This window comes from Janthinobacterium svalbardense (genome assembly GCF_002327145.1).
GTDB lineage: Bacteria > Pseudomonadota > Gammaproteobacteria > Burkholderiales > Burkholderiaceae_D > Janthinobacterium > Janthinobacterium tructae.
The window spans coordinates 2,742,587-2,857,929 of sequence record NZ_CP023422.1; the positions used below are offsets into that span (position 1 = coordinate 2,742,587).

Annotated in this window: 96 protein-coding genes, 2 tRNA genes and 1 pseudogene (2 of these 99 running past the window's edge); 69 read left to right on the plus strand and 30 right to left on the minus strand. The window is 62.9% G+C overall.

The window, feature by feature from the left end; genetic code table 11:
* Nucleotides 1-901: the 3' portion of an ergothioneine biosynthesis protein EgtB gene (egtB, locus tag CNX70_RS12370; protein WP_096234923.1), read on the plus strand. 347 nt of this gene lie to the left of the window's left edge; only the last 901 of its 1,248 coding nucleotides appear in the window; its start codon lies beyond the left edge, outside the window; its stop codon occupies nt 899-901.
* A gap of 5 nt (nt 902-906) precedes the next feature.
* Here egtB and CNX70_RS12375 read toward each other — a convergent pair whose 3' ends face one another.
* Both CNX70_RS12375 and leuA read right to left on the minus strand, forming a co-directional pair.
* Nucleotides 907-2,511 carry a methyl-accepting chemotaxis protein gene (locus CNX70_RS12375; protein WP_167389648.1) on the minus strand — a complete coding sequence of 535 codons (1,605 nt, stop codon included), beginning with the start codon at nt 2,509-2,511 and terminating at the stop codon, nt 907-909.
* A gap of 169 nt (nt 2,512-2,680) precedes the next feature.
* The gene (gene leuA / locus CNX70_RS12380; protein WP_096234925.1) at nt 2,681-4,387 is read right to left on the minus strand and encodes a 2-isopropylmalate synthase; all 1,707 of its coding nucleotides are present in this window, start codon (nt 4,385-4,387) and stop codon (nt 2,681-2,683) included.
* Between the two features lie 502 nt (nt 4,388-4,889).
* Here leuA and tssF point away from each other — a divergent pair.
* From tssF to CNX70_RS12415, 7 genes are all read left to right on the plus strand, one after another.
* Nucleotides 4,890-6,731 carry a type VI secretion system baseplate subunit TssF gene (tssF, locus tag CNX70_RS12385; RefSeq protein ID WP_096234926.1) on the plus strand — a complete coding sequence of 614 codons (1,842 nt, stop codon included), beginning with the start codon at nt 4,890-4,892 and terminating at the stop codon, nt 6,729-6,731.
* Nucleotides 6,695-7,726 (plus strand): type VI secretion system baseplate subunit TssG, encoded by a 1,032-nt coding sequence (tssG, locus tag CNX70_RS12390; protein ID WP_096234927.1) that lies wholly within the window; start codon nt 6,695-6,697, stop codon nt 7,724-7,726. Before tssF ends, tssG begins: the two co-directional genes overlap by 37 nt.
* A 79-nt stretch (nt 7,727-7,805) precedes the next feature.
* A complete protein-coding gene (locus CNX70_RS12395; RefSeq protein WP_096234928.1) occupies nt 7,806-10,559 on the plus strand; it encodes a type VI secretion system Vgr family protein in 2,754 nt (917 codons plus the stop codon).
* 40 nt (nt 10,560-10,599) lie between these two features.
* Nucleotides 10,600-12,822: a T6SS effector phospholipase Tle3 domain-containing protein gene (locus CNX70_RS12400; protein ID WP_157750992.1), complete on the plus strand. Its 2,223-nt coding sequence runs from the start codon at nt 10,600-10,602 to the stop codon at nt 12,820-12,822.
* A 548-nt stretch (nt 12,823-13,370) separates the two neighbouring features.
* The gene (locus CNX70_RS28870; RefSeq protein ID WP_244199126.1) at nt 13,371-14,204 is read left to right on the plus strand and encodes a hypothetical protein; all 834 of its coding nucleotides are present in this window, start codon (nt 13,371-13,373) and stop codon (nt 14,202-14,204) included.
* Between the two features lie 399 nt (nt 14,205-14,603).
* Nucleotides 14,604-15,605: a hypothetical protein gene (locus tag CNX70_RS12410; RefSeq protein ID WP_096234931.1), complete on the plus strand. Its 1,002-nt coding sequence runs from the start codon at nt 14,604-14,606 to the stop codon at nt 15,603-15,605.
* A gap of 408 nt (nt 15,606-16,013) precedes the next feature.
* Nucleotides 16,014-17,006 (plus strand): hypothetical protein, encoded by a 993-nt coding sequence (locus CNX70_RS12415; RefSeq protein WP_244199127.1) that lies wholly within the window; start codon nt 16,014-16,016, stop codon nt 17,004-17,006.
* Between the two features lie 14 nt (nt 17,007-17,020).
* Here CNX70_RS12415 and CNX70_RS12420 read toward each other — a convergent pair whose 3' ends face one another.
* Together CNX70_RS12420 and CNX70_RS12425 are read right to left on the minus strand one after the other, a co-directional pair.
* Complete coding sequence (locus tag CNX70_RS12420; protein ID WP_244199128.1) at nt 17,021-17,290, minus strand: barstar family protein; 270 nt, start codon at nt 17,288-17,290, stop codon at nt 17,021-17,023.
* Nucleotides 17,291-17,304: 14 nt separating this feature from the next.
* A complete protein-coding gene (locus CNX70_RS12425; RefSeq protein ID WP_096234933.1) occupies nt 17,305-17,964 on the minus strand; it encodes a hypothetical protein in 660 nt (219 codons plus the stop codon).
* A gap of 176 nt (nt 17,965-18,140) precedes the next feature.
* Between CNX70_RS12425 and CNX70_RS12430 the strand changes: the two genes are divergently transcribed.
* From CNX70_RS12430 to CNX70_RS12455, 6 genes are all read left to right on the plus strand, one after another.
* Complete coding sequence (locus tag CNX70_RS12430; protein WP_096234934.1) at nt 18,141-19,052, plus strand: patatin-like phospholipase family protein; 912 nt, start codon at nt 18,141-18,143, stop codon at nt 19,050-19,052.
* A 59-nt stretch (nt 19,053-19,111) separates the two neighbouring features.
* Nucleotides 19,112-19,516, plus strand: a complete 405-nt coding sequence (locus CNX70_RS12435; protein ID WP_096234935.1) for a GlcG/HbpS family heme-binding protein — start codon at nt 19,112-19,114, stop codon at nt 19,514-19,516.
* A gap of 459 nt (nt 19,517-19,975) precedes the next feature.
* Complete coding sequence (gene carA, locus CNX70_RS12440; protein WP_096234936.1) at nt 19,976-21,154, plus strand: glutamine-hydrolyzing carbamoyl-phosphate synthase small subunit; 1,179 nt, start codon at nt 19,976-19,978, stop codon at nt 21,152-21,154.
* Entirely contained in the window at nt 21,147-24,377 is a 3,231-nt protein-coding gene (gene carB, locus CNX70_RS12445; protein ID WP_096234937.1) for a carbamoyl-phosphate synthase large subunit, read from the plus strand. The genes carA and carB overlap by 8 nt, the downstream gene beginning before the upstream one ends.
* 163 nt (nt 24,378-24,540) lie before the next feature.
* The gene (gene greA, locus CNX70_RS12450; protein ID WP_071077944.1) at nt 24,541-25,017 is read left to right on the plus strand and encodes a transcription elongation factor GreA; all 477 of its coding nucleotides are present in this window, start codon (nt 24,541-24,543) and stop codon (nt 25,015-25,017) included.
* A complete protein-coding gene (locus tag CNX70_RS12455) occupies nt 25,017-25,460 on the plus strand; it encodes a DUF4149 domain-containing protein (RefSeq protein ID WP_208624531.1) in 444 nt (147 codons plus the stop codon). The genes greA and CNX70_RS12455 overlap by 1 nt, the downstream gene beginning before the upstream one ends.
* A gap of 194 nt (nt 25,461-25,654) precedes the next feature.
* Here CNX70_RS12455 and CNX70_RS12460 read toward each other — a convergent pair whose 3' ends face one another.
* Nucleotides 25,655-26,125 (minus strand): YhbY family RNA-binding protein, encoded by a 471-nt coding sequence (locus CNX70_RS12460; protein ID WP_010397237.1) that lies wholly within the window; start codon nt 26,123-26,125, stop codon nt 25,655-25,657.
* A 42-nt stretch (nt 26,126-26,167) separates the two neighbouring features.
* On the opposite strand from CNX70_RS12460, the gene CNX70_RS12465 reads away from it, so the two are divergent.
* The 6 genes from CNX70_RS12465 to CNX70_RS12490 all read left to right on the plus strand — a co-directional run bounded on the left by CNX70_RS12465 (nt 26,168) and on the right by CNX70_RS12490 (nt 31,593).
* Nucleotides 26,168-26,851: an RlmE family RNA methyltransferase gene (locus tag CNX70_RS12465; protein WP_096234939.1), complete on the plus strand. Its 684-nt coding sequence runs from the start codon at nt 26,168-26,170 to the stop codon at nt 26,849-26,851.
* A 203-nt stretch (nt 26,852-27,054) separates the two neighbouring features.
* The gene (ftsH, locus tag CNX70_RS12470; RefSeq protein ID WP_167389649.1) at nt 27,055-28,938 is read left to right on the plus strand and encodes an ATP-dependent zinc metalloprotease FtsH; all 1,884 of its coding nucleotides are present in this window, start codon (nt 27,055-27,057) and stop codon (nt 28,936-28,938) included.
* Between the two features lie 116 nt (nt 28,939-29,054).
* A complete protein-coding gene (gene folP / locus CNX70_RS12475) occupies nt 29,055-29,888 on the plus strand; it encodes a dihydropteroate synthase (protein WP_096234941.1) in 834 nt (277 codons plus the stop codon).
* Nucleotides 29,889-29,928: 40 nt separating this feature from the next.
* Nucleotides 29,929-31,266, plus strand: coding sequence for a phosphoglucosamine mutase (glmM, locus tag CNX70_RS12480; protein WP_096234942.1), 1,338 nt, complete (start codon nt 29,929-29,931; stop codon nt 31,264-31,266).
* An 81-nt stretch (nt 31,267-31,347) separates the two neighbouring features.
* Nucleotides 31,348-31,424, plus strand: a tRNA-Pro gene (locus CNX70_RS12485).
* 94 nt (nt 31,425-31,518) lie between these two features.
* Nucleotides 31,519-31,593, plus strand: a tRNA-Arg gene (locus CNX70_RS12490).
* A 70-nt stretch (nt 31,594-31,663) separates the two neighbouring features.
* Here the strand turns inward: CNX70_RS12490 and CNX70_RS12495 are convergent.
* The 3 genes from CNX70_RS12495 to CNX70_RS12505 all read right to left on the minus strand — a co-directional run bounded on the left by CNX70_RS12495 (nt 31,664) and on the right by CNX70_RS12505 (nt 33,457).
* Complete coding sequence (locus CNX70_RS12495) at nt 31,664-31,843, minus strand: hypothetical protein (protein ID WP_071077939.1); 180 nt, start codon at nt 31,841-31,843, stop codon at nt 31,664-31,666.
* Nucleotides 31,844-32,002: 159 nt separating this feature from the next.
* Complete coding sequence (locus tag CNX70_RS28875; protein WP_096234943.1) at nt 32,003-32,581, minus strand: PEP-CTERM sorting domain-containing protein; 579 nt, start codon at nt 32,579-32,581, stop codon at nt 32,003-32,005.
* A 303-nt stretch (nt 32,582-32,884) separates the two neighbouring features.
* Nucleotides 32,885-33,457: a GbsR/MarR family transcriptional regulator gene (locus tag CNX70_RS12505; RefSeq protein WP_244199129.1), complete on the minus strand. Its 573-nt coding sequence runs from the start codon at nt 33,455-33,457 to the stop codon at nt 32,885-32,887.
* 117 nt (nt 33,458-33,574) lie between these two features.
* Between CNX70_RS12505 and cydD the strand changes: the two genes are divergently transcribed.
* The 6 genes and pseudogenes from cydD to CNX70_RS12535 all read left to right on the plus strand — a co-directional run.
* Nucleotides 33,575-35,275, plus strand: a complete 1,701-nt coding sequence (cydD, locus tag CNX70_RS12510; RefSeq protein WP_096234944.1) for a thiol reductant ABC exporter subunit CydD — start codon at nt 33,575-33,577, stop codon at nt 35,273-35,275.
* The gene (locus CNX70_RS12515; protein WP_096234945.1) at nt 35,272-36,954 is read left to right on the plus strand and encodes an amino acid ABC transporter ATP-binding/permease protein; all 1,683 of its coding nucleotides are present in this window, start codon (nt 35,272-35,274) and stop codon (nt 36,952-36,954) included. The genes cydD and CNX70_RS12515 overlap by 4 nt, the downstream gene beginning before the upstream one ends.
* Nucleotides 36,955-37,059: 105 nt before the next feature.
* The gene (locus CNX70_RS12520) at nt 37,060-38,637 is read left to right on the plus strand and encodes a cytochrome ubiquinol oxidase subunit I (protein WP_096234946.1); all 1,578 of its coding nucleotides are present in this window, start codon (nt 37,060-37,062) and stop codon (nt 38,635-38,637) included.
* Between the two features lie 13 nt (nt 38,638-38,650).
* Complete coding sequence (cydB, locus tag CNX70_RS12525; RefSeq protein ID WP_096234947.1) at nt 38,651-39,805, plus strand: cytochrome d ubiquinol oxidase subunit II; 1,155 nt, start codon at nt 38,651-38,653, stop codon at nt 39,803-39,805.
* A gap of 22 nt (nt 39,806-39,827) precedes the next feature.
* The gene (gene cydX / locus CNX70_RS12530; protein WP_070258990.1) at nt 39,828-39,953 is read left to right on the plus strand and encodes a cytochrome bd-I oxidase subunit CydX; all 126 of its coding nucleotides are present in this window, start codon (nt 39,828-39,830) and stop codon (nt 39,951-39,953) included.
* Between the two features lie 594 nt (nt 39,954-40,547).
* A pseudogene (locus tag CNX70_RS12535) lies at nt 40,548-41,477 on the plus strand (methyl-accepting chemotaxis protein); the annotation flags it as partial.
* Here CNX70_RS12535 and CNX70_RS12540 read toward each other — a convergent pair.
* Nucleotides 41,455-41,637 carry a hypothetical protein gene (locus CNX70_RS12540; protein ID WP_096234949.1) on the minus strand — a complete coding sequence of 61 codons (183 nt, stop codon included), beginning with the start codon at nt 41,635-41,637 and terminating at the stop codon, nt 41,455-41,457. The pseudogene CNX70_RS12535 and the gene CNX70_RS12540 overlap by 23 nt on opposite strands.
* Before the next feature lie 164 nt (nt 41,638-41,801).
* On the opposite strand from CNX70_RS12540, the gene CNX70_RS12545 reads away from it, so the two are divergent.
* Complete coding sequence (locus CNX70_RS12545; RefSeq protein WP_096234950.1) at nt 41,802-42,530, plus strand: hypothetical protein; 729 nt, start codon at nt 41,802-41,804, stop codon at nt 42,528-42,530.
* 15 nt (nt 42,531-42,545) lie between these two features.
* On the opposite strand, the gene CNX70_RS12550 is transcribed toward CNX70_RS12545, so the two are convergent.
* On the minus strand, nt 42,546-42,920 hold the full coding sequence (locus tag CNX70_RS12550; protein WP_096234951.1) for a DUF1294 domain-containing protein: 375 nt from the start codon (nt 42,918-42,920) through the stop codon (nt 42,546-42,548).
* Nucleotides 42,921-42,978: 58 nt separating this feature from the next.
* Nucleotides 42,979-43,545 carry a methylated-DNA--[protein]-cysteine S-methyltransferase gene (locus CNX70_RS12555; RefSeq protein ID WP_096234952.1) on the minus strand — a complete coding sequence of 189 codons (567 nt, stop codon included), beginning with the start codon at nt 43,543-43,545 and terminating at the stop codon, nt 42,979-42,981.
* Nucleotides 43,546-43,639: 94 nt separating this feature from the next.
* Here CNX70_RS12555 and CNX70_RS12560 point away from each other — a divergent pair, with 94 nt between their 5' ends.
* Entirely contained in the window at nt 43,640-44,389 is a 750-nt protein-coding gene (locus CNX70_RS12560; protein ID WP_157750993.1) for a nucleotidyltransferase domain-containing protein, read from the plus strand.
* Here CNX70_RS12560 and CNX70_RS12565 read toward each other — a convergent pair.
* Entirely contained in the window at nt 44,386-46,620 is a 2,235-nt protein-coding gene (locus CNX70_RS12565; protein WP_157750994.1) for a TonB-dependent siderophore receptor, read from the minus strand. The genes CNX70_RS12560 and CNX70_RS12565 overlap by 4 nt on opposite strands.
* A 325-nt stretch (nt 46,621-46,945) precedes the next feature.
* Between CNX70_RS12565 and CNX70_RS12570 the strand changes: the two genes are divergently transcribed.
* The gene (locus tag CNX70_RS12570) at nt 46,946-47,785 is read left to right on the plus strand and encodes a hypothetical protein (protein ID WP_157750995.1); all 840 of its coding nucleotides are present in this window, start codon (nt 46,946-46,948) and stop codon (nt 47,783-47,785) included.
* Between the two features lie 140 nt (nt 47,786-47,925).
* Here CNX70_RS12570 and CNX70_RS12575 read toward each other — a convergent pair whose 3' ends face one another.
* The 4 genes from CNX70_RS12575 to CNX70_RS12580 all read right to left on the minus strand — a co-directional run bounded on the left by CNX70_RS12575 (nt 47,926) and on the right by CNX70_RS12580 (nt 51,555).
* Nucleotides 47,926-48,186, minus strand: a complete 261-nt coding sequence (locus CNX70_RS12575) for a bacteriohemerythrin (RefSeq protein WP_157750996.1) — start codon at nt 48,184-48,186, stop codon at nt 47,926-47,928.
* A 213-nt stretch (nt 48,187-48,399) separates the two neighbouring features.
* Nucleotides 48,400-48,555, minus strand: a complete 156-nt coding sequence (locus tag CNX70_RS28175; RefSeq protein ID WP_157750997.1) for a hypothetical protein — start codon at nt 48,553-48,555, stop codon at nt 48,400-48,402.
* Nucleotides 48,556-48,705: 150 nt separating this feature from the next.
* Entirely contained in the window at nt 48,706-48,891 is a 186-nt protein-coding gene (locus CNX70_RS28180; RefSeq protein WP_099402374.1) for a hypothetical protein, read from the minus strand.
* 138 nt (nt 48,892-49,029) lie between these two features.
* Nucleotides 49,030-51,555 carry a PepSY domain-containing protein gene (locus CNX70_RS12580; protein ID WP_096238423.1) on the minus strand — a complete coding sequence of 842 codons (2,526 nt, stop codon included), beginning with the start codon at nt 51,553-51,555 and terminating at the stop codon, nt 49,030-49,032.
* A gap of 196 nt (nt 51,556-51,751) precedes the next feature.
* On the opposite strand from CNX70_RS12580, the gene CNX70_RS12585 reads away from it, so the two are divergent.
* From CNX70_RS12585 to CNX70_RS12595, 3 genes are all read left to right on the plus strand, one after another.
* Nucleotides 51,752-52,852, plus strand: coding sequence for a branched-chain amino acid aminotransferase (locus CNX70_RS12585; protein WP_096234957.1), 1,101 nt, complete (start codon nt 51,752-51,754; stop codon nt 52,850-52,852).
* A 69-nt stretch (nt 52,853-52,921) separates the two neighbouring features.
* Entirely contained in the window at nt 52,922-53,638 is a 717-nt protein-coding gene (locus CNX70_RS12590) for a ribonuclease T2 family protein (RefSeq protein WP_096234958.1), read from the plus strand.
* Between the two features lie 77 nt (nt 53,639-53,715).
* Nucleotides 53,716-55,131 carry an MFS transporter gene (locus CNX70_RS12595; protein ID WP_096234959.1) on the plus strand — a complete coding sequence of 472 codons (1,416 nt, stop codon included), beginning with the start codon at nt 53,716-53,718 and terminating at the stop codon, nt 55,129-55,131.
* A 13-nt stretch (nt 55,132-55,144) separates the two neighbouring features.
* Here the strand turns inward: CNX70_RS12595 and CNX70_RS12600 are convergent, their stop codons facing one another.
* Complete coding sequence (locus CNX70_RS12600) at nt 55,145-56,779, minus strand: acyl-CoA synthetase (RefSeq protein ID WP_096234960.1); 1,635 nt, start codon at nt 56,777-56,779, stop codon at nt 55,145-55,147.
* A 113-nt stretch (nt 56,780-56,892) separates the two neighbouring features.
* Between CNX70_RS12600 and CNX70_RS12605 the strand changes: the two genes are divergently transcribed.
* The 12 genes from CNX70_RS12605 (at nt 56,893) to bla (ending at nt 68,120) form a co-directional block, all read left to right on the plus strand.
* Entirely contained in the window at nt 56,893-57,594 is a 702-nt protein-coding gene (locus CNX70_RS12605; protein WP_096234961.1) for a Crp/Fnr family transcriptional regulator, read from the plus strand.
* A 62-nt stretch (nt 57,595-57,656) separates the two neighbouring features.
* Entirely contained in the window at nt 57,657-58,280 is a 624-nt protein-coding gene (locus tag CNX70_RS12610) for a helix-turn-helix domain-containing protein (protein ID WP_096234962.1), read from the plus strand.
* Between the two features lie 20 nt (nt 58,281-58,300).
* Nucleotides 58,301-58,687: a DUF2946 domain-containing protein gene (locus tag CNX70_RS12615; protein WP_244199130.1), complete on the plus strand. Its 387-nt coding sequence runs from the start codon at nt 58,301-58,303 to the stop codon at nt 58,685-58,687.
* A 64-nt stretch (nt 58,688-58,751) separates the two neighbouring features.
* Nucleotides 58,752-59,348, plus strand: coding sequence for an SCO family protein (locus tag CNX70_RS12620; protein WP_167389650.1), 597 nt, complete (start codon nt 58,752-58,754; stop codon nt 59,346-59,348).
* Nucleotides 59,349-59,367: 19 nt separating this feature from the next.
* Complete coding sequence (locus tag CNX70_RS12625) at nt 59,368-59,838, plus strand: copper chaperone PCu(A)C (RefSeq protein WP_208624532.1); 471 nt, start codon at nt 59,368-59,370, stop codon at nt 59,836-59,838.
* A gap of 187 nt (nt 59,839-60,025) precedes the next feature.
* Nucleotides 60,026-60,646: a CerR family C-terminal domain-containing protein gene (locus tag CNX70_RS12630; RefSeq protein ID WP_279629355.1), complete on the plus strand. Its 621-nt coding sequence runs from the start codon at nt 60,026-60,028 to the stop codon at nt 60,644-60,646.
* Complete coding sequence (locus CNX70_RS12635; RefSeq protein WP_096234966.1) at nt 60,643-61,851, plus strand: multidrug effflux MFS transporter; 1,209 nt, start codon at nt 60,643-60,645, stop codon at nt 61,849-61,851. The genes CNX70_RS12630 and CNX70_RS12635 overlap by 4 nt, the downstream gene beginning before the upstream one ends.
* Nucleotides 61,852-61,973: 122 nt before the next feature.
* The gene (locus CNX70_RS12640) at nt 61,974-63,320 is read left to right on the plus strand and encodes a DUF3422 family protein (RefSeq protein WP_096234967.1); all 1,347 of its coding nucleotides are present in this window, start codon (nt 61,974-61,976) and stop codon (nt 63,318-63,320) included.
* Nucleotides 63,321-63,423: 103 nt separating this feature from the next.
* Nucleotides 63,424-64,914: a hypothetical protein gene (locus tag CNX70_RS12645; protein ID WP_208624533.1), complete on the plus strand. Its 1,491-nt coding sequence runs from the start codon at nt 63,424-63,426 to the stop codon at nt 64,912-64,914.
* 61 nt (nt 64,915-64,975) lie between these two features.
* Complete coding sequence (locus CNX70_RS12650) at nt 64,976-65,368, plus strand: BlaI/MecI/CopY family transcriptional regulator (protein WP_071077911.1); 393 nt, start codon at nt 64,976-64,978, stop codon at nt 65,366-65,368.
* The gene (locus CNX70_RS12655; RefSeq protein ID WP_096234969.1) at nt 65,365-67,128 is read left to right on the plus strand and encodes a M56 family metallopeptidase; all 1,764 of its coding nucleotides are present in this window, start codon (nt 65,365-65,367) and stop codon (nt 67,126-67,128) included. The genes CNX70_RS12650 and CNX70_RS12655 overlap by 4 nt, the downstream gene beginning before the upstream one ends.
* A 77-nt stretch (nt 67,129-67,205) precedes the next feature.
* Nucleotides 67,206-68,120 carry a subclass B3 metallo-beta-lactamase gene (gene bla / locus CNX70_RS12660; RefSeq protein ID WP_244199131.1) on the plus strand — a complete coding sequence of 305 codons (915 nt, stop codon included), beginning with the start codon at nt 67,206-67,208 and terminating at the stop codon, nt 68,118-68,120.
* Nucleotides 68,121-68,125: 5 nt separating this feature from the next.
* Here bla and CNX70_RS12665 read toward each other — a convergent pair whose 3' ends face one another.
* The gene (locus CNX70_RS12665) at nt 68,126-68,449 is read right to left on the minus strand and encodes a tetratricopeptide repeat protein (RefSeq protein ID WP_096234970.1); all 324 of its coding nucleotides are present in this window, start codon (nt 68,447-68,449) and stop codon (nt 68,126-68,128) included.
* Nucleotides 68,450-68,519: 70 nt separating this feature from the next.
* The gene (locus CNX70_RS12670; protein WP_096234971.1) at nt 68,520-69,506 is read right to left on the minus strand and encodes a zinc-dependent alcohol dehydrogenase family protein; all 987 of its coding nucleotides are present in this window, start codon (nt 69,504-69,506) and stop codon (nt 68,520-68,522) included.
* A gap of 121 nt (nt 69,507-69,627) precedes the next feature.
* Here CNX70_RS12670 and CNX70_RS12675 point away from each other — a divergent pair, with 121 nt between their 5' ends.
* From CNX70_RS12675 to CNX70_RS12685, 3 genes are all read left to right on the plus strand, one after another.
* Complete coding sequence (locus CNX70_RS12675) at nt 69,628-70,539, plus strand: LysR family transcriptional regulator (protein WP_096234972.1); 912 nt, start codon at nt 69,628-69,630, stop codon at nt 70,537-70,539.
* Between the two features lie 54 nt (nt 70,540-70,593).
* Nucleotides 70,594-72,696, plus strand: coding sequence for a TonB-dependent siderophore receptor (locus CNX70_RS12680; RefSeq protein ID WP_244199132.1), 2,103 nt, complete (start codon nt 70,594-70,596; stop codon nt 72,694-72,696).
* A 107-nt stretch (nt 72,697-72,803) separates the two neighbouring features.
* Nucleotides 72,804-73,967, plus strand: a complete 1,164-nt coding sequence (locus tag CNX70_RS12685) for an acetyltransferase domain-containing protein (RefSeq protein WP_096234973.1) — start codon at nt 72,804-72,806, stop codon at nt 73,965-73,967.
* 6 nt (nt 73,968-73,973) lie between these two features.
* Here CNX70_RS12685 and CNX70_RS12690 read toward each other — a convergent pair whose 3' ends face one another.
* The 3 genes from CNX70_RS12690 to CNX70_RS12700 all read right to left on the minus strand — a co-directional run bounded on the left by CNX70_RS12690 (nt 73,974) and on the right by CNX70_RS12700 (nt 77,449).
* Nucleotides 73,974-75,851 carry a transthyretin-like family protein gene (locus CNX70_RS12690; RefSeq protein ID WP_096234974.1) on the minus strand — a complete coding sequence of 626 codons (1,878 nt, stop codon included), beginning with the start codon at nt 75,849-75,851 and terminating at the stop codon, nt 73,974-73,976.
* A gap of 106 nt (nt 75,852-75,957) precedes the next feature.
* A complete protein-coding gene (locus tag CNX70_RS12695) occupies nt 75,958-76,488 on the minus strand; it encodes an isochorismatase family protein (protein WP_096234975.1) in 531 nt (176 codons plus the stop codon).
* 43 nt (nt 76,489-76,531) lie between these two features.
* Nucleotides 76,532-77,449, minus strand: a complete 918-nt coding sequence (locus tag CNX70_RS12700; protein ID WP_096234976.1) for a LysR family transcriptional regulator — start codon at nt 77,447-77,449, stop codon at nt 76,532-76,534.
* A gap of 121 nt (nt 77,450-77,570) precedes the next feature.
* On the opposite strand from CNX70_RS12700, the gene CNX70_RS12705 reads away from it, so the two are divergent.
* From CNX70_RS12705 to CNX70_RS12740, 8 genes are all read left to right on the plus strand, one after another.
* Nucleotides 77,571-78,788, plus strand: a complete 1,218-nt coding sequence (locus CNX70_RS12705; protein WP_096234977.1) for an ABC transporter substrate-binding protein — start codon at nt 77,571-77,573, stop codon at nt 78,786-78,788.
* A gap of 146 nt (nt 78,789-78,934) precedes the next feature.
* Nucleotides 78,935-80,449: a CoA-acylating methylmalonate-semialdehyde dehydrogenase gene (locus CNX70_RS12710; protein WP_096238427.1), complete on the plus strand. Its 1,515-nt coding sequence runs from the start codon at nt 78,935-78,937 to the stop codon at nt 80,447-80,449.
* Between the two features lie 10 nt (nt 80,450-80,459).
* The gene (gene mmsB, locus CNX70_RS12715) at nt 80,460-81,353 is read left to right on the plus strand and encodes a 3-hydroxyisobutyrate dehydrogenase (RefSeq protein ID WP_096234978.1); all 894 of its coding nucleotides are present in this window, start codon (nt 80,460-80,462) and stop codon (nt 81,351-81,353) included.
* Between the two features lie 213 nt (nt 81,354-81,566).
* A complete protein-coding gene (locus CNX70_RS12720) occupies nt 81,567-85,307 on the plus strand; it encodes a DUF4132 domain-containing protein (protein ID WP_157750998.1) in 3,741 nt (1,246 codons plus the stop codon).
* A 14-nt stretch (nt 85,308-85,321) separates the two neighbouring features.
* The gene (locus CNX70_RS12725; RefSeq protein ID WP_096238428.1) at nt 85,322-86,428 is read left to right on the plus strand and encodes an AAA family ATPase; all 1,107 of its coding nucleotides are present in this window, start codon (nt 85,322-85,324) and stop codon (nt 86,426-86,428) included.
* The gene (locus tag CNX70_RS12730; protein WP_244199133.1) at nt 86,419-88,902 is read left to right on the plus strand and encodes a DUF5682 family protein; all 2,484 of its coding nucleotides are present in this window, start codon (nt 86,419-86,421) and stop codon (nt 88,900-88,902) included. The genes CNX70_RS12725 and CNX70_RS12730 overlap by 10 nt, the downstream gene beginning before the upstream one ends.
* Nucleotides 88,895-90,028: a VWA domain-containing protein gene (locus CNX70_RS12735; RefSeq protein ID WP_167389651.1), complete on the plus strand. Its 1,134-nt coding sequence runs from the start codon at nt 88,895-88,897 to the stop codon at nt 90,026-90,028. Before CNX70_RS12730 ends, CNX70_RS12735 begins: the two co-directional genes overlap by 8 nt.
* Entirely contained in the window at nt 90,025-92,040 is a 2,016-nt protein-coding gene (locus tag CNX70_RS12740; RefSeq protein ID WP_096234980.1) for a YehQ C-terminal OB-fold domain-containing protein, read from the plus strand. The genes CNX70_RS12735 and CNX70_RS12740 overlap by 4 nt, the downstream gene beginning before the upstream one ends.
* Before the next feature lie 13 nt (nt 92,041-92,053).
* On the opposite strand, the gene CNX70_RS12745 is transcribed toward CNX70_RS12740, so the two are convergent.
* On the minus strand, nt 92,054-92,443 hold the full coding sequence (locus tag CNX70_RS12745; RefSeq protein WP_157750999.1) for a DUF1090 family protein: 390 nt from the start codon (nt 92,441-92,443) through the stop codon (nt 92,054-92,056).
* A gap of 152 nt (nt 92,444-92,595) precedes the next feature.
* Between CNX70_RS12745 and CNX70_RS12750 the strand changes: the two genes are divergently transcribed.
* The 5 genes from CNX70_RS12750 to CNX70_RS12770 all read left to right on the plus strand — a co-directional run bounded on the left by CNX70_RS12750 (nt 92,596) and on the right by CNX70_RS12770 (nt 98,506).
* The gene (locus CNX70_RS12750; protein ID WP_096234982.1) at nt 92,596-93,417 is read left to right on the plus strand and encodes a tetratricopeptide repeat protein; all 822 of its coding nucleotides are present in this window, start codon (nt 92,596-92,598) and stop codon (nt 93,415-93,417) included.
* A complete protein-coding gene (locus CNX70_RS12755; protein ID WP_167389652.1) occupies nt 93,414-94,412 on the plus strand; it encodes a tetratricopeptide repeat protein in 999 nt (332 codons plus the stop codon). The genes CNX70_RS12750 and CNX70_RS12755 overlap by 4 nt, the downstream gene beginning before the upstream one ends.
* Before the next feature lie 68 nt (nt 94,413-94,480).
* Complete coding sequence (locus tag CNX70_RS12760; RefSeq protein WP_096234984.1) at nt 94,481-95,704, plus strand: AGE family epimerase/isomerase; 1,224 nt, start codon at nt 94,481-94,483, stop codon at nt 95,702-95,704.
* Nucleotides 95,701-96,633 carry a carbohydrate kinase family protein gene (locus CNX70_RS12765; RefSeq protein WP_096234985.1) on the plus strand — a complete coding sequence of 311 codons (933 nt, stop codon included), beginning with the start codon at nt 95,701-95,703 and terminating at the stop codon, nt 96,631-96,633. The genes CNX70_RS12760 and CNX70_RS12765 overlap by 4 nt, the downstream gene beginning before the upstream one ends.
* 232 nt (nt 96,634-96,865) lie before the next feature.
* Nucleotides 96,866-98,506: a diguanylate cyclase domain-containing protein gene (locus CNX70_RS12770; RefSeq protein WP_167389653.1), complete on the plus strand. Its 1,641-nt coding sequence runs from the start codon at nt 96,866-96,868 to the stop codon at nt 98,504-98,506.
* A 34-nt stretch (nt 98,507-98,540) separates the two neighbouring features.
* Here the strand turns inward: CNX70_RS12770 and CNX70_RS12775 are convergent, their stop codons facing one another.
* Nucleotides 98,541-99,626 (minus strand): LacI family DNA-binding transcriptional regulator, encoded by a 1,086-nt coding sequence (locus CNX70_RS12775; RefSeq protein ID WP_096234987.1) that lies wholly within the window; start codon nt 99,624-99,626, stop codon nt 98,541-98,543.
* Complete coding sequence (locus CNX70_RS12780; RefSeq protein WP_096234988.1) at nt 99,610-101,523, minus strand: glucokinase; 1,914 nt, start codon at nt 101,521-101,523, stop codon at nt 99,610-99,612. The genes CNX70_RS12775 and CNX70_RS12780 overlap by 17 nt, the downstream gene beginning before the upstream one ends.
* A gap of 345 nt (nt 101,524-101,868) precedes the next feature.
* On the opposite strand from CNX70_RS12780, the gene CNX70_RS12785 reads away from it, so the two are divergent.
* The 5 genes from CNX70_RS12785 to CNX70_RS12805 all read left to right on the plus strand — a co-directional run bounded on the left by CNX70_RS12785 (nt 101,869) and on the right by CNX70_RS12805 (nt 107,643).
* Nucleotides 101,869-103,155: a maltoporin gene (locus tag CNX70_RS12785; protein ID WP_096234989.1), complete on the plus strand. Its 1,287-nt coding sequence runs from the start codon at nt 101,869-101,871 to the stop codon at nt 103,153-103,155.
* A gap of 245 nt (nt 103,156-103,400) precedes the next feature.
* Complete coding sequence (locus tag CNX70_RS12790) at nt 103,401-104,654, plus strand: ABC transporter substrate-binding protein (protein ID WP_035817882.1); 1,254 nt, start codon at nt 103,401-103,403, stop codon at nt 104,652-104,654.
* A gap of 113 nt (nt 104,655-104,767) precedes the next feature.
* The gene (locus tag CNX70_RS12795; protein WP_096234990.1) at nt 104,768-105,652 is read left to right on the plus strand and encodes a carbohydrate ABC transporter permease; all 885 of its coding nucleotides are present in this window, start codon (nt 104,768-104,770) and stop codon (nt 105,650-105,652) included.
* On the plus strand, nt 105,649-106,524 hold the full coding sequence (locus CNX70_RS12800; protein WP_071077886.1) for a carbohydrate ABC transporter permease: 876 nt from the start codon (nt 105,649-105,651) through the stop codon (nt 106,522-106,524). The genes CNX70_RS12795 and CNX70_RS12800 overlap by 4 nt, the downstream gene beginning before the upstream one ends.
* 9 nt (nt 106,525-106,533) lie before the next feature.
* Entirely contained in the window at nt 106,534-107,643 is a 1,110-nt protein-coding gene (locus tag CNX70_RS12805) for an ABC transporter ATP-binding protein (RefSeq protein ID WP_096234991.1), read from the plus strand.
* A 69-nt stretch (nt 107,644-107,712) separates the two neighbouring features.
* Here the strand turns inward: CNX70_RS12805 and CNX70_RS12810 are convergent, their stop codons facing one another.
* Together CNX70_RS12810 and CNX70_RS12815 are read right to left on the minus strand one after the other, a co-directional pair.
* On the minus strand, nt 107,713-108,741 hold the full coding sequence (locus CNX70_RS12810) for a ParB/Srx family N-terminal domain-containing protein (protein ID WP_208624534.1): 1,029 nt from the start codon (nt 108,739-108,741) through the stop codon (nt 107,713-107,715).
* A gap of 20 nt (nt 108,742-108,761) precedes the next feature.
* Nucleotides 108,762-109,979: a hypothetical protein gene (locus CNX70_RS12815; protein WP_096234992.1), complete on the minus strand. Its 1,218-nt coding sequence runs from the start codon at nt 109,977-109,979 to the stop codon at nt 108,762-108,764.
* A 230-nt stretch (nt 109,980-110,209) separates the two neighbouring features.
* On the opposite strand from CNX70_RS12815, the gene CNX70_RS12820 reads away from it, so the two are divergent.
* Both CNX70_RS12820 and CNX70_RS12825 read left to right on the plus strand, forming a co-directional pair.
* Nucleotides 110,210-110,575 (plus strand): type II toxin-antitoxin system RelE/ParE family toxin, encoded by a 366-nt coding sequence (locus tag CNX70_RS12820; RefSeq protein ID WP_425269239.1) that lies wholly within the window; start codon nt 110,210-110,212, stop codon nt 110,573-110,575.
* Between the two features lie 7 nt (nt 110,576-110,582).
* Nucleotides 110,583-110,870: a helix-turn-helix domain-containing transcriptional regulator gene (locus CNX70_RS12825; RefSeq protein WP_244199134.1), complete on the plus strand. Its 288-nt coding sequence runs from the start codon at nt 110,583-110,585 to the stop codon at nt 110,868-110,870.
* A gap of 15 nt (nt 110,871-110,885) precedes the next feature.
* Here the strand turns inward: CNX70_RS12825 and CNX70_RS12830 are convergent, their stop codons facing one another.
* From CNX70_RS12830 to CNX70_RS12840, 3 genes are read right to left on the minus strand one after another with little or no spacing between them, the layout of a single operon-like run.
* Entirely contained in the window at nt 110,886-111,908 is a 1,023-nt protein-coding gene (locus CNX70_RS12830) for a Gfo/Idh/MocA family oxidoreductase (RefSeq protein ID WP_096234994.1), read from the minus strand.
* A gap of 28 nt (nt 111,909-111,936) precedes the next feature.
* Nucleotides 111,937-112,923, minus strand: a complete 987-nt coding sequence (iolG, locus tag CNX70_RS12835) for an inositol 2-dehydrogenase (protein WP_096234995.1) — start codon at nt 112,921-112,923, stop codon at nt 111,937-111,939.
* Complete coding sequence (locus CNX70_RS12840) at nt 112,916-113,782, minus strand: MurR/RpiR family transcriptional regulator (RefSeq protein ID WP_096234996.1); 867 nt, start codon at nt 113,780-113,782, stop codon at nt 112,916-112,918. The genes iolG and CNX70_RS12840 overlap by 8 nt, the downstream gene beginning before the upstream one ends.
* Nucleotides 113,783-114,041: 259 nt before the next feature.
* Here CNX70_RS12840 and CNX70_RS12845 point away from each other — a divergent pair, with 259 nt between their 5' ends.
* Complete coding sequence (locus CNX70_RS12845; RefSeq protein WP_096238433.1) at nt 114,042-115,046, plus strand: sugar ABC transporter substrate-binding protein; 1,005 nt, start codon at nt 114,042-114,044, stop codon at nt 115,044-115,046.
* A 295-nt stretch (nt 115,047-115,341) separates the two neighbouring features.
* Nucleotides 115,342-115,343: a 2-nt sliver of an ABC transporter permease gene (locus tag CNX70_RS12850; protein WP_096234997.1), read on the plus strand. Its footprint extends 1,120 nt past the window's final position; just 2 of its 1,122 coding nucleotides fall inside the window; its start codon straddles the right edge of the window (only 2 of its three bases are visible, at nt 115,342-115,343); its stop codon lies beyond the right edge, outside the window.

The following is a 115,343-nucleotide window of genomic DNA, read 5'->3' on the forward strand; positions in this document are numbered from 1 at the left end:
GGCGCGCGACGAGCGCGAACGCCTGACCATGCTCTTGGCGCTGGGCCTTGAACACGAGCAGCAGCACCAGGAGCTGCTGTTGACGGACGTCAAGCACCTGCTGGCGCAGAGCGCCCTGTTTCCCGCTTACCTGGATCCCGCTTACCGGGACAGCGCGGTTGCGCCAGTGCAAGAACACGCGCAGCCCACGGCCTGGCTCGCGTTTGACGGCGGCCTGGCGCAGATCGGCCATGCGGGCGACGGTTTTTGCTTCGATAATGAATTGCCGCGCCATCCGCAATACGTGGCGCCGTTCGAGCTGGCCGCTGCGCTGGTGACGAATGGCGAATTTCTCGCCTTCATCGAGGCGGGGGGCTACCGCTCGGCGCACCTGTGGCTGGCCGAAGGCTGGGACTGGGTGCGCAGCGGCCAGCTGGCGTGTCCGCTGTACTGGCAGTGCGATGACGCCGGGCACTGGCAGGAATTCACCTTGTTCGGGCTGCGCCCGCTCGACCTGCAGGCGCCAGCCACGCATTTGTCCCTGTTCGAGGCAGATGCCTATGCGCACTGGGCTGGCGCGCGCCTGCCGACGGAAGCGGAATGGGAAGTGGCGGCGCAAGGCGTCGCCGTGCAAGTGGGGCAGCTGCATCCGGCCGCCGGTGCGCCGGGTACGGGCTTGCGGCAAATGTTTGGCCGCTGCTGGCAGTGGACCAGCAGCAGCTACGCGCCATATCCCGGCTACCGCACGGCGCCCGGGGCGCTGGGCGAGTACAACGGCAAGTTCATGCTGAACCAGTATGTGCTGCGCGGCTCGTCATGCGCCACGCCGGCTGGCCATGCGCGCGCCAGCTACCGCAATTTCTTTCCGGCCGGTGCGCGCTGGCAATTTTCCGGCATCCGCCTGGCGCGCCAGGTGGAATAGCTGAACTAGTTCAAGCGCGGTGTGGAGGTTGGCGCAGGGCGAGGCGGCGCCTTGGCGACGGCGTTCTGTTCCAGCTTGAACTGGCTGACGAGGGTTTCCAGTTCGCCTGCCTGTTCATGCATGGCGGCCGCGGCCGCGGCCGCTTCTTCGACCAGGGCCGCGTTTTGCTGCGTCGTCTGGTCCATCTGCATGATGGCGGCATTGATCTGCTCGATGCCTTCGCTTTGCTCGTGGTTGGCGACGCTGATTTCACCGACGATGGCGCTGACCCGGCCCACGCTGGCCACCACTTCATCCATCGTGGCGCCTGCCTGGCTGACCAGCTGCGCGCCCTGTCCCACGCGGTTGACGGAGTCGGCAATGAGTTCCTTGATTTCCTTGGCGGCGGCCGCCGAGCGCTGCGCCAGGTTGCGCACTTCGGACGCCACCACGGCAAAGCCGCGTCCCTGTTCGCCGGCACGCGCCGCTTCGACCGCCGCGTTCAGGGCCAGGATATTCGTCTGGAAGGCGATGCCGTCGATGACGGCGATGATGTCGACGATCTTGCGCGAGGACGCATTGATGGCATCCATGGTGCCGATCACTTCCGCCATGGCCGTGCCGCCGCGCTGGGCGATGGTGGATGCCGAGCGGGCCAAGCTGTCCGCTTGGCGCGCATTGTCGCTGTTGCTGCGCACGGTGCTCGTCAGTTCGATCATCGACGAGGCCGTTTCTTCCAGCGCGCTGGCCTGGGCTTCCGTGCGGGCCGACAGGTCGGCATTGCCGCTGGCAATCTGGCTCGACGCCACGGCGATGGTGCCCGTGCCGCCACGCACTTGCCCCACGATGCTGGCCAGGCTGGTATTCATGTCGCGCAGCGCCTGCAGCAACTGGCCCGTTTCATCCTTGCCGTCGGCCACGATTTTACTGCTCAGGTCGCCTGCGGCCACGGCTTGCGCCACGCGCAGGGCATACGCGATGGGCGTGGTGATCGAGCGCGTGACCCACCAGGCAAAGAGCACGCCCAGCAGCAGGGCGGCCGTGCCCAGGCTGGCCATCAGCATATTGGCTGCTGTAATATTGTGCTGGATTTGCTGTCCGCCATGCACGACTACTGCGCGCTGCAGATCGTTCAGCTGGTTCACCGTTTTTTGCAGGCGGTTCAGGGCGGGCAGGGTATCGTCGCGCACATGCACGGCCGCTTCCGCGCGTTGTCCTGCCATCAGCAGCTTGTCGGCCTGGCTGAACGAAACGACATAGGCTTTGCGCTGCTGCTTCAGGGTAGCCAGCAGTTCCTTGCCTTCAGGCAGCACGATCAGGCGGTCGAGGATGGCCAGCGCATCGCTGATGGTGGCCTTGTTGGCGTCGATTTCGCCGTGAATGGCGTTGGCGCGCGCGGGATCTTCATGGATGAACAGTTCCAGAACGAGCGCCGCGTTCGAGCGCGTGGTGCTGCGGATGGTGGCGATGGCGTCGGCCTTGGCCCAGTCTTTCTCGATGATGGACTCGCTGAGCCCACCGATTTTGTCCAGGCGCAACAATCCCGTGCCTACCAGCACTGCCATCAGCAGCAGCACCACGCCAAAACCGGCGCCCAGGCGCACGCCTATCTTCATATCCGTCAATTTCATACTGATTCCCTCGGTAGCTAATGATCTGTCTCCGGTGGTCTTGTTATGAAACGATTATACGGTCGGCGATACCTGATTTGCACTACTAATTGCCTAACAGAAATGAAAAAGCGGCACGGCGATCAAGCCGTACCGCTTTTTTCTCCTATGAGGGAGGCCCGAATCGCGCTCAGACGGCGCTGGCCGCCACGTCGGCCGCTGTTGTTTTCTCGGCTTCCGTCTGTCCGATGCGGCGGTTCACTGCCGACAGCACGGCCTTGAACGAGGCGGTGACGATGTTGCTGTCGATGGCGGCACCGAACAGTGTCGGGCCATTATCGAGGCGCAATTCGACGTAGCATGCCGCTTGCGCGTTGGCGCCCGAGCCGATCGAATGCTCATGGTAATCCATCAGCTTGATGTCGAGACCGAGCGCATTGACGAAGGCGTCGATGGGGCCGTTGCCGCCGCCTTGCAGGGCCAATGGCGTCTGGCGGTGCGACAGGCTGATGTCGATCTGCACGGATTCATCGCTGCTGGTGTCTTCCACCATGCGGTGCGCGGCGTAGGCGTACGGCGCCGTCTGCTGCAGGTATTCCTTCTGGAAGATGTCATGGATATCCTGCGCGGCGATTTCGCGGCCTGTGGCGTCGGCCACGGCTTGCACGGCGCGCGAGAATTCAATCTGCAGGCGGCGCGGCAAGACCAGGCCGTATTCCTGTTCCAGCAAGTACGCCATGCCGCCCTTGCCGGACTGGCTGTTGACTCGGATCACAGCATCGTAGCTGCGGCCCAGGTCGGCCGGGTCGATCGGCAAGTACGGCACTTCCCAGATGCTGTCCGGTTGTTGCTTGGCAAAACCTTTCTTGATCGCATCCTGGTGCGAGCCGGAGAAGGCCGTGAAGACCAGGTCGCCCGCATATGGGTGGCGCGGGTGGACGGGCAACTGGTTGCACTCTTCCACGCACTTGCGCACGGTATCGATGTCGGAGAAATCCAGCCCCGGGTGCACGCCCTGTGTGTACAAATTCATCGCCAAAGTGACGAGGTCGACGTTGCCCGTGCGCTCGCCATTGCCAAACAAACAGCCTTCCACGCGGTCGGCGCCCGCCATCACGGCCAGCTCGGCCGAGGCGACGGCCGTGCCGCGGTCGTTATGCGGGTGCACGCTGATGATGATGGAATCGCGGCGCGCCAGCTTGCGCGACATCCATTCGATCTGGTCCGCGTACACGTTGGGCGTGCTGCATTCCACGGTCGATGGCAGGTTGATGATCATCTTGTTGGCCGGCGTCGGCTTCCAGATGGCGCTGACGGCGTCGCAGATATGCTTCGAGAAATCGAGTTCCGTGGTGGAAAACGATTCCGGCGTGTATTCAAAGCCCCATTCCGTTTGCGGATGCTGCGCCACCAGCTGTTTTACGAGGGTGGTGCCGGTGGTGGCGATCTGCGTGATTTCTTCGCGCGACATGCCGAACACGACCTTGCGGAACACAGGTGCCACAGAGTTGTACAGGTGCACGATGGCGCGCTTGGCGCCGACCACCGATTCCACCGTGCGGCGTATCAATTCTTCACGCGACTGCGTCAGCACGATGATGGTGACGTCGTCCGGGATGCGCTTTTCATCCACGAGTTTACGCACGAAGTCGAAATCCGTCTGCGATGCCGATGGGAAACCCACTTCGATTTCCTTCAGGCCGATGGCGATCAGCATCTCGAAGAAGCGCAGCTTCTTTTCCGCGCTCATCGGCTCGATCAAGGACTGGTTGCCGTCGCGCAAGTCGGTGCTCATCCAGATCGGCGGTTTGCTGATGATCTGGTTCGGCCATTGACGGTCGGTCAATTTGACGGGAGGAAAAGCGCGGTATTTGGAAGCTGGGTTTTGCAACATCATGATCGGGTACTCCTGAAGATAGGGGGAAATCAATGGTTGTGGCGCAAGCTTGCCGGGCGGCCACGCAACACTAGGCCAGGCAAGCGGTCGGTAGTTTTAGCAGGCAAAGCAGGGCAACGGCGCCAGCGGTGGCGGTCGCGTCAGAAGTTACGGGTGGTGCGGGGGATGGTGCAAACATCATCAAACCTTCCAGGGTTTTTGAAACACGCCGGCGTGTGGCCAGGCGAAGCAATGCGGCAAACTTATGCGCGTGCTAGCAGTAGTCGCGATAGCGACAGCAGGGAAGGGGAGGAATGTTTGAAGGAGGACATGTACTTAATGTAAGGGAAGTGGGGCGGGGCTGTCAAGTATATTTCGGCAGGGAACGCTGCTGCTGCGCGCTGCGGCTACCATTTTGCAGCTCGACTTATTGTTCCTGCGCAACTTACTTTTCTATCATTATTGAATAATACAGTTTCCGTCTGGCGACCTGTGTCGCCCGCCCTGCTTTGGAGCTGCCAGCATGGAATCGTTGCTGAAGTACTATGAGCTGGAACTGGGTATGTTGCGTACGCATCAGCAGGAATTCGCTGCGCGCTATCCCGGCGTCGCCGGTGCACTGGGTCTGACTGGCAACAGTTGCCAGGACCCGCATATCGAGCGTCTGATCGAGGCATATGCCTTGTGCAATGCCCGCACGGCCAAGAAGATCGATGACGCACGCCATGTTTTCACCGAGTCCATGCTGGAAGTGAATTTTCCACACTACCTGAGGCCGTTTCCCGCGTGCTCGATTGCCCACGTGGACGCCAGCGGCGTGCCGGGCCAGGCGCGCGACGGCATCGATATCTTGCCGCGTGGAACATTGATGCAAGCACCGCCATACCAGGGCGTCGTCTGCAAGTTTCGCACCGCCTATGACGTGGTGCTGGCGCCGCTCAGCCTTGTCGGCGCGCGCTTCGTTCCCGTGATGGATGTTGCTGCGGCGGTCAATTTACCGTCCGACATATCGACTGCGATCGCCATCGATATCGTCTCCACGTCGGCCACCGCTACGCTGGAGCAATTGAGGCTGCCTGCCGTGCGCGTCTTCATCGATGGCACGCCATCGCTGACGGCCACCTTGCGCGATGCCCTGTTTTTGCATGCCGCATACGCCTGGATCGAGGCCGGCGGCGTGCAGTTGCCGCTGGCGCAAGTGCCGCTGCGTGCCGTCGGTTTTTTGCCGGAGGAGGCGCTGTTGCCGCGCAAGCCGGGTTCCCATCGTGCCTACTGCTTGCTGACAGAATACTTTGCCTGCCCTGACAAATTCCAGTTCTTTGATATCGACCTTGGCCTGATTACATCATGCTTGCCGCCTGGATGCCAGCGCTGGACCTTGCATCTGGGTCTGCGCGACATGACTGCCAGCAGCGCTGGCGCACGCCTGCTGCGCTCTGTATCGGCAAGCAATTTGCTGCTTGCCTGCACGCCGGTGATGAATTTGTTCCAGCAAGCGGCAGCGCCGATCCGGTTGACGCAAATGCACAGCGAGTATCCGCTGCTGGCCGAGCATAAATATGCGCATGCGTATGACATTCATAGTGTCGATGCCGTGCGCCTGCTGCGGCAGGGCGCCCATGCCGGCACGCTGACGCACTGCCAGCCGTTTTATGCCATGCACCATGGGCAGGCTGGCGGAGCGAAGAGCCGCTACTGGGTGGCGCGGCGCGATGAGGTGCGGGCGCTCAGCCATCCCGGTTACGAAAGCAGCCTGGCGTTTGTCGACGGCGACGAGGACGATACCTATGCCGGGATAACGACGGTATCGGTGGACCTGACGTGCAGCAATCGCAACTTGCCGAGTGCATTGCCAGTCGGTGCGCCGGATGGCGATCTGCGGCACGAGGGGCCGGCTGGCGCGCTGCCGGTGCGCCTGTTGCGCCAGCCCAGTCCGGCGTATCGCTTTAAAGCCGACTTGTCTGCGCAAGCCCGTTTGCTGGCATTGTTATCGCTGAATCATCAGTCTTTGCTGGAGGATGGTCTGGCGTTGTTTCAGGAAATGCTGGCGCTGCATGATTTGCCTGCTTCACTCATGTCACAACGGCAAATTCAAGGCATCCAGGCCTTGACGCAGCGCGCCAGCAGCACCTGGATGCCCGACGCCAGTGGCGGCGTGCTGGTATTTGGCATCGACGTCTTGCTGACGGTGGATGAAGAGGCTTACGTCGGCAGCGGCCTGCATGTCTTTGCGCAAGTGATCGAGTATGTGCTGGGTATGTATGTTCATGTCAACAGCTATTGCCGTTTGTTCGTCATTTCGCATCAGAGTGGGAAGGAGTTGCTGCGATGCCCGCCCCGCAATGGCCAGCAAGCACTGGCGTAATCGCGCTGCTGTCCCAGGCGCCATACCGTTTCGGTTTCTTTCAGACCGTGCGCCTGCTCGAACGCTGGCTATGCCGGCAGGGCGCGTGCGCCGATTCCGCACTGCACGATGGCTTGCGTTTCCATCAGAGCGTTGCCCTGGTCTTTCCTGCCTGCGAGATAGAGACGGTGTGGCATGACGGCGAGCATCGCCGCCTGCACCTGCGGCCCAGTTTCATGGGCTTGCTGGGTGTGAATGGCACCTTGCCCCTGCACTATACGGAGCGGCTGGTGCGCCACGAGCGGGCCACGGGCAATGCCGGCGCGCGTGCTTTTCTCGATGCCCTGTCGCAACGCGCGCCCGTGTTGTTTTATCAGGCCTGGGCCGGCAGCCGGATCGAGTGCCAGGTCGACGCAAGCGGCCGCGCCGGGTTCCTGTCGTTGCAGCTGGCGCTGGCTGGCGCCTGGCCGTCGCGCCTGGCAAACACCGGTGCGCTGCCGCCGGAAGCGCTTGCTTATTACGCGGCGGCACTGCGGCAGCGGCCCGTCAGCGCCGAGTTGATGGCCGATGTGCTGGCGGATTATTTCGGCGTGCCCTTGCGTATCGAGTCCTTCGTCAGCACTTGGCACGTGCGTCCGAGCGATGAGCATTCCCTGCTCAATCGCAGCAATGTGAGCCTGGGGCAGGGCGCCATGCTGGGCGCGCGCTGCCGGCGCCGGGACTTGCGCGTGCGCCTGTACCTGGGACCTTTGACTCGGGCACAGTTCGACGATTTTCTCCCCGGACATTCCGCTGCGCTGGCCTTGAAAAACATGTTGAGCCTGTTTGGCTTGCCATGCATGCAATACGAAATCCGTCTGATCTTGCGCGCTGCCGATGTGCATGGCAGCAGCCTGACGGCCTGGATGGAGCCGGGCACAGCTGGCCTGGGGCAGGGCGCGCGCTTGCTGAGCGGAGAGGCCAGCCGCGACTGTGACGCCATGTGCTATGACATCCGAATTCCCGGTGCCGCTTGATGCGCCGCAATTGGCAGCCGGCAAATGTATGAATACTGATGAGCTGGGAGCGAGGCGTATCGGCACAGGGGGAGGATGAATGGAGAGCGCGGACGAATTCATGCAGTTCATGCTGGTGGGGAAGGAGCTGAACGCCCGTCACCGGCCATTGCGCCTGCGGCTGGCGTATGCGGACGGCATCAACGACGATGTGCTGTTGCCGCAGCAGGTAGATGGCCGCGAAGCCATTTGCGCCGACCTGGAGTACCGCATACGTTGCGTCTCGCTCGATGCGCACTTGCCGCTCAAGCAGTTCATCGGTGTCCCGGCCGAGTTGCAGATCGTTACCGACGCAGGGCAGTTGCGCAGCGTGTGCGGCATCGTCGTGCAGGCATCTGCCGGATTGAGCGATGGCGGCCTCGCCACTTACCAGCTGGTGCTGCACGATGCGCTGACATTGATGGAAAAACGCCGCAATACGCGTGTGTTCCGCAGCAAGACGGAGCTGGAGATCGTCGAACTGCTGATTGCTGAATGGCGGCTGGGCAATACCATCATCGGCGCCACGTTTGTTTGCGAAATCGATCAGGCCTTGGCCGGTCGTCACTTTCCGGCGCGCGAACTGACCATGCAGCACAATGAATCCGATGCTGCATTCATCCGGCGCCTGCTGCGGCGGCGTGGCATTTCCTGGGTCATCCAGCCTGTCGCCGCACGGCATGGGGCGTCCGACGCCATGCCGTCGCATGTCTTGTTGCTGTTCGACGACGCCAGCCGCCTGCCGGAGAACGTGGCGCCTGTCATCCGCTACCACCGGGCGGACGCCACCGAAGAGAGCGATACCATCACGGCCTGGGGCGCCGTGCGCACCCTGCAGGCAGGCAGCATCGGGCGGCATAGCTGGGATTATGCGGCGCCGCGCAACCGTCAGTTCATGCAGACGGATGCGGACGGCATGGCCGATCAGGGTGCCTGCGGCAATTGCCTTGCGGCCAAGCTCGACGACTATTTTGTGGCGACGCCGCACATGGGCAATGACGCAGAAGATTTTCGCCAGCTGGGCTTGCTGGCGATGGCGCGCCATGACGTGGAAACCAAGTGTTTTCATGGCGAGGGCGTCGTGCGTTCGCTGTGTGCCGGCCAGCAGTTCAGCCTGGAAGGTCATCCGGAAATCGACCGGCATCGGCCAGATGCCCGGCGTTTCCTTGTCACGGCATTGGAAGTGCATGCCAGTAACAACCTGCCGCGCGCCCTGGATGCGCGCATCGCGCGTCTGTTCGCCGCCAGTGATTGGCTGGCGCAAGGCGCAACTTGGGTGGCAGGCGAGACGGGGCCGGAAACGCCGCGTTATCGCATGCGCTTCAGCTGCGTGCGTTCCAGCGTGGCCCTGGTGCCCGCATTCGATCCGCAGCGCGATGTGCCGCAGCCGCAGCTGCAAAGCGCCATCGTCGTCGGACCCATTGGTGAAGAAGTGCATTGCGACGAGCAAGGACGCATCAAGGTGCGTTTCCCCGCCACCCGCGCTGCCGACCATGCACATGCGCAAGGTTCCGGCGCCTCGGATACGGAGCGCGACACGGCCTGGCTGCGCGTCGTCAGCAACTGGGCGGGCGATGGACAGGGCAGCGCGCACCAGTGCGGCACCTTGGCATTGCCGCGCGTCGGCTCGGAAGTGCTGATCGGATTTTTGGCAGGGGACCCGGACCGGCCGATTGTACTGGGACAATTGTTCAATGCCGTGGCGCCGCCGCCTGCACTCAGCAAGCGCGGCGCGCTGCCGGGCAACCGCTACCTGGCGGGCCTGCGCAGCCGCGAAGTGCGCGGCCAGGGCGGCAATCAGCTGCGTTTTGACGACACGCCCCGGCAGATCAGTGCCCAGCTGGCCAGCGATCACGCCACCACTGAACTCAACCTTGGGTTTCTGGTCGAGCCGCGCGCGGGCGGCGCTGGTCAGCAGCGCGGCGACGGATTCGAGTTGCGCAGCGATCACGGCGGCGCGATCCGCAGCGGCAAGGCGCTGCTGCTGTCGGCCTGGCGGCGGCTTGACGCGACAGGCGGGCAGTTATCCGCCGAGGAACATCTGGCGTTGATGCAAGAGTGCCTGGACCTGTTCAAATCGCTGGGCGAGTACGCTGGCGCGCACCAGGCGCTGCCGGTCGACGTGGCGCCCGCCGCTGCCTTGAAAGAGGCGGTGGCTGGTGCCGTGGCGCCCACGGCCAGCCTGACGGCACCCGCAGGGCTGGCGTTGAGCAGCCCGAAGACCATTGTCAGCTACGCCGGCGTGAATGTCGACACGGTGGCGCAGCAGCACGTGCACGTGATCGCGGGCCAGCGCTGCAGCATGCAGGCCGGCGAGGGCGTTTCCGTGTTTGCCCACAAGGGCGGCATCACCCAGATCGCGCACCATGGCAAATTTCTCATGCAGAGCCAGTTTGATGAGATGCAGCTGAACGCCGCCAAGGCCCTGAAATTGACGGCCAATACCCGCATGATCGGCATGGCGCAGGATGAAATCACGTTCATGACGGCCGGTGGCGCCTATCTGAAACTGGCGGGCGGCAGCGTGGAACTGGGTGGCCCGGGTGCGCTGACCATCAAGACCGACGGCCATCACTGGAATGGCCCGGCCAGCAGCAAGGCTGAATTGCCAAGCTTTGACGAGGGCGACCTGGGCCGCATGCCGCAGGTGCTTTCCGGCCTCGACGACAGTCCCGTCAGTGGCGTCAAGATCGTCGTCGAGCGCGAGGATGGCTCGCAGCAAGTGGTCGATGCCGACAGCGAAGGCAAGGGCGCGGCCATCGTGGGCGACAGCCTGGAAAAGCTCAAGGTGCGTATTTTCAGGCCGCGCGATTGAACATGGATGTTGCGTTGCCCATCATTCACGGGAGTCAAGCATGAGTGTACACAAGCCCAAGGCGGGTTCCTTGCCCTTCGATGAAAGCAAATACCTGCAGATAGGCGAAAAAGACGGCTTGCTGCGCTTCGACCATGACACGCTGCTGATTACCACGCGCCTGCCCTTGCCGGGGATCATGATCTTCGTGCACGGCGTCAATTCCGATGGCGAATGGTATGACGAGGCGGAAGCCGGTTTGTGCGCGGGATTGAATGCGCGCTTGCACCGGCGCGTACACGATGCCGGGCGCGGCGCCGCCGAAGGCATCGCCATGACGCCAGCCCGTTATATGGGCCAGCTGACGCGCGACGGCTTTATCAATCCCCTGATGAAACCGAGAACCTTCATGGAAGGCGATGGCTATTCGCCCGTGATCCGCTTTCGCTGGGGTTATGCGGCCAATGACGAGGAGTTGCAGACGTATGGCGATGGCATATTTTTGAACGAGCAGAATTATTGGGGCGGCGGACCGTTCGCCAATGGCTGCAGTTCGCTGCCGGACCTGTGGGGCGAAGGCTTGTCGGACCAGCTGTTTTTGTGGATGCAGATCCAGCACATGAATCCGACCAATGACAGACAGGTGTACGCCTGCCCGCCAAGGCCGTATTTCGTGCTGGCCGCCTACCGCCTGGCACGGCTGATCGAGGCTATCCGGCAAAAACAGGCCGATGTGCCGATCACCATCGTGTGCCATAGCCAGGGCAATATGGTCAGCATGGCAGCGGCCTTCCTGGGTGAGCGCCTGCCCAAGGTGGCGGACTCCCAAGGCAGGCTGTGGCCTTGCATTGCCGACAATTATGTCCTGTGTAATCCGCCGTACAGCGTGGTGGAAGACAACATGGCGGAGAACTGGACGTCGTCGAATCTGAAGGCGGCCGACGGCAGCACGGGTCGCCAGACGGCTGCGGCGCGCATCGACACGCTGGCGGCCTTCTTCGCCCTCATCGGCGAACGGCGCGCCGCACAATGGAAGGCCGAGAAAATCGACCAGGCCATGAGCAGTGCGCATCACCCGTTCAAGGCGCAGCACGATATTGACAGTTATGGCGTGCGGGGTGCCACCGTGGGACGCGTGACCTTGTATTGCAATCCGCACGACCAGGTGATTTCTTCCTTGACGGTGCAAGGCATGGGCTGGCGCGGTTTGGCCGGCCCTGTGCTGGACAAGGATGGCCTGCCAAAAAAAGACCGCCAGGGCAAGCCCGACCCCGGCGAAATCGCCAGGGCGGGCGGTGAAGGCGTATTTACCCAGCGCGTGTTTGCCGAAGGTTTTCCCGTCGGCGTAAAAGGCGCGTACGACTACTGGGGCGATCATCGTCCTGCCATCGACTTTGGCAGCGACCATTTCTGGAATCCGCCTTCCATGATTTCCACGTATAGCGTGGCCAAGGGCCTGGAAGCGCAAGAGAACTGGCTGTTCCAGATACTCACCGTGGCGTTTGCGCCCATCGCCATCGTGGCCACCGCATTGATGCGCAAGCGTATCAATGCCTCGCCCGACAAGTACTGGAAAATCCCGCTGGAAGCGCCCGACCTGCCAGAGACCTTCTTCCCGCAGGCGAAGTTATTTGGCGCTATCTGCCCCAGCTTTGACATGGGACTGCATCCGCACGGCTGGGATCGCAACAAGGATGCCGCCCATCCGGCGGGCGACCCGTTCCATGGCGAGCGCGAGCTGGAGATACCGCGTGGCGGCCTGCATGGCGAAAAACAGCGCACCGATGCGGCGTGCGGCAACGAGGAGAGCGAAGCGGCCCTGCAATACGAATACCACGCCTCCCTGCGCATGATGGCCAAGCGCGAAGGCAAGGTCGAGAAAGGCAAACACGTCACGGAAGAAGACCATCCCGAGACGGCGAGCGCGCAATACACGGCATGGCGCCAGCGGAAAATCCAGAAGGGCCTGGCCGGCAACGTCGGCACCTATGCCACCGACCACTCCACCATCCTGACCAACAGCGAACATTCCAGAAAGGCGCTCGCGTATGACGTGGCCGTGGGCTGCTGCCATTTGTCGGAAACGGATTTGCGGGAGTTGAGGACGATGGCGGATTGGCGGTTTCTTATTGATTTTGAGGATAGTGAACAAATGAAAATTTTCAAGGAATATTTTAAAGAAGGGCGTATGAATGAAAAAACTGTTGCGCATTGGGCAAGAACATCAATAGATGGAACTATGCCGGGGAAAATAAATAATTCGCGTGAAAACAGTGCGCTCTGAATTTTATTGTGGAATTTTCTTGATTAAGGTAGGTAATTATGGCTAAAAATTTTATATTTAATGCATTGGCTGCGATGATGGCGACGATAGGTTTATCCTCGTGTGCCGTTAAAACGGAAATGAATGTTGAGAAAATAGAAAAAGACACTGCGAAGCCGTTTATCGCACAAGTAGTAGGTGTGCAATGGCTAAATCCCCTGCAGCGACAGGACTATCCTACCGAGTGGCAACTACTTTGGACTCTTGGAAAGGTTAGGCCGAATGAAAAGGATGATATGGTTGAGTTGCATCCGGCTATTTTTTCCAGTGTGAGATCTGTTTCTGGAATAGCGTCTTCCCTTAATGGGAAGGGGAGTTTTAAAAATTTCCACATTAAGTATGCCAATGAATTGATATCTCCATTTCATGGTATGTACTTTTCAAATCCTACCTATTTCTACAATGCGCATGATGTAAAAAACAAAAAAGGCTGGAATGAATTGGCGGGTATCCATGTTGAGTACGCCTTGCCTACAGAACGGTTTGATCCCCTTCTCGCCGGGGAAGACTTGCGCAAGCAAATTACAAGTACTTTTTCAATCGGCAACCCGAACTTCCCCAACTCCTGGACCAAGTCCACCCCGCCTGACGTGCGCGTGACGGCCGGTGGCGCGAATGCGGGCTTTGTGTCTCTGGCGGCCGCCCTCGATTATCTGCAGGCGCATCCGAAGGAAACGGTGTGGGTGATGAGCTGGGATGCGCCCAGTTTTCCGAAAGATGAGCAAATTAATGAAAACATGGTCTTGCTGGTACTGGCCGGCCCCCATTACAAGACCGAGCGCGACGCGCTGGCGTGGATAGGCTATCCGTCCACGCAGCAGGTCAGCGCTTTTGCAGCGCAGAAGGGGCTGCTGCCGCCCACGGTGCAGGCGTGGCAGGCGACGCTGGCGCAGGCGGCCGCGAATGGGCGCAAGACCGATGCCGAGATCGGCTATGTGATCCATGACGCGCACAATGCGCATCCGGTCTCGTCGGATCGCATCGGCTACCTGGCGCAAACCTTGACGACTGAATTGCCGGCTTTCGATTTTCTCCAGCAAACCTTCAACACCCCGGCGCTGCTGGGCGAAATGGGCGCCGCCACGGCCTTGACCAACGTGGCGCTGGGCATCGCGCAGGCGAATCACTTTGGCCAGAACGTGCTGGTGGCGGGCACCAGCGACGCCGGCCAGACGACCGGCGTGCTGATCTTGCCGCCGGCCAAGGTGCGCCCCATCGACCCCGTGAAACCGTGGTTCCGCGCGCGCGGCGGCGGCAATGCCTATCTGATGTGGTGGGGCATCCGCCATGCCTGGGCCACGCTGGACGCGGGGCAATTCAATGAGCAGGGGTATTCCAAGTAGACGATGGGGAAGGCGCGCCAGATGGCGCTCTTGATGAACTGACCAGGGTGAAAAATGAACCTTTACTTTTCCTTTCGCAACTTGTCGGCACTGCTGGCGGGCCTGGTTTTGTCGGCATGCGTGACGCATCCGGTGAGCAAAGATGGCTGTGAGAATGAAAAAATGACTGCCCAGCCCTTCATGGCGCAAGTGGTGGGCGTGCAATGGCTAAATCCACTTCAGCGTCAGGATTATCCAACCGAATGGCAACTGCTATGGACTCTTGGGGAAGTAAGCCCGAATAAGAAAGACGACATGGTAGAACAATACCCTGCTATTTTCTCTGAGGTCAGATCTGTGTCTGGCATAGCTTCATCAAATGATGGTAAAGGTACTTTTTTTAATTTCCATGGAAAATATTTGTTTGAAATGATAGGTAATTTCCACGGTGTATATTTTTCCAACCCCACCTATTTTTATAACGCCCACGACTTCAAACACAAAAAAGGCTGGAATGAATTGGCGGGTATCCATGTCGAATACGCGGTGCCCGCAGTGCGCTTTGACCCTATTCAGGCAGGCGAGGCACTGCGCGAAGAAATCATCGATACTTTTTCCATCGGGAATCCCAGTTTCCCCAACTCCTGGACCAAGTCCACGCCACCCGAGGTGCGCGTCACAGCCGGCGGCGCGAATGCCGGTTTCATTTCCCTGGCGGCCGCCCTCGATTATCTGCAGGCGCATCTGAAGGAAACGGTGTGGGTGATGAGCTGGGATGCGCCCAGTTTTCCGAAAGATGAGCAGATCAATGAAAACATGGTCTTGCTGGTACTGGCCGGTCCCCATTACAAGACGGAGCGCGATGCGCTGGCGTGGATAGGCTATCCGGCCACGCAGCAGGTCAGCGCCTTTACAGCGCAGAAGGGGCTGCCGCCGCCCACGGTGCAGGCCTGGCAGGCGACGCTGGCGCAGGCGGCCGCGAATGGGCGCAAGACCGATGCCGAGATCGGCTATGTGATCCATGACGCGCACAATGCGCATCCGGTCTCGTCGGATCGCATCGGCTACCTGGCGCAAACCTTGACGACTGAATTGCCGGCCTTCGATTTTCTCAAGCAAACCTTCAACACCCCGGCGCTGCTGGGCGAGATGGGCGCCGCCACGGCCTTGACGAATGTGGCGCTGGGTATCGCACAGGCGAATCACTTTGGCCAGAACGTGCTGGTGGCGGGAACCAGTGACGCCGGCCAGACGACCGGCGTACTGATCTTGCCGCCGGCCAAGGTACGGCCCATCGACCCCGTGAAACCGTGGTTCCGCGCGCGCGGCGGCGGCAATGCGTATCTGATGTGGTGGGGCATCCGGCATGCCTGGGCCACCCTGGATGCGGGGCAATTCAACGAACAGGGATATTCGAAGTAGACGATGGGGATGGCGCGCCAGATGGCGCTCTTGACGAGCTGAACAGGGTGAAAAATGAACCTTTTCTTTTCCTTTCGCAACTTGGCGGCACTGCTGGCAAGCTTGGTTTTGTCGGCATGCGTGACGCATCCGGTGAGCAAAGATGGCCGTGAGAATGAAAAAATGATTGTCCGGCCCTTCATGGCGCAAGTGGTGGGCGTGCAATGGCTAAATCCGCTTCAGCGTCAGGATTATCCAACCGAATGGCAACTGCTATGGACCCTTGGGAAAGTAAGGCTAAATAAGAAAGACGACATGGTAGAACAATACCCAGCTATTTTCTCTGAGGTCAGATCTGTGGCGGGCATAGCATCATCAAACGATGGTAAAGGTACTTTTGTTAATTTTCACGGAAAATATGTCCGGCAGATGATTACCAAGTTTCATGGCATGTATTTTTCCAATCCCACCTATTTTTATAACGCCCACGACTTCAAACACAAAAAAGGCTGGAATGAACTGGCGGGTATCCATGTCGAATACGCGGTGCCCGCAGTGCGCTTTGACCCTCTCTTGGCTGGCGCTGCCCTGCGCGAAGAAATCATCGATACTTTTTCCATCGGCAACCCGCACTTCCCCAAATCCTGGACCAAATCCACCCCGCCCGACGTGCGCGTGACGGCCGGCGGCGCGAATGCCGGTTTCATTTCTCTGGCGGCCGCCCTCGATTATCTGCAGGCGCATCCGAAGGAAACGGTGTGGGTGATGAGCTGGGATGCGCCCAGTTTTCCGAAAGATGAGCAGATCAATGAAAACATGGTCTTGCTGGTACTGGCCGGTCCCCATTACAAGACGGAGCGCGATGCGCTGGCTTGGATAGCTTATCCGGCCACGCAGCAGGTCAGCGCCTTTGCGGCACAGAAGGGTCTGCCGCCGCCGACGGTGCAGGCGTGGCAGGCGACGCTGGCGCAGGCGGCAGGCAACGGGCGCAAGAACGAGGTAGATATCGGCTATGTGATCCACGATGCGAACAACACCCGGCCGGCGTCGCCTGACCGTATCGCCTACCTGGCGCAGACCTTGACGACCGAGGTGCCGGCCTTCGATTTCCTCCAGCAGACCTTCAATACGCCAGCCTTGCTGGGTGAAATGGGCGCCGCCACGGCCTTGACGAACGTGGCGCTGGGCATCGCGCAGGCGAATCACTTTGGCCAGAATGTGCTGGTGGCGGGCACCAGCGACGCCGGCCAGACGACCGGCGTGCTGATCTTGCCGCCGGCCAAGGTGCGCCCCATCGACCCCGTGAAACCGTGGTTCCGGGCGCGCGGCGGCGGCAATGCCTATCTGATGTGGTGGGGCATACGGCATGCCTGGGCCACGCTGGATGCGGGGCAGTTCAATGAGCAGGGGTATTCGAAATAGACAATGTCGCAGGCTCAGGCATAGCGCACCTGCGCTGCCAGGGCTGGCATGTCCTGTGCCATGCGCGCGAGGATGCGCTGCAGTACGGCCGCATCGCCGGGCAGGCGTGCGGCGAAGGCTGGCCAGCCGTACAGTTCCAGCTGTAGCGGCATGTCCACCAAGCCCATGATGGCATCCCATAACGCATCCCAATTCATGCCGTAGAGGGAAGGAAAACCCAGTGCGGCCGCCAGGCTGGCATGCAACTGGCGCGTGGTGTTGATATCGCTCAAGTCGATTGTCACAAGGGCTGGCCGATTCACAGTATGCCCTTGAGCAAGTTCTGCAGGTTTTGCCGCATGCCGCCCACCATCGTCTCGTGCCGCTCCAGGATGGCGGAAGCATTCTGGAACGGTGTCGGGGCGAGATACAGGCGCGGCAGGTCGGTCACGGCCACGCCGCGTGGGCCGCCGCGCAGGATCTCGTCCACATGCTTGTTGATCGAGTGGGTGGCAGCCTGGATGCGCGGCGTGGCCGACGCGGCCAGGCAGGCTGCCAGCGCGGCATCGAGTTCGGCGCGTACGGGCGCTTGCGGTAGCACCGGGGCGGCAATCTGTTCCAGCGGCGACATGTTGACGGCGGGCTTGCGGTACGCGAGCAATGTATCGAGCGCCATCAGCCGGTGCGCGCCGCCGCGCTGCAGCCAGTCAACGATTTGTGGCCAGGGCGTGCCCAGCAGGGCTGCCGCCACGCCCCATTGTCCTGCCACGGGCGAGCCGACATTCGCCTCTAGCCAGTCGAGGGCGGCCGGATTGCCCGTGTAGGCCAGCAGGATGGCGTTCGACGAGCGCAGCGCGGGCGCTTGCGTGGCAAGGATGGCGGTCAGCCAGGCGAGGGCGCCGTCGCCGGGCTGGCTGACCAGTTGCTGTGAAAAAGGGGCGCTCAGGGCGCGGCTGTCGGCAAATTGATGTTCTGACATAGCGGGAGCAAGTAACAAACCAGGCCCCAGTCTAGCAGCCGTGTGGTGGCAGAGTCGGCCCGCACGAACATTGTCACCATAAACATTTAAGACTGACTTCAGTGCCATCGGCCCCGCTTGCGCTACAATCGGCTCTCCTTTATTGCCACTGCCGCGCGCGGTTTCCCCTCTCCACCATGTTCCCTAAACGCCTGACCCTGCTTGCCCTGGCCGCCTTTGCGCTGGCCGGCTGCGATACCACCGTCCCGAAACCCATACAAGTATTGACGCCGCCCGAGCCCATCGTCGTGCCGCCGCGCAAGATCAAGATCGGCCTGGCCCTGGGCGGTGGCGCGGCGCGCGGCTTCGCGCACATTGGCGTGATCAAGGCGCTTGAATCGCAGGGCATCCACGCCGACATCGTCACCGGCACCAGCGCCGGCAGCGTGGTGGGCGCCCTGTATGCGGCGGGCAACTCCGGCTTTGCCCTGCAAAAGATGGCCTTCGACATGGACGAGGCGGCCATTTCCGACTGGGCCTTGCCCCTGTTCGGCAAGTCGTCCGGCGTGCTCAAGGGCGAGGCGCTGCAAAGCTATGTCAACAAGGCTGTCGGCGGCGTGCCGCTGGAAAAGCTGAAGATTCCGTTTGGCGTGGTGGCGACCGATTTGAAAAATGGCCAGCCGATCCTGTTCCAGCGTGGCAACACCGGCATGGCTGTGCGCGCCTCGTCGGCTGTGCCCGGCGTGTTCCAGCCCGTGACGATCGCCGGCCACACCTATGTCGATGGCGGCCTCGTCGCTCCCGTGCCCGTGCGCTTTGCGCGCGACATGGGCGCCGATTTCATCATCGCCGTGAATATCTCGTCGCAAACGGATACCCAGAAGGCCATCAGCTCGATGGAAGTGCTGATGCAAACGTTTGCCATCATGGGTCAGCGCATCAACCAGTTCGAGCTGAAGGATGCGGACGTGGTGATCCAGCCCAGCCTGGGCACCATGAAAGGCAACGATTTCAACAGCCGCAACCAGGCCATCCTGGCGGGCGAGCAGGCGACGTTTGCCGTGATGGCGCAGCTCAAGCAAAAGCTGAAAGCCAAACGCGAGCAGTAGGGGATAGCGCCGCGGCGCATTTCGTATACAATTTTGCTTCAACATAACAAGGATGCACCATGCAATCGAAACCGATTTTGACCCTGGACGACGTAAAGAAAATCGCTGCCGCCGCCGAAGCGGAAGCGGTCAAGAATAACTGGGCGGTCGCGATCGCCATCGTCGACGACGGCGGCCACCTGCTGTGGCTGCAGCGCATGGATGGCGTGGCGCCGATCTCGTCGCACATCGCTCCATCGAAAGCCAAGACGGCCGCACTGGGCCGCCGCGAATCGCGCATCTATGAAGAGATGATCAATGGCGGCCGCGTATCGTTCCTGAGCGCGCCGGAAATCGACGGCTTGCTCGAAGGCGGCGTGCCCATCGTGTTTGATGGTCACTACGTGGGCGCCGTCGGCGTCTCGGGCGTGAAGTCGGCCGAAGATGCGCAAATCGCGAAAGCGGGTATCGCCGCTTTGGTGTGATGGACACCTGGCCAAACCTACTGCGCGGCGCGCTTTGCGGCCGGCGATGCTCACCGTACTTTAGTACGGTTGCGCTTCTCGGCCACAAATCACTGCCGCTCGCTACGGTTTTGCCAGGTGCCGTGACGTCAACTGTGATTTATGTGATTTAAGTAATAACCGCAATTGTGTATTCAGAAGAATGAACTAGCCGCCCCGCGCAAGCCGGGCGGCTTTTTCATGGGGTGCAGGATTTATGCTGCTGCGCAAAAAAATGCCGGACCTTCTGCATTTTCTTCCTTGTGGAAAAGCTTCCTTTTGGTTATAATTCAAAGGTTTAGCCAATCACACATATACCGTAGCGACTACCCATCCCCTCATTCAAAATGACCGTTGAAACACCCTGAGTGCATCTGGCTCGGGTATCTAGGCGGTCGGTCTGACGTGGCGCAGCTACGGTAACTTTATCAGGAGTTGCCCTTGCCGCCATTTTTTTCTGGCCCTGCCGTTCCAGCCATATTAGCGCTTGCTGATGGAACGATCTTTAAAGGTTTTTCGATCGGTGCCGCCGGTCATACCACGGGCGAGGTTGTTTTCAACACCTCGATGACCGGGTATCAGGAAATCCTTACCGACCCAAGCTATTGCCGCCAGATGGTCACCCTGACCTATCCGCATATCGGTAATACGGGCGTCAATCCGGAAGACGTCGAGTCTTCCAAGGTTCACGCCGCTGGCCTCATCATCCGCGATCTGCCATTGCTGGCATCCAATTTCCGTTCCACGCTCTCCCTGTCCGACTACCTGAAAGCTGAAAATATCGTCGCCATCGCCGGCATCGATACACGCAAGCTCACGCGCATCCTGCGTGAAAAAGGTGCGCAGGGCGGTGCCATTCTGGTCGGTACGCAAGGCAATGAGCCATCCGCCGCGCAAGCGCTGGAACTGGCCCGCTCCTTCCCCGGCCTGGCCGGCATGGACCTGGCCAAGGTGGTATCGAGCAAGGCCGCCTACGAGTACCGCGAAACGGAATGGACCTTGGGCGAAGGCTACGGACAACTGGCTGACGCGGACGCGAAATACCACGTGGTCGCCTTCGACTACGGCGTCAAGCGCAACATCCTGCGCATGCTGACGGCGCGCGGCTGCAAGGTCACCGTGCTGCCGGCGCAAGCCACCGCAGCCGACGCCCTGGCGTTGAATCCGGACGGCATCTTCCTGTCGAACGGTCCCGGCGACCCGGAACCGTGCGACTACGCGATTGCCGCGACCCGCGAGCTGATCGAGAAGGGCATCCCGACCTTCGGCATCTGCCTCGGTCACCAGATCATGGCGATCGCTTCCGGCGCGAAGACCCTGAAGATGAAGTTCGGCCACCACGGCGCGAACCACCCGGTGCAAGACCTGGAAACGAAACAGGTCTTGATTACCTCGCAAAACCACGGTTTCGCAGTCGACGCGGCAACTCTGCCCGCGAATTGCCGCGTGACCCATGAATCGCTGTTCGACGGCTCTCTGCAGGGCTTTGCCCGCACGGACAAGCCGGCCTTCTGCTTCCAGGGCCACCCTGAAGCGTCGCCGGGCCCGATGGATGTTGCTTACCTGTTTGACCGCTTCATCAACTTGATGGCTGCGGAGGAGAAAAAGAAAAATGCCTAAACGTTTAGATATCAAAAGTATTCTGATTATTGGCGCTGGCCCGATCGTGATCGGCCAGGCCTGCGAATTCGATTATTCCGGCGCGCAAGCGTGCAAGGCCCTGCGCGAAGAGGGCTACAAAGTCATCCTGGTCAACAGCAATCCTGCGACCATCATGACGGACCCGGAAATGGCCGACGTCACCTACATCGAACCGATCACCTGGTCGGTCGTTGAACGCATCATCGCCAAGGAGCGTCCTGACGCCATCTTGCCGACGATGGGCGGCCAGACCGCGCTGAACTGCGCGCTGGACCTGTTCAACAACGGCGTGCTGGCAAAATACAACGTCGAGCTGATCGGCGCATCGCCGGAAGCCATCGACAAGGCGGAAGACCGTTCCAAGTTCAAGGACGCGATGACCAAGATCGGCCTCGGTTCGGCCCGTTCCGGCGTGGCGCACTCGATGGACGAAGCCTGGACCGTGCAGCGCACCTTGGGTTTCCCGACCATCATCCGCCCATCGTTCACCATGGGCGGTTCCGGCGGCGGTATCGCTTACAACGAAGAAGAATTCGAAACCATCTGCAAGCGCGGCCTGGAAGCGTCGCCGACGAAAGAGTTGCTGATCGAAGAATCGTTGCTGGGCTGGAAAGAGTACGAGATGGAAGTGGTGCGCGACAAGGCGGACAACTGCATCATCATCTGCTCGATCGAAAACCTCGACCCGATGGGCGTGCATACGGGTGACTCGATCACGGTCGCGCCGGCGCAAACCTTGACGGACAAGGAATACCAGATCATGCGCAATGCCAGTCTGGCAGTGCTGCGCGAGATCGGCGTCGACACCGGTGGCTCGAACGTGCAATTTTCGATCAACCCGGTCGATGGCCGCATGATCGTCATCGAGATGAACCCGCGCGTATCGCGTTCTTCGGCCCTGGCATCGAAAGCGACGGGTTTCCCGATTGCAAAGATCGCCGCCAAGCTGGCCGTCGGTTACACCCTGGACGAGCTGCGCAATGAAATCACGGGCGGCGCCACGCCGGCCTCGTTCGAACCGTCGATCGATTACGTCGTCACGAAGATCCCCCGTTTCACGTTCGAGAAGTTCCCGACCGCCGACCACCACCTGACGACGCAGATGAAGTCCGTCGGCGAAGTGATGGCGATTGGCCGTACCTTCCAGGAATCGTTCCAGAAAGCCTTGCGCGGCCTGGAAGTGGGCGTGGACGGCATGAACGAGAAAACCAAGGACCGCGAAAAGATCGAAGAAGAACTGGGCGAGCCTGGTCCTGAGCGCATCTGGTACGTGGGCGATGCGTTTGCCCAAGGTTTTACTTTGGAAGAAGTGCACAATCTCACCAAGATCGATCCATGGTTCTTGATCCAGATCAAGGAAATCGTCGACCTGGAACTGTGGCTGGACACGCAGAAGCTGGATAACCTGGACAAGAACACTCTGTACAAGTTGAAACAGAAGGGCTTCTCGGACCGCCGCCTGGGCTTTTTGCTGCAGACGACCGACACGGCCGTGCGCCTGCAGCGCCATGCGCTGAACATCCGTCCCGTCTACAAGCGCGTCGACACGTGCGCGGCGGAATTTTCGACCGACACGGCGTACATGTATTCCACGTACGACGAAGAGTGCGAATCGAATCCGACCGACAAGAAAAAGATCATGGTCTTGGGCGGTGGCCCGAACCGTATCGGCCAGGGTATCGAATTTGACTATTGCTGCGTCCACGCGGCCCTCGCCATGCGCGAAGACGGCTACGAGACCATCATGGTCAACTGCAACCCGGAAACAGTATCGACCGACTACGATACTTCGGACCGTCTGTACTTCGAGTCGCTGACCCTGGAAGACGTGCTGGAAATCGTCGCCATCGAAAAACCGGTGGGCGTGATCGTGCAGTACGGCGGCCAGACACCATTAAAACTGGCGCTGGACCTGGAAGCGAATGGCGTACCGATCATCGGCACCTCGCCCGACATGATCGATGCGGCCGAAGACCGCGAGCGTTTCCAGCAACTGCTGCACAAGCTGGAACTGCGCCAGCCGCCTAACCGCACTGCGCGCACGGAAGCCGACGCTTTGGCGCTGGCGCAGGAAATCGGTTACCCGCTGGTGGTGCGTCCATCGTACGTGCTGGGCGGCCGCGCCATGGAAATCGTGCATGAGCAACGCGACCTGGAGCGCTACATGCGCGAAGCCGTCAAGGTCTCGCACGATTCGCCGGTACTGCTGGACCGCTTCCTGAACGACGCCATCGAGTGCGACGTCGATTGCATCTCCGACGGCGAAACGACGTTCATCGGCGGCGTGATGGAACACATCGAACAGGCTGGCGTGCACTCGGGCGACTCGGCTTGCTCCTTGCCACCATACTCGCTGTCGCAAGAAACCATCGATGAACTGAAACGCCAGACGGCGCTGATGGCCAAGGGTTTGAACGTGGTCGGCCTGATGAACGTGCAGTTCGCCATCCAGAAACAGGAAATCGACGGCGAAATGAAAGACGTTGTCTTCGTGCTGGAAGTCAATCCGCGCGCTTCGCGCACCGTGCCTTTCGTGTCGAAAGCCACCGGTTTGCAACTGGCGAAGATCGCCGCGCGCTGCATGGTCGGCCAGTCGCTGGCCTCGCAAGGCATCACGCAGGAAGTCGTGCCGCCGTACTTCAGCGTCAAGGAAGCCGTGTTCCCGTTCGTCAAGTTCCCGGGCGTGGACACTATCCTGGGCCCTGAAATGAAATCGACGGGCGAAGTCATGGGCGTGGGTCTGACGTTCGGCGAAGCGTTTGTGAAATCGCAACTGGGCGCCGGCGTGAACCTGCCAAAATCGGGCAAGGTATTCATCAGCGTGAAAGCGTCGGACAAACCGCGCGCCGTGCAAGTGGCGCGCGACCTGGTCGAGTCCGGTTTTACCGTGGTCGCCACCAAGGGCACCGCCGCCGTGATCGCTGCTGCCGGCATCGCCGTCACGCCAGTGAACAAGGTGATCGAAGGCCGTCCGCACATCGTCGACATGATCAAGAACCATGAAATCGTGCTGGTGATCAACACCGTGGAAGAAAAACGCAGCGCCATCGTCGATTCGCGGGCCATCCGCACTTCGGCCCTGGCGTCGCGCGTGACGACCTACACCACCATCGCGGGCGCGGAAGCGGCCGTCGAAGGCATCCGTCACCTCGATGAGTTGCGTGTGTACGATTTGCAAGGTCTGCACAAGACCTTGAACTAAGTGCGTTTGCAGTGACCGCCGTTAGGCGGTACACTGCATGCTTATCAACCACAGAGTTCCGTGCAGAGCAGCGCGCGGCCTCTGTGGTTTTCACTTGGTAAGTCCGTTAACCGTGGTAAAACACGGACAACGGCACCGATAACCAGCAGATAGTAGAGATAACATGACCTCAGTCCCATTGACCAAATACGGCGCAGAACTTCTGAAGGAAGAACTGCATCATTTGAAGACCAAGGAACGCCGCATCGTCATCGATGCGATCGCCGAAGCGCGCTCGCACGGAGATTTGTCGGAAAACGCCGAGTACGATGCCGCCAAGGAACGCCAGGCCTTCGTCGAAGGCCGCATCGCCGAGCTCGAAGGCAAGCTGGGCGCAGCGCAAATCATCGACCCGACCGCGCTCGACGCGGAAGGCCGCGTGGTGTTTGCCTCGACCGTGAACCTGGAAGACCTGGAATCGGGCCAGAAAGTCACCTATCAGATCGTCGGCCTCGATGAAGCCGACCTGAAAAAGAACAAAGTCTCCGTGACGTCCCCGATCGCCCGCGCGCTGATCGGCAAGTATGCCGGCGACGTGGTGGAAGTGCAGGCGCCGTCCGGCCCGCGCGAATACGAAATCCTGGAAGTACAGTACATCTGATGCTCGCCCGCATGCGCTTCCTCGTTGCCACCCTGTGGGCCGGCAGCCTGTGGACCATCGGCTTCATCGTGGCGCCCACCTTGTTTGCTACCTTGAGCGATCGTGTGCTGGCGGGCAATATCGCCGGCAGCATGTTCCGCGCCGAGGCGTGGCTGTCGATCGCCTGTGCTTTGGTGTTGCTGGCCTTGCTGCAATGGGGCGCGGGCGCGCTGGAGCTGAAACGCCGCCGCCTGCTGGGGGCGCTGGTGCTGGCTATGCTGGTGTGCGCGCTGCTCAGTCATTTCGGCATTTCGCCGCTGATGGCCGAACTCAAGGCGCAGGCCCCGTCGGGCATCATGGACGAGGCCATGCGCAGCCGCTTCGGCATGCTGCATGGCGTGTCGACCCTGATCTTTGCCGTGCAGAGCTTGCTGGCGGGCGTATTGATCTGGAAACAGCAGTAATCGCTGCCGTGCTTGTCGGATTACGCGCTGCGCGCTAATCCGACCTACATGGCAACACGTAGGTCGGATTAGCGAGGCCGTAGGCCACGCGTAATCCGACGCCGCAGCGGCAATAAAAAAGCGGAGCAGGGGATATCCCGTGCTCCGCTTCTTGCTTCAAGCCCGGCAGCCTTGCGGTTGCCGGGTGAACAGGCTTACTTGCTGCCCAGTGCGCTTTTCTTGGCGCTTTTCTGACGTGGCTTGGCACGCTTGATGGAACCGCCTTCGGTAACGCGCTCATTGCCCTTGATCATGACTTTCGTCACGCTGGGGCGCTTGGTGCCGCTGGCGCTGGCCTTGACGATGGTCACTTCGCGCATGCCTTTGCCGGCGCTGACCTTCTCCTTAACCACTTCTTTTTTCGGACGGTAGATTACCAGCAGTTTGCCAATATGTTGTACCGGGGCGGCGCCGAGATTGCCGCAAATCGTATCGTACATTCCGACGCGGGCTTCGCGGTCGTCGCCGAACACGCGGACTTTAATCAGACCGTGCGAATCCAGGCCAAGGTCGATCTCTTTGAGTACAGCAGGTGTCAAGCCCGCTTCGCCAATGATGACGATAGGCTTCAGCGCGTGTGCTTCGGCGCGCAGTGCGCTGCGCTCTACGGGTGTAAGTTTTAGCATAATAATATTTAGTAATTCCCTTAAAAGCAGTATTCTACGCGAATGGCAAAGAAGAAATTAAACAAAAACTGGTTGCACGACCACATAAATGATCCTTATGTGAAGTTGGCGCAAAAAGAGGGCTACCGCGCCCGGGCAGCATACAAGCTCAAAGAAATCGATGAAGACGAAAAACTGATCAAGCATGGACAGGTAATTGTCGACCTTGGTTGCACTCCTGGCAGCTGGGCCCAGTATCTGCGGCGCAAGCTGGCCGGCAAGGACGGCGGCGGGGTCAATGGTACCCTGATTGGCCTGGACATGCTGGAAATGGAGCCGATCGCCGATTTCCACTTCATTCAGGGCGACTTCCGCGAAGCGCGCGTGCTGCGCCAGCTGGAAGTGGTGTTGCAAGGACGCAAGGTTGACGTGGTCCTGTCGGACATGGCGCCGAATCTGTCGGGCATCGCCACGGCGGATGCTGCGCGCATGGAACATCTGATCGACCTGGCCATCGAATTTTCGCAATTGCATTTGAAACCATCGGGCGTCTTGCTGGTGAAATGCTTCAAAGACATGGGTTTCAGCCAGATCGTGGAGAAATTCCGCGCTGAATTCAAGGTCGTGGTGCAGAAAAAGCCCAAGGCCAGCCGCGATAAATCGTCAGAAATCTTCCTGATGGGGCGTGGCCTCAAGAATCCGCTGAAAAATGCCGTGCAAGAAGATGATTCCGCCCTTGATATTTAAGCGGTAATCCGCACATGGGAACGAGAAGTGCAGTAGCGTCTGATGGCATAAAAGCCTAAATTGTTTATACTGCATTTTTTTTGCGTGAGCGCGGTTTTTTCGCGCGCACGGATCGGCGGGCTTTGGCACGGCCCGCTTATTGCGAGTAAAATCGTGTTTCTAGCTATTGGTAAAGAGATGCGCACTGCATCCAAGGAGTCTTCGTGAATAACATGTTTTCCAAATCTGCCATCTGGGTAGTCGTATTGCTGCTGTTGTTCATGCTGTTCAAGCAATTCGACAGTCATGGCGCCACAGGCGGCAGCAAGGCCATCGCTTATTCCGATTTGCTGGATGAAGTCAAAGCCAAGCGTGTCAAGGATGTCGTGATCGAAGGTTCGTCGATCACCGCCAAGCTGATGGACGACACCAAGGTGCGTACCACCGCCACCAGCCTCGACAAGGGCCTGATCGGCGATCTGCGCGACAATGGCGTGCACTTCGATGTGCGCCCGCCTGAGGAAGCGTCGTTCCTGCAAACTATTTTTGTATCCTGGTTCCCCATGCTGCTGTTGATCGGCGTCTGGGTATTCTTCATGCGTCAGATGCAAGGCGGCGGCAAGGGCGGGGCATTCTCGTTCGGCAAGTCGAAGGCGCGCATGATGGATGAAGCCAGCAATACCGTCACCTTCGCCGATGTCGCCGGTTGCGACGAAGCGAAAGAAGAAGTCAACGAAGTGGTTGACTTCCTTAAAGACCCGAGCAAATTCCAGAAACTGGGCGGCCGCATTCCCCGCGGCGTGCTGATGGTCGGTCCTCCGGGCACGGGTAAAACCCTGCTGGCGCGCGCCATCGCCGGCGAAGCCAAGGTGCCGTTCTTCTCGATTTCCGGTTCCGACTTCGTGGAAATGTTCGTTGGCGTCGGTGCAAGCCGCGTGCGCGACATGTTCGAGAACGCGAAAAAGCATTCACCGTGCATCATCTTCATTGATGAGATCGACGCTGTCGGTCGTCATCGCGGCGCCGGCATGGGCGGCGGCAATGACGAGCGCGAACAGACCTTGAACCAGTTGCTGGTCGAGATGGACGGTTTTGAAGCGAACTCCGGCGTCATCGTCGTGGCCGCCACCAACCGTGCCGACGTACTCGATAAAGCGCTGTTGCGTCCGGGCCGTTTCGACCGCCAGGTTTCCGTCGGCTTGCCCGATATCCGCGGCCGCGAGCAGATCTTGAACGTGCACATGCGTAAAGTACCTATCAGTACCGACGTGAAAGCCGATATCCTGGCCCGCGGCACCCCCGGTTTCTCGGGCGCGGACCTGGCCAACCTGGTCAACGAGGCAGCCCTGTTTGCCGCCCGCCGCAGCAAGCGCCTGGTGGAAATGGCTGACTTCGAAGACGCGAAAGACAAGATCTACATGGGTCCTGAGCGTAAGTCGATGATCATCCGCGAGGAAGAGCGTCGCAATACGGCTTACCATGAGTCCGGTCACGCAGTGGTGGCCAAGCTGCTGCCAAAAGCCGATCCTGTGCACAAAGTGACGATCATGCCGCGCGGCTGGGCCCTGGGCCTGACCTGGCAGTTGCCGGAACACGATAACTTGTCCGCCTACAAGGACAAGATGCTGGAAGAAATTTCCATCCTGTTCGGTGGCCGCATCGCCGAAGAGATTTTCGTGGGACAAATGTCCACCGGCGCGTCGAATGACTTCTCGCGTGCCACCAAGCTGGCCCGCTCCATGGTGACCCGCTTCGGCATGTCCGACAGCATGGGCGTGATGGTCTACGAAGACAGCGAAAACGAAGGTTTCTTCGGTGGCGCCACCAAGACGATCTCGGAAGCGACCCAGCAAAAGGTTGATGCTGAAATCCGCAACATTCTCGACAAGCAATATGCTTTGGCGCGCACTTTGCTGGAAAGCAACCGCGACAAGGTCGAAATGATGACCAAAGCCTTGCTGGAATGGGAAACCATTGATGCAGAGCAAATCAATGACATCATGGCCGGCCTGGAGCCGCATCCACCGAAAGTCATCCCGCCACGCCGCAATGCGGGCGGCGACAGCGGCGCGGGCGGCATCTCGCCAAACGTGACGGCGCCAGCCTGATAGCGACCACTGCTTGCCAGTTGGCGTGCAGTGGTATCGTAAGAGTGAGGGTAAGGAGCGATCCTTGCCCTTTTTCGTTGCCGCAGCAGTTTTTTCCTGACGACTAAAAGATTCACATGCGACACTATTTGCAATTCGGCCGTTTCGGCTTCAACTTGTCCGGCACGCAAGCGCTGGTAATGGGCATCCTGAACATCACGCCTGATTCCTTTTCCGATGCGGGCCAGTATCAACACCTTGAATTTGCCCTCTCGCGCGCGGAGCAGATGATAGTCGACGGCGTCGACATCATCGATATCGGCGGCGAATCGAGCCGTCCCGGTGCGCCGCCGCTGCCGCTGCAGGACGAGCTTGCGCGCGTCATGCCGGTGCTATACGCCTTGCGCGACTGCGGCAAGCCCCTGTCCGTCGATACCTATAAACCCGAAGTGATGCGCGAAGCCATCCTGGCGGGCGCCGACATGATCAACGACATCAACGCTTTCCGCGCGCCGGGCGCCATCGAGGCCGTGCAGGACAGCGATTGCGCGCTGTGCATCATGCACATGCAAAACGTGCCAGAAACCATGCAAGCCCAGCCCCAGTATGAGGATGTGGTGCGCGAAGTCACCGACTTCCTGCGCCAGCGCATCGACACCCTGACGGCGGCCGGCATTGCCCGCGAGCGCCTGTGCGTCGATCCCGGCTTTGGTTTCGGCAAGACGGTGGAGCAGAACTATGCCTTGCTGCGCGCCACGCGCCAGTTGCGCAGCGAGCTGGGCCTGCCCGTGCTGGCGGGCCTGTCGCGCAAGTCGATGATCGGCGCCGTCACGGGACGTCCCGTCGAGCAGCGCCTGGCTGGCAGTGTTGCCGGTGCGCTTGCTGCGGTAGCGCAAGGTGCAGAAATTATCCGTGTGCATGATGTAGCTGAAACCGTCGATGCGCTGAAGGTCTGGCGCATGGCACACTGACCCAGTAAGATCTATCATAAACAACAAGAAGAGAAATACGATGACGCGTAAATATTTTGGTACCGATGGCATCCGCGGCCTGGTGGGCACGGCTCCGATCACCCCCGATTTTGTCATGCGCCTCGGCTATGCGGCCGGCAAGGTGCTGGCCAAGTCGCAAGGCGGCAAGGCACGCCCGACGGTGCTGATCGGCAAGGACACGCGCATTTCCGGCTACATGCTGGAAGCGGCGCTGGAAGCGGGCCTGTCGGCCGCCGGCGTGGATGTGATGCTGGCCGGCCCCATGCCGACGCCGGCGATCGCCTACCTGACGCGGGCGCTGCGCCTGTCGGCCGGTGTCGTCATTTCCGCCTCACACAATCCGTATCACGATAATGGCATCAAGTTCTTTTCCGGCCAGGGCACCAAGCTGCCCGACAGCGTGGAACTGGAAATCGAAGCGGCGCTCGACGAGCCCATGGCCTGCGTGCCGTCGGACAAGCTGGGCCGCGCCAAGCGCCTGGACGATGCCCAGGGCCGCTACATCGAATTTTGCAAGAGCACCTTCCCGAATGAGCTGGACTTGCGCGGCCTGAAGATCGTCGTCGACTGCGCGCATGGCGCCGCCTACCATATCGCGCCGCACGTGTTCCATGAGCTGGGGGCGGAAGTCATCGCCATCGGCAACAAGCCTGATGGCTTCAACATCAATGCGGGCTTCGGCGCCACGGCAACCAAGGCCATGGCCGAAGCCGTCGTCGAGCACGGTGCCGACCTCGGCATCGCTCTCGATGGCGACGCCGACCGCCTGATCATGTGCGACGCCACGGGCCGACTGTATAACGGCGACGAGCTGTTGTACGTCATGGTCAAGGACCGGTTGGCAACGGGCCCCGTGGCGGGCGCCGTCGGCACCCTGATGACCAACATGGCGCTGGAAGTGCTGTTCAAGCAGCAGGGCATCGGCTTTGCGCGCGCCAAGGTGGGCGACCGCTACGTGCTGGAAGTCATGAAGGAAAAGGGCTGGATACTGGGCGGCGAGGGTTCCGGCCATCTGCTGTGCCTGGACCGCCACACGACGGGCGACGGCATCGTTTCCGCGCTGCAAGTCTTGTCCGCGCTCAAGCGCAGCGGCCAGAGCCTGCAGCAATGCCTGGCCGAACTGGTGCTGTTCCCGCAAACCCTGATCAACCTGCGCGTAGCGCCCGGTTTCGACTGGCAAAAAAATGCCGCCATGGTGGCCGAGAAAGAATTGGTCGAGGCTGAACTGGGCGACACGGGCCGCGTGCTGATCCGCGCATCGGGCACCGAACCGCTGATCCGCGTGATGGTGGAAGCGAAGGATAAAGGTCAGGCCGAATCGATGGCGCGCCGCATCGCGGATAAAGTCGGTGTGTAAAGGCAAGCGCCGATAGTTTTTTCCATCTAATTCGTCTATGGCAATTGACGAAATTGGGTGGGGGCGTTATTATCTTGTCTTCGGAGTGTGGCGCAGCCCGGTAGCGCACCTGGTTTGGGACCAGGGGGTCCAAGGTTCGAATCCTTGTACTCCGACCAAAGTCATAAGCGGGCTGTCAGAAATGACAGCCCGTTTTCTATTCCGCGCTGGCATTTCATTGCTGGCGCGCATGGATTAAAATACTGCACCTTTCCGCCCATCGTTCAACGGATAGGACAACGGTCTTCTAAACCGTGAATGGGGGTTCGATTCCCTCTGGGCGGACCAGTTTCATACTGGCCACGGCTTGCGCCATGCGGCCGCAATCTTCTCTCTTCCTGTCTGTCAGCACGCGGCCCTAAGGCTGCGCAAACAGCACCACGATCAGCAAATACAGCAGCGGCACCGCGCACAGCAGCGCCGAACATACCGAAACGATTTTTCTGTTGGCCAGTCGGGCCAGACGCAGCCGTTCCCGCACGGGCAAGTGCTGGCGGATCACGCTGCGCGCGCGTGGCTGAAACGGTTGTTCGTGCATGAATTCTCCCTCGTCGATCAGCAGTTGATGCTGTCGAGCATAGCGAGGGGGATCTAAAAATGGTGTAAACAGTGGGCCTGGCGCCGCAAGCGCGGCGTAAAGATGCGGCTGGCATTGAGAGCGGCAGCGGGCGCTGGTACGCCGCTGCCGTGATGCGGCTTATGATGAGGCTTGCTCTCCCTGGCGGCGGCGTGCCAGGAAGCCCAGCATGCCCAGACCTGCGAGCAGCATGGCATAGGTTTCAGGTTCCGGCACGGCGGAAATGAAGGCCCTGTAGTTGCTCAGATCCTTGGGCAGGCCTGCCACCGTGAAAGTGGTGCCGGCGGCCACGGGTGCGGCCCAGTGGAATACCAGTTCGCCCTGGCCGAAGTGGATGGCCAGATAGTCATAGGCGGCCGCGCTCGTATAGGAATTGACGCCAGCGCTCCAGCCTGCCGTGGTGCCGGCGGTGCAGCCCGAGGTGGCGTTGTCGCAATACGAGACGGCGGCGCCCAGGCTGCTGCCGAACACGCCATTGATGTAACCCTGGATGGCCGCAGGACTCTGCGGCACCAGATTATCGTCATAATATTTCACCTGCAGTGCCGGCGATGGTGAATACGTGACGGTGCTGCTGGCGATGAGGAAACCGCTGGCAGGCCCTACATCCACCCAGGTGGCCGCTTGCGCCGCACTTGCCAGTACAGTCATTGCGGCCAGCATGGATGCCTTGATGGCAATATTTTTTACGCTTTTCATGAAAACCCCCTTGTGCTTGAGACAGTCGCTTCATCGTGTCGGGGCGCGTCCCTGCCTGCCGGGGAGGTCATCCCATTGCCCGTTTTTAGCTGCTTTTAACTATTTCCTGCGCGTAGCGAATACGCAAATGAAAGCTTACTCTTGATATAAATTAATACAATTTTAATAATTCTATTGGTTCGCTTGACAACATCGTATATGGCTATGTTTGACTGTGCCAGCGATAGCCAGCATGACGTTGGGAAATGGCGTGACAAGGCGCGCCAGTCTGTGCTGGCGGCGTCACGGCTTTGGGGAGGGGGGTCAATCGTTGTTGTTGCTGACGCCAAACAGGCGGTCCTTGGCGTTGAGCAATTTTTGCACCTTGGCGCCCATTTTCATCAGTTGCGCCATCGATTCGGGCGACAGGCGCTGCAAGTCGTCGAACCAGGTGTTGGCCAGGTCGACCAATTCATACATTTCGCGCATGCGCTCCTGCGCATACTGGTCCACGGGTTCCGTGGCCGGCGCCAGCAGCGATTCTCGCAGCACCGTCAGGGTGGGCGCCACTTCGCGGCGGCGGCGTTCGGCGGCTACCACGCGGAAGATTTGCCACACATCGCCCAGAGACGAAAAATACTCGCGCCGGTCGCCGGGGATGCGCGACTGGCGGATCAAGCCCCAGCCCTGCAATTCCTTCAAGCCGATGCTCACGTTCGAGCGTGAAAAACTCAGGTGTTCCGCGATTTCGTCCGCGTGCAAAGGATGCTCCGCGACAAACAACAAGGCGTACACTTGTCCCACCGTACGGTTAAAGCCCCAGCGGCTGCCCATCTCGCCGAAATGGCTGACAAAGGTCAGGATCAGCGGCGTCATGTGGATATGTTGAGTTTTCATAATTATCTGAATTTTTTCACGCCACACCCGCAGGGTCAATTGATATATGTCATGTTTCGCAGTATTATACAGAAAATCGAATTTACAGAAAATTCTGAAAACTCAAAAAGTATAGAGATGCCGACCACGCCACTGTCTTTGCCCCGCTTTATCCTTCCCCGCGCCGCCAGCCTGGCGCAAGGTGGCGCCGCCTTGTTGTGGCTGCCACAAGCGGCCTTGCTGGCCTGGGCCGTGCAAGCCATGCTGGACGGTGCACCGTGGCGCGCGGCCCTGCTGCCGGCCGCCGGCGTGCTGCTGCTGGGTGTGCTGCGCGCCGGCGGCGAAGCGTGGGGCGCGCGGCGCATGTACGCGGCGGCGCGCGCCCATCTGAGCACCTTGCGCGCCCAGGTGGCGCAAGCGCTGGCGCAGCGTTCGCCGCTGGACCGCCAGCGCGCGCAGTCGGGCCAGGCGGCCAGCGTCATCGCCGAGCAGGCCGAAGCCATCGTGCCATATCTGGTGCGCTACAAGCCGGCGCGCTGGAAAGTGCTCACCGTGCCGCTTGTGATCCTCGCCGTGGTGACGCCGTTGTCGTGGATCGCGGCCTTGATCCTGCTCATCGCCGCGCCCCTGATTCCCGTCTTCATGGCCCTGGTGGGCATGGGCGCGCAAGCGGCCAGCCGCGCGCAGATGGTGGAAATGGGCAGCATGAATGCCTTCCTGTTGGACCGCCTGCGCGGCCTGGCCACCTTGCGCGCGCTCGACGCCGTCGACGCCACGGCCGAACGGCTGGACGCCTCGTCGCAATCCGTGCGCCGGCGCACGATGGTGGTGCTGCGCATCGCCTTTTTGTCGTCCGCCGTGCTGGAACTGTTTTCCGCGCTGGGTGTCGCCATGGTGGCGGCGTTTATCGGTTTCTCCTTGCTGGGTAGCATCAATTTCGGCACTTGGGGCCGCGAACTGAGCCTGGGGCAGGGCTTGTTCATCCTGCTGCTGGCGCCCGCATTCTTCGAGCCACTGCGCGAACTGGCCGCCGTCTGGCACGACAAGGCGGCCGGCGAAGCGGGCCTGGCCGGCCTACACGACCTGGCGGGCGAGGGCGTGCCCTTGCCAGGCTTTGGTGTGGCAGTGGCTGCCGTGTCCGCTGCCGCCATGGCGGTGGCACCGCCACCGGCCGTCGACATCCATCAACTGCGCTTTGCCCATCCCGGCGAAGCGCCCGTATTCGAGCGCTTCGACTTGACGGTGTGCGCCGGTGAACACGTGGCCCTGCTGGGCGCCAGCGGCGCCGGCAAGAGCACCTTGCTGTCCCTGCTGGCCGGCTTGCTGCCCGTCAGCGATGGCGAGATCCGCATCGGCGGCGTGCGCCTGAGCGACAGCACCGTGAATACCTTGCGCCAGCGCATGGCCTGGATGGGCCAGCGTCCGCACGTGTTTGCCGCCTCCGTCAGCCAGAATGTCACCCTGGGCCGCCTCGGTGCGAACGCTGCGCAGGTGACGCAGGCGCTGCACCTGGCCGACCTGGCTGGCGTGGCGCAGGCGCAGCCGGCCATCATGCTCAGCGATGGCGGCCAGGGCTTGTCCGGCGGCGAAGCCGTGCGCCTGGCCCTGGCCCGCGTGGCCCTGCATCCGCATGCGGACTTGCTGCTGGTCGATGAACCGACGGCCCACCTGGACAGCGAAACGGCGGCGCGCGTGACGGACGCCTTGCTGGCACTGGCCAAGGGCAAGACCATGCTCGTCGCCACGCACGACCCCGTGCTGGCCGGCCGGCTGCAGCGCACGGTACAGGTCGATGTCCGGGCGCAGGCACAGGAGCACGAACAGGAACAGCCGGCATGAAAACTTCCCGCATATCGAACCCCGTCCTGCGGCAATTGCTGCTGGCCCAGCCCGGCAAGCTGATCGGGGGCGCCTTGCTGGCGGCCCTGACGGCGGTGGCCGGCATGGCTTTGCTGGGTTTGTCTGGCTGGTTTATTACCGCCACCTCGATTGCCGGCCTGCATGCCTCCACGGCCGTGCTGTTCGACGTGTTCGGCCCGTCGGCCGGCATCCGCCTGCTGGCCATCGGCCGCACGGGTTCGCGCTATGCGGAACGCCTCGTCACGCACGACGCCACGTTCGCCGCGCTGGCCAGCATCCGCGTGCAACTGTTCCGCGGCTGGACGCGCCCGGAAGCAGCCAGCCGCCTGCTGCGCCAGCCCGCCAAGCTGCTGTTTCGCCTGACGGCCGATATCGACGCGCTCGAAGCGCTGTATTTGCGCCTGCTGGTGCCGGCCTTTACGGCCCTGTGCGTGGCCTTGCTGGCCGGCGTGGCATTGGGCGCGATGCAGTGGCAGCTGGGCCTGGGCCTGGCCGCGTGGCTGCTGGCCGCCGGCGGCGGCATCAGCTGGGTCGTGGCGCAGCGTGCCCGCCGTCCCGCCATCGTGCGCTCGCGCGCCATCGAAAAATTGCGCTCTGGCACCATCGACCTGGTGGCCGGTCAGACGGACCTGGTGATGGCGGGCCGCATCGACGCCCAGTGCGCTGCGCTGGGGCAGATCGACCGCTCGCTGGCGCAAGCCGATTTCGCCTTGCTGCGCCTGGAGACGGCGGCCGGCGCCGCGTATGGCGTGGCTGGCAGCGCGACCCTGGCAGGGGTGCTGCTGGCCGTGGCCGCGCTGGTGCAGCAGCAAACGCTGAACGTGCCGCTGGCGGCGCTGGCACTGCTGATCGCCCTGACGGCCGTGGAACCGTTTGCGGGGCTGCGCCGTGGCGCGCTGGAAGCGGGGCGCATGCTGCTGGCCATGCGCCGCCTGGCGCCGCGCCTTGACGGCAATGAGGTGGCGCTGCCGCCCTTTGACGCCGCACCGGGCTTGCGCCTGGAACACGTCAGCGCCGCGCATGCGGGCAGCAATAATGCCATTTTGCATGATATTTCCCTGCACATCGCCGATGGCGAGCGCGTGGCCTTGATCGGCCCCAGCGGTGCGGGCAAGTCCACCTTGCTGGCCATCGCCGCGCGCGAGCTGGCGCCGCTGTCGGGAACGGTGGCCGCACCGCGCGCCTGTTTGTTCACCCAGAAGACGGAACTGTTCCAGGACAGCCTGCGCGACAACCTGCGCCTGGCCGACCCGTCCGCCAGCGATGCGCAGCTGTGGGCGGCGCTGCAATCGGCCGGCCTGGATCAGGAAGTGCGGGCCTTGGCGGACGGCCTGGACACGCAGCTGGGCGAGGGCGGCCTGGGCTTGTCGGGCGGGCAGGCGCGGCGCTTGGCGCTGGCGCGGCTGTTCCTGCACGAATCGACCTTGTGGCTGCTGGACGAAGCGACGGAAGCGCTGCATGCGCCGGTGGCCATCGATGTCTTGCAGCGCCTGCACGCCCGCAGCGACGGACGCAGCTTGCTGATTGCAACCCACTTGCGGCGCGAAGCGGCGCTGGCGGACCGGCTGGTCAGCCTGCGCGATGGCTGCATCGTCGGTGACGCGCGCCGTGGCACAGCTGCCTTCGAGGCGGCGCTGGCGGGCTTGCGCGGAGATTGATGGGCGGGCGGCACAGCCCGATAGCTTACAGCAGCAGAAGCTATCGAACAGCCGCATGTAGATACCAGGTTTACACTTACAGTAGGGAAACACCAAGGAAATCATATGGACTTCGATATTGTCGCTTTATCCAGACTGCAGTTCGCGCTGACAGCTCTGTACCACTTTATATTCGTTCCGCTGACGCTCGGCCTGTCAGTGATCCTCGCCATCATGGAGACGGTTTACGTGATGACGAACCGCCCCATCTGGCGCGACATGACCAAGTTCTGGGGTGTCTTGTTCGGCATCAACTTCGCCATGGGCGTGGCGACGGGCATCGTCATGGAATTCCAGTTCGGCATGAACTGGAGCTATTACAGCCATTATGTGGGCGACATTTTCGGCGCGCCGCTGGCCATCGAAGGCTTGATGGCCTTCTTCCTGGAAGCGACCTTCGTCGGCCTGTTCTTCTTCGGCTGGGACAAGCTGTCGAAACGGGGCCACCTGGTCACCACCTGGCTGGTGGCCATCGGCTCGAACTTCTCGGCCCTGTGGATTCTGATCGCCAACGGCTGGATGCAAAATCCCGTCGGCGCGGCCTTCAATCCGCAGACCATGCGCATGGAAATCACGGATTTCGGCGCCGTGCTGACGAATCCCGTGGCACAGGCGAAATTCGTGCACACCGTGTCGGCTGGCTATACGGCCGCGTCGATTTTCGTGCTGGGTATTTCCGCCTGGTATCTGCTGAAGGGCCGCCACGTGCAGCTGGCCAAGCGCTCGATGACGGTGGCCGCCTCGTTCGGCCTGGCCGCTACCTTGTCGGTGGTGGTGCTCGGCGATGAAAGCGGCTACCTGTCGTCGGAACATCAAAAGATGAAACTGGCTGCGATTGAGGCCATGTGGACCACGGAGCCGGCGCCTGCCGCCTTCACGGCCTTCGGCTTTCCTGACGCGAAAGCGCGCGAGACGCATTACGCCGTGCACATCCCGATGGTGATGGGCCTGATCGGCACGCGTTCGCTGACGACGGAAATTCCCGGCATCGAGCAACTGGTCGACCGCGGCGAGCTGCTGATCCAGGATGGCATCAAGGCGTATGACGCGCTGCAAACCATTCGCAGCGTGGCGCCGGGCGCGCCCGTGCCGCAGGACGCGAAGGACATGTTCGAGTCGAAAGGCCAGTCCCTGGGCTATGCCTTGCTGCTGAAACGCTATGTCGACGATCCGCGCCAGGCCACGCCCGAGCAAATCCGCAAGGCCGCGCTCGACACCGTGCCGCCCGTGGGGCCCTTGTTCTGGTCCTTCCGCGTGATGGTGGGCCTGGGCATGTTCTTTATCTTGCTCACCGGCACGTTCTTCATCCTGTCGACGCGCCGTACCCTGGACAAGCACCGCTGGCTGCTGAAGCTGGCCGTGTTCGCCATCCCGCTGCCGTGGGTGGCGATTGAAGCGGGCTGGATCGTGGCCGAAGTGGGCCGCCAGCCGTGGGTCATCGAAGGCGTGCTGCCAACGGCCGTGGCGGTCTCGAACCTGGGCGCGACGACCTTGCTCATCACGATTGCCGGCTTTGCCGCCATCTACACCGTGCTGTTGATTATTGAAATGAAGCTCATGCTCAAGGCCATCCGCAAGGGGCCGGAAGAGACGGCGCCGGCCCCCGTGCCAGCGGCCGCAGCCATTCATACTCAACGCGCCTAAGGAGGGCCAGACCATGATTTTGCATGAAATGATTTCTTACGAAACACTGCGCCTGATCTGGTGGCTGCTGATCGGCATCTTGCTGGTGGGCTTCGCCATCACGGACGGCTTCGACCTGGGCACGGGCATCCTGCTGCCGTTCGCCGGCAAGACGGACCTGGAACGCCGAGTCATCATCAACAGTATCGGTCCCGTGTGGGAAGGCAACCAGGTGTGGCTGATCCTCGGCGGCGGCGCCATCTTTGCCGCCTGGCCGCAGCTGTACGCCGTCTCGTTCTCGGGCTTTTACCTGGCCATGTTCGTTATCCTGGTGGCGCTGATCGTGCGTCCCGTGGCGTTCAAGTTCCGCAGCAAGCGCGAAGACCCGCGCTGGCGCGCGCGCTGGGATGCGGCCCTGTTCGTGGGCGGCTTCGTGCCGGCCCTGATCTGTGGCGTGGCCATTGGCAACGTGCTGCAGGGCGTGCCGTTCCGTTTCTCGCCGGACATGCACATCTTCTATGACGGCAGCTTCTTTGCGCTGCTCAATCCGTTCGCCTTGCTGTGCGGCCTGGTCTCGGTGGCCATGCTGGTGATGCACGGCGCCACCTGGCTGCAGCTGAAAACGGACGGCGCCGTGGCTGACCGTTCGCGCCGCTACGGCAGCGTGGCGGCGATGGCGACAGTCGTGCTGTATGCGCTGGCCGGCGTGGCCCTGTGGCTGTGGGTCGATGGCTACCGCATCAGCAGCGCGGTGGTGGTCGACGGTCCGTCGAATCCCATGCTGAAAACGGCGGAAGTGCACGTGGGCGCCTGGTTCCTCAACTTTGCCGCCCATCCGTGGACCTGGATCGCTCCGGCCTTCGGCTTGCTGGGCCCCCTGCTGGCGTTCGCCTTCCTGCGCGCGCGCCGCGAAGTGCCTGCCTTGCTGGCCAGCGCGGCTGCCATCGCCGGCATCATTCTCAGCGTGGGCGCGGCCATGTTCCCGTTCATCCTGCCATCGTCGATCGACCCGCGCGCCAGCCTGACGGTGTGGGATTCCTCGTCCAGTCACATGACCCTGTTCATCATGCTGGTCGTCACGGCCGTCTTCATTCCCCTCATCGTGGCGTACACGACCTGGGTATATAAAGTACTGTGGGGCAAGGTTGATGCAAAAGCCATCCAGGATGACAGCGGTCACGCTTACTAAGAATTAAGAAAAGGAAATAATTATGTGGTATTTCGCCTGGATACTGGGTCTTCCGCTGGCGGCGACGTTCGCCGTGCTCAATGCTATGTGGTATGAGATTGCCGATGGCGATACGACGCCCGAGCAATACCGTGACACGCCGAAGTAGGCGCGTGTCGGCTTGACTGGCCCCGCCCGGCGCGATGGTTTTACCATCGCTGCCCGGCGGTAATGCCGTTCAGTTAAGCTGTCCGACGCATTTAAAGGCAAAGGTGTAAGGCGTAAAAACGTAAAAATGGCGGGCCGGAGACGCGAGCCCGAGAAAATGCCGATGGCGGCGTTGCAGCTCCTAGCCGTACATGCGTACTGTCTTCGTCGCAGCGCCTTGCCCTCGACATTTTTCAGGCTCGCTTGGCCCGGTACACCTGTGCGGGCGACTGGGGCCTCAATCCGTTTTGCAGGTCTACTGGTCGCGTAGGGGCGCTATCTGAACGGCATTACGGCGCAAGCCTTCTATACGGTTGCACTGCAACAGTTCATTCCGGCAATTGAGGCCCAGGATAAGCTTGGCGCTACTGTCGCGATGAAAAAAATGACGATCAGTTACACCCAGCATCTGCAGGCAATTCAGCAACTGGTAGAGATAACCACTCAACGCGCGTCGGCGATCGAAGCGGAGTCGGGCGCGCGCATCACGGTAGCGAGCAGCATGCTGTTGCTGACACTGCTGCTTTCGCTGGGCACGGGGATTGCGGTGGCTGTGCTCATTTCCAAAAGTATTACCAGACCGCTGCAGGACGCCGTGAAGGTGGCCCGCATTGTCGCTTCCGGTGATCTGCGTAGCCATATCGCGACCGATTATCACGACGAGTCGGGTGAATTGATGCGTGCTCTGAAAAGCATGAATGAGAGCCTGCGTCACACGGTGGGCCGCGTGCGCAGCGGTACTGAAACCATTTCGACTGCCTCGCGGGAAATCGCTGCTGGAAATATGGACCTCTCGGCGAGAACGGAGGCACAGGCCGGTGCACTGGAACAAACGTCGTCGGCGATGCAGCAGTTAACCAGCACTGTGCAGCAGACTGCCGAAAACGCCCAGCAAGCCAATCAACTGGTCTTGTCGGCTTCAGCGGTCGCGCTGCAGGGTGGGCAAGTGGTCGAGCGTGTCGTCGCGACCATGGTGTCCATCAAGGACAGCTCGAAGCGTATCGTCGAGATCATTTCAGTGATCGATGGCATAGCGTTTCAGACCAATATTCTGGCCCTGAACGCGGCTGTCGAAGCGGCGCGCGCCGGTGAACTGGGGCGCGGTTTTGCTGTCGTCGCATCGGAAGTGCGCGCCTTGGCGCAACGCTCCGCCAGTGCCGCCAAAGAGATCAAGCCGCTGATTGCCGAGTCGGTCGAAAAAGTCGAGCTTGGTAGCAATCTGGCCGATGAGGCGGGCGGCACGATGCAGAAAATCGTCTCCTCTGTGCAGCAGGTGGCGGGCATCATGGGGGAAATCGCCATCGCCAGCCACGAACAAAGCGACGGCATCAAACAGGTGAATCAGGCCATCAGTCAGATGGATGCAGTGACCCAGCAGAATGCCGCCCTGGTCGAACAGGCCACAGCGGCAGCTGCCAGCATGCAGGAGCAGGCGAACAGTATGATGCAGGACGTGCGCGTGTTTAAATTGCTGGCGTCTTGCTGACCGGCTTGGGGATGGCAATGGCAATCGGATCGCTGGCCGGAAAGCTTTCCTTCAGCGCTTCATCCAGCGCTTCTTCGGCATGGCTTTCGCTGGCCGGCGTGGGCGAATCGCGTTCCGGTGGCGGGGCGGGCGTGGTGGCGGCGTTGGTGCTCGAATGCATGGTCATCTCCTTGCGGTGGTGTGTCACGCGGCCGGGGGGCCGTGGCGCGTGCTGATGTTTCCAGCCTAGCACATCGCGTAAAAATAGCGCGCCCGCTGCGCCTGCCCAAGGCGATGAGGGCGGCGTCTGCTACACTGCGCTCCACTTTTATTGACGGAACTGCCATGACTTCCCTTCCTTTGCCATACCGCGCCACCGCCACCCAAGCCTGTGCCTGGCTGGCGCAACAGACGGGCACGCCGTGGACCCTGGCGCGCCTGCTGGAGCAGGGCGGCTTGCCGTATGTCTGGCTCGATTACAGCGACGCCTGGGCCGAGCTGTTCCATGACGGCGTGACGCGCTATGCGGCGCCCGTCGTGTTTATCGAGGACAAGCAGCACCTGGCTTCGGGTGCGGACGATGTGTGGCTGCGTTTTACGCGCGACTCGGGCAACATCGCCATCGAACTGAAGGCGCCGGGCTTGCGCGTGCCGGTAGACGGCTTGCACTTCCAGGAGCGCGATCTGTTGCGTTTGCTCAAGGAGTTGCAGCATCCGCAGCCGGCAGAGCCGGAAGCGGGAGCTGACAATGCAGCGCCGTTTGTCTTGCCCAGCGCCCTCAAGGGCCTGGGGCGCGAGCAGATTTTGATTGCCTTTGCCGGCGTGGGCAAGGTCGACCTGGACAAAGGCATGGCCAGTGGCGTGGGCATCTTTGGCGACGATGGCGCGCGCGTGCGCAAGAATTCGCGCGGTGGCAAGAACAGCCACCTGTGGCATCCCGTCACTCTGGCGTTCGGCTTGCACGATGTGCACCGCGTGCCGATGGCGCACCTGAAGAAGGCGTTCGCTACGCAGCCCTTGCTGCGCGAATGGAAGGCGGACTGGCTGGAGTCGCTGCGCCTGCTGGGCGAGTAAAGGGCAGGGACAGTCCTACAGCTCGATGGGCGCCACCTCGGTGCCGATATCGGGCGCCGCGTAATGCATGCTGAAATACACGAAAGCGCCGATATTGAGGGCGACGGTGATCCAGAACAGCACGCGGAACGAACGCTTGCTGGACTTGTGGCGCAGCCATTGCTGGGCCAGCACGGCGCCCGGCCAGCCGCACAGCAGTCCCAGCAGCAGCAAGGTGCGCTCCGAGGTGCGCCAGCGGCCCTGTTTGGCGGCCGACTTGTCGATCGCATAGGCGACGAAACAGCTCAGGCTCAGCACGCCATATACGAGGGCGACCAGGGCGGGGATGTGGAAAAAGAACGTGGCCAGTAAATACAGAACGACAAAGAACAGGATGACAAGGTAGGGCATAGGATGTGGTGGCTTGAGCGGGGGCGTGAGTATCCCACACGGGGAACGATGCTGCTGGCTAAAATAAACAGTCTTGCGCCATATCAACATGCACGGCGCGGCGGCGGGCGTGGCCCGTCTTCAGCGCTTCGCGGTCGCTGGACAGGGCGATGCCTTCCAGGGCCAATAACGTTTCCTTGGCATGCAGGCCGCCCGCAAAGCCCGTCAACTCGCCCGTGGCGCCGATGACGCGGTGGCAGGGGGCGATGATGGAAATGGGATTCTTGCCGTTGGCGGTGCCCACGGCGCGCACGGCGGCGGGACGGCCGATCTGGCGCGCGATCTCGCCATAGCTGCGCGTCTGGCCGTACGGTATCGTCAGCAGTGCGCGCCACACTTCGTGCTGGAAGGCGGTGCCGGCAAAATCGAGCGGCACGTCGAATTGCTGGCGCGTGCCGGCAAAATACTCGCCCAGCTGGCGCGCTGTTTCCAGCAGCACGGCGCAACCTTCATCGACGCGCATGTCGCCCAGGCGCACGCGGTTCGGCTTGTCGTTTTCCCACAAAATCGCGGCCAGCGCAGCGCCGCGCGCTACCAGGGTCAGCTCGCCCACGGGCGAGGGCACCACGATGCAGTCGTATTCCATGTTTCTTCCTTGATCGGAGAGCGCCAGTGTAGCAGGCTGGCGGCCGCATGCATATTGCAGGTAGGATAGCGTTTTTCGGCATGGAGCACTGGCTTTGACGACGATCCCCACTTATGACGCCATCCGCGCGATTGCCGTGCGGCTGGTGCAGGAACACTATCCCGTGGCCGTAGCGGCCATCATCGGCGGCTCGTATGCCACGGGCCGGCAGACGCCCAGTTCCGATATCGATTTGCTGCTGCTGTTCGAGCACGTCGATTGCGCCTGGCGCTCGACCATCGTAGCCGAAGGGCGCACGGTGGAACTGTTCGCGCACGACCTGGCCACGTTCACGTATTTTTGCAAGGAAATGGATGCACCGGGCGGCACCGTGCCGCTGGCGCACATGGTGCTGGAAGGGGAAAACATCCTCGCCGCCGGCGACGCGTACGCCCGGCTGCACGCGCTGGCGCACGCCATCGATGCAGCCGGGCCGCCCGTGCTCGACGCGGAGAACTTGCAACGACGCCGCTACGCCATCACCACCGCGCTGGAAGACCTGGTCGACAGCACGCACCCGGGCGAGGCGCTGGCCGTCGCTTGCCAGCTGTACGAAGCGCTGGCGGGCCTGCACTTGCGCGCGGCGGGGCAGTGGAGCGGCGGCGGCAAGCACCTGTTTCGCTGCCTGCTGGCATTTGACGCGGCCATCGCCGGGCAGCTGGACGGGGCCTTGCGCCTGGTCGCGGCCGACTTGCCGGCCGGCCAGCGTGCGTTCGAACGCGTCGCCGCCGCCGTGCTGGCGCCCGTGGGCGGGCCCTTGCTGGAAGGATTTAGCCTGCCGGCGCCCGCACACTGGCGCGCTTAAAACGCCGTGCGCACGGCCAGGCTGATGTTGCGCGGTTCACCCCAGAACACGCCATCGAAAAAGCCCACGTTGCGGTAGTACTTTTTATCGAGCAAGTTATTCACGTTCAACTGCACGCTGGCATGCTTGCTGAGCGCATAGCTGGCCATGGCGTTGACCAGCGCATAGCCCGCTTGTGGGATGTTCGTCATCTCGCCCGATGGCGGACGGCCGTACCACGATGCGCTGTAGGTGGCGCTTTGCGCCGTCATGCTGGCGCCCGCCCTCAAGCCGGCCAGGCGGCCGTCGAAGCGGTAGCTGGTGGCCAGGCGCAGCAAATGGCGCGGCTGCGTGGTGGCGGCGCGGCGGCCATCGGCTTCGGCCGCGTGCAGGTAGGTATAGCCGCCGCTCGCTTCCCAGGCGGGCGTGATCTGGCCGGAGACGTCAAATTCCACACCCTTGGCAGTCACGCCGGCGCCATTGGCCACCATGGCCTGGCCGCCGTCGGGCAGCAAAAAGCCGGGCGGCACCGTGCGGTCGAGTTCCGCCAGGTTCTTTTTCTTCGTGTGGAACAGGGCGGCCGACGCGTTCAGCTTGCCTTCATAAAATTCGCCCTTGATGCCCAGTTCCGCGTTGTCGCCCGTTTCCGGCGGCAAAAACTTGTCGTTGCGGTCCTTGCTCGATTGCGGGTTGAACAGCTGCGTGAAGCTGGCGTACGCCGAATATTGCTTGTTGATGTCGAACACGGCGCCCACATAGGGCGTGACTTCATTGCGCGTTTCCACGAAGTCGGCGCTGCCCGTGTACGCGCCTTGCGTGTTGTAGCTGCGCGTATCTGTGCGGTAAGTGCTGCTGCGCGCGCCGATGATCAGGTGCAGCGGGTCGGCCAGGCTCAAACGCGTGGCCACATAGCCGCCTGCCAGGCGCGTCACGGTTTCCGTGTGCGAGCCGTCCGGGTGGAACACGGGACGGGGAATGTTGCCCGTCCAGCTGCGGTAATCGGGGATAAAGGCCGGGTAATTGATTTCCGCCTCGCCACCCAGTGAGCGCGAGCGTTGGTTGCCGCCGTTCCAGCCGACGATGGCCGTGTGCTTGCGCCCCAGCAAGGTGAACGGTCCGCTGGCGTACACGTCGAAATTGTCGCCCGTATTCTTGCCTGCGCCCCAGGCGCCCGTCCACAGGCGCATGCCTACACCCGTGGCAGGGTCGGGATGGCCGGCGCCCGCGTAGGCGACGGTGGTGCGGTTCGTGCTTTCCGTGCGCGCATAGCCCAGGTGCATATTCCAGTTGCCGGGCAGGCGCTGGTCCAGCGACGTGAATACCGTGTGCTGCTTGTTGGCCCAGGTGCTCCATGGCGTCGTGAAACTGGTGTTGCGCGGCAAGTTGGCCAGACTGCCATCCGCGTTCCAGTAGGGCACGGCGCCCCAGGTGGCGCCCGTGGGCTTGTTGTCCTGGAAGTCGACGCCGGCCGTCAGCAGGGTGCCGGGAAGCACGTCCGCCTCAAGGATGACCATGCCGACCGTCTTGCGCTCGTGATACATGTCCAGATAGGAATCACGTTTTTGCCAGGCCAGGGCCGTGCGTGCGCGCACGCTGCCTTCCGCGTTCAGCGGTGTAGAGAGGTCGGCCTCGAAGCGCTGGTCATCCCAGCGGCCCATGATGAGGCCAGCGCTGGCCTGGAAGGTTTTCGTGGGACGCTTGCGTATCATGTTGATGGTGGCCGAGGGGTCGCCCGTGCCGCCCATCAGGCCGGTGGCGCCGCGCACGATCTCGATGCGGTCGTACAGAATCGTGTCTTGCAGCGGCGCATTGCCGCCACGCGCCATACCGTCGATCTGGATATTGTCGATGCCAAAGCCGCGTGCATAGAACGTCGTGCGCTCCGTGTCGTTCTGGCCCACCTGGATGCCCGTCGTCTGCGCCAGCGCCTGGTCCAGGCGCACGGCGCCCAAGTCGTCGAGCAGCTGGCGCGTGATGACGCTGACCGATTGCGGCGTCTCGCGCAAGGACAGATCCATGCGCGTGGCACTGCGCGTTTCGCCTGCCGTGTACGATTGCGTGCCTTCCGTCGTCGCTGTCGACTGGCCTGTCACGGTGACGGCCGGCATGGTGACGTCGGCCGCAGCGGCATCGGCGGCCTGGGTCGGCAGGGCCACGCCAGCGGCAAGGCTGAGCAGGCTGATGTGTAATAAATGGGGCAGGGGGCGCAAGGCGGGCTGGCGCGAAGAAGAGAAGGCGGTGGTCGATTGCATCATTTTCCTGGAGTATTTTTAGTCGTGTGTGTTCCTATCTCGTCTGGCGAGGTGCGCAGTAGCTGGGGGGATGGCATGAGGCTGGCCCGTGGTCTGGCTTGGATAGCAGTTCCACCGCAAGGCCCGGCGCGGTCGGGCAGTGGAAAAGAAGGGTGCGCGCTTCCCCTCACTTTCGTGAATAAGAATCATTATCAATATAGGCTGTATTTGCCAAATAATCAAGCCTGCGCACCAACAGAGTGCGGCAGGCCAAGCGCGGCGCACAGGCTGGCCTTCTGCGATAATGCGGGGGCTGACAAAATATTTTCCTCATTGAAAGAAATGCATGCGTACATGGATCGCTTGTGCCGGATGGTTGTGTGTCGTGTTGCTGGGCCAGGCCCAGGAACACGCACCGCCGCCGGCTGTTCCCGCGCCGCTGCACAGCGCCAGCGTGCCGCCCGCCATGGATGCCGCATCCGCCACAGCTGCTGCGTCGGCGGCGCCCGCGCCCGCAGAGGACGCCTTGCCATCGCAAACGGTGACGATCACGGCCAATAGCGACGCCAAGGCGCCGCGTATCCGTTTCACGGCTTACCGCGAGAGTTATCTGACGGCCAGGAAAGTGTGGCAAGTGTCGAGCGGCAGCGTGGTCATGGCCCTGCGCCTGATTCCCGCCAAGCTCAGTGCCACCATCGACGATGTGCGCGTGGCCCTGCAAGGCAATGGCGCTGCCGTGCCGATCAAGATGTCCGCCGGCGGCGTGTTTGTCGTGCCGCTCAACGACGACATCGCCGCGCAGGATGGCACTTTCCTGGTGAACAAGGGCAGGGGCGAGCTGACGGCCAATATCGTGCTCCAGCCGTCCGTGGCGCGCGATGCGTGGAATGTCACGCGCGTGGGGCAAGTCTTGCACGATGCGCGGCGTGCCGTGCGGGCCATCACGCCGTGGTACAAGCGGCCGTTTGCCAGCGATGTGCAATCGCTGGCCTTTTGCGCGACCGAGCGGGGCAGCGCCTTGCAGCTGATGGATGGCGAGCAAATGATCGCCACCTTGCCCATGAATGAAGCGGCCGTCAACGACATCAATCAGCCCGTGTTTTGCAAGATTTTCGACGGCGAAGACAAATACCCGGGACACTACCGCGTCGTCCTGCCCGAGCAAGCCACGGTGCTGCTGCTGTAGATCTAGTTGGGCTGGCGCTGCACCAGCTCCAGGGCCGCCGCCAGAGCCAGATCCATGGTGGCCTGGTGGAAGATCAGCCATTGCGGCAGGAGCGACAGCGCATGGCGACCCTGTTCCAGGTCGCCTTCATCGACGGCGGCCTACGCATGGTGCAAGCCGCTGAGCACGCGTGCATGCTGTTCCCGGTGATTCGCCAGTGAGGGGAAGGCGATTTGTTCCATCAAATCCTCTTCCTCGCGGAAATCGCGCTCGACGGCCGCAATCAGCTCGCGAAACGCCACGCTGAAATGCTGGTCGCTCAACTGCCCCAGCCGCGCCAGCTCCTGAAACAGCGCCTCATGCGCCTCGTCGATGGCGGGAACGCCCAGCGCCATCTCACCCTTCCAAGCCGATATACCCATGCCGATGCTCCCGGTTAAGTCCGTCGCGATGCGAAGCGGACTGTTCCAGTGTGGCCGCAGCGAAGGGGGAAATCCATGATCTGGATCAAAAGTATGGTGAAGAGGGGCACTGATACATTTGGACGGGAAAGGGGGAATAAATCCCACCCGCAACAAAGCGGATTTTAACGATGTGACGTGTTGCCGAGCGACGTTTTCTCAGCCGCGCGTATTTTAGTGCTTGGGCCAGTGGGCCCACAGGGCATGCGCATCAACATTCGGTACCTGCATCTGCTGCACGGCCGACGTCTGCATCGCGTCGCGCAGTACGAGGGGCACCAGCAGCAAGGCCGACAGGGCAAGGCAGGCCAGCACTTTGAGCGTCAACATGGTCGTCTCCCGGTGTCCCGGTGGCGGCGCGGGGATGCGGCGCCTGCCGGTCACTTCCTATGTACTACCATGCTTGCAGTTTAGTTCATCTGATTGAAACTTCAACTAATTGCTGTGATGCACCGCACCAGTTCGCCTGTTGCCAGGGACTTATTTGGCCTTGCGGCTGCGCCGTGGCTTGCCAGTTGGCGGCAGAAAGGAATCGAACCACACTTGCGTCAACTGCCGCGTATTTTTCGCCGCTTCGCGCTTGACGGCGGCCGTGGCGTGACCGCGCGCCGTGTTGGCGATACGGTTGGCCGCGCTCAGGTACATGCTCATCCAGGGGTTTTTCATGGGGTGCCTCGCAGATAGTGAGTGGCGCGGCGCGGGTTTGTCCCCATGCCGCGATGTCCCCCACTCTAGTCCTATGGCTGGCGCTGACTGTGCGCCCGCCCACATAGCCGGGCGGTGCTGGCAATGTGTTGAGGCAGATCAATACACGTCGCGGCGGTAGCGTCCCGCTGCCAGCAGGGCGTCGAGGCCTTCCTGGCCCAGCACTTCTTGCAGCACAGCATCGATTCCTGCCGCCATGCCTTGCAGGCTGCCGCACACGTAGACGATGGCGCCTTGCGCCAGCCAGTCGCGCAGTTCGTCGGCATGGTCACGCAGGCGGTCCTGCACGTATTGTCGCGTTTCACCATCGCGCGAAAAGACACGGTCCACGCGCGCCAGGTGGCAAGCGTCCAGCCAGCTTTGCAACTCTTCGCCGCAGACACTGTCAAAAGCTTGCTGCCGCTCGCCGAACAGCAGCCAGTTGCGTGCCAGTCCCGCCCGTTGGCGTGCGCGCAGGTGCGCACGCAGGCCCGCCAGGCCGGAGCCGTTGCCGATATAAATGCAGGGCACGTCGACCAGGGCAGGGGCGAAGGCGGGATTTGCTTGCAGGCGCAGGCGGATGGTGGCGCCCGGCGAGGCGAAGCGCGTGAGCCAGCCGGAACAGATGCCGTACCCCTCGTTTGCGCTGCCCGCATGGCGTTCCTGGCGCACCAGCAATTGCAGTTCGCCATCCGATGGCAGCGAAGCGAGCGAGTAGCTGCGCGGCGCATGCTGGGCACCCTGCGCATCACCCTCGCTGCCGTCCGCGTTGCATCCGATGATTTCCGCCAGCGCGCCCGCTTCCCAGGTGGCGCCGGCCGGACCCGTCAAGGTGATTTCATGCAGTTCGCCGCCCAGGCTGCCAGGGTTGAGCAGCACGCGGCGCAGCAAACGCCAGGCTTCGTACGATGCCTGTTCCTGTACGCCGATGGCGTCGATGGCGCTGCCGCTGCAACGGGCCAGCGCTTGCGACCAGTCGGCCAGGGCGGCGGGGTCGTGCTTGTCGACTTCGATCAGGGGGAACAAAGGCGTGGCGCCCAGCGCGCGCAATTGCCGCTCCAGCGCATGGCCGAAGCCGCAGAAGTCGCTGTAGTGGCGGTCGCCCAGGGCCAGCATGCCCACTGCCAGGCCGGCCAGCGGCGTGCCCGCTGTTTGCTGCAGCAGGCGCGCAAAGCGGCGCGTGCCGTCCGGTGCTTCGCCTTCGCCAAAGGTGCTGGCGACGACCAGGGCCCGCTCGTACTGGCGCAATTGCGCGGGATCAAAGCGCTCCAGCGACTGCACATCGACGGCCACCCCCGCCTGCTGCAGGGCGCGCGCGCTTTCCAGCGCCAGGCGCTCGGCCTGGCCCGACTGGCTGGCGTAGGCCACCAGGGTGGGCAAGCCAATATCTTGCTTGCCCGGAATGCCAGCCAGCAGAGCCCGCTGCGCCTGCACAGCGCGCTTAGCCTTGCGGCGGCCCAGGTACAACATCCAGCCCGTGATGGCGAACAGGGGCAGACCCAGGCTGGCCAGGGTGACGATGATGCGGCCCGGCAAGCCGAAATACGTGCCCATGTGCAGTGGATAAATGATGTTGACGAGGCGTGCGCCCAGCGCCTGCTGGCTGTACGGCGCGTTTTCCGTGAGCCTGCCGTCGGCCGGGGCAATGCTCATGCGGCTGCGCGCCCGCTCGTGCGGCGCGTCGCTGGCCAGCCACGTGAATTGCACGGCTTCGCCGGCGCGCACGGGCAGGCGCACGCTGGCCAGGGTCCAGCCGGGGGCGTGTTGCTGGAAGCTGCTCCAGGCCAGGCCGATGTCGACGGCCGGCGCCTCCTTCTCCTTGCCCGTCCCCTTTTTCATGGGCGCCTGTGCCATCCTTGGGGGCTTGCCGGCCCAGGCATCGATATTGTCGCGCACCACGTCATAGCTCCAGTAAATGCCCGTCAGGGTCAGCGCCACGTAGACGACCAGGCACCATGTGCCGGCCACGGCGTGTAAATTCCACAAAAACGAGCGGCCTTTTAATGCAGGATCGAAGGTCAGCCAGGTGCGCCAGTCCAGCGGACGGCGGGGCCAGCGCAGGTACAGGCCGGAGAGTGCCAGGCCCAGCAGGCACAGGGCCAGCGCGCCCGCTACTTGCCGGCCCGGATCGCGCGGCAGCAGCAGCCAGCGGTGCAGGGACTCCGTCCATTCGAAAAATTCCGCGCCCGTTAGCGCCGGCTGGGTCGCACCCGTGTACGGATGCATATAAACGGACTCGCCGCGCCGCTGGCCGTTCTTGGGTGCAAAGAACAGGCGTGGCGCCGCGCCCGCCTGCGCATACATGGTGACGGAGGCCACGCGCTGGCCGTGTTCGGCGGCGGCAATGTTGCTCAGCTGGGCCGGCGTCAGGGGCGCGCGTGTTTCCACGGGCACATGGCGCACGCCGGGGTTCATGACATCGAGCAATTCATCCTTGAAGGCCAGGGTGGCGCCGCTCAGGCCGATGATCACCAGCACCGTGCCGGCCGTGATGCCGATGAACCAGTGCAATTGAAACCAGACCTGCTTCCAGCTCCAGTGCCAGCGCCGTTGTTGTGGGGCGGCAAGCTGGCGCTGCTGGCGAGTCTGCAGCGCATCGTCGGCGCTGGCGCGCGGCAGGGGGTGTGGCAGGGAGGAGGTCGTCATGAAGCGGCTTTCGATAGCGCCGCCATGCAGGGCGTCAGGCATGGCGGGGAAGAGAAGGCTGACATTTTAACGAAAACGAGAATCATTCGCAAATGATGTCGCCCTGTTTTCGCGGGGCGGGGGCTATCCTCGTTTGCCTGATTGGGTGCCATAGGCGCTACAATAGGGATACTCTTCACTAGTTCCCATTGCCGCCATGACCACTTCCACACCGAATCTCGTCGTCACCCCGTCCGCCCACCCCTTGTCCGACGCCGAGCGCGCCGCGCGCATGGTCAATCCCGCCTTCGGCCGCATCTTCACGGACCACATGGTGGTGATTCCTTACCGTGACGGCAAGTGGCAGCAGGGCGAACTGAAGGCCTATGGCCCTTTGACGCTGGACCCGTCCGCTTCTTCCCTGCACTATGGCCAGGCCATCTTCGAAGGCTATAAAGCGTTTGCCCAGCCTGATGGCAGCATCAAGACTTTCCGTCCAGAACAAAATGCCGAGCGCTTCAACCGCAGCGCCGCGCGCCTGGCCATGCCGGCCATTCCTGTCGAGCTGTTCCTGCAAGCGGGCGATGCGCTGATTGCGCAAGACCGCAACTGGGTGCCGAAGAACACGGGCGAGAGCCTGTACATGCGTCCGCTGATGATCGCCACCGATCCTTACCTGGGCGTGCGTCCATCGGAAGAATACCTGTTCGTGCTGTTTGCCTCGCCGGCCGGCGCCTATTTCCCGCAAGGCGTGAAACCCGTCACCGTATGGATCAGCGAAGACTTCGTGCGCGCCGCGCCCGGTGGCACGGGTGAAGCCAAGTGCGCGGGCAACTACGCGGCCAGCCTGATGGCCCAGTCGCAGGCACAGGAAAAGGGCTGCGACCAGGTCGTGTGGCTCGATGCCGTGCACCGCGAGTACATCGAGGAAATGGGCGGAATGAATCTCTTCTTCGTCTACAAGGATGGCGAGAAAATCACGGTCGTGACGCCGGAACTGACGGGCACTTTATTGCCAGGCATCACCCGCCGCAGCCTGCTGGAAATGGCGAAAGACCTCGGCTATGCGACGCAAGAGCGTAAATTGTCGGTCCAGCAATGGCGCGACGACATCGCCTCGGGCCGCATGACGGAAGTGTTCGCCTGCGGCACGGCCGCCGTCATCACGCCGGTCGGCGTGGCCAAGGCCAACAGCTTTGAAATGACCATCAACAACAACGAAAACGGCGCCGTCACCCTGGCCCTGCGCGAAGCGCTGCTGGGCTTGCAGCATGGCACGGCACCGGATACCCACGGCTGGATGCACAAGGTTTGCTGATCAACTTGCTTGATTGATACCGCGCCGGCACGCAGTTGCCGGCGTTTTATATTCTGAAAAGGAAACTTGATGCAATTTCGAACTGTTGTGCCCGCGCTGGCCGCCGTTTTCCTCAGCTTGTCCGCTGGCGCCGTCCACGCGGCCGACGCCACGTGCGCCATTCCGCGCAACGTCAGTTATGTCGATTACGACGTCAAGCCGTCGGACGAGAAAAACACCTGCTACAAGCAAAGCACCAACGTGCCCACCGATTACTTCATGCTGGCGCTGTCGTGGTCGCCAGGATTTTGCGACAGCCAGCGCCGCCGCGGCGCAGTGTCGAAGAAGGCCGCCTTCCAGTGTGCCGAGAGCAATCAGTTCGGCTGGATCGTGCATGGCCTGTGGGCGCAGTCGAGCAACCCCGCCACGTGCGAAGACATTTCCGTGACGCCGCCGCGCAAGACGGACATGCATCCGCGCTATTGCAAGGGCAACTTGCCCAAGCTGGCGCCGTCGGAGATCCTGCCTTATATGTGCATGCAGCCCGGTGAAGCCTTGCTGCAGGGAGAATGGGAAAAGCATGGCGCCTGCGATTTCGATACGGCCAAGCAGTATTTCGAGAAGGAGCGCGAGCTGTTCCAGGCCTTGAAATTACCGGACTCCAGCATGCCGAAAAACGAACTGTTCCAGTGGATGAAGCAGCACAACCCGCAGTTGAAGGGCCGCTGGCTCGGCTATGAAAAGCACTCGGGCGAGCTGCGCATCTGCTACTCGAAGGATTTCAAGGTCATTGACTGCCAGAAGTAAGCTTGCCTGCTCTGCAGGTTTTTTGCATACATGCTAGTGTATTGCCCGGATCAGCAAGATGAACAGGTAGTGTATTTATGCAGCAGTCTATGCAGCGGCAAACGCAACCAGTCATGGTGGGCGAGGACGGCTTGCCGCCCGGCGCCCGTTTATGGGCCATGCTGGCGCTGGCCATCGGCGTGGGCATGGCCTCGCTCGATACGGCGATCGCCAACACGGCCTTGCCGGCCATCGCCAGCGAGCTGTACACGACGCCGGCCGCTTCCGTCTGGATCGTCAACGTGTACCAGCTGGCCATGGTGGCGACCCTGCTGCCGTTTTCCGCCCTCGGTGAAATCGCCGGCTACCGGCGCGTATTTATCTCCGGCATGCTGTTATTTACCCTGGCGTCGCTCGCCTGTGCACTGGCCTGGTCCCTGCCGTCGCTGGTGGTAGCAAGGCTGTTCCAAGGCGTCGGCGCCAGCGCCATGATGAGCGTCAATACGGCGCTGCTGCGCGCCCTGTATCCGAAACATTTGCTGGGACGCGCCTTCGGCAACAATGCGCTGGTGGTGGCCGTCGCGTTCGCCATCGGCCCCACGGCCGCCTCGCTGATCCTGGCGACGGCCTCGTGGCCGTGGCTGTTCGCCATCAATGTGCCGCTGGGCGTGGCGGGCTTTTTCCTCGCCAGCCGCATGCTGCCGGCCACCAGACTCTCGGGCCACACCCTGGATGCGCGCACGGCGCTGTACAACGTGGGCGCCTTCGGCTTGCTCATTTTGCTGTTCGGCGACGCTGCCCATCACGCGTCCAGCGCCGTCCTGCTGGCGGAACTGGTGGCCGTGGCCGTGTTCTTTGTCTTGCTGCTGCGCCGCCAGGCGGGACATGCGGCGCCGATGCTGCCGATCGACCTGTTCCGCCGTCCATTATTCCTGCTGTCGTCGCTGACGGCCATCTGCACGTTTGCCGCGCAGGGACTGGCGTTCGTCTCGCTGCCATTCTATTTTGAAGTGACCCTGGGCCGTTCGCCCGTCGAAACGGGATTTTTGATGACGCCGTGGGCCGCGCTGGTGGCCGTGATGGCGCCCGTGGCCGGGCGTTTGAGCGATCGTTATTCGCCGGGCGTGCTGGGTGGCATCGGCCTGGCGGCGCTGGCCGGCGGCTTGCTGACCTTGATCTGGATACCGGCCCACCCCAGCGCCTTCGACATCGGCTGGCGCATGGCCTTGTGCGGCATCGGTTTCGGCTTTTTCCAGGCGCCCAATCTGAAAGCCATCATGGGCAGCGCGCCGCCTGAGCGGGCCGGCGGCGCCAGCGGTGTGGTGGCCACCTCGCGCCTGATCGGCCAGGCGACGGGCGCCGCGCTGGTCGCCTACTGCTTCACGGTTTCCGTCAGCCGGGGCACGACGTATGCGCTGTGCCTGGCGGCAGGATTTGCCGCCGTGGCCAGCATCGCCAGCTTTGCGCGCCTGGTGGTGGCGCAGCCGGCGTGGCAGGCCGGCAAGCGCGACTGATCAATCCCGACGCTCAGACGTCGATGGCCTTGTCCGACTGCATGCGCTTGCGCAATTCGAACTTCTGAATCTTGCCCGTCGACGTGCGGGGCAGGGGGCCAAAATAAATGGCTTTCGGCACCTTGAAGCCGGCCAGGTTGTTCTTGCAGAAGGCGATCAATTCCGCTTCCGTCACGCTGGCCCCTTCGCGCAGTTCGACGAAGGCGCATGGCGTCTCGCCCCATTTCTCGTCCGGCTGGGCGATGACGGCGGCGGCCAGCACTTGCGGGTGGTGGTACAGCGCATCTTCCACTTCCACGCTGGAAATATTCTCGCCACCGGAAATGATGATGTCCTTGCTGCGGTCCTTCAGCTTGATATAGCCGTCCGGATACATGACACCGAGGTCGCCCGTGTGGAACCAGCCACCGGCGAAGGCTTCCTGCGTCGCCCTTTCATTCTTCAGGTAACCCTTCATGCAGATGTTGCCGCGAAACATGATCTCGCCGATCTGTTCGCCATCGGCCGCCACGTGCTGCATGGTTTCCGGGTCGATCACGGCGACAGCGCTTTGCAAGTGGTAGCGCACGCCCTGGCGCGATTTGAGTACGGCGCGTTCTTCCTGGCTCAAGGCCGCCCACTCATCCTGCTCGGCGCAGATGGCGGCCGGGCCGTACACTTCCGTCAAGCCATACGAGTGGATCAAGTCAAAGCCCATGGCTTCGATCTTCGCTACCATGGCCGCTGGAGGCGGCGCGCCGGCTACCATGCCGCGCACGGTCCAGTCGATTCCCTCGCGCCAGTTGGCAGGTGCGTTGGCCAGGGCCGCATGCACGATGGGTGCCGCGCAATAGTGGGTGATGCGCAATTCGCGCATCAGGTCGAACACCAGTTTCGGATCGAACTTGCGCAGGCACACGTTGACGCCGGCGCGCGCGGCGATGGTCCACGGGAAGCACCAGCCATTGCAGTGGAACATCGGCAATGTCCATAAATACACGGCATGCTTGGGCATGTCCCACTCTAATATGTTCGACAGGGCATTCAGGGCCGCGCCCCGGTGGTGGTAGACCACGCCTTTCGGGTCGCCCGTGGTGCCGGACGTGTAATTGAGGGCGATGGCATCCCACTCGTCGGCAGGCGGCTGCCAGTCATAGTCGGGGTCGCCGCTGGCCAGCAAGCTTTCGTAGTCGAGGTCGGAAAAAGCCTCCACTTCCGGTCCCAGCACGTCGTTGACCTGGATCACGCGCAGACCGGGAATCTGCGCCGCCATCTGGCGCGCCAACTCGGCAAATTCCGTGTCGGCCAGCAATACTTTTGCGTGGCCATGGCGCAGCATGAAGGTCAGCGCCGCCAGGTCGAGGCGGATATTCAGGGCGTTGAGGACGGCGCCGGCCATGGGTACGCCAAAACTCGCTTCCACCATGGCGGGTGTGTTCGGCAGCATCACGGCTACCGTGTCGCCCGTGCCCACGCCCAGCTTGATGAGGCCGGAGGCCAGGCGGCGCGTGCGCGCATAGGTTTCGCGCCAGGTCTGCCGCACGGCGCCATGTGCAATTGCCAGGCGATTGCCATATACTGCCGCTGCCCTGGAGATATAGTCGAGTGGGGTGAGGGCGGCGTAGTTGGCGCTGTTTTTGTGGAGGCCGGTATTAAAATCAGGTGTCATGCTTGTCTCCTGGTAAATAAAATTCTGTAGCTCCCTGTTTCGGGATTGATACCGGTTAGCATAGCACCGGTGCTGGAAAATCACTGTCATCTTAGTGACAACTGAAGGATGGAATGAATAGCAATGATAGTGTAGAGCGTGCCGCGCCCGAACTCGATAGCCATGACTGGTTCACGGCCCTCGATGCGCGGCATCAAACCTTGTTGCGCGCCGGCAGCGTGCTCCGGCATTACGAGGCGGGCGCCTTCATCACGCGGCGCGGCGAACCGTCGGCGCACTGGATCGGCGTGCACACGGGCTTGATCAAGCTGGCCGTCTACAACGCCGATGGGCGCGGCGCCACGTTTTCCGGCGTGCCGGCCGGTGGCTGGTGCGGCGAGGGCAGCGTGCTCAAGCGCGAATTGCGCCGCTACGACGTGGTGGCCGTGCGCGCCGCGGACATCATCCTGGTGCCGGTGGACCTGTTTCATCTGCTGCTGGCCGAGAGCCTTTCCTTTAACGCCTTCGTCATCCGCCAGCTGAACGAACGCATGGGGCAATTCATCGCCACCATCCAGAACCAGCGCCTGCTGGCTGTCGACGCGCAAGTGGCGCAAGCGATCGCGCAGCTGTTCCATCCCATGCTATATCCGCGCACCTCCAGCGTGCTTGAGCTGTCGCAGGAAGAAATTGGCTTGCTGACCGGCATTTCGCGCCAACGGGTGAACCTGGCCCTGGGCCGCCTGGCCGAACTGAAACTGATCAGCATCGCCTACCAATCGATTCGCGTGGTCGACCTCGATGGCTTGCGCCGCTATGGCGTGGCGTCGCTGTGATGACAGACTGCTTGCGCGATGTGTGGCATGCTGGCGGCTCGTTCACCACCTTGACCTGACGCATGGCCCTCGTTTCCGATCATCCCTTGCACTTGCTGGGCTTGCGCTTTCCGCTCCGGCTGCGCGTCACCGTGCGCCAGGGTTTTGTCACCTTGCATAATGAAATCACCACCAAAAAACTGGGCAGCGGCGACAGTTTTGTCGTGCCCGCTTTTTTGCGCTTCGCCTGCGACGTGATGCCGGGGCGGGGCAAGCCGGCCGTCTTCACCCTGGCGCTGGAAGACGACGCGCCGGACGGTGGCCATGGCGGCGGCAAGCGCTGGAGCCAGGCGCTGGCGCAACACATCTTTGATACGCCGCAAGGCAAATGGACGGCGGCGCGCCTGGCGGCCCTGTGGCAAGTGACGCCGCACAAGGCCCGCGCGCGCCTGTTTGCCGAGGGCGAGGCATTGCTCAGCCTGGTGCGCGAGCAGCGTTTGGCGCATGCGCTGCACACGGCGGCGCAAGTGGGCGCCGATGGCGAAGGCGGCGAGCGCGACCTGGCACAAGTGGCGGCCGGCTCCGGTTTCGCCTCGATCCCTGCGTTTTGCGACGCCTGCGTGGACGTGGCGGGCGTGCGCCCCAGCCTGTTCCTGCGGGGCCAGGCGGGTGCGCTTGCGCAACGCGAAAGCCATACTCCGCTATAATCGGGGCCATGGGATCTTTATTGAAGCGCAAACAGTGGCATATGTGGATCGCCTGCCTGGCGATACTGCTCAATGCGCTGTCGCCGTCCCTGTCGTATGCGTTTGCCTCGCTGCAGGCGAATGCGAATGGGGCTGCCGTCGAGATCTGCTCGGCCAGCGGCGCCGTCTATACGCAAGCGGACCTGGCGCCGGCCGCCAAATCCACTACCGATTCCGTACTGCACCACATCGAGCATTGCCCGTTCTGCATGAGCCATGCGGGCAGCGTGGCCTTGCCGCCATCGTCATCCTCGCCGCTGGCCGTCATCGCGGGCCACGACCACTATCCGCCATTGTTTTACCAGGCGCCGCAGCCCCAGTTTGCGTGGCTGGGCGCCAGCCCGCGCGGCCCGCCTTTGGCTGCCTGAACCCAGCAGTCACGCCTTCTACGTCCTAATTTGTCTCAACTACGCCCATCGGGCTGGAATTACCATGAAACGTCGTCTTTTCCTTCTCGCCGGCACGGCGGGATTGCTTACGCTTGCCGCTTGCGAACAAGCACGGAAACCCCATTACAACGGCCTGGATTTGACGGGAGGCGATTACAAGCCCGACTTCAAATTGAGCGGCCCCGACGGCAAGGTCTACACCCTGGCCGATTTCAAGGGCAAGTATGTGATGGTCTTCTTTGGTTTTACGCAATGCCCGGACGTGTGTCCGACGGCGCTGTCGCGCGCGCTGGAAATCCGCCAGAAACTGGGCGCCGATGGGGATAAACTGCAAGTGATCTTCATCAGCATCGATCCCGAACGCGACACGCCCGCGTTGCTGGGCGAGTACATGCGCGCCTTCGACCCCAGTTTCCTGGGCTTGCGCACAGACCCGCAGGCGACGGCGCAGACGGCCTTCAATTACAAGGTCTTCTACCGCCGCGTGCCCAGCGGCAGCTCGTACACGATGGACCACACGGCCATCAGCTATGTGCTCGATACGGAAGGGCGCATGCGCCTGGGCTTGAAGCACCAGTTGACGGGCGACGAGTGCGTGCAAGACATCAAGACCCTGATGAAATCGAAATACACCTTATAACCATACCGAGGAAATGATCATGACCCATTTGAAAACCCTGCTGGCCACGGCCCTGACCGTACTGTCCTTTTCCGCCGCTGCCCAGACTTCCGTGCAGATTACCGACCCGTGGGTACGCGCCACCGTGCCGCAGCAAAAAGCCACGGGCGCCTTCATGCAGATCACGGCGCCGAAAGCCATGCGCTTGCTGGAAGTGCGCTCGCCCGTGGCCGGCGTGGCGGAAATCCATGAAATGAGCATGACAGACAACATGATGCGCATGCGCCAGATCAAGGAACTTGCCTTGCCAACCGGCAAAGCCGTGGAACTGAAGCCGGGCGGCTACCACGTGATGCTGCTGGACCTCAAAGGGCAGGTGAAGGCGGGCGACAAGATCCCGCTGACCCTGGTGCTCGAAGGCGAGGACAAGCACCGCGAAACCATCGAAGTGACCGCCGTGGCCCGTCCGCTGGGCGCCACCTCGGCGCCGATGCCGGCGATGAAGCACTAAGCTTCCCGCTACGTCCTTGAAAAGCCCGGCTCGCCGGGCTTTTTTACGGCCATTTGAAAATTAAACAGCTGTTTGATAGAATGGCGAAAAGTATTAAACGGTTGTTTAAATGATGGGAATGGCATGATAGAAGACACGGAAAACGAGAAAGAAAACGAGAAAGAGAGCGAACCGGCGCGCGCGCATCCTGCAGGCGGCGGCGGACCTGTTTGCCGGCGAGGGCTACAAGGCCGCCTCCGTGCGCAAGATATGCGAGGCGGCCAGGGTCAACGTGGCGATGGTCAATTACTATTTTCATAGCAAGGAAGAGCTGCACCTGGCTGCCTTCGACCATGCGCGCGAATTGGCGCGGGCCTCGGCCGCCGACGTGGCTGCCGCCAGTGCGCGGGCGCAGCTGCCGCCTGTGGAACAGTTGCGCCTGGCCATCGAGGCGCTCGTGTCCGATATGCTGCGCTCGGGGCACGCATCGCTGTTCAGCCGCCTGGTGGCGCGCGAACTGATCGAGCCGACGGCCGCCATCCACAAGCTGGCCGAGCGCAATGTGCGTCCGCAGCATGCCTTGTTTACGGGCTTGATCCGTGGCGTGGTGGGGCCGGCCATGCCGATTGAGGTGGTGCAGAAATGCGTGTTCAGCGTGATCGGCCAGGCCGTGTTCTATGCCCGTTCGCGCATCGTGCATGAACTGGTGGCGCCGGAACTCACGTATGACGAGGCGGGCATCGCCAGCATTGCGCGCCATGTGTCGCAATTCTCGCTGGCGGCCCTCGATGGCTTGCGCCGCCAGTATGCTGCGCAGGTGGGTGCATGAAGGCGCGCAAGCTGACCCTGGTGCTGGCCGGCTTGGCCATGCTGGGCCCTTTCGCCACCGATACCTTCTTGCCATCGTTTCCCGCGATCGGCACGCATTTCGACGTCAGCAGCGTGCTGGTGCAGCAAACCCTGAGCGTCTACCTGGCCGCCTATGCCTTCATGACCTTGTTCTACGGCACCTTGTCCGACTCGTTTGGCCGCCGTCCCGTGATCCTGGCATCCCTGCTGATCTTTGCCGTCGGCTCCATCGGTGCCGCCTTTGCCCCGAGCTTTGGCTGGCTGCTGTTCTTCCGCGGCATGCAGGGCGCCTCGGCGGGAGCGGGCAGGGTCATCGGGCAAGCCATCGTGCGCGACACCCTGTCGGGCGCGGCCGCGCAAAAGATGCTGGCCAACATCATGATGGTATTCGGCATCGCACCGGCCATCGCCCCCATCATCGGCGGCTGGCTGCACGTGGCCTACGGCTGGCAATCGACGTTCGTGTTCACCTTTTCCGTCACCGTGTTGCTGGCGCTCGCCTGCTTGAAAGGCTTGCCGGAAAGTTTAGCCGTCGAGCAACGCCAACCCTTCCACCCAGGCAACATCGCGCGCAATTACTGGCTGGCCTTGCGCCACCGGGCGTTCCTGCTGCGTTCGCTGGCCGTGGCCTTCGCCTTTGGCGGCTTCGCCCTGTACATCGCCTCGGCCCCGCATTTCATCCTGGAATTGCTGCGCCTGCCGGAAACAGCGTTTGGCTGGATGTTCATCCCCATGGTGGCGGGCCTGGTGCTGGGCTCGGCGCTGTCGGGCAAGCTCGCGCATGCGGTGAAAAGCACCGTGCTGGTGCGCTGGGGTTTGCTGGCCATGGCGGCCACGGGCGCGCTCAACATTGCTTACAACCACTGGTTCGCCGCCAGCATCCCGTTTGCCGTCGTGCCCGTGATGCTGTACGCGTTCGGCATGTCGCTGGCCTTGCCGGGCATGACCATGTCCACGCTCGACATTTTCCCGCAGATGCGGGGCCTGGCCGCCTCCCTGCAAAACTTCGTGCAAATGCTGGTGTTTGCGCTGGTGTCCGGTTTTGTCGCACCCTTGCTGTTCGACAGTGCCTTCAAGCTGGCGCTGGGACAGGCTTCAGCCGTGGCGCTGGCCGCCGTATTCTGGTGGCTGGGCAGCCGGCAAGGGGCGGGGCAGGGCGTGACGGGGGTTATTGAAACAATATGACCGGCCTTGGAACGGAGTGGCATGCTTTCTGCTTTGTTACACTGTGACAATCAGACCCGTGCGGCGGGCACTACATCACGCGCGCGGGTCTAAGCAGTTTTGCAACTTTACCTTTGGCTATCATGCACTTGATTAACTCCAGTTTGAACCACGCCTTGCGCGTGCCGCTGGCTGCGGAAATCCACTCGCGGCCGTTTTTGCAGCTCGATGCCCCCGAGCTGATCACCCATCTGGCCGTGTACAAGGATGACAGCGCGGCGCCAGGTGCGTCGAATATGGCGGCCCAGCATGCCACTCTGGCGGCCCTGTGCACGCATTTCGGCGTCACGCCGCCCGCCGCCGAAGCCAAGTATTTTTATTACGACTTTGGCCGCTTCCGCCTGAAATGGGAATGCCACACAGAATTTGCCACGTTTACCTTTGCCGAGCGCCCGGCCGCTGCCTTGCCTTTGGCGCAGGCATTCGAGCGCATGCCCCTGGAACAGTTGCCGCAGCAGTGGCTGGCGGGTTTGAAGGGCAAGCTGATGGTGGCTGCCCACGTGGTGCTGGAGCAGGCATTCGCCCCGGCCGAGATCTTCATGCAGGGCTTGTCGCGTGTGTTCGAGGGCAATACCCTGGCTGGCAGCAAGGTGTTGCAGGGCGGTGAATTGTGGACGGATTTTACGATCCAGTCCGATGGCTTCAGCCGTTTCGTCATCCGCGATGCGGGCATGCGCTCGCAGCAGTCGGGCCGTTTGGTGCAGCGCGTGCTGGAAATCGAAACCTATCGCATGATGGCCTTGCTGGGCTTGCCCTACGCCATGCAGGCGGCGCCATCCTTGAACGCCATCGAAAACGAACTGGCGACCCTGGCCGCCGCCATGGTCGATACGGACGACGCGCCGGGCCTGGCCAAGACCGACGAGGGCGTTGCCGAGCAAGCCTTGCTCGACCGTATCACGCGCCTGGCGGCCCGCATTGAAAAGCTGTCGCTCGACAATAGCTACCGCTTTTCCGCCTCGAAAGCCTACATGGGTCTGGTCAAGGCGCGCATCGAGGAGTTGCGCGAAGTGCGCATCGAGGGCATTCCCACGGTCGAGGAATTCATGGATCGCCGCTTGACGCCGGCCATGAACACCTGCGAAGCGATGGCCAGCCGCCAGGAAGCGATGGCGCAGCGTATTGCCAACACGAATGACTTGCTGCGCACGCGCGTGGGCATCGTGCAGGAATTGCAAAACCGGCAAATTCTGCAATCGATGAACGCCCGCGCGGCGCAGCAGCTGCGCTTGCAGCAAGCGGTGGAAGGCTTGTCGGTGGCGGCCATCTCGTATTACGTGATCGGCCTGTTCAGCTACACGGGCAAGGCGGCCAAGGTGATGGGTTTACCTGTGAATCCGGAAATCCTCGTCGGCGCGCTGGTGCCCTTCGTGGCGGCGGCCGTGTGGCTGGGTTTGCGCCGCATGCACCACAAGCTGCACACGGACTGAGCAGGACGACACTGCGCCATCATTTTTGCTATCTTTCAACATTCGACCGTCAGGTATTCTGAGAGGAAGTTGCGTGCTACCGAATGTTGGAGATGTTTACAGCGTGTTTTCGTCCGAGCTGCAGCAGTATGTGGCTTGCCAGGTCACCCGCATCAAGGATGCTTCATCGTCCAGGCCGCTAGCTGCCGTGCTGGAGCTGGACTGGACCGGCGACGCCTTGCCCGATGCGGCGGCCGTGCAAGCCATGCGGCCGCTGCTGTGCGACTATTTCTTCTGGAACAATCGCCACGATCACTGCTATGCCACGGCAAACGTGCCGCCTGGCCATACCCTGGTTGGCAATATCGCGCCGCTGGTGGATGTGGAAGTCAATAGCTACCGCAGCGGCTGGAACGTGGGTGACAGCGTGCTGCGCCAGCGGAACTGGGAGCGCATCGATCCGCTGCGGCGCCAGCAGTTCAAGGCCGCGTCGCGCGAGCGTGAAGTGACGCTCGGCGGCCACGTCTTCCGCCAGGACGCGACGAAAATCAATGACAGCGTCTTGCAGGCGCTAGGTGACCTGTCCGAACTGGAGCAGCTGCCTTGCCTGATGTCCATCGAGACCAGCCACGGCACGCCAGCCTTGATGGAGTTTATCCAGGGCAATCCCTTCATCAATGAGCTGGACTGGCAGTCATCGACGGTGCCTGCGCTCGATTTCAGCGGCAGCGGCCTGGAACGCCTGATCCTGCAGCCCGATGGCGTCAGCAGCCTGGTCTTGAACAAAGGCTTGGGTCTTCTCTCGCTGCGCAGCGCGCCATCGCCGGCGCTGCGCATCAAGGATGGCGCCGATGGCCGCCATCTGACACTGCAGTGCAAGCAGACGCTGCCGTCATTCCGTGGTCTCGACCAGCTGGGCGGCCTGTCGCTGGTCAGCATGAAAGAAGTTGATCTGGCGCAAGTGGCGCAGCGCTTTCCCCATCTGACGGCCTTGCGCATCTGGGGCAAGCCGGGGCTGGCGTCGCAGATGGCCAGCCTTGCGCAATTGGCCCAGCTGCGGATGTTCACCGCCTGTGATCTGTTCGCTTACACGGCGGAGGAGTTTCCATCGGCCGCGCAATTGCCGCAGCTGTCGGCCCTGTGGCTGACCAGCTTGCCCGCCGACGCCGCCAAGGCCATCAAGGCCGGCTACAAGAAAGCGGCGGCGCTGGGACTGGACTTATCGGTGACCAAGGCGCGCAAGCCGGAATGGCTGGCGGAAAATCTGCTCAACCCGTTCCGCGACTGGGATGGCCGCGAGCATATTTCTCCCACGTATGCGAAAAAGGCGGCGCTGGCCTACAAGAACATGCTGGCCGTGACGCGCGGCATCGATGCCTCCATGGCGGCGACGGCGGCGGCCGCCGCGCTGGAAGCGATGGTCAGCGCCTATGTCGATGCATTCAACAAGATCGAGCGGCGGACGAGCATCATCGAGACGGTTGAGCGCGAGGAAATCTATACGGTGCTGGCCGAGCTGCTGGTCCAATTGCGTGGGCAACTGGGCGGGCAGGGGGCGGCACTCGTCGACGAGGCGGCCTTGCTGGACTTGTTCGACCGCTTGCGCGAATTTTAGTTTTCTACCAGCTAGAAAAAAAGTTCTAGACATGAAGTTCTAGAGTGGGTATGCTGGCGGCATGTTAAAAAATACTTCCACTCCCCATCCCACGGCCGCCGAACTGGACTTGCTGCGCATCCTGTGGCGGCGCGGTCCGTCCGATGCCAGGGCCGTGTACGACGCCCTGGCCGAAGAGCGCGCCGACGCCAGCTACGCCACCGTGCTGCGCCAGTTGCAGCTGATGCATGGCAAGGGCTTGCTGAGCCGCGACGAAAGCCAGCGGCCGCAGCTGTATGCGGCCGTCGACGCGCAGGAAAAGTTGCAAACGAGTCTGCTCAAGGACTTGATCGGCAAGGTGTTTTCCGGTTCCGGCAAGGCGCTGGTGCTGACGGCGCTGCGCGAGCACGTGAGCGACGCGGAACGCCTGGAAATTGAAAAAATCCTGCGCAGCAAGGATGGCAAGGCGCCATGAACCTGGACATGCGCTTGGGCATCGAGTTGGGCAACCTTGTCCCGGCGCTGGGCTGGGTCCTGCTGTATTTTGTCTGGCAGGGCGTGATCGTCGGCGCCGTCTCCGCTGTCCTGCTCTGGCTGCTGCGCCACGCCAGCGCGCGCTGGCGCTATGCCGTCTGCGCGCTGGCACTGCTGCTGTGCCTGTGCATTCCCGCCGTCCATCTGCTGTCTCTGCTGTCCGGCACTTCACTGGCCCAGCTGCCGATGGACGCGCCGCCTGCCTGGCGCGCCGCGCTGCAAGCGTGGATGCCGGCCCTGGTGCTGGCCTGGAGCGCCGGCGTTGGCCTGATGAGCTTGCGCCTGGGCCTGGGCCTGGCCTGGGTCGGCCGGCTGCGGCGTCAGGCCGTGGCCGCCCCGGCCATCTGGCAGGCGCGCCTCGATGCGCTGGCGCTGCGCATGGGCTTGCACCGCAGTCGGCAAGTGCCGCTGAAGCTGCATGCTGGCCTGGCCAGTCCCGTCACCGTGGGCTTCTGGCGCCCCGTCATCCTGCTGCCCGCCGCCTTGCTGAGCGGCATGCCCGTCGCCTTGCTGGAAGCGCTGCTGGCGCATGAACTGGCGCACGTGCGGCGCTGGGATTACCTGGTCAACCTGTTGCAAAGCGTGGCCGAAGCGCTGCTGTTTTTTCACCCCGTCGTCTGGTGGCTGTCGGCGCGCATGCGGGCCGAACGCGAACAGGTGGCCGACGCGCTGGCTGCGCAAGCGCTGCAAGACCCGCAGCAGCTGGCCACGGCGCTGCATGCTTTGTCCCTGCACACGGCCGCGCCGCAGCATTCCGGCTTGCTGATGTCGGCCCGCGGCGGGGCGCTGCTGACGCGCATCGAACGCCTGATGGCGCCCGGCCTTGATACGGCCGGCTGGAAACTGGCCGTGCCCGCCTTGCTGCTGGCCTGCGCCACCTTGCTGCTGCAGGTGCAGGGCAAGCCTGCCGTCAACGGGGCGACCCTCGCCGAGGCCGCCGCCGCGATGCTGGACTTGCCCGTCAGCGCGAAACACATGCTGGTATTTGACGACAGCACGGGCCAGGTGCTGATGGCGAAAGATGCGGACGCCGTCGTGCCCATCGCCTCGATCACCAAGCTGATGACGGCCATGGTGGTGCTCGACGCGGGCCTCGATCCCGAGGAAACGCTGCGCATCGTGCGCGCCGATGGCGACTCGTCGCTGCAGCGCCACAGCCTGCTGGCCGATGGCGTGGCCGTGTCGCGTAGCGCGCTGTTGCAACTGGCGCTGCTGCCGTCCGAAAACCGCGCCGCCGCCGCGCTGGCGCGCACCTATCCGGGCGGCAGTACGGCGTTTCATCAGGCCTTGCAAGCGAAGATCCGCCACCTGGGCTTGACACGCACCACCCTGACGGACCCGGTCGGCAGTTCACCCGCGAATACGTCCACGGCCAGCGAGGTGGCGAAGATTGTCGCGGCGGCCGCGCGCTATCCGGACATCGCGCGCATCACCAGCCACCCGCAGGCCAGCGTGGCCGTGAATGGCAAGATGCGCACTTTGCGCAACACCAATCCGCTGGTGGGTGGCAAGGGCTGGGACATTGTGCTGTCGAAGACGGGCAGCAGCCACGAGGCCGGCAGCTGCCTGACCATGCGCATGCGCAGCGGCGGCAAGCACGTCACCGTAGTGCTGCTGGACGCCGACGGCGCGCAGCGGCGCTCGCTCGACGCCGGCCACATCCGCGACACCCTGGCCGACAGGACTGGCCGCATGCACTGATACCCCCCCGGGCGCGCCAGTGCGGGCGCCCTTCTTTTTACACTCTGGAGATGAAGATGACACTATTGGCGAAGTTGATGCTGGCTACGGTTGCGACCATGGCGGCAGGTACGGTGCAGGCAAAAACGCCGGCCCCGGTGCAGGATAAACCTGTTAATTGCGACAATTGCAAGGAATGGAATGCGCCCGTCAAGCCATTCAATATCCATGGCAATAGCTGGTATGTGGGCACGGCCGGCCTGTCCGCCGTGCTGGTGACGGGTCCGCAGGGCCATATCCTGCTCGACGGCGCGCTGCCGCAATCGGCGCCCTTAATAATCGACAATATCAAGGCACTGGGCTTTCGCATCGAGGACGTGAAAGTCATCCTCAATTCGCATGCGCACTGGGACCATGCGGGCGGCATCGCTGCACTGCAGCGTGCCAGCGGCGCCACGGTGGTGGCCAGCGCCTCGGGCGCCCTGGGGCTGCAAAGCGGCACGAATGGCAACGATGATCCGCAGTACCAGGCCGATCCTGTCGTGCATGTCGCGAAAGTGGCCAAGGTCAAGGTGGTGGGCGAGGGCGAGACCGTCAAGGTGGGCCCATTGGTATTGACGGCCCACATGACGCCAGGCCACACGCCAGGCGGCACGACGTGGACCTGGACCTCGTGTGAAGACGCGCGCTGCCTGAACGTGGTGTACGCGGACAGCCTGAACCCGTATGCCAGCGGCGATTTTACTTATACGGGCCAAGGCGCAGGCAAAGGCAAGACACCGGACATTTCGGCCTCGTTCGAAGCGAGCATCGCCAAGGTGGCCGCCTTGCCATGCGACATCATCATCCCCGTGCATCCGGGCACGACGGATGTGCTGGGCAAGGCCGCCAGGCGCAGCGCCACAAGCAATCCCCTGATCGACGCGAATGCCTGCCGCGCCTATGCGGCCGAAGCGGGCGGCTTGCTGGCCAAGCGCCTGGCGAAAGAGCGGGGCGCGGCGCACGCGCGTTAAGCTTTTTACTCTGCCGCCTGCTGCTGTTTTTGCAGGCGTTTCAGGAATACCGTCATTTCCTTGACGGCTTGCAAGTCGCCTTGCTGCTGGGCCACGGTCACGCCCGTGGTCCAGGCGGCCTGCGCTTCCTCCAGCCGTCCCAGCTGGTGCAAGGCCTTGCCCAGCAGTTTCCAGGCGGCGGAATAACCCGCTTGCTGTTGCGTCGCCTGCGCCAGGTGCAGGGCGGCTTGCGCGGCGTCATGCTCTTTCAGGCAGGCATCTCCCAGGCCAAAGCGCAGCAGGGCGCTGTCGCGTCCCTGCGCCAGCAGTTTTTCCAGTTTTTCACGCATGCCCGGCTCCTTATTATGCAAGTTAATGCTTGCATAATAGCGCTTCCACCTGCAAGTCACAAGCAGGCATTCAGTCGGCCACCTCCACCACCAGCTTGCCGCGCGCGCTGCCGTCCATTTGCGCCACATGCGCATCGTGCGCCGTGTGCAAGGTAAAACGGCGTGGGTCGAGCCGCACCTGCAGCTTGCCCGCGTCTATTAACTTGTTGGCTTCGCGCAAGATCGCGCCATGGCGCGCGTGATTCTCGCCGCTCAACAGCGGCAGCAGGGTAAACACGCCCGAATAGCTGGCCGCGCGCGCCGTCAGCGGGCTCAGGGCGAACGTGCCCCAGCCCAGGCAACTGACGACGTGGCCGCCGTAGATTTTTGCTGCCTGGAAGCTGGCGTCCAAAGTGGCGCCGCCCACCGTATCGTAGACGATGTCGAAACCGGTGCCGCCCGTATGCTCGGCTACATAGTCATCCACCGTGCTGCTGCGGTAATCGATGAAACGGGCGCCCAGCGCCTCGATGACAGCGCGGCTGGCGGCGCTGCCCGTGGCATACACCTTGGCGCCAAGGGCGACGGCGAGCTGCACGGCCATGTGGCCCACGCCGCCCGCGCCGCCATGCACCAGCACGCTGTCGCCCGCCTGCACGTGGGCGCGCTCGACCAGCCCTTCCCAGGCCGTGATGAAGACGAGGGGCAGGGCGGCCGCCTCGCGCAGGCTCAGTCCTGGCGGCACGGGCGCCAGCAGCGCAGCGTCGAAGACGCCGTATTCGGCCAGCGAGCCCTGGATGCCGGCTATGCCGCCCGCCATGCCATACACTGTTGCGCCGATGTGAAAAGCCGTCACGCCATCACCCACGGCGGCCACCGTGCCGGCCACGTCGATGCCGAGGATGGCGGGCAGGCTGGGCCGGGCGTGCGGCGCGGCGCCGGCGGCGATTTTCGTATCCAGTGGATTGACGCCGCTGGCGGCGATGCGCACAAGCACTTGCCCGGGGCCGGGCTGCGGCACGGGCAGGTGTTCGATGGTCATGGGGGCGGAAAAGCTGGTGAGGACGAGGGCTTGCATGGGGTTCTCCGTTGGGTTGATGCCCCAGTCTAGGCGCACGGCGTGCAAAGAAAAACGGGGCGCGGCGCGATGCACTATTGCCGTATCGTGGATAATCGCCTGAAAAACAGGAGGGAAATACATGGACAGGCTGGCAGCAATGCAGGTGTTTTGCGCCGTGGTCGAGGCGGGCGGCTTCAGCAAGGCTGCCCAGCGCCTGGGCATTTCCACGTCTTCAGTGACGAACCAGGTGGCGGCGCTGGAAAAGCACTTCGGCGTGCGCCTCTTGCAGCGCACCACGCGCAGCATGTCGCTCACGGCCGAAGGCCAGCAGTGCCATGCGCAGGCGCGCCAGGTGCTGGCCGATATGGCGGCGCTGGAGGCTAGCCTGCTGCAGGCGGCCGGGAAACCTTCGGGCAGCCTGCGCGTGGATATGCCCAGCAGCATCAGCCGTAACCTGGTGGCCCCCGCCTTGCCCCGCTTCATCGCCGCCTATCCCGACATTTCCCTGCGCCTGACGGTCAGCGACCGCCTGGTCGACATGGTGGAAGAGGGCATCGACGTGATGCTGCGCATCGGCGAGCCGCAGGATTCGTCGCTGGTGGCGCGCAGCCTGCTCACCATGGATTACCTGTGCTGCGCCGCGCCCGCCTTTGTCGCCAGGCATGGCATGCCGCAGACCCCGCAGGAACTCGATCAATTTTCCTGCCTGCATTTCCTGTACCCGAAAGCGCGCCAGGTGCGGCCCTGGCTGTTCCAGGACGGGGGCACTGGTGAACCGTATGCGCATACGCCGGCCGCCGCCTTGTCCTTCGACCATATCGAATCGATGATCGCCGCCGCGCAGGCCGGTTGCGGCATCGTGCAGGCGCTGTCCGTCTCCGTGCTGCAGCCCTTGCGCGAGGGGACTCTGGTGCCCGTGCTGCAACCGTTCCGCACGCGGGGACCGGACCTGTGGGCGCTGTTCCACCCGCGCCACTTGCGCGCGGCCAAGGTGCAAGTGTTCGTGGACTTTCTGGCGCAGATTTTTCATGATGACTTTAATGAGAATTGATTATCAATTATAATGCAAGCATATTGCATTAAATTGCCCATTGTCAGGAATCCCATGTCCGTGTTTTTACGCCGCCCCGTGGCGCTTTTGCTGGCCGCCGCCAGTCCTCTGACGCTGGCAGCTGACCCTGCCGCCGACAAGCCCGACGCGCAGGATGTCGTCACCGTGAAAGCCGAGCGCCAGCACTACCGCAGCCTGTCGGCCACGGGCGCCACCAAGACGGATGCCTTGCTGATGGATTTGCCGCAAAGCGTGCGCGTGCTGACCGGCGATTTGCTGCGCGACGCGGGCGTGACGACCCTGGCTGGCGCGCTGGACCTGGCCAGCGGCATCGCGAAGCAAAGCCCGCTGGGTGGCTTGTGGGATAGCTACGCCATGCGCGGCTTTACGGGCGACCCGAATTTCGGTTCCGACTATATGGTCAACGGTTTCAGTTCCAGCCGGGGCTACAACGGCCTGCGCGACGCTGGCAATACGCAGAATGTGGAAGTGCTGAAAGGCCCCGCGTCGGCCCTGTACGGCAGGGGCGAGCCGGGTGGCACGGTGAACATCACGACCAAAAAGCCGAAGTTCGCGCCCGAATACGGCGCCGATGTTTCCCTCGGCAGTTTCCAGACCCGCCGCGCCGCCGTCGATTTGACGGGGCCCTTGAGCGACAGCTTTGCCTACCGTTTGAACGCGGCGCATGAAGAAGGGCACAGCTTCCGCGATACCTTGAAAGTCGAGCGCAGCCTGTTTTCTCCCTCGTTCCTGTGGCTGTCTGGCGAGCACACGACCGTGTCGTATGAAATCGAAGCGGTGCAGCAGCGCGCGCCGTTCGACCGCGGCGTGGTGGCCGTGAATGGCCAGCTGGATCTTGTCCCCGTCGTGCGCTTCCTGGGCGAACCGGGCGACGGCCCCATGACGGTCAAGTCGCTGGGGCAGCAGTTATTTATCCATCACGCGCTGTCGGACGACTGGACGCTGCAGGCGGGTGCTTCCAACCGCGACAGCGAATTGACAGGCTATTCGACCGAGGCGAACAAGTTGCTGGCCGATGGCCGCAGCCTGAACCGCCAGCGCCGCCACCGCGATTTCTCGGCCACCGACGTGTCGGCACGGGTCGAAGTACTGGGCAAGTTCAAAACGGGCGCGCTGGCGCACGAGGTGCTGGCCGGTGTCGACGCCTATCACTTCGACGACCGCCGCGTGCAACTGCGGCGCAATCCCTCGGCCGCGAATGCCTATGCCATCGACATTCTCAATCCCGTGTATGGCGGCAAGGCCGCTCCGCTGGCCCTGTCCATCGACACGCAGGAAGCGCAAAAGGCGCGCGGCGTGTATGCGCAAGATCAACTGGACCTGGGCGCGCAGTGGAAGGCGCTGGTCGGCGTGCGCCACGATACGTACACGCAGGACGTGACGAACCATCGCCTCAACACGAGCAACCGGCAGTCGCTGTCGGCCACCAGTCCCCGCGCGGGCCTCGTCTACCAGCCGTCGAAAATGTGGTCGCTGTATGCGAGTGCGGCCAAGGGTTTCCGGCCCAACAGCGGCATCAGCATCGATAACCAGGCTTTTCCTGCCGAGCGCAGCCGCGCGTATGAGCTGGGCGCGAAGCTGGAAACGGGCAAGCTGACGGGCACGCTGGCCGTGTACGACATCCGCAAGCGCAATGTGCTGACGACGAATCCCGCCAACACGGATTTTGCCATCGCGGCGGGCGAGGTGGGCAGCCGGGGCCTGGAGCTGGACGTGTCGGGCGAAGTGGCGCGCGGCTTGCGCGTCTCGGGCGCGTATGCTTATACGGACGCCAGCGTCACGCGCGGCGACACTACGATAGTGACGGGCAGCCGCTTGGCCAACGTGCCGCGCCACAGCGCCAACCTGCTGGCCACGCAGCAATTTGCGCTGGGCACGGGCACGGCCAGCGCGGGCGGCGGTGTGCAGTACGTGGGCGAGCGCCTGGGCGACGTCGCCATCAGCAGCAGCTTTACCCTGCCGGCCTACACGACGGCCAGGCTGTTGGCGTCGTATTCGCCGACGGCGAAACTGCGCCTGGCACTGAATGTGGAAAACCTGTTCAACCGCAGCTACTATGCGAGTTCCTACAGCCAGCTGTGGGTGGCGCCGGGGGCCGAGCGTACGCTGACCCTGAATGCGCATTACAGGTTTTGATGTATTCACCCAACAGCAAAATGCCGGGGTCGGACCTTAAGGTCCGACCCCAGTTTCTGCCGTTGGGGTACGCACGCTACTCTTACCCTTCCATTTAAAATGAATAAATGACTGCCTACCTGACTTCCCCCGCCACCCTGCGCACCCGCATCGCCGTCATCGACGTACTGCGCGGCCTCGTCATGCTGATCATGCTGTTTGACCATGTGCGCGAAACCGTGTTTTTACACCATCAGGTCGGCGACCCGATGGATGCGGCCCACGTCGATCCGGCCCTGTTCTTCACGCGCCTGGCGGCCCACGTGTGCGCGCCCATGTTCGTTTTCCTGACGGGACTCTCCGCCTGGCTGTATGCGCATCCGGCCGCCGGTCCCCGTAGCGCTACCGGCTTTTTGTTTAAACGGGGCTTGCTGCTGGTGGTGCTGGAACTGGTGTTCGTCAATTTCGCCTGGAGCGGGGCGTTTCCTCCCGCCGTGCTGTACTTGCAGGTGATCTGGGTCATCGGCCTGGCCATGATGGCGCTGGCGGTGCTGCACCGGTTGCCTTTGAAAGTGCTGGCGCTGCTGGGCGTGGCGATTATCGCGGGCCAGCATTTGTTCACCTGGCTGCACGCGGAAGAGGGCAGCTTTGCCTATTACCTTCTGACGCTGCTGTTGCAACGCGGCTACCTGGTGGCCGATGGCGCCATGAAGATCAAGGTCAGCTATCCGCTGTTGCCGTGGATAGGCGTGATCGTGCTTGGTTATGCGGCCGGACCGCTGTATGCGCGCAGCCGTTCGCCGGAGGGGCGCCGTCGCCTGCTGCTGGCGCTGGGCGCGGGCAGTTTGCTTCTGCTGGCCGTGCTGCGCGGCTTCAATCTGTATGGCGAAACCCTGCCGTGGGCGGCGGGCGAGACAACCCTGCGCACGGCCATGAGCGTGCTGAACTTCACCAAGTATCCGCCGTCCCTGGACTTCCTGCTGTTCACCCTGGGCCTGGGCTTGCTGGGCCTGGCCTGGCTGGAAAGCGTCGATAACGGGTTCACGCGGGCTTGCGCCACCTTTGGCGGCGCGCCCATGTTTTACTATCTGCTGCATTTATACCTGCTGCTGGGCATCGGCCTGGCCTTGAAGGCTATGCTGGGCGCCAACCACGCTGGCCGCTATGGCGTCGAGCATATCTGGCAAGTCTGGCTGCTGGCCTTGCTGCTGATGCCCGTGCTGTACTTTCCCTGCCGCGCATTTGCCAATTACAAGCGCACGTCGAAGCAGGCCTGGGTACGCTACTTTTAAGTTCGCCTACTTGCAGTAGAGGCGATCAATGCTGTGCGACGACGCCAGGTAATGCCGCGTCTGCCAAGCAATCGCCACGCGGTAGGCGCAGGGCGGGTCGAGCGCCACGTTGACGGGAAAACCGCCATTGTTGCCTGACAGATGAGGCCCACCCGCGCCGCCGCGGAACAAATAATTGTTCGGTGGTGGCGGCGGCGTGAAGCTGGCGGACGGCAGCGGTGGCGGCGGGTGCGCGATGCCGTTGTTATTGGAAATCGTGATATTGAAAAAGCGCACATGCGGATGGTCGATCGTGTACAGGATATGCACGACGCCGCCCGCGATGGGGTTGCAGGCATTGCTGCGCAACTCTTCCAGGTCCAGCGCCACGATGACGGGCGAATTGTCGAAGACGATGGAGTCGAGCCCATCCGTGGCCACCAGCGCCAGGCTGATGCCGTCGCGCACTTCGAAGCCCAGGCGGTAGCGGCGTATCGGCTCGCTCTCGGCTGCCGTCAGGCTGCGGCCCGCGTCGAGGATGGGCAAGCCGCCCGGCAGCTTGGCCGGATGCAGGCTGGTGATGGCCGGCGTATTCACAGTGAGCAAGTCAAACGTGCGCAGGAAGATGTTGGGCGCCACATTGACGATGGCCGTCGTGCCGTCGCGCATGTCCACGGTGACGCTCTTGCCGTCCACCCTTATCCAGCCGCCAGGCTTCAGGTCGCCCGCATCGATGATGACGGGCGCCGAATCGCCGAGACCCAGTCCATTCGTATAAAACACATAGCCGACATGCGTGCCGAGGATTTGCGTCAACGGTGCCAGGCTGGCCGGTGACACCGTGGGGATGGCTGCCGGGTCGTCGCTGCCACCGGGCCAGGACCACTCGCCGATCAGGAAACGGTATTCGAGCGGGTTGGCGGGGATGGCGCTGTTGCGCAACGGGCAATTGCCTTTCAATGTGACGCCGCCGGCGAATACGTAGGACGCGCCCGCGCCGCCCGCATAGCCTTGCGCGGAAAAGCCGGCCAGCGAGGGAAACGGGTGGATATCGAACACTTCCACCTGCTGCCAGTGGGGCACGCCTTCCACGTCGGGTGGCAAGACGTCTTTTGAACACAATTCCACGCAGAAGCAGTGGCCCACATTCTCGCGGCCCGGCTGGCGCCCGTTGGCTTGCGTTTCCGACAGAATGGTCACGCTGCCCAGCTGCGCCGTGAAATACACGTCGGGGCCGCTGGCGAACTCCACGTTGATGAACGGTGAAAACGGCGTCAGCGTGAAGTCTGATGTCAGGTAATCGATGCGGAAGCGCCCGCTGGCATCGGTGACGGCCACGCCAAGCGCATCGTCCTGCAGCCAGTCCGCGTCGAACGCGCGCACGGTGGCGCCGGCGATCGGCGTGTGGGGTGCGTCGCAGGTGCGCAGTCGGCCGCAGATGGTCCAGGCGCCGAAGCGGACGCGCACCAGGCACCAGAAGCGTTGCGGCAGGCAATAATCCCAGACGGCGAGGAAATCATTGTCGGCCTGGCGCCAGCGCGGCTGGATGGTGGTGATGGAAAACTGCAGCGGCACGGGGTCTTTCGGCCCCCCTTTCAGATGCGGCACGGTGGGACATAACACGTCCACTTCCACGGCCTCGCCCTGGTATTGTTCCTTGTCGCCCAGGGTAAAGCTGTAGTTGCCATCGTCGTCAGTGCGCGTTTCGGCCAGCAGGGAGGGGGCTTTCGCCTGCACTTCCTCGTCCGTGAGAATGGCGAAGGTTTCCTTGGCGCTGGCCACGGCCAGGGCCGTGACGTTTTGCGACGCGCGCGGGCGGTACAGGCGCACGATGACGTGCGACAACGGTTCAGGACACTCGGCACAGATCAAGCCGCACAGTTTGCCCCGCAGGATATAGGCCATGATGGTTCCCTTGCTGATGTGGAAGGCGCGCCGCTCGGAGTGGCGGCGCTGTTACCAAGCTAGCAAATGAAAGGCCGTCAGGCTTGATCTGGCTTAAACCTGCGTTCTATTTAATCAGCGCCAATACTTCGCGGAAACGCGGATGCTTGCAGTCGCGCAACCATTCAAAGGCCAGCATCTCCACCGTCACCAGATGGGCGCCCAGCTTGTCCAGACGGGCCAGCGCCGCATCGCGGCTGGCGGCCTGGCGCGAGCCGACGGCGTCGATGGCGATGATGACTTCATACCCCAGCTGCAGCAGGCCGATGGCCGTTTGCAGCATGCACACATGGGCTTCGCAGCCGGTGACGACGATTTGCTTGCGCCCGGCGGGCAGCATGTCCTGCAAGCCATCAAAGCAGGCGCCGAAATGCGTCTTGTGCAAGGTCCGTTCGCACAGCGCGGCGATCTCTTCCACGTTCGGCCCCAGTCCCTGGCGGTTCTGTTCCGTGCCGAGCACCGGTACGTCGAGCAGACGGGCGATCTTCGCCAGGCGCAGGTTTTGCGCCAGCACCAGGCCGGCGTCGTGGATGGCCGGCATCAAACGGCCTTGCAGGTCGACAATGACCAGTACAGCCTGGTTCGCATCCATCAGCATGGCATTCTCCCTTATTCCTATGTGGCGACAGTGTAGCGCGTAGTCAGCTTGGCCAGCTGGGCGTGTTTGTTTCGCCCATCAGGTAGGCGTGATTCAGGTCGATGGCGGCCCGCAGGTAATTCCACAGGGCGCTGACCCGCGCGATGTTGCGCCGCTCGCTGGGCGAGATCATCCAGAAGGCGCGCAGCAAATCGATCTCGCCGTCGAGCACGGGCACCAGTTCATTCGACTGCTGCGCCACGAAGCAGGGCAAAATCGCCAGTGCCTGGCCCGCGCGCGCCGCATGGTATTGCGCGATCACGCTGGTGCTGCGAAACGCGCGCAGGGAATCGGGCGCCACGTTGTCCATGTAGCGCAGCTCCGAACTGAACACCAGGTCGTCCACGTAGCCGATGATGGGGTGCTGCGCCAGCTGCGCCACGCTGGTAATCGGTGCGTGGCGCGCCAGGTAGCCTGGTGTGGCGTACAGTTTCAGGCGGTAGTCGGACAATTTCGTCACCACGTACGGACCGGACAGGGGGCGCTCGATGGAAATGGCCACGTCCGCCTCGCGCTTGGACAGGCTGACGAAACGCGGCACGGCGATCAGGTCCACGCTGATGTGCGGGTAGCGGCCGCAAAACTGCGCCAGGTGCGGCGCCAGCACGATGGCGCCGAAGCCTTCGGTAGCGCCCAGGCGCACCTGGCCCGACAGCAATCGATTGTGTTCGCCCAGCTCCTCGGTGGCGGAAAACACCGTGCTTTCCATGTTTTCCGCGTATTCCATCAGGCGGTGGCCCTCGGGCGTCAGCTGGTAGCCCACGTAATTGCGGTCGAACAGCTGCGTGCCCACCTGCTCCTCGAATTTGCGCATGCGCCGCGACACGGTGGAATGGTCGATGCCCAGTTTTTTCGCCGCATCGACGAGGCCGGCGCTGCGCGTCAGTTCCAGGAAGACCCGTACATTGTCCCAATCGAGCATGGCAATTCCTCTCTGTGCATTTTTGCAAAGGAATTATGCATTAATTTCACTTGAGTGCATATTTTTACACATGCAGAATGCATCTAAACATATAAGAAAACCCATCCACCTGGAGACACGCATGAAAAAAACCGTTCTGGCCATGGGCGCGCTGGCGCTCACCCTTTCTTTTGGCGGCGCGCAGGCGCAGATTTCCGATGGCGTCGTCAAGGTCGGCATCCTCACCGACATGTCCGGCCCGTATTCGGCCATGGGCGGGCGCGGCTCCGTCGTCGCCAGCCAGATGGCCGTCGAGGATTGTCTGAAAGCCGAATGCAAGGGCATGAAAATCGAAATCATCTCGGCCGACCACTTGAACAAGGCCGACATCGCCGCCTCCAAGGCGCGCGAATGGATAGACCGCGACAAGGTCGACGCCATCGCCGACCTGACCAATTCCTCGGTGGCCCTGTCCGTGCAAAAGCTGATGAAAGAGAAGGGCGGCATCGCCATGTTCAGCGGCCCGGCCACCACGCGCCTGACGAACGAAGATTGCTCGCCGAACGGCTTCCACTGGATGTTCGACACCTATTCGCAGGCGGCCGGCACGGCGGCGGCATTGACGAAACTGGGGCAGAAATCGTGGTATTTCGTCACCGTTGATTACGCCTTCGGCCATTCGCTGGAAAAGGACGCCAGCGAAGTCGTCAAACGCAATGGCGGCACGGTGCTGGGCGCCGTGCGCCATCCGCTGAACGCCTCCGACTTCTCGTCCTTCCTGGTGCAGGCGCAAGGCTCGAAAGCGCAGGTGATCGGCCTGGCCAACGGCGGCGCCGACGTGGTCTCGGCCATCAAGCAGGCGCGCGAGTTCCGCATTGGCAGCGGCAAGGACCAGCGCCTGGCCGCCTTGCTCGTGTTCCTCTCCGACGTGCATGCGCTGGGCTTGGAAACGGCCCAGGGCCTGGTCTACGCGGACGGCTTTTACTGGGATGCCGATGACCGCAGCCGCGCGTTTGCCAAGCGTTTCGAGGCGCTCAACAAAGGTGCCAAGCCGACCATGGTGCAGGCGGGCGTGTACTCCAGCGTCTATCACTACCTGAAATCGGTGGCGGCGGCGAAAAGCGACGACTCGAAGATCGTCGCCCAGAAAATGCGCGAGCTGCCCATCAAGGATGCCGTCATGAACAACGCCTCCATCCGCCCCGACGGCCGCGTCATCCACGATATGTACCTGGTGCAGGTGAAGACCCCGGCCGAATCGAAAGGCGCGTGGGACTACCTGAAAGTGCTGTCCACCATCCCCGCCGACCAGGCGTTCAAGCCGATGGATGCGGCCGCGTGCAACCTCGTTAAAAAATAATTTTCACCCCTAACGGCGAAAAGGCCGGGGTCGGTTCCTTCGGAATCGGAATGTCCCCCACTGGGGGAAATTCCCCCTCAGGGTCCGACCCCGGCAGTTTTGACTTTGGGGTGAGTTCAACCAACACCGATATCACGGAGCAAACCATGAACCAAGCCCTCACCCAAATCCCTTCCATCCCGCTGCACATAGCCGGCAAGCACCACGCCTCGACCAGCACCGAATGGCGCGACGTCGTCAACCCGGCCACGCAGGAAATCGTCGCCAGGGTGCCGTTTTCCACGCCGGACGAAGTCAACCTGGCCGTCGCCACGGCCAAGGAAGCGTTTAAAACCTGGCGGAGTACCCCGCTGGCGGCGCGCATGCGCATCATGCTCAAGTACCAGCACCTGATCCGCGAAAACATCGGTGCTTTGGCCGAACTGATCACGCGCGAACACGGCAAGACCCTGCCGGACGCGGAAGGGGAAGTCATGCGCGGCCTGGAAGTGGTGGAGCACGCGTGCTCGATCGCCACCCTGCAGCTGGGCGAGATCGCGGAAAACGCGGCCACCGGCGTCGATGTCTACAACATCTACCAGCCGCTGGGCGTAGGTGCCGGCATCACGGCCTTCAACTTTCCCGTCATGCTGCCATGCTTCATGTTCCCCATCGCTATCGCCTGCGGCAATACGTTCGTATTGAAACCGTCGGAGCAGGACCCGTCATCGACCATGTACCTGGTCGAACTGATGTACCAGGCGGGCTTGCCGGCCGGCGTCTTGAACGTCGTGCACGGCGGCGCCGACGTCGTCAACATGCTGTGCGACCATCCCGACATCAAGGCCGTGTCCTTCATCGGTTCCACTCACGTGGGCACGCATGTGTACCGCCGCGCCAGCGAATCGGGCAAGCGCGCGCAGTCGATGATGGGCGCGAAAAACCATTGCGTGGTGCTGGCCGACGCCAACAAGGAGCAGGCGATCAATAACCTGATCGGCGCCGCCTTTGGTGCGGCAGGCCAGCGCTGCATGGCCAATTCCGTCGTCGTGCTGGTGGGCGAGGCGCGTACCTGGCTGCCGGAAATCGTCGCCCGTTCGCAAGCGCTGAAAGTGGGACCGGGTAGCGACCGCGATGCCGACCTGGGACCGATGGTCTCCAAGGCCGCCATGCAGCGCGCGGAAAAGCTGATCCAGGCGGGCGTGGACGAGGGCGCGCAGCTGCTGCTCGACGGCCGCGGCCTCAAGGTGGCCGGCTACGAGGGCGGCAACTTCATGGGGCCGACGATTTTTTCGAAGGTGGCGGCATCGAACTCGGTCTACACGCAGGAAATCTTCGGCCCCGCCATGTGCGTGGTCGAGACGGATACGCTGGACCAGGCCATCGCCTTCATCAACGCCAACCCGAACGGCAACGGCACTTCGATCTTCACTTCGTCCGGCTGGGCGGGGCGCAAGTTCCAGCACGAGATCGACGTGGGGCAAGTCGGCATCAACGTGGCCATACCCGTGCCCGTCGCCTATTTCAGCTTCACGGGATCGCGCGCCTCGAAACTGGGCGACCTGGGGCCGAACGGCAAGCAAGCCTTGTACTTCTGGACGCAGACCAAGACCGTCACCGCGCGCTGGTTCGCCCCGGACGATGGCGGCAGCGGCGTCAATACCACCATCTCGATGAAATAAGGAGGCGGCGATGAGCACCAATATCGTTTTCATCGGCCTTGGGAACATGGGGCTGCCCATGGCGCAAAACCTGGTGCGCGCCGGCCATGCGGTGACGGGTTTCGATTTGCTGCCGGCCAGCGTGCAGCAGTTTGCCGACGGCGGCGGCCTGGTGTCCGATAACCAGGTGGCGGCGATCCAGGCGGCCGACATCGTCATCACCATGCTGCCGGCCAGCCGCCACGTGCTGGGGGCGTATTTGGGGGACGCGGGTATCCTGGCGCAGGCGCGGCGCGGCACCCTGCTGATCGACTGTTCGACGATTTCCACCGAGGCGGCGCGCCAGGTGGGCCGCGCGGCCGAGGAAAAGGGCATGCCCATGCTGGACGCGCCCGTCTCCGGCGGCACGGCGGGCGCCACCAACGGCACGTTGACCTTCATGGTGGGCGGCGAAGACGCGGCGCTGGCGGCAGCGCGGCCTTACCTTGAGATCATGGGCAAGGCGATTTTTCACGCAGGCGGCTCCGGTTGCGGGCAGACGGTCAAGATCTGCAACAACATGCTGCTGGGCATACTCATGATCGGCACCAGCGAAGCGATACGCCTGGGCGTGGCCAATGGCCTGGACGCTAAGGTGGTGTCGGACGTGATGGCGAAAAGTTCGGGCCGCAACTGGACCCTGGACGTGTACAACCCGTGCCCGGGCGTGGCCGAGAACGTGCCCGCGTCGCGCGGCTACACGGGCGGCTTTGGCGTCGATTTGATGCTGAAAGACCTGGGACTGGCCATGGAAAGCGCCGAGGCGTCGGGCGCCAGCGTGCCGCTGGGCGCCCTGGCGCGCACGCTGTATGACATGCACAGCAAGGCAGGATCGGGCGGGCTCGATTTCTCCAGCATCTACCGGCTGCAGGATACGCTGGCATAAGGCCGCTGTCGTGGCGATGGCGCTCCTGCGGGAGCGTTTTTTTTTGTTGATCGTCATCCAAACGTACATGCTATCAGGACGGTAAGAATATACAATCTGCAACTTGATTGGAAGCAAGTTTGATGCAAGATGCATGCTGCCGATACGGACGCCGATTGCGAAAAGAAAACATGCCCGCCAAGGGCCTTGATGAACAGGAAAGACGGATCCCCGATGTTTAAAAAAATACTGGCACTGGCGCAGGGCGTAGTGGGCCTGGATGAGCAGGCGCAGTTGAAGAAGGGCTTGCGCGGTCTGGCGCAGATCTCGCCTGCGCTGTGGGAGCGCGCCTGTGAGTTTGTCTGCGAAGGGCGCCAGGAAGGCGTGCTGCTCGATATGCAGGCGGCGGCGCCGCGCGGCGGCACCTTGCTGGGCAAGCCCGGGCGCCTGTACTCGCATTTTTATACCCATAACCTGAGTAACAAGGATGGCGCGCTGGCCAATGAAAGCCTGCGCCACCGGCACCAGTTCTACGCCCAGTCCGACGCGGCGACGCTGGACGCGGCGCTGCTGGTGCGCCTGGGCAAGCTGCTGCAGGCCGCCGATGGGGGCGATACGCTGGAACGCACGGGCGCCGCGGTGCCGCAGTGGCTCGATTACCTGCTCGGCGATGCGTTGTTCGCCAGTTTTTCCGAGACCCGCGCGCAGGCGACCACGGTCAACCGGCGCGGCTGGGACGTGGTGCTGCTGGCGCGCCTGCTGGCCGTCGATGGCGAGGCTGAAGAAGGCGCGCTGCAACTGGTGTTCGAGCGGCGCGAATTGAACGAATACGTGCGCGATAACTGCCTGCAGCGCCTGCTGGCGCCGGGCGCGCTCGACGCTTACATGCTCGCGCATGCCGCGCAGGTGGAGCAATTGCCAACGCTGTTGTCGGCCAGCGGCAAGGTGCAGCTGGCCAGGCGTGTGGGCGCCGCGCCGGCGCTGGCCGACGCCTTTGCCGCCATCCTGGTGCGCCTGGCCGTCGATGGCGGCAAGAGCGTGCGCATCGAAGCGGCTCCGCATCTGGCCGCCATTCCCGTGGAACGCAGGGCCGTCTTGCTGCAGCAATGCCTGTTGACGGGCAAGACGGAAGAGCGCGTGCAGGCGGCCGAGCTGCTGGGCCGCAGCCTGGGGCCGCAACAGGGTGCGCTGCTGGAACAGGCGCTGGCGCAGGAGGCGAGCAAGCCGGTGCAGGCGGCCATCCGCAATGCCCTGTCGTGGCTGGGCGCGGCCAGCGATGCCGGCGCGGCGGAACTGCCCGTGCCGCCGCTGCCGCCCGCGCCGCCAGCGGCGCGCCTGGGCGACGCCGCGTTGCAGCTGCTGCAGGCCAATCATGCGGCGTTGCTGGAAAAGTACCGCGCCGAAGCACGCCAGGAGCGCGAAGACAACCAGCACGCCAAACATAAGTACGAATGGAAGCAGGAGCGTCTGAAGCGCTATGAGGCGTTCAAGCCGGCCTGGCTGGAAGCGGCCATCCGCGTGTTCAATGGCGAGGCAGCGAAGGGCGACGAGGGGCCCTTGCAAAGTAACCTGGCGCGCGAACCTGTCGAGCTGCAGGGCAAGGTGGCTGCCTTGCCGGATTTTGGCGTGGCGCACATGGCGCGCTGGCTGCTGGCCACACGGCGCAATATTTTTCATTTCTGGCACGATGACTTTTTCCAGCGATGGCTGGCGCAGCAGGACCTGTCCACCTTCGACCTGCGCCTGCTGGCGCGCGCCATGCGCAAGGCCGGCGACGAGCATGACAGCGTGGCCATGGCCTGCATGGCCAGCAACTGGTGGGGCGCCAAGCCGCAGCAGGTGCTGGCGGCTGACATGGTCTGGCCGCTGTTCGCGGAACGCCCCGAACTGATCGAGCAGGGCCTGGGCTTGCGCGCCGTCGAAAGGCGCCGGGGCGTGGCGCCCGAGCTGGGTCCCACCCTGGAGGTGCTGGCCACCTTTCCGCTGCTGCCGGCGCAATGGCTGCCGCGCGTGATGGAGATCGCGCTGGGCGAGGGCAAGCAGCACCGCGCCAGCGCGCAGCAGGTGCTGGCCAGCCTGCCCGATATCGGCAAGCGCGTGGCCGAGGCGCTGGGATCGAGCAAGCAGGACATGCGCATCGGCGCGGCGCGCTGGCTGGCCGACCTCGATTACCGCGCTGCCGTCCCGGCGCTGTACCAGGCGCTGGACAAGGAGACGCGCGAGACCGTGATCGCCGCGCTGATGACGGCGCTGGAAAAACTGGGCGAGGACCCGAGTCCGCGCCTGTCGCCCGAGATCCTGCTGGCCGCCGCGCGCAAGGGCTTGAAGGGCAAGGCGCCCGTCGGCCTGGCCTGGTTCGTCTTCGAGGCGCTGCCCGCCTGCCGCTGGCAGGATGGCATGCCGGTCGACGCCGACATCATCCGCTGGTGGGTGGTGCTGGCCTGCAAATTGAAGGAGCCGGGCGGCAACGCCTTGCTGCTGCGCTATCTGGGCCTGCTCGACGCGGCAAGCCGCGCCGCCTTGGGCGAGACGGTGCTGCGCCTGTTCATCACCGAGGATCTGCGCGGCCCTAGCCTGGAAGTGGCGACCGCCGAAGCGCAGGCGCGTGCGCCGCAGGCCTACCTGAGCTACCAGGACCAGGCCAGGCGCTATCCCGAGTATTATGCCGCGCAGGGCAAGATGACCGAAGAGCAGGTGTTCGACCAGATCCGCCGCAACAAGATGGCCGAGTACCTGGGCAGCGCCATCGGCGAGAAGGGCATCCTGGCGCTGGCCGCGCATACGCCTGGCCATGTGGCGATCAGCCTGCTGCAAGCGTATATGCGCGACCATTATCCGCGCCGCGCGCAGATCGAAGCGATGCTTGACGCTCTGGCTGATGGCTACGACCCGGCCGTCATCCAGTTATTACTGGGGATCGCGCGGCGCTACCGCACCGCCTCGGTGCAGGAAAAGGCGCGTCTGCTGGTCGAGCGCATCGCGCAAGGCAAGGGCTGGAGCCATGACCAGCTGGGCGACCGCACCATCCCGACCGGCGGCTTCGACGACAGCGGCCGCCTCGACCTGTCATATGGCGAGCGGGTCTTCCAGGTGACCTTGGACGGCGCCATGAAGCCGCGCTTGCACAACCCCGACGGCAAGGAGATCAAGGCCTTGCCCGAGCCGCGCCAGGACGAATCGCCCGAACTGGCCAAGGAAGCCAAACAGCAGCTATCCGTGTGCAAGAAAGAACTCAAGCAAGTCATCACCATGCAGACGGCGCGCCTGTACGAAGCCATGTGCGCCGGACGTGTCTGGCCGGCGCAGGAGTGGCGCGATTACCTGCTTGGCCATCCGATCGCTGGCCGCCTGGTGCAGGCGCTGGTGTGGATCAGGGAGGACGACGCAGGTCGCACCCTGCTGCGCCCCAGCGACGATGGCAGCCTGCTCGACGCGGACGACGAGGAAGTCACGCTGCCCGAAGGCAGCCGGCTGCGCCTGGCGCACGCCTCGCTGCTGGACGCGCCGCAGATCGCCGCCTGGCAGCGCCATTTCAAGGATTACAAGGTCAAGCCCCTGTTCGAGCAGCTGGCGCACCAGTTGCCCGACGCGTCGCTGATGGCGGGCCGGCACATCGCGGACCGCGAAGGCTGGGTGGGCGACACCTTCGGCTTGCGCGGCGCCTTCGGCAAGCATGGCTATCAGCGCGGCCAGGCCGAGGATGGCGGCGTCTTCACCGAGTATCACAAGGATTTCATCAGCGCCGGCCTGCGCGCGGTGATCGAATTTTCCGGCAGCAGCCTGCCCGAGGAATTGATGGCGGCCGCCCTGAAAACGCTGCAATTCTATCCCTTGCCGCGCTCCTGGCGCGACGAGGCGGTGCCGCTGGCCGACGTGCCGTCCGTGCTGCTGGCCGAAACCTATGCCGATTATCTGGCGGTGTCGAAGGCGTGCGGCGGCTATGATGCGCAATGGGAAAGTAAAATGCCGTGGTGAACAAAGAGAACGACATGATGACGGAACAACATAACGATAATCAGGTGGTGCGCCGCAGCGCCGAACAGCGTTACGCGAGCGAGCTGGAACGCCTGAAGGCGGCCGATACCGATCCGCGCCCCCAGGGCTGGCAGCTGTCGCCGCGCGCGGTACGCCGCTTCATCCTGGGCGACGCGGCGCTGCAAGTGAGCCGCAAATTCTATGGCGACGATCCGCTGGTCGACCGCGCCATCGTCACCCTGATGGGGCACCAGGGGCTGATGCTGGTGGGCGAGCCGGGTACGGCCAAGTCGCTGCTGTCCGAATTGCTGGCCGCGGCCATCAGCGGCGACTCCGCGCTGGCGATACAGGGCACGGCCGGCACCACTGAAGACCATATCAAATATTCGTGGAACTATGCCTTGCTGCTGGCCGAAGGGCCGAGCCGGCGCGCACTGGTGCCGTCGCCCTTGTTTCAGGCCATGGAAGCGGGCAAGCTGGTGCGCTTCGAGGAAATCACGCGCTGCGCGCCTGAGATGCAGGACGTGCTCATTTCACTGATGTCGGAAAAGCAGCTGATGATTCCGGAACTGGGCGGCGACGCGCGCGTGCATGCGCGGCGCGGCTTCAATATCATCGCCAGCGCCAACTTGCGCGACCGTGGCGTGCATGAAATGTCGTCGGCGCTGAAACGCCGCTTCAACTTCGAAACCGTCAAGCCGATCCGCGACCATGGCTTCGAAGTCGAACTGGTGATGCAGCAGCTGCAGCGCGAACTCGATGCCATCGGCGCTGCCGTCATCGTCAGGCGCGACGTGGTCGAACTGCTGGTGACCACGTTCCAGGAACTGCGCGCCGGCCAGACCCGCGAAGGCACGGCCATCAAGACGCCGGAGGCGGTGATGTCGAGCGCCGAGGCGGTCAACCTGGTCTATGCGGCCTCGCTGGAGGCGCTGCATTTCGGCGACGGCACCTTGCGCCCGCGCGAACTGGCCAACCAGTTGCAGGGCGTGGTCCTGAAGGACAACGCCGATGACCTCAAGCGCGTGCGCCATTATTTCGACACGGTGGTGCGCGAACGTGGCCGCCGCGACGATTTGTGGAAAAGCTTCGGCGACGCGGCGCGCCAGCTATGGCTGTAGTGCAGCCGGATTTGCAGCCGGATTTGCCGGCCGGCGTGGCCGCTGCGCGCGCCAGGCTGTTCGGGCAGGGAGTGTACTTTGCACCGGTACGCCACCACAGCCCGGCATGCGCGCACGCATTGCAGGCCATGCTGCGCGAATTACGCCCGGCGGCCGTGCTGATCGAGGGGCCGGAAGGCTTCACGGACATGCTGCCCTTGCTGCTGGACGAACGCACGCGCCCGCCCGTGGCGCTGCTGTGCCAGACGCCGGCGACAGGCGCAGAGGGCGCGCGCACGGCATCGGCGTTTTTCCCGTTTTGCGATTACAGCCCCGAATGGGTGGCGCTGCGCGAGGGGGCGGCCGTGCAGGCGCAGCTGGCCTTCATCGACCTGCCGTGGCAGGCGCGCGCGGGCACGGCCGACGCGCAGCCCGATGCCGATGCGCGCAGCCTGATGGCCGAGCGCTACCTGGCCCACAGCAGCTATCTGAACGCCCTCGCCGCGCGCGCCGGCTGCCGCGACCAGGACGAACTGTGGGATCACCTGTTCGAGGCGCGTTCGCGCACGGCCCTGGCGGACTGGCGCAGCGTGTTTGGCGACGTGTTTTCATACTGCGCCATGGCCCGCCTCGATTACGAGCCGGCCGTGCTGGAAGCGGAGGGCAGCCTGCCGCGCGAACGTCACATGGCGGCGCATATCGCCCGCTGGCGCAAGCAGGTGGACGGCCCCGTGGTGGTGGTCACCGGCGGCTTTCACACCAGCGCGCTGATCGAACTGCTTGACGCGAGTCCCGTACCTGCCGCGCCGGCCATTACCGGCGCCAGCTGGCTGATACGCTACAGCTTTGAGCGGCTCGATGCCCTGAATGGCTATGGCGCCGGCATGCCGGCGCCCGCCTACTACCAGGCCGTCTGGGATGCCCTGCAGTCGCCGGTGCCGGGCGAGCACCAGCTTGCCGTTGCCGTGGACCAGTTGACCAGGCTGGCCCAGGATAGCCGGGCGCGTGGCTTGCACGAGCGCATTTCCACGGCGCAGGTACAGGCGGCCGTGCTGCAGGCGGCCAGGCTGGCGGCCTTGCGCGGCCATGCGGGGCCAGGCCGCCAGGATGTGCTCGACGCCATGCGCTCCTGCTTCGTCAAGGGCGCCATCGACGATGGCATGCAGGGCCTGTTCGACGACGTGCGGCGCCAGATGACGGGCAGCCGGCTGGGCGACGTGCCGCCATCGGCCGGTTCACCGCCGCTGGTGCAAGACGCGCGCGCGGCGGCGTATCGCCACGGCTTGCGCCTCGACGACGGCGACAAGCGGCTAGCGCGCCTGGACCTGTACCGCAAGCAGCGCCACCGCCGGCGCAGCCGCTTCTTTCATCTGATGCAGTATCTGGACACGGACCTGGCGCGCTGGCAGGGCGGCCCCGATTTCATGGCCGGCAGCAGGCTGGAACTGCTGTTCGAGGAATGGACGTATGCGTGGACGCCGCTGGTCGAAGCGCGCCTGATCGAATTGGCTGCCGATGGCACCACCCTGGCCGAGGTGGCGCTGGTGCGGCTGCTGCGCGAAGAGCAGGCGCTGGGCGCCGCGGGCCGGGCCCGTTCGGCCGGCAGCGCCGCTGCCCTGCTGGTGCGTGCCTGCCTGGTGGGCTTGCATGAACGTTTGCCCGATCTGTTGTCGCTGTTGTCGCGCCGTCTCGATGACGATGCCGATTTTGCCTCCGTCGTCGCCTGCGGCCATGCGCTGGTGACTCTGTGGCGCGCGCGCGAGCCGCTGGGCTTGCGCGAGCATCCGGGCGTGCTGGCGCTGATGCGGCGTGTCTGGCCGGCCGCGCTGTTCCTGCTGCCCGCACTGGCCGATACGGGCAGGGACGGGGAAGGCGCGCAAGTGGGACAGTTGCTGGCATTGCGCGAATTTGGCCGTGCCGCACGCAGCGCCTTGCCGGTGCAGGAGGCTGGCCTGGCTTTCGAAGCCGGCGACCTGCACCGGCGCCTGCAGGCCCTGACGGCGATGCGCGCCTGCGCGCCCGGCATCTGCGGCGCCGCCGCCGCGCTGCTGTTCCTCGATGGCGCCTGGGATGAACAGGATTTGTCGCGTTTGCTGGAACAGCGCTTCGGCGCCGGCGCCACGCCGCAGGATGCCGTGCGCTTCCTGTCGGGCCTGATGGCCGCCGCGCCTGAATTGCTGCTGACGCAGCCGGGACTGCGGCGCAGCTTCAATACCCTCGTCGGCAGCTGGGACGAGGCCAGTTTCATCGAATATCTGCCCGATTTGCGGCTGGCCTTCACGGGCCTGAAGCCGCAGGAGACGAGCGACCTGGCCGAGGCGCTGGCGGTGCTCAACGGCGCCGCGCCGGACGCCTTGCAGGTCGAATTCCACTATGACGTCAGCGAAGACGAGATGCTGGCGGGCGGCCGCCTGAACGCGGCGCTGGCCGCCTGCCTGGAGCGCGATGCGCTGTCTGTCTGGCTGGAGCTTTCAACGGAGAAGCCGCATGGCTGAGAATCTGCATCATCAGGAAATGCTGCGCCGCTGGCGCCTGATGCTGGGACGCTACGCGCAGCCGCTGCAATCCGAAGCCTGGTCCGCCAACGATGGCCGGCTCGATGCCAGCCTCGATTATCTGTATGGCCGCGAGTATGAGCGCAAGGGCATGCTGCGCGCCGGCGGTGGCGGTTCGCTGGACCCCAGCCAGTTGCGCGCCATCGACTGGCTGGCGCAGGCGCGCAAGCTGTTTCCGCAGGACGTGTACGAGCGCGTGCAGGGCCACGCGATCGAACGCTATGAATTGAGCGGCCTGCTGCGCGACCCTGCCGTGCTGGCCAGCCTGGAGCCGAACCAGGCGCTGGCGCGCGCACTGATCGGCATGCGTGGGCGGCTCGGCGCGGACATGCATGACGCGGTGCGCACCGTGATACGGCACGTGGTCGAGGAAATCACCGAGTGCCTGCGCAAGGATTTCGTCAACGCGGTGGTGGGGCGGCGCAATCGCTTTCGCCGCACGCAGATGAAGAGCGCGCAGAACTTCGATTGGCGCGCCACCATTGCCGCCAACCTGAAACACTATGACCTGGCCAGCCGCCGCCTGCTGATGGCGCGGCCCGTCTTCAATGCGCGCGTCAAGCGCAGCCTGCCGTGGGACGTCATCCTGTGCGTCGACCAGAGCGCCTCGATGATGGATTCGGTGATCTATGCGGCCGTGGTGGCCGGCATCCTGTCCGGCCTGCCGGCCGTGAATGTGCGGCTGGTGGTGTTCGACACCAGTGTGGTGGACCTGACGCACCTGGCCGCCGACCCGGTCGAGGTGCTGCTGACGGTGCAGCTGGGCGGTGGCACGAATATCGGCCGCGCGGTGCAGTACTGCGAGCAGCTGGTGAGCAATCCGCAGCGCACGGTACTGGCCCTGATCAGCGATTTCGAGGAGGGGGCGCCGCCAGGCCCGCTGCTGGCGGCGCTCAAGCGCATGGCCGAGTCGCGCGTCACCCTGCTGGGCCTGGCCGCGCTCGACGCGCGCGCACAGCCTGTGTATGACCACGGCATGGCGCAGCGCCTGGCGGATCAGGGCATGCACGTGGCGGCACTGACGCCACAGCACTTTGCCGAATGGCTGGCCGGGGTGATGGGATGAGCTGGCACGCCGTGTACCGCAGCTTTGACGACGACAGCCTGGCGACGCTGGCCAACGCGGGCCTGCTGCGCCGCGCCCTGAAAGATATCGAGGCGGGCAAGGTAGGCTGGCAGGATGACGTGGGCGGCATCCTGCTCGCCGACGGCCAGCGGGTGGCGCTCGATGCGGGAGGGCCGCAGAAGGGCCGCTGCGATTGCCCGGCACCCGGCATGTGCAAGCATATCCTGGCCGCTGCCGTGTGGCTGCGCGAACTGCCGCAAGACAGTGCGCAGGACGGTGCGCAGGAGGGGCAGCCGGCCGGCGTGCAGGAGGAGGTGCTGGCGCTCGACAGCGCGACCGTCTGCAAGCAGGCGGGCAAGCCGGCGGTGCGCCAGGCACTGGCCTGGCTGGCGCAAGGCGACCAGGCGGACGTCACCATCGTCAACGCCAGGCTGCAGATCGAGCTGCCCCTGTTGAAGCTGGGCTGCAGCTATTTGCGCGGCGCCGGTGCGGACGCCATGGTGTCCGATACCCCGGCCGCCCTGCGCAAGGCGCTGCACCTGTATGCGCTGGCCTGCGTCTGGCGCAAGCATGGCCGGGAGTTTGCCTGGCCGGACGGCGCCGTGACGGCGCCCGCCGCCGCAGCGCCGGGCATGAGCACGTCCGAGCTGGTGTTCCTGGCCCAGGTGCGGCGGCTGCTCGGTGAGCTGTACGACAATGGCCTGTCGCATGCCAGCGCGATTGCCGCCGGCCAGTTGCGCGCGCTGACCATGTCGGCGCGCAGTGAAAACCTGCCCCGTCTTGCCGCCCTGTTGCGTGGCCTGGGCGGTACGCTGGACTTGCTCGTGCGGCGCGATTACCACGCCAGCGAGCGCCAGGCATTCGAGGAAATGGCGGCCATCGGCGCCTTGTGCGCGGCGCTCGAACACGCGCCTGGCCCGCTCTTGCAGCGCTTGCGCGGACAGGCGCGGCGCAGTTTTGATGCGGCCGGCGACGCGCCCATCGACCTGCTGCCGCTGGGCGCGTATTGGTGGGAAACGCGCGGCGGCGCGCATGGACTGACCTTGTCGTTCTGGCAGCATGCCGAGGGAGGCGAGGGGCGGATCGTGCAGGCGGTGCTGGCGCGGCCCGACGCCAGCGACCGCTCGTTTACGCGCGAATCGGCATGGGATGCGGGCAGCCTGTGGACGGGCGCCGGCAGCGCCCGGCATATGTGCGAGGCGAGCTGGCAGTTGGCAGGCGCGTCCCTGGCCGACGATGGGCGGCTTGGCATGGACAGCGGGGTGCGCGCCAGTGCGGTGCAGCTGTGGGCGCTCGACGATCCGCGCTGGCAGAGTCTGGGTTTCAGCGACTGGACGGCGCTGGCCGCTTTCATGAGCGGTAGCGTCGGCTTGACGCCGGAGCCCATCGATTGCGTGGTGCTGCGTCCGGCGGCCGTGGCGCGGCCGCAGCTCGACGAAGTGGGGCAGCGGCTCGATTGGCAAGTGTTCGACACCTGTGGCGCCGCCCTGGACTTGCAGATTCCGGCACTGCCGGCGCTGCGTCCGCGCATCACGCGGTTGCAGGCGGCCGTGGCCGATGGCGCCGATATCCGGGCCGTGCTGGCCAGCCGCGCGCGTGGCGAGCCAGGTGGCTGGCAGCCGGTGGCGCTGCTGATCGCCAAGAATGGCAAACTGCGCGTGGTGTCGCTCGATTTCGAGATCGACGCAGGCAAGCTGCCGTCGGCGCTGGCGCGCTTTTTCAAGAGCCTGGGGGGCGCCAGCCTGGCGTCATCGGTGCCACAGCAAAGCTCGGCGGCAGCGCGGGTGCTGGCCCAGGTGCTCGACCTTCTCGCACTGCAGGCGCGTAGTGGCCGGCCACGGCTGGAAACCGAGCTGGCCGGCGAACTGGCGCGGCATGGCGCCACCTTGCGCGCGCTGGGCCTGGATTTGCCGGCCGGCCTGCTGGGGGCCTACGTCAGCACGCCGCGCGCGGCGCAAGCCTTGCGCCTGGCGTATGTCTGCACGACGTGCCTGGCGCTGGAGGCAGGGTAGCCGCGGCTTGCCGTCAGGGTTGCTGCGCCTGCAGGGCGGCCAGTTCCGCCCTGGCCTTTTCCAGCTTGCCTTCCAGCTTGGCGATCTTTTTCGGCTGCTTGTTCGCTTCCTGGGCCAGGCGCAGCGAACGCTCCGTCTGGTTCACTTTCGCCTGCGCCTTCAGCACCTTCTTGTTGTGACGTTCGATCAGGGTGCTGTCGCGGCAGTGGGCGTTGACTTCGTCGAGCGCGCGCGTCAGGCCCGCGACCTTGTCGGACAGACCCTGCTCCTGCGCTTGGTGTAATTCTCTGCGGATGCTTTCGCGCTTGGCGGCGCAGCCGGCCAGTTGGGTGTCTGCGGCGCTGGCGCCCACGGAGGCTGCGGCGAGCAGCAGGGTCAAGGCGGTGGTGGCGAGGCGGTTCATGATGTTCCTGTCTAAGTGGTGAGCCCGTGCAATGTAAGCCTGCCAACGCCCCCTGTCAAACTTCGCCTGCCGTGCGCGCCTTTCTGGCGAGCCATCGGCTACCATGCATGTTTTCTTCTTCCCGACTCCGCCGCATGCCCAGGAAATTACTCTTGCTGATCCCTTTGCTATTGCCGCTGCCTGTGCTGGCGCAAACTTCGCCCACCTTGCTCGATCTGCAGCTGATCGCCATCGAGGCAAGGGCCGATGTGACTACCCATAGCCCGGAAAGCATCGCCGAGTTTGCCGAGACCCGGCGTGCGGCCGAAGCGGGCGACGTGGAGGCGCAGCTGGCGCTGGCGCGCATGCTGCAGCTGGGCGTCGGCGCGCCGCAAGACACGGCGCTATCGATGGCCTGGGTGCGCAAGTCGGCTGAAGGCGGCTATGCGCCGGCGCAATCGGCCATGGGGCTGGCCTATACCGTCGGCGGCAAGGTGCCCATCGACCGCGTGCAGGGACAATATTGGCTGCGCAAGGGCGTGGCGCAAGGCGACGCACTGGCGCAAACCATTTTGGCGTTGGAATTCATCGATGGCGACAGCAGTGCCGAAGAACAGGCGCTGGCCATCGAATGGCTGAAGGCGGCGGCAGAGCAGCACTTTGTTCCTGCCTACAATGCGCTGGGCGAGCATCTGATGCGGGCGGCCACGGACGATGCACAGCGCATCGAGGCCTTCGCCTGGTATCAAAGATCTGCGCGTGAAAAGCAGCCGGCCGGCATGCGCAACCTGGCCCGCGCGCACGAGCTGGGCCTGGGCGTGAAACAGTCGGACAAGTGGGCCCTGATCTGGTACGAGCGGGCGGGATGGAGCGGCGACGTGCCGGCCATGCGGCGCATGATTGACGTGTATGTCAAAGGCGAACTGGGACAACAGGCGAATGCCGAAGACGCCGCCGAATGGCGCGCGAAACTGGCCGAGAAAGAAAAGCAATGAAGACCATCCTGTTTGTATTTAGCCTGGCGCTGGCGCAGAGCGTGCTGGCCCAGCCAGCCGAAGCGCAGCCGCGCCAGCATCCGGCGCTGGTTGAATTCGACATGTCCGGTCTGGACGCCATGCGTGCCAGGGTGCAGGCCGTGATCAACCGCCCGGCCGACCTGTCGCCAGACAAGGTCGCCGCGTTCGAGAAGATACGCCGTGCCGCGGAAGGGGGCGACACGGTCGCCCAGCTGGACCTGGCGCAGATGCTGCACGACGGCGAGGGCACGCCGCGCGACATTGACGCCGGCCTGGCGTGGATGCAGAAATCGGCCGAAGGCGGCTATGGTCCGGCGCAGGCTTTCCTGGGCGTGGCCTATACGCTTGGGCAGGGCATGGCCATCGACCGCAAGCTGGGCGAATACTGGTCGCGCAAGGGCGCCGCGCAAGGTGTGGAACTGGCCAACTTCACGGTTGCCATGCACTTCGAGAATATCCACAGCAGCGCGGCAGAACAGGCACACGCGCTGCACTGGCTGAAGTTTTATGCGGAAAACGGCTTTATTTACGCCTACAATGAAATCGGCTACCGCCTGATGATGACTGCCAAGGACGAGGCGCAGCGCAAGGAAGCGTTCACCTGGTACATGAAGTCGGCCAAGGCGCTCGACCCGCCCGGCTTGAACAATGTCGCCTACTCGTATGAAGTGGGGCAGGGCGTGCCGCAGAGCGACGAGGCGGCTTTGGGCTGGTATGAAATGGCGGCCATCGCCAAAAGCCCGTCGGGGCAGACGGGCTTCGCGCGGCTGCTGGAGCAGGGCCGTGGCGGACCCACCCGCCAAGGGCCGGCGCCCAAGCCCTTCGCGCTGTACCTGCTGGCGGCCAGGCAGGGGGACGTGGAAGCGATGGAACGGCTGGTCAAGGTATACGATAAGGGCGAACTGGAACAGGCGGCCGACCCTGCCCAGGCGGCACTGTGGCGCGAAAAGCGCAGACTGGCCAAGACCCCTTGAGCGGGCATGACGGAGTGGAGACGGCATGCTATCATCATTGTTATCGATAACAATATCATGAGAGACCCATGAATCCCGATTTCCGCTCCAGGCAGATGCTCGAAGGGCACATCCTGCACACGATGCACTTTTATCACCCGCGCGCGTTTGACCCGAGCGGCGGCTTTTATCACTTCTTCCTCGACGATGGCACGGTATACGACGCTGCCACGCGGCACCTGGTCAGCAGCACGCGCTTCATCTTCAATTACGCCATGGCTTACCGCCATTTCGGCGATGACGATTACCAGGCGGCGCTGCGCCACGGCGTGGCCTTTTTGCGCGACGTGCACCGCGACCCCGTCACGGGCGGCTACGCCTGGCAACTGAAATGGCAAGACGGCGCCAAGACGGTGGAAGACGGCGCCAACCACTGCTACGGCCTGGCCTTCGTGCTGCTCGCGTATGCGCACGCCTTGCAGGCGGGGATGCAGGAAGCGCGCGCGTATCTGGACGAAACGTTCGAGCTGATGGAGCAGCGTTTCTGGCTGCCAGAACACGGCCTGTATGCGGACGTAGCCAGTGCCGACTGGGCGACGCTTGACGGCTACCGGGGCCAGAATGCCAACATGCATGCTTGCGAAGCCATGCTGGCCGCGTTCGAGGCGACGGGCGAAGCGCGCTATCTGCACCGCGCCGAGACGCTGGCGCACAACATTACGGTGCGCCAGGCTGGCCTGGCGAACGGCATGATCTGGGAACACTACACGCCTGACTGGGCTATCGACTGGGATTACAACCTGCACGACAAGAGCAATATCTTCCGTCCCTGGGGCTACCAGCCCGGCCACTTCACGGAATGGGCCAAGCTGCTGCTGATCATGGAGCGCCACAGCCGGTTCATGGCCGGTCCGTCCGACTGGCTGCTGCCGCGCGCGCGCGCCCTGTACGACGCGGCCCTGGCCAAGGCGTGGGATGGCGCGCATGGCGGCATCCACTACGGTTTCGGTCCGCAAGATGAAATTTGCGATGGCGACAAATACTTCTGGGTGCAGGCCGAAAGCTTCGCCGCCGCCGCCGTGCTGGCCACGCGCACGGGCGACGACGCCTACTGGCAAAGCTACGACAAGATCTGGGATTACAGCTGGACGCACTTCGTCGACCATGAACACGGCGCCTGGTACCGCATTTTGACGCCCGAGAATCAAAAAATCAGCAACGAGAAAAGCCCTGCCGGCAAGGTCGATTACCACACCATGGGCGCCTGCTATGAAGTGCTGAACGTGATGGGCGTGCTCAAAGGCGCCGCATGAGCGCCGCCGCTTTTTCCTCTTTCCCCACTTTTGTGTCGGCCGGCGAAGCGCTCACGGACATGCTGCGCACCGGCAGCGACCAGTGGAGCAGCCAGGTGGGTGGCTCGACCTGGAACGTGGCACGCGTGATGGCGCGCCTGGGCGTGCCCAGCGCCTTCGCGGGCGCCGTCAGCCTCGACGTCTTCGGTGACGCGCTGGCCGCTGCCACCGAGGTAGCGGGCCTGGACATGCGCTTCTTGCAGCGCCATGCGAAGTCGCCGCTGCTGGCCATCGTGCATGAACTGCATCCGCCCACGTATTACTTCATCGGCGACGACAGCGCCGACCTGCATTTCGACGCCGCGCAGCTGCCTGCCGGCTGGATGCAGGGCGCGCAATGGGTGCATTTCGGCGGCATTAGCCTGGCGCGCGAACCGCTGGCCGGCAAGCTGGTGGCGCTGGCGCAGGAACTCAAGGCGGCTGGCGTGAAGATCAGCTACGACCCGAATTTCCGCATCATGATGGATGAGCGCTACGACGCCACCCTGCGCCGCATGACGGAACTGGCCGACGTGATCAAAGTGTCGGATGAAGACCTGGCGGGCCTGTTCCGCCACGATGACATCGATGGCGCGTTCGCCACGCTGCGCGGCTGGAATCGGCAAGCCACGTATTTGTATACGCGTGGCGCGCAGGGCGCGGCCCTGTACCAGGGCGAGCAGACATGGCAGGCGGCGCCGCCCGTCATCGAGGTGGTCGACTCGGTGGGGGCGGGTGACGCCAGCATCGGCGGCTTGCTGTACAGCCTGATGTACCGGCTTGACGCCGACGGCGGCCAGCACTTGCGCTTCGCTGTCGCGGCCGGGGCGGGCGCCTGCCTGGCGGCCGGCGGCGCACCACCCTCGGTGCAATTGGTGGAATTGTTGCTGGAGCGCACTATATTGGGTTGATGTGGGCAGCGTGTGCGTATTCAGGGGCGCCAGGGCGCCCTTTTTACAAGAATAGGCGTAAGCTTTGCTCTTTCGCCATGTCAAGAGCCTGTCCTGGGAACGGTGTTCATCTGCGGGGCCAGGCTCCAGGTCATGCGCTGACCAATATGCCATTCCTCCCAGTGCCACGCATGGCGCCATCTGGCCGGATCTGTGCGCTTTACAGAGCATGGGCGCTGAGAAGGAAGTTTGCATGCACAAGATCTGGAAATTTTTCAATCCCAGGAGTTTCAAATTCAAGATGGCTGTGCTGGTGGGCGTGCTGGTGCTGGGCGCGACGGGCTCTGTCGCGCTCACATCGCTGTCTGTCGCGCAAGGGCAGATGGCATCCGTCATCGGCAATCAGCAATATGCCTTGCTGACCAGTGCGGCGGCCTATATCGATGCAGACTTGAATGCGAAGAAAGCACTGCTCAAGGTGCTGGCGGAAGGGCTGCCTGCGGATGTGGTTGAACGTCCGCAGCGGATGCAGGCATTTATTGAAAAGCATCCAACCCTGCGCGAGGAATTTTTCAATCTCGTCGCCTTTGATGCTACGGGGAAATTGATTGCCAGCATGAATGACCGGCGCGTGGTCGGCACGCTCAATTTCGCCACGCGGGAATATTTTATCGATACCGTGAGACTCAGGGAAGGCGTGATATCGCGTCCATTCAAGAGCCAGCTGTCGGGCAAACCCATTGTGCTGGTAACCGAACCGATCTATGACGCCGCCGGCAAATTGCTGTATGTGATCGCTGGCGGTATCAATTTGCAAAGCCCGACATTTTTCGGCCAGTGGGAGCAGCTCAAGCCGGGCAAAAGTGGTTATCTGTTCATGTTGACCGACGACGGCACGCTACTCCACCATCCGGACCCGGCGCGGGTCCTGAAGCGGGTGAGTGAGGAGAAGGGTGGGGCTACGCCTTCCACCCTGGCCGCATTGCGTGGATTCGACGGCTGGATGCAGAGTAAAACCAAGCTGGGCGTGCAGGCCATTATCACGTACAAACATTTGCATGCGGCCGACTGGATCGTCGGCGCCGTCTACCCTGAAAGCGAGGCCTTCACGCCGATCACCGATATTTATGCCCAAGTCATCATTGCTTCGTCAGGCGTCGCCTTGCTGGCCAGTTGTGCTGGCTGGCTGGCGGTGATGCTGCTATTGCGACCCTTGGGCGATCTGGGCCGGCATGTGGCGAGCATACGCTCCGGCCATGCCGATATTGCGGTGTTTGATATCGCCCGCAAAGACGAGTTCGGAAAACTCAGCCGTGCATTCTATGCGCTGTCGCTGCAGAGGGAAGCTGCGGAGAGCAACCACGCTGCTCTGGCACGTACCGACATGCTGACCGGCCTGCACAACAGGCGCATGTTTGACGAAGCACTGGCCGCGGCATTGACGCGCGCCCGGCGCGCTGGTACGGGCCTGGCGCTGGCCTATCTGGATATCGATTATTTTAAAAAAATAAATGATACCTATGGGCATGGCATCGGCGACCTGGTGTTGATTGAATTTGCCAAACGGCTCAAAGCTTGCGTCCGCTCATCGGACACGGTGGCGCGCCTTGCAGGCGACGAGTTTGTGATCATTTTTGAACAACTGAGGGATCAGTCCGAGCTGGCGATACTGGGCAAGAAAATCGTGCAAGAGATGGTCGTGCACTTTGATTGCGGCGGCATCGGTCTGCATGTCGCCACCAGTGTCGGCCTGGCGTTCAGCGCCCAGGGCGATACGACGGCAGGGACATTATTGACGGCGGCCGATACGGCGCTGTACCAGGCAAAAAGCGCTGGCCGCAACGGTTATGCCGTCACCTCCATCGGCAGCCCCGCCTTGACCGAGGCGGTGTAGGACATCGCCTGTTCTGGCAGCGTCAAGGTTTGCGCTATCCCTTTGCCCCTGGCGGCGCATACACACCCGACGATGCCCGCTCGACCAGCGTAAATTCCATCAGGCGATGCGTGGCGGGCGCCGGTTCTCCCGCGCGGCGCTGGCGTATCTCGTCGATGACGAGACTGACGGCGGCGCGCGCCATGTCGGCGATGGGCTGGTGGATGGTGGTCAGCTCGGGCCAGACGGTGGTGGCGACGGGCGTGTCGTCGAAGCCGCACACGCTCAATTCGGCCGGCACCTGCAAGCCCATGCCGTGCGCCACGGCCAGGGTGGCGGCGGCCATGTCGTCGTTGCTGGCGAAGATGGCGCTGGGGCGGGGTGTTTGCGCCAGCAGCAGGCGCGCCGCGTCCAGTCCCGAGCGATACGTAAAATAGCCTTGCGCTACCCTGTGCGGCGGCACCTGCAAGAGCGCTTCGCGCATGGCGTCCTCGAAAGCCTGGCGCCGCAGCAGTGCGGGCGTGTGCGCCGGATCGCCTTCGATGAAGCCGATGTCGCGGTGGCCCAATGAGATCAAATGGCGCGTCATGGCCAGCGCGCCTTCGTAGTCGTCGATGCGCACGGCCGACACATCGGGCGAGGGGCGCGCCGTGGCCACGGCGATGGCGGGGATGCCCATGGTGTTCAGCTGCGCCAGCACTTCCGGCGAATCGCACAGGGGCGGCGGCACCAGGATGCCGTCCACGCCGGCCGCCACCAGGCAGGCGATGCCGGCGCGCTGGCTGTCGATGTCTTCGCAGCGTTCGAGCAGGAGCTGGCCGCCGCCCTGGCGGCATTGATCCATGGCCCCAACTAAAAATTCGCTGAGGAAGGCCGCGCTGGGATTGCTGTACAAGAGGCCGATGCGCAAGGTGCCCGTGCGGGCGGCCCTGGCCGCCAGGTTGGGCTGGTAGTGCAGGCTGGCGATCGCCGCCTCGACCTTGTCGCGCGTGGCCGCGCTGACGCTGGCGCGTCCGTTGATGACGCGCGACACCGTCATGGCCGACACGCCGGCCACGCGCGCCACGTCATGCACGGTGGCGCCGCTGGCGGTGTCGGAGGAGGCGGGGGCGGCGTGCGCCGCCTTATTCGAGGTGGCCACCGAATTTCAGCTTGCCGCTGATGCGCATGCCGTGCAATTGACCTTCTTCCAGTTCGGCGGCGCTGGTGCGCTGCGCCGTGTCGCGCCGCGCCAGGCCCACCGACAGGATATCGAGCATCATCAGTTGCAGCAGGCGCACGATCATGGGCACGAAATTGAGGTTGCCTTCCGGGTGGTTCAGGGTCAGCAGCACGTCGGCCAGCTTGGCCAGCGGCGAGCCGCTGGCGGTAATGGCCAGCACGCGCGCGCCGCAGCCCTGCGCCACCTTGACGGTGCGCAGCAGCTCGGGCAGGGCGCCCGAGCGGGAAATGACCAGCGCCACGTCGCCCGGTTTCAGCATGGCGGCGCTCATTTCCTGCGCCTGCGGATCGGCAAAGAAGCTGCTGACGATACCCAGGTTGAGCAGCTTGTGCTGCATGTCGTCGGCCACCACACGGGCGCTGCCCACGGCCAGCAATTCCACGCGCTGCGCACCGCGCAGCAGCTCGATGGCGGCCGTCAGCGCCTTTACGTCGAGCATGTCGCGCAGGGCCAGCGCGGCCGAGGCGTTATTGCCCAGTACCTTGCGCGCCAGTTCCGCGTCGGAGTCCGAGATCTCCACGTGGCAGTGCGCCACCGTGATGGCGCCGCCCGTCAGGCCGGAGGCCAGCTTCAGTTTGAAGTCGGCCAGGCCCTGCACGCCGATCGAGCGGCAAAAGCGCATCACGGTCGGCTGGCTCACGCCAACCCTTTGGGCGATTTCGGCGATAGGCAAGGTGAGCATGGCGTTCGGCTCCTTCAGCACCCAGTCTGCCACCTTGCATTCCGATGGGCTCATGCGCCCGCGCGCCTGGCGCACCGATTCGAGCACGGGGGCGCCGGAATGGGCGCGCTTGAGCTTTTGCGCCAGGATGGCGGCAATGCCCAGAAAAGTAGGCAGTTCGGCCGTGATCAGAAAGGTGGGAATTTGCGCCAGGTATTCGTTCAGGCGGCCCTTCTGTTCGAAGCGGGCGCGAAATTGCGACCGTTCGAACAGGGGGCCCAGGCGCGGCACGATGCCCCCGCCTATGTAGATGCCGCCCAGCGCACCGAGCGTCATGGCCACGTTGCCGGCGATGGAGCCGAGGATGGCGCAAAAGCAGTCCACCGCTTCGATGCAGACGTCGCATTCATTGTTCAGGGCGCGGCTGGTGATTTCAAACGCCAGCAGCGGCGGCGCATCGGGCTTGCCTGCGCGCTCGGACAGGGCGCGGTAGATCAGTTCCAGCCCGCGCCCGGAGGCGAGGCGCTCGGCCGAGACGTGCGACAGTTCGCGCCAGGCGAAGGACAGCACGTCCATCTCGCGCTGGTCGCAGGGGGCGAAGCTGACGTGGCCCCCTTCGCTGCCCAGCGCGATCCAGCGGTCTTCGGCGGGAATCATGCCCGACACGCCCAGGCCCGTGCCCGAACCGAGCAGGCCGATGACGCTGTCGGCGCGCGCCATGCCGCCGCCGATCTGCAGGCGCTGGTCGGGCCGCAGATAGGGCAGGGCCATGGCCAGCGCCGTGAAGTCGTTCACTACCAGCAGCGTGTCGAGGCCCAGCGCGGCGCGCATCGCCTCGATAGAGAAGAACCAGTGATGGTTCATCATGCGGATATTGTCGTCGTCGATGGGATTGGCGATGGCGATGGCCGCATGGCGCACGCGCGCCGAGCCAGCGGCACGCGCCTCGCTGCTAGCCATATACGCGGTGATGGCGTCGAGCAGCGAAGCGTAGTCGTCGCAGGGCAGCACGGCCACCGCTTCCAGGTGGCCCTGGCGCGTTTCGAGCACGAAGCGGGCATTGGTGCCGCCGATGTCGGCCAGCAAACGCGGCCCTTCACTGAAACGCTCCGCCGGATCGCTGCCTGCTACTTCCATTTTTTCATCAATTTTCATGGCGGTGCTTAGTCTCGTCTGCGTGCGCGGTCGTGGCGGCGTACTGTCGTTATGGGCAAAAACCAAGGATTTTAATTCGTATACGTGCCGCGTGCCGAAAAATGCAGGGTGCCTGCGCAAATGCTTGCACGCAGCGCCAGAAACGCTGGCGCCAGCGGAAAAAACAGGGCAGTCAACTCGCCCATTAGTCTGCAAATAAAGTGTCGCAGAGTAGTCGTAGGATTACAACATAATATGTTGATATTTGTTCGTAGTATAGTTACTATGTCCCTGCTGGAAAGAATTCTGGCCAGTACATTCGGCCACGAATGACTAGATAAAAAATAACTACTGAGGAGACTTACCATGCTGCATCGCACCATGTTGAAGGCCGTGTTGAAGACACTGCCAGCTGCCATCGTCTTAGCCATCGCCAGCGGTTCCGCTGCCGCCGATCCAATGTATCCATCCGACGCCGAAGGCTTCCATGGCTACCTGCGCGCCGGCGCCGGCAGCAATACGTCGGGCGACGGCGGTTCGCAAGGCTGCTTCGGCCTGGGTGGCAATACCATGAAATACCGTCTGGGCAATGAGTGCGACGCCTACACGGAATTCGGCTACACCAAGTCCGTCGCCAAGTCCGGCGGCGTGAACTACCTGGCCACCATCTGGGTCAACGCTTACGCGCCAAACTCCGATTTCGGCGACAACAAGCTGGGCATCGTCAAGGCCTACGTCGAAGCGCAGGGACTCGACTTCCTGAACGGCGGCACGGCCTGGATCGGTAAACGCTTCTACTACCGTCCTGACATCCACATGCTGGATCTGCAATACATCAACATGAACGGCACGGGCGCCGGCCTGGACCGCATTCCTGCGGGCCCGGGTAAATTCTCGTATGCCTTCTTCAAGGACAACGACATCAAGATCGCGTTGCCGAACGGCGGCGTCAACACCAAATCGGCCGTGCGCCAGAACTTCATCTTTGGCGAGATTCCCGTCAATGAAAACGGCACGCTGGACCTGGCCGCGACCTACATCATCGGCGAAGGCAAGGACGACGTCCTCACGGGCAAGCGCAATAACGGCTGGCAACTGTCGGCCTTCCACCGTCAAGGTAAAGTGTTCGGCGGCGGCAACACCTTCGGCGTGCAGTACGGCGTCGGTCCTGGCACCGGCAATGGCGCGCAGTTCGGCGCTTCGGGCGACACCAATTTCGGCTCGGACGTGAAACGCACGCGCATCTTCAATGACATGGCGATCCAGCCGATGGCCAACTTCGGCATGGAATTCGTCGCCCTGTGGCAAAAAGACGAGTCGAACGCCAAAGGTTCCTCGACCTGGACCTCGGTTGGCGTGCGTCCTGTGTATGCATTCACCGACAACTTCAAGCTGGTGGGCGAACTGGGCACGGACAGAGTGACGCAAGCGGGCGGCCAACCGGCCAAGCGCCTGACCAAGCTGACCATCGCGCCGACGATCTCGGCCGGTCCTGGCCTGTGGTCGCGTCCTGAACTGCGCGCTTTTGTGACCTACGGCAAATGGAACGATGCGGCCACCGCCTCGGTCAATGCGTCGAACAACGGCGGCCCGATCTACAACAACAATACCAGCGGCACTTCCTACGGTTTCCAAGTGGAAACCTGGTTCTAAGTTAGCAGGCGTTGTAAGTCTAAATCAACCTGGCGCATCCTTCGCGGATGCGTTTTTGGCGCCGTCCCGTGATATAAATACGATGTAAGCATGTCATGGATCACGGCGCCGTCTTTTCACTGAAGATGATGCCCGTTTGCAAGCGGGTCTGAGTACAAGAGCGCCGGTACAGGCGCAGATTTCACCTTTTTCGGCCCCCGTATGCCGAAGCCCCCTAAAAGCTTGATCAAAAAAGGAATGTGGAGATGAAACTGAAATTCAAGATTACCCAACTGGCCGCACTGACCACCCTGGCATTTGCCGGCAGCGCATTTGCGACCGACGTGGAAGTGTTGCACTACTGGACCTCCGGCGGCGAAGCGAAGTCCGTGGGCCAGTTGCAGCAAATCGTGAAAGAAAGCGGCTTCGGCTGGAAAGACTTCGCCGTGGCTGGTGGCGCTGGCGAAAACGCCGCGACCGCGCTGAAAACCCGCGTCATTTCCGGCAACCCGCCAACGGCCGCCCAGATCAAGGGTCCATCGATCCAGGAGTGGGGCGCGGAAGGCGTGCTGGCGAATATCGATGATGCCGCCATTCCAGGCAAATGGGATGCCGTGCTGCCGAAAGTCGTCGCCGACATCATGAAATACAAGGGCCACTACGTTGCCGCTCCCGTCAACGTCCACCGCGTCAACTGGATGTGGGTCAATCCGGAAGTGCTGAAAAAAGCCGGCGTGGCCACCACCCCGACCACCTGGGATGCGTTCTTCGACGCGGCCGAGAAAATCAAGAAATCGGGCGGCATCGCGATTGCCCACGGCGGCCAGCCATGGCAGGACGCCACCGTGTTTGAATCGGTCGCGCTGGGCGTGGGCGGCACGGAATTCTACAAAAAGGCTATCCTCAAGCTGGACCAGAAGGAATTGACCGGCCCGACCATGCTCAAGGTGTTCGACACCCTGGGCAAGGTGAAGACCTACATCGACAAGGATGCGGCCGGCCGCGACTGGAACCTGGCCACCGCCATGGTCATCAACAACAAGGCCGGCTTCCAGTTCATGGGCGACTGGGCCAAGGGCGAATTCACGGCCGCCGGCAAGGTGCCGGGCAAGGATTACCTGTGCGTGGCAGCGCCTGGCACGGACAAGGCTTACACCTTCAACATCGATTCGTTTGCCATGTTCACGCAAAAGGATGCGAATGCGAAGAAAGGGCAGATCGCCCTGGCCAACGCCATCATGAATCCGAAGTTCCAGTCGATCTTCAACCTGAACAAGGGTTCCATCCCCGTGCGTTCCGGCGTTTCCAAGGACAAGTTTGACGCTTGCGCCCTGAAATCGATGGAAGACATGGACGCCACCAACAAGACCGGCGGCCTGGTGCCATCGTTCGCGCACGGCATGGCGCTGCCATCGGCCACGCAAGGCGCCGTCACCGACGTCATCGCCAAGTTCATGAATACCAACATGAGCTCGAAAGACGCGGTTGCAGCCTTGGCCAAAGCGGCAAAGGTGAAGTAATCACGCCGGCGCCGGCACTCCCGCCGGCGCCCGCTGCATCGCATGCATCGCAGGCGCCCGCCCTGGCGTTCGTCCAGGCCGGCGCCACACGCAGTTCTCTCTACGGCTCTCCTATGTCCATACGCAAGCAATTCGACCGATGGATACCGCAGATGGTGCTGGGCCCCACGCTCATCGCCAGTCTGCTGTTCGTCTATGGTTTTATCTTTTTGACCGGTTGGCTGTCGCTGACCGAATCGCGGCTGATGCCGAACTACGAGTTCGCCGGCCTGGTGCAATACGTCGAGCTGTTCGACAATGAGCGCTGGTGGACCTCGCTCAAGAACCTCGGCATCTTCGGTGTCCTGTTCATCGGTTGCAGCATCGCCATCGGCCTGTTCCTGGCGATCCTGCTGGACCAGAAAATCCGCGCCGAAGGCGCGCTGCGCGCCATCTATCTGTATCCGATGGCGCTGTCCTTCATCGTCACCGGTACGGCCTGGAAATGGATGCTCAATCCCAGCCTGGGCCTGGAAAAGGTCATGCACGACTGGGGCTGGACCTCGTTCACCTTCGACTGGCTGGTCAATTCCGACATGGCCATCTACACGGTGGTGATCGCTGGCGTGTGGCAATCGTCGGGCTTCGTCATGGCGCTGTTCCTGGCCGGCCTGCGCGGCGTCGATGATGAAATCATCAAGGCGGCGCAAGTCGATGGCGCATCGTTGCCGACGATCTACTGGCGCATCGTGATTCCCGCCATGCGGCCCGTGTTCTTCAGCGTGCTGCTGATCCTGGCGCATATCGCCATCAAGAGCTTCGACCTGGTCATCGCATTGACGGCTGGCGGACCTGGCAACTCGTCGTCCGTGCCGGCCATCTTCATGTACCAGTTTTCCTTCACCCGCGGCCAGCTGGGCCTGGGCTCGGCATCGGCAATGATGATGCTGGCCACCATCGTGGCCGTGCTCGTGCCGCTGATGTACCTGGAAACGCGCAGCGCAAAGGCGATGAGATGACACACACTCCTACACGTAACAACAAACTCACCCTGGGACGGGTGGTGTTGTACCTGCTGCTGATCTTGTTCGCGGTGTACTACATCGTGCCCCTGTACGTGACCCTGTCGACGTCGTTCAAGTCGCTCGATGAAATCCGCAGCGGCAACTTGCTGGCCTTGCCGCACGTGTGGCAATTCGATTCCTGGTCCAAGGCCTGGTCTTCGGCCTGCACCGGCGTCACTTGCGACGGCATGCAGCCGTTCTTCTGGAACTCGATCAAGATGGTGATACCCGCCGTGCTGATCTCGACCTTCCTGGGCGCCTTCAACGGCTACGTGTTCGCGCACTGGCGCTTCCGTGGTTCGGAAATGCTGTTCGCCGCCTTGCTGGTGGGCTGCTTCATTCCGTTCCAGGTAGTGATCCTGCCGATGGCGCGCCTGCTGGGCGAATTTGGCCTGGCCAACACCACCACGGGCCTGGTCTTCGTGCACGTGGTGTATGGCACGGCGTTCACGACCCTGTTCTTCCGCAACTACTACATCGGCGTGCCGGAAGAACTGATCAAGGCGGCGCGCATCGATGGCGCCGGCTTCTTCCTGATCTTCCGCAAGATCGTGCTGCCAATTTCGGGTCCGATTTTCGTCGTCTGCATCATCTGGCAGTTCACGCAGATCTGGAACGACTTCCTGTTCGGCATCGTCTTCGCCAGCGGCGATTCGCAACCGATCACGGTGGGCTTGAACAATCTGGTCAACACGTCCACGGGCGTGAAGGAATACAACGTCAACATGGCGGCCGCGGTGATCGCCGCGCTGCCTACCCTGCTGGTCTATCTGGTCGCAGGCCGATATTTTGTGCGCGGTCTGACCGCAGGCGCAGTCAAAGGTTAAGGAAATAATATGTCCAGTTTATCGATACGCGGTATCCGCAAGGTGTACACGAATGGCGTCGAAGTCCTGAAAGGCATCGACATCGAGATCAAGGATGGCCAGTTCCTGATCCTCGTCGGCGGCTCCGGCTCCGGCAAATCGACCTTGCTCAATATGGTGGCCGGCCTGGAAAGCGTCACCTCGGGCGAAATCCTCATCGACGGCAAGGTCGTTAACGACCTGCCGCCGAAGGACCGCGACATCGCCATGGTGTTCCAGTCGTATGCGCTGTATCCGTCGATGACGGTGCGCGAAAACATCGCGTTTGGCCTGAACGTGAAAAAGGTGCCGAAGGCGGAGCAGGAAGAAATCGTCGCCCGCGTCGCCGAAACGCTGCAGATCACGCACTTGCTGGACCGCCGTCCGGCGCAGCTGTCGGGCGGTCAGCGCCAGCGCGTGGCCATGGGCCGCGCCATCTCGCGCAAGCCTTCGCTGTTCCTGTTCGACGAACCGCTGTCGAACCTGGACGCCAAGCTGCGCGTGGAAATGCGCGCCGAGATCAAGCTACTGCACCAGCGCCTGAAAGCGACCATCGTCTACGTCACGCATGACCAGATCGAAGCGATGACCATGGGCGACCTGATCGCCGTCATGAAGGATGGCGTGGTGCAGCAACTGGGCACGCCGCAGGAAATCTATGACAACCCGGCGAATCTGTTCGTGGCCGGTTTCATCGGCTCGCCATCGATGAACTTCATTACCGTCAAGCCTGTCATCGAGGGTAACGAGGTATTTGTCGCCATCGACAACGCGGGCAAGAGCATGCGCCTGGCCTTGCCTTTCGACGCCGACAAGCTGCGCGCCTACGCGGGCCGCGAGGTGGTCCTGGGCGTGCGCCCGGAACAGATCACGGACATGAGTAGCGCGCACGGCGACGTGGGCCAGGAACTCGGTTGTCTGATCGACCTGGTCGAGCCGACCGGCCCCGACACCTTGCTGACGACGCGCTTGAACGGCGCGGCCGTGACGTGCCGCACGCATCCGCGCGAAGCCGTGCTGCCGGGGCAGACCATGCAGTTGTCGTTCAATCTGTCGAAAGCGGCCATGTTTGATCCGGCCAATGGCGAACGCATCGCGTAAGCGGCATTTGCAATAGAAAACGGCCCGCCTGTCAGCTGACAGGCGGGCCGTTGTTGTTTGCGCCGGCGATTATTGCGCCAGCGATTTTCTGTATGCGATGGCGTAGCCCAGCTTGCCTTTGTTCTGCGTCAATTCTTCCAGCGTTTCGCGCTCGACCTTGTCCAGTGCGCCCAGGTCTGCGGCGCGCTTGCCGCCGCTGACGATGTCATCAGGCTGCAGCGCCACCATGGCCTGCGCCGCTTGCAGGATGACGCCGGCATACGCGGCGCGATCAAGCAGGTCGATGCGCGCCAGGTCCAGCGCCGGTTTGCCGCGCAGCCAGCCGGCCCAGTAAAACTCGAGAAATTCCGTGGCCTGCGCGGGCGGCTTGTAGCCGATCCCGCGCGTAAAGTAGACGAGCGAGCGGTACGGGTCGTCGCCCAGCGATGCCAGGCCGATGGCGGGTGGCAGCTGCTGCGGCGTGATGGCCTGGTTGCGGCCGTTCTTCAGCCACACCTTGTTTTCAGCGCGCATGCGCGTCCAGAACTGCGCTTCGCCCAGCGCGCTGAAATTGTCGCTGACCTTGACCCACACTTTCAATTGATGATTGCGTCCGCTGTCGGCCTGCCAAAAGGTGGAAAACGTGTGGTGGCCATCGGTCAGGTATACGACGCCGCGCGGGCCGATGACGACGCTCTTCATGTCGTCCGGACGGCTGCCCACGGCCGCCTTGCAGCGGTAGCTGGCCGGTGGCGCGGCCAGGCTGGCGCCAGGCACATTGGCCGTGTCGGGCAAGACGTCGCCCTGGCCATTGGCCTCGCACAGGTCGGCAAATTTCTTCGGCCTGGCGATGTCGGCGATGTGTTTTTCTTCGGCCGCATAGCGTCCCAGCTTGTAGTACACCTGGTCGTAGCCGATCGCGGGCTGGGTCGGATGCAGTTCATCGAGGCGCACCTGCAGGATGCGCGGATGGGCGGCGCTGCCCACGACGGTGGCCATCAATGCCTGCTGGCGCGCACTCGGCGCCGGTGCCGTGGCGACGGCGGCATCCTTGGCCCACGCCGTTTGGCTGAAGAACAGGGCCAGCAGCAGGGCGCTGGCAGTGTGCGTGGTGTGCATGCGACTCTCCTGTGCGCGCCTCATGCCAGCAGCGCGCTGGGCACGCGCGGCGAAGACATCAAATCGCGGAAGGCGGCCCAGTGCTCGGCGCGCGTACTGCCCTGGCGTTCGACATAGGCTTTCGCCATATCCTGGCCCAGGTTGTAGTTGATGACATAAGCACCCATGGCATCGTAGAACTGCAGGCGCTGCGCCGATTTCTCGGCCGGATACAGGCGCACATTGACCAGCCATTCCAGCGCTTCTTCGCGCGTGATGCTGCCTTCGAGGTACTGGCGCGCGATGTCGTTGTCGGCGTAGCTGAGTTTGGCCAGCAGCGTATTGAGTTGCGCATAGCGGGGCGCCAGCGCCGGGTCCAGGCCGGCCAGCGGGTACAGCACCTGCTGCTCGAAGTCCAGTCGTTCCGCATCCGTAAAACTCAGTTCGATGCCGTAGTTGGCCGTGCCTTCGGCGATCAGCGATTGCGGCGAATACAGCGGATAAATACAGTACTCCATCCAGCCCTTGGCGCGCACCAGGTCGCGCTCGAGCAGCACGTTGTAGACGTGGTGGCCCGGATACGCTTCGTGGCAACCGAGATCGACGGCGCGATCGATATACACGGGCAAGTCCGTATTGATCTGGATCACGCTCTGGTAGTTGCCCTTGTACCAGTTGTAGCCGCTCCATGGCTTGTCGCTGACGAATTCCAGCACGAAGTCTTCGCCTTCCGGCAGGGCGATGTACTGCAGGGTGCGTTCGCGGCCCGAGCGGATGGCCGCCGCCATGACGGCGCGCAGCTTGTCGGCGGGAATGATGAGTTGCGCACGCAAGGCGTTGACCCTGTCGCTCACCGTGCCGTCGCCGGGCAGCAAGGCGTCGATTTCCGCCACCAGTGCCTCATACCAGGCGCGGCTGTGGTGGGGCGAAACGGCATCGTACAGGCGTGCGCTTTGCGTATCGAAATCGAGGCTTGCTCCCTGCAGCATATCGGCCTTGGCCAGTACTGCTTGCAACTGCTTGCGCAGGTTGACGGCGCGCAAGGATGCGTCATCAGCCAGCAGGGCCAGCGCCGCGTTGGCGCCATCCTTGATATCGCTCAAACTCCGTGGCTGTTTGACCGCGTCTTGCTGCCACGCGGGCGGGCCGTAATAGGCATCGACATAGGAGGCATCGTGCTGGCCCATGGCCAGGACCAGCTTGACGTAGCGTTCGGCCACGTGGGCGAGGGAAGGGAAGTTGCTGTCGTTGAGCGTCATGGAGGCAGGATTTTTCGCGGTTGGGCAGCGCTTATTGTATAGCGCAATCGGATGTGTGTAAGGCGTGTACGCGCCACATCATTTCTTTACAGTAACTGGGGAAACGCATCTTGATATACATCAGTGATCCCGGCATTTGGCACCTGCGTCACGCGGTTTGGTCGCAAGATGGCGTGGTCTTTTGTACTCACGTGATTTTCTCCTTGATTTTTTTTCGTTTATGGACGAATATGATGTATGAAATCCGGCATTACCTGACATCATCGGGCAGGGATTTATATACGGAATGGCTGAAACGCCAGCGCGACAATACGGCCAGGGTGGCCATCGTGCGGCGCGTACTGCGTATGATTCCCGGAAATTTTGGCGATCACAAGTTTTGCCACGACGGCGTGTGGGAATTGCGCATCGATGTGGGGCCAGGCTACCGCGTGTATTACGCCATCGCTGACGGGCAGATCATTTTATTGCTGTGCGCAGGCGACAAGCGCACGCAGCCGAAAGATATCGAATACGCCTGTGCCTGCTGGCACGACTGGAAGGAGAGAGGACATGAAAGAGGAACTAAGCAAACCACCGAGAGACCGCTCGCATGACGAGGCAATGGCTGAGCTGTACCGCGACGATCCCGCCTTCGCCCTTGAATTGATCAACAATATCCTCGTCGATGGCGATCACGGCGAACTGCTGGCCGTGCTGCGCCAGCTGACGCGCGCCTTTGGCGGCGTGCCCGCCGTGGCGCAGGCGGCCAAGCTCAATCCTACCCAGCTGTACCGCACCTTGTCGCCCGAGGGCAATCCCTCGCTGAGCACCTTGACGGCCATCCTCGATGCCATGGGCTTGCGCCTGGCCGTGGAACCAAAGCAACCGTTTCCTGCACCGGCTGCCTGAGTCCCTGCCTTTGGCTTAAAACTCGACGGGTCTTGCCTCGCGCATCGCTTGCGTCATGGCCAGGCCGATGCGCGTCGCTTCCGTTGCGTCGTGCAAGGTCAGTGACAGGGTGCGCCGGCCCAGTGCCGCATCCGTAAACTCCTGCGCCTCGATCAAAAAGGCGTCGGCGAAGCGGGCATAGAAGTCCGGCGTGCATTCATTGCGCACGCCATGCGCATCCGAAATTTCCACCCTGTTCAGGCGCGGATTGCTGCCCACGGCCAGGCGGCCGCCGGTGCCGAACACTTCCGTCAGGGTTTCATGGCCATGCGCCATGGTGCGCGAGGCCATGAAGCTGGCCATGCTGCCATCGGCAAACTCGACCGTGGCCAGGCCGTTGTCGACGTCGCCGAACGCCTGCAAGCCCGTGTGGATGGCGTTGGTGCCGCTCGCATACACGCGCTTGGGCACGGGATTGCCCAGCAACCAGCGCGCCAGGTCGATATCGTGCACGCTGCAATCGAGGAAGATGCCGCCGCTGGTGGGGGCGAAGCGCATGAACGCGCCGCTGGGGTCGTTCTGGTCGCAGGTTTGCGAACGCACGAGGTAGGGCTTGCCAATCAGGCCCTGGGCGATCTTTTGCTGCGCGTCATGGTAGCTGGCGTCGAAACGCCGCACGAAGCCGATCATGATGGTCAGTTGCGGGTGGCGCGCCGCTTCCGCTTCCACTTTCAGGCAGTCGGCCAGGTCCAGCGACAGCGGTTTTTCGCAAAATACGTGCTTGCCGGCGCGCAGGGCGGCGATGATCTGGTCCGCATGCAGCGAGGTGGGCGTGACGAGGAACACGGCGTCCAGGCCCGGATGGGCCAGCAAGGCGTCGTAGTCCGCATAGCCGGTGGTGATGCCCAGCTGGCTGGCAGCCCAGTCCAGTTCGGCCGGCACGGGGCTGCAGGCGGCCACCACTTCGGCATTCGGCACGCGCTGTGCCAGGTTGATGGCGTGGCGCTGGCCCAAACGGCCCAGGCCGACGATGCCGACTTTTAATGTTGGGGATGACATGCTGTCTCCAGATATTTTTATTATTGGTTTATAAAGTGACCACACGCTGTTCGCGCCACGACAAGGTGGCCGCTTCGGCCAGTTCCAGTGCCTTCAAGCCATCGTGGACGGTGGTGCGCAGCGGCGTGCCGTGGCTGAGGGCGTCAAAGAAGTGCGCCATTTCCTGCGCGTAGGCCACGCGATAACGCTCCAGGAAAAAATCTTCCGGCTTGTCCACGCTGACGTTGACGGCGCCATACGCCGTCACTTCCGTCGGCTTGTGGTTGCCCGCTTGCAGCATGCCGGCGCTGCCCAGCACTTCGAAGCGCTGGTCGTAGCCGTAGGCGGCGCGGCGCGAGGCATTGATCTGGCACAAACGTCCCTTCGCCGTGCGGATGGTGACGACGGCCGTGTCCAGGTCGCCAGCCTCGCCGATGGCTGGGTCGACGAGGCAGCTGCCCGTGGCGTGCACGCTGACGGCTTCGTCGTCGAGTATCCAGCGGAAGATGTCGAAATCGTGGATCAGCATATCCTTGAAGATGCCGCCCGACACTTTGATGTAGCTGACCGGTGGCGGGCCAGGATCGCGGCTGGTCACAATGAGCAGCTCCGGCGTGCCGATCTCGCCCGCCTCAATCCGTGTCTTGACGGCATTGAAGGTGGGATCGTAGCGGCGCTGGAAGCCCAGCATGCACATGACCCCGGCTTCCTTGACGGCGGCGGCGCAGGCGCGCGCCCGGTCCAGCGTCAGGTCGACGGGCTTTTCGCAAAAGATGGCCTTGCCGGCGGCGGCCGAACGCAGGATCAGGTCCGCGTGCGTATCCGTGCTGGAAGCGATGACGACGGCCTTGATGGCCGGGTCGGCCAGCGCCGCTTCCACCGTGGCGCTGCTGCCACCATGCAAGCCGGCTAGGGCGGCGGCCGCTTCCTGGTTGACGTCGACCACGTACTTGAACTGCACGCCGGGTTGGGCAGCCAGGTTGGCCGCGTGGATTTTGCCGATGCGTCCGGCGCCGAACAACGCTACTTCAATCATCATGTTCTCCTGGGGTGTGGATTTCTTCGATGTCGAGCTCTAATTTGTATGCCAGCGCGATGAACAGCGCCTGGCACAGGCAGATGGTGCTGGTCAGCGAGCGGAAGGCGAAGGCGCTGCCCTCGGTGACGGTGAGCAGCGCGTCGGCGGCCCGCGCGAGCGGGGCCAGTTTGCTGTCGGTAATCACCAGGACCTTGGCACCCTTGTCTTGCGCCGCCTTGATGCACTGCTGGGTTTCCTTGCCGTAAGGCGAGAAACTGATGGCGATCGCCACATCGCGTTCACGCACGCTGCGCATCTGTTCGCGGTGCATGCCGCCCAGTCCGCTAATCAGGTGCACGCGCTTGTCCGTGTGTTCCAGCGCGTAGGCGATGTAGGAGGCGATCGGAAAGGACCGGCGCACGCCGATCACATAGATATTGTCTGCTTTTAACAGCAGGTTGACGGCCGCTTCCAGCTGCGCGTCGTCGAGTCCTGCCGCCAGGTCGTCCAGGCCGGCACGGCTGGCGCCGACGAATTCGCGCGTCAGGTCGCCTGCGCTGAGAGCAGAGTCGCGCGTGGAAATGAGCTTGCGGATGCGCTGCTGGTAATCGGGCGTGGCGCCGGCCTGGTCCGTGTACGCCTGGCGGAACACATCTTGCATTTCGGAAAAGCCCGTGTAGCCGAAGCGCTGCGCGAAACGCACGATGGCGGACGGCTGCACGTCGCAAGCGGTGGCGATGTCGCTGATGCGTTCGAGCATCAGGCTGGCCCGGTGCTTTTCAATGTATTGGGCGATGACTTTCAACTGGCGCGACAGATTGTCGTACTCGGCAGCGATATGTTGCATCAGTTGTTCGATGGGGGCGGTGGCTGCCATGTTGTTTCCTTTGGGCTGGTTCTGGCGAGAATTATAGGAGTGAATTCAGAAAATAGAAATGATTTTCTATTTAAATTTATTTTGAAAATTTTATTGCATTTGTCTTTTTGTGGCCTAAGCTGTGCGCAGTGCATCGGGTCTTGCCGGCCTTCCGGCTCCCCGTTGACACGCTTCAAAAGCTGGCAACTATAAAAATTAATCCTTCAAGGAGACATTCATGCAAAGCAATAAGCGTAAGGGATTTCTGAAGAGCCTGGCCATGCTGGGCCTCGGCCTGGGACTGGGTCTGGGCATGAACGCCAGCCACGCGGCGGGCGAGAAATTCGTGTTGATCAGCCATGCGCCGGATTCCGATTCCTGGTGGAATACGATCAAAAATTCCGTCAAGCAAGCAGGTGAAGACTTCAATGTCAGCGTCGACTACCGCAACCCGCCGAATGGCGACCTGGCCGACATGGCGCGCCTGGTCGAGCAATCGGCGGCCCGCAACTACGATGGCGTGATCGTCAGCATCGCCGATTTCAGCGTGCTGCAAAAACCGCTGGGCCTGGTGGCGGCGAAGAAAATCCCCTTTATCACGATCAACTCGGGCACTCTGGCGCAAAGCGAACAGCTGGGCGCCGTGATGCATGTGGGCCAGCCTGAATACGAGGCAGGCAAGGGCGCCGGCGAAAAAGCCAAGGCGGCCGGCATCAAGTCCTTCGTCTGCGTCAACCATTACGCGACGAATCCATCGTCGTTCGAGCGCTGCCGTGGTTTTGCCGATGCGATCGGCGTCGACTTCAAGGCTGCCACCCTGGATGCGGGCGAAGATCCGACCACCATCGAAAGCAAGCTGAGCGCCTTCCTGCGCAACAACCCGAAAACCCAGGCCGTGCTGGCGCTGGGACCTACCTCGGCCCACGCTTCGCTGAAAGCGCTGGAAAAAATGGGTTTGAAGGGCAAGATGTGGTTCGCCACCTTCGACCTGTCCGATGAAATCTCGAAAGCGATCAAGGATGGCAGCATCCAGTTTGCCATCGACCAGCAACCCTACCTGCAAGGCTACATCCCCGTTGCCGTGCTGGCCATCATGAAGCAGGACAAGACCACGGACCTGGCCAAGGTACGCGAAAAGCTGATCAATAACGCCAAGTTCAAGGCGCGCCTGGCCGAGTATGGCCTGGCACCATCGTATGGCCCGCGCCATATCGGTTCCGGTCCTGGGTATGTCACCAAGGACAATATCGGCAAGGTGGAGAAATACGCCGGCCAGTTCCGTTAAGCACCCGCTTTTCAATTCAATCAATACCTTACAACGCCTGACAAAACCGTAGCGAGCGGATGGGAGTTGTGGTTGAGAAGCGGAACTGTGCGAATGCACAGTGAGCATCGGAGACCGCAAATCGCGACGCGCAGTAGATTTTGATAGGTGTTCCTGGTTGTTGTCCCCGCGCGCAGGCCAAGCTTGCCGGCGCGCGGGTCCTGCCGCCCTGGAATTGTTGTCGAGGCTGGCAGGTTGCTATAAACAAGGGAGACATAGCATGAGTACCGTGAAATTAAGCGTGGAACAGGGTGGCAT

Excerpts from the sequence above, each read along its gene's own strand:
- CNX70_RS12375 (WP_167389648.1), bottom strand. The coding sequence starts at position 2,511 with ATGAAATTGACGGATATGAAGATAGGCGTGCGCCTGGGCGCCGGTTTT.
- leuA (WP_096234925.1), bottom strand. The coding sequence starts at position 4,387 with ATGATGTTGCAAAACCCAGCTTCCAAATACCGCGCTTTTCCTCCCGTC.
- tssF (WP_096234926.1), top strand. The coding sequence starts at position 4,890 with ATGGAATCGTTGCTGAAGTACTATGAGCTGGAACTGGGTATGTTGCGT.
- tssG (WP_096234927.1), top strand. The coding sequence starts at position 6,695 with ATGCCCGCCCCGCAATGGCCAGCAAGCACTGGCGTAATCGCGCTGCTG.
- CNX70_RS12395 (WP_096234928.1), top strand. The coding sequence starts at position 7,806 with ATGGAGAGCGCGGACGAATTCATGCAGTTCATGCTGGTGGGGAAGGAG.
- CNX70_RS12400 (WP_157750992.1), top strand. The coding sequence starts at position 10,600 with ATGAGTGTACACAAGCCCAAGGCGGGTTCCTTGCCCTTCGATGAAAGC.
- CNX70_RS12415 (WP_244199127.1), top strand. The coding sequence starts at position 16,014 with ATGATTACCAAGTTTCATGGCATGTATTTTTCCAATCCCACCTATTTT.
- CNX70_RS12425 (WP_096234933.1), bottom strand. The coding sequence starts at position 17,964 with ATGTCAGAACATCAATTTGCCGACAGCCGCGCCCTGAGCGCCCCTTTT.
- CNX70_RS12430 (WP_096234934.1), top strand. The coding sequence starts at position 18,141 with ATGTTCCCTAAACGCCTGACCCTGCTTGCCCTGGCCGCCTTTGCGCTG.
- CNX70_RS12435 (WP_096234935.1), top strand. The coding sequence starts at position 19,112 with ATGCAATCGAAACCGATTTTGACCCTGGACGACGTAAAGAAAATCGCT.
- carB (WP_096234937.1), top strand. The coding sequence starts at position 21,147 with ATGCCTAAACGTTTAGATATCAAAAGTATTCTGATTATTGGCGCTGGC.
- greA (WP_071077944.1), top strand. The coding sequence starts at position 24,541 with ATGACCTCAGTCCCATTGACCAAATACGGCGCAGAACTTCTGAAGGAA.
- CNX70_RS12455 (WP_208624531.1), top strand. The coding sequence starts at position 25,017 with ATGCTCGCCCGCATGCGCTTCCTCGTTGCCACCCTGTGGGCCGGCAGC.
- CNX70_RS12460 (WP_010397237.1), bottom strand. The coding sequence starts at position 26,125 with ATGCTAAAACTTACACCCGTAGAGCGCAGCGCACTGCGCGCCGAAGCA.
- CNX70_RS12465 (WP_096234939.1), top strand. The coding sequence starts at position 26,168 with ATGGCAAAGAAGAAATTAAACAAAAACTGGTTGCACGACCACATAAAT.
- folP (WP_096234941.1), top strand. The coding sequence starts at position 29,055 with ATGCGACACTATTTGCAATTCGGCCGTTTCGGCTTCAACTTGTCCGGC.
- glmM (WP_096234942.1), top strand. The coding sequence starts at position 29,929 with ATGACGCGTAAATATTTTGGTACCGATGGCATCCGCGGCCTGGTGGGC.
- CNX70_RS12495 (WP_071077939.1), bottom strand. The coding sequence starts at position 31,843 with ATGCACGAACAACCGTTTCAGCCACGCGCGCGCAGCGTGATCCGCCAG.
- CNX70_RS28875 (WP_096234943.1), bottom strand. The coding sequence starts at position 32,581 with ATGAAAAGCGTAAAAAATATTGCCATCAAGGCATCCATGCTGGCCGCA.
- CNX70_RS12505 (WP_244199129.1), bottom strand. The coding sequence starts at position 33,457 with ATGAAAACTCAACATATCCACATGACGCCGCTGATCCTGACCTTTGTC.
- cydD (WP_096234944.1), top strand. The coding sequence starts at position 33,575 with ATGCCGACCACGCCACTGTCTTTGCCCCGCTTTATCCTTCCCCGCGCC.
- CNX70_RS12515 (WP_096234945.1), top strand. The coding sequence starts at position 35,272 with ATGAAAACTTCCCGCATATCGAACCCCGTCCTGCGGCAATTGCTGCTG.
- CNX70_RS12520 (WP_096234946.1), top strand. The coding sequence starts at position 37,060 with ATGGACTTCGATATTGTCGCTTTATCCAGACTGCAGTTCGCGCTGACA.
- cydB (WP_096234947.1), top strand. The coding sequence starts at position 38,651 with ATGATTTTGCATGAAATGATTTCTTACGAAACACTGCGCCTGATCTGG.
- cydX (WP_070258990.1), top strand. The coding sequence starts at position 39,828 with ATGTGGTATTTCGCCTGGATACTGGGTCTTCCGCTGGCGGCGACGTTC.
- CNX70_RS12540 (WP_096234949.1), bottom strand. The coding sequence starts at position 41,637 with ATGCATTCGAGCACCAACGCCGCCACCACGCCCGCCCCGCCACCGGAA.
- CNX70_RS12545 (WP_096234950.1), top strand. The coding sequence starts at position 41,802 with ATGACTTCCCTTCCTTTGCCATACCGCGCCACCGCCACCCAAGCCTGT.
- CNX70_RS12550 (WP_096234951.1), bottom strand. The coding sequence starts at position 42,920 with ATGCCCTACCTTGTCATCCTGTTCTTTGTCGTTCTGTATTTACTGGCC.
- CNX70_RS12555 (WP_096234952.1), bottom strand. The coding sequence starts at position 43,545 with ATGGAATACGACTGCATCGTGGTGCCCTCGCCCGTGGGCGAGCTGACC.
- CNX70_RS12565 (WP_157750994.1), bottom strand. The coding sequence starts at position 46,620 with ATGCAATCGACCACCGCCTTCTCTTCTTCGCGCCAGCCCGCCTTGCGC.
- CNX70_RS12570 (WP_157750995.1), top strand. The coding sequence starts at position 46,946 with ATGCGTACATGGATCGCTTGTGCCGGATGGTTGTGTGTCGTGTTGCTG.
- CNX70_RS12575 (WP_157750996.1), bottom strand. The coding sequence starts at position 48,186 with ATGGGTATATCGGCTTGGAAGGGTGAGATGGCGCTGGGCGTTCCCGCC.
- CNX70_RS28175 (WP_157750997.1), bottom strand. The coding sequence starts at position 48,555 with ATGTTGACGCTCAAAGTGCTGGCCTGCCTTGCCCTGTCGGCCTTGCTG.
- CNX70_RS28180 (WP_099402374.1), bottom strand. The coding sequence starts at position 48,891 with ATGAAAAACCCCTGGATGAGCATGTACCTGAGCGCGGCCAACCGTATC.
- CNX70_RS12580 (WP_096238423.1), bottom strand. The coding sequence starts at position 51,555 with ATGACGACCTCCTCCCTGCCACACCCCCTGCCGCGCGCCAGCGCCGAC.
- CNX70_RS12585 (WP_096234957.1), top strand. The coding sequence starts at position 51,752 with ATGACCACTTCCACACCGAATCTCGTCGTCACCCCGTCCGCCCACCCC.
- CNX70_RS12590 (WP_096234958.1), top strand. The coding sequence starts at position 52,922 with ATGCAATTTCGAACTGTTGTGCCCGCGCTGGCCGCCGTTTTCCTCAGC.
- CNX70_RS12595 (WP_096234959.1), top strand. The coding sequence starts at position 53,716 with ATGCAGCAGTCTATGCAGCGGCAAACGCAACCAGTCATGGTGGGCGAG.
- CNX70_RS12600 (WP_096234960.1), bottom strand. The coding sequence starts at position 56,779 with ATGACACCTGATTTTAATACCGGCCTCCACAAAAACAGCGCCAACTAC.
- CNX70_RS12605 (WP_096234961.1), top strand. The coding sequence starts at position 56,893 with ATGAATAGCAATGATAGTGTAGAGCGTGCCGCGCCCGAACTCGATAGC.
- CNX70_RS12610 (WP_096234962.1), top strand. The coding sequence starts at position 57,657 with ATGGCCCTCGTTTCCGATCATCCCTTGCACTTGCTGGGCTTGCGCTTT.
- CNX70_RS12620 (WP_167389650.1), top strand. The coding sequence starts at position 58,752 with ATGAAACGTCGTCTTTTCCTTCTCGCCGGCACGGCGGGATTGCTTACG.
- CNX70_RS12625 (WP_208624532.1), top strand. The coding sequence starts at position 59,368 with ATGACCCATTTGAAAACCCTGCTGGCCACGGCCCTGACCGTACTGTCC.
- CNX70_RS12635 (WP_096234966.1), top strand. The coding sequence starts at position 60,643 with ATGAAGGCGCGCAAGCTGACCCTGGTGCTGGCCGGCTTGGCCATGCTG.
- CNX70_RS12640 (WP_096234967.1), top strand. The coding sequence starts at position 61,974 with ATGCACTTGATTAACTCCAGTTTGAACCACGCCTTGCGCGTGCCGCTG.
- CNX70_RS12650 (WP_071077911.1), top strand. The coding sequence starts at position 64,976 with ATGTTAAAAAATACTTCCACTCCCCATCCCACGGCCGCCGAACTGGAC.
- CNX70_RS12655 (WP_096234969.1), top strand. The coding sequence starts at position 65,365 with ATGAACCTGGACATGCGCTTGGGCATCGAGTTGGGCAACCTTGTCCCG.
- bla (WP_244199131.1), top strand. The coding sequence starts at position 67,206 with ATGCTGGCTACGGTTGCGACCATGGCGGCAGGTACGGTGCAGGCAAAA.
- CNX70_RS12665 (WP_096234970.1), bottom strand. The coding sequence starts at position 68,449 with ATGCGTGAAAAACTGGAAAAACTGCTGGCGCAGGGACGCGACAGCGCC.
- CNX70_RS12670 (WP_096234971.1), bottom strand. The coding sequence starts at position 69,506 with ATGCAAGCCCTCGTCCTCACCAGCTTTTCCGCCCCCATGACCATCGAA.
- CNX70_RS12675 (WP_096234972.1), top strand. The coding sequence starts at position 69,628 with ATGGACAGGCTGGCAGCAATGCAGGTGTTTTGCGCCGTGGTCGAGGCG.
- CNX70_RS12680 (WP_244199132.1), top strand. The coding sequence starts at position 70,594 with ATGTCCGTGTTTTTACGCCGCCCCGTGGCGCTTTTGCTGGCCGCCGCC.
- CNX70_RS12685 (WP_096234973.1), top strand. The coding sequence starts at position 72,804 with ATGACTGCCTACCTGACTTCCCCCGCCACCCTGCGCACCCGCATCGCC.
- CNX70_RS12690 (WP_096234974.1), bottom strand. The coding sequence starts at position 75,851 with ATGGCCTATATCCTGCGGGGCAAACTGTGCGGCTTGATCTGTGCCGAG.
- CNX70_RS12695 (WP_096234975.1), bottom strand. The coding sequence starts at position 76,488 with ATGCTGATGGATGCGAACCAGGCTGTACTGGTCATTGTCGACCTGCAA.
- CNX70_RS12700 (WP_096234976.1), bottom strand. The coding sequence starts at position 77,449 with ATGCTCGATTGGGACAATGTACGGGTCTTCCTGGAACTGACGCGCAGC.
- CNX70_RS12705 (WP_096234977.1), top strand. The coding sequence starts at position 77,571 with ATGAAAAAAACCGTTCTGGCCATGGGCGCGCTGGCGCTCACCCTTTCT.
- CNX70_RS12710 (WP_096238427.1), top strand. The coding sequence starts at position 78,935 with ATGAACCAAGCCCTCACCCAAATCCCTTCCATCCCGCTGCACATAGCC.
- mmsB (WP_096234978.1), top strand. The coding sequence starts at position 80,460 with ATGAGCACCAATATCGTTTTCATCGGCCTTGGGAACATGGGGCTGCCC.
- CNX70_RS12720 (WP_157750998.1), top strand. The coding sequence starts at position 81,567 with ATGTTTAAAAAAATACTGGCACTGGCGCAGGGCGTAGTGGGCCTGGAT.
- CNX70_RS12725 (WP_096238428.1), top strand. The coding sequence starts at position 85,322 with ATGATGACGGAACAACATAACGATAATCAGGTGGTGCGCCGCAGCGCC.
- CNX70_RS12730 (WP_244199133.1), top strand. The coding sequence starts at position 86,419 with ATGGCTGTAGTGCAGCCGGATTTGCAGCCGGATTTGCCGGCCGGCGTG.
- CNX70_RS12735 (WP_167389651.1), top strand. The coding sequence starts at position 88,895 with ATGGCTGAGAATCTGCATCATCAGGAAATGCTGCGCCGCTGGCGCCTG.
- CNX70_RS12740 (WP_096234980.1), top strand. The coding sequence starts at position 90,025 with ATGAGCTGGCACGCCGTGTACCGCAGCTTTGACGACGACAGCCTGGCG.
- CNX70_RS12745 (WP_157750999.1), bottom strand. The coding sequence starts at position 92,443 with ATGAACCGCCTCGCCACCACCGCCTTGACCCTGCTGCTCGCCGCAGCC.
- CNX70_RS12755 (WP_167389652.1), top strand. The coding sequence starts at position 93,414 with ATGAAGACCATCCTGTTTGTATTTAGCCTGGCGCTGGCGCAGAGCGTG.
- CNX70_RS12760 (WP_096234984.1), top strand. The coding sequence starts at position 94,481 with ATGAATCCCGATTTCCGCTCCAGGCAGATGCTCGAAGGGCACATCCTG.
- CNX70_RS12765 (WP_096234985.1), top strand. The coding sequence starts at position 95,701 with ATGAGCGCCGCCGCTTTTTCCTCTTTCCCCACTTTTGTGTCGGCCGGC.
- CNX70_RS12770 (WP_167389653.1), top strand. The coding sequence starts at position 96,866 with ATGCACAAGATCTGGAAATTTTTCAATCCCAGGAGTTTCAAATTCAAG.
- CNX70_RS12780 (WP_096234988.1), bottom strand. The coding sequence starts at position 101,523 with ATGAAAATTGATGAAAAAATGGAAGTAGCAGGCAGCGATCCGGCGGAG.
- CNX70_RS12785 (WP_096234989.1), top strand. The coding sequence starts at position 101,869 with ATGCTGCATCGCACCATGTTGAAGGCCGTGTTGAAGACACTGCCAGCT.
- CNX70_RS12790 (WP_035817882.1), top strand. The coding sequence starts at position 103,401 with ATGAAACTGAAATTCAAGATTACCCAACTGGCCGCACTGACCACCCTG.
- CNX70_RS12795 (WP_096234990.1), top strand. The coding sequence starts at position 104,768 with ATGTCCATACGCAAGCAATTCGACCGATGGATACCGCAGATGGTGCTG.
- CNX70_RS12800 (WP_071077886.1), top strand. The coding sequence starts at position 105,649 with ATGACACACACTCCTACACGTAACAACAAACTCACCCTGGGACGGGTG.
- CNX70_RS12805 (WP_096234991.1), top strand. The coding sequence starts at position 106,534 with ATGTCCAGTTTATCGATACGCGGTATCCGCAAGGTGTACACGAATGGC.
- CNX70_RS12810 (WP_208624534.1), bottom strand. The coding sequence starts at position 108,741 with ATGCACACCACGCACACTGCCAGCGCCCTGCTGCTGGCCCTGTTCTTC.
- CNX70_RS12815 (WP_096234992.1), bottom strand. The coding sequence starts at position 109,979 with ATGACGCTCAACGACAGCAACTTCCCTTCCCTCGCCCACGTGGCCGAA.
- CNX70_RS12820 (WP_425269239.1), top strand. The coding sequence starts at position 110,210 with ATGATGTATGAAATCCGGCATTACCTGACATCATCGGGCAGGGATTTA.
- CNX70_RS12825 (WP_244199134.1), top strand. The coding sequence starts at position 110,583 with ATGGCTGAGCTGTACCGCGACGATCCCGCCTTCGCCCTTGAATTGATC.
- CNX70_RS12830 (WP_096234994.1), bottom strand. The coding sequence starts at position 111,908 with ATGTCATCCCCAACATTAAAAGTCGGCATCGTCGGCCTGGGCCGTTTG.
- iolG (WP_096234995.1), bottom strand. The coding sequence starts at position 112,923 with ATGATTGAAGTAGCGTTGTTCGGCGCCGGACGCATCGGCAAAATCCAC.
- CNX70_RS12840 (WP_096234996.1), bottom strand. The coding sequence starts at position 113,782 with ATGGCAGCCACCGCCCCCATCGAACAACTGATGCAACATATCGCTGCC.
- CNX70_RS12845 (WP_096238433.1), top strand. The coding sequence starts at position 114,042 with ATGCTGGGCCTCGGCCTGGGACTGGGTCTGGGCATGAACGCCAGCCAC.